Annotated in this window: 110 protein-coding genes, 1 tRNA gene, 1 other RNA gene and 2 riboswitches (2 of these 114 cut by a window edge); of the genes, 52 read left to right on the top strand and 60 right to left on the bottom strand. The window is 62.5% G+C overall.

Features of this window, described 5'->3' with window-relative positions; translation table 11 throughout:
* From ACIQUB_RS19535 to ACIQUB_RS19555, 5 genes are all read left to right on the top strand, one after another.
* Positions 1-472 carry the 3' end of a methyl-accepting chemotaxis protein gene (locus ACIQUB_RS19535; protein WP_113235207.1) on the top strand. 1,466 nt of this gene lie to the left of the window's left edge, so 472 of the gene's 1,938 nt are visible here — the last part of the coding sequence; its start codon lies off the left edge, out of view; the stop codon is at positions 470-472.
* A gap of 208 nt (positions 473-680) precedes the next feature.
* Positions 681-2,495: a methyl-accepting chemotaxis protein gene (locus ACIQUB_RS19540; RefSeq protein ID WP_113235209.1), complete on the top strand. Its 1,815-nt coding sequence runs from the start codon at positions 681-683 to the stop codon at positions 2,493-2,495.
* A 1-nt stretch (position 2,496) separates the two neighbouring features.
* Positions 2,497-2,973 carry a chemotaxis protein CheW gene (locus tag ACIQUB_RS19545; RefSeq protein ID WP_018899693.1) on the top strand — a complete coding sequence of 159 codons (477 nt, stop codon included), beginning with the start codon at positions 2,497-2,499 and terminating at the stop codon, positions 2,971-2,973.
* Positions 2,974-2,999: 26 nt separating this feature from the next.
* Positions 3,000-3,854: a CheR family methyltransferase gene (locus ACIQUB_RS19550; RefSeq protein ID WP_113235211.1), complete on the top strand. Its 855-nt coding sequence runs from the start codon at positions 3,000-3,002 to the stop codon at positions 3,852-3,854.
* A 12-nt stretch (positions 3,855-3,866) separates the two neighbouring features.
* On the top strand, positions 3,867-4,961 hold the full coding sequence (locus ACIQUB_RS19555) for a chemotaxis response regulator protein-glutamate methylesterase (RefSeq protein ID WP_113235213.1): 1,095 nt from the start codon (positions 3,867-3,869) through the stop codon (positions 4,959-4,961).
* A 72-nt stretch (positions 4,962-5,033) separates the two neighbouring features.
* Here ACIQUB_RS19555 and ACIQUB_RS19560 read toward each other — a convergent pair whose 3' ends face one another.
* Positions 5,034-5,774: a 3-oxoacyl-ACP reductase family protein gene (locus ACIQUB_RS19560; protein WP_402931427.1), complete on the bottom strand. Its 741-nt coding sequence runs from the start codon at positions 5,772-5,774 to the stop codon at positions 5,034-5,036.
* A 77-nt stretch (positions 5,775-5,851) separates the two neighbouring features.
* A complete protein-coding gene (locus ACIQUB_RS19565; RefSeq protein ID WP_113235217.1) occupies positions 5,852-6,430 on the bottom strand; it encodes a TetR/AcrR family transcriptional regulator in 579 nt (192 codons plus the stop codon).
* A 211-nt stretch (positions 6,431-6,641) separates the two neighbouring features.
* On the opposite strand from ACIQUB_RS19565, the gene ACIQUB_RS19570 reads away from it, so the two are divergent.
* The 3 genes from ACIQUB_RS19570 (at position 6,642) to ACIQUB_RS19580 (ending at position 9,675) form a co-directional block, all read left to right on the top strand.
* Entirely contained in the window at positions 6,642-7,442 is an 801-nt protein-coding gene (locus ACIQUB_RS19570; protein ID WP_113235219.1) for an inositol monophosphatase family protein, read from the top strand.
* A 100-nt stretch (positions 7,443-7,542) separates the two neighbouring features.
* Positions 7,543-8,640, top strand: coding sequence for a flagellar motor protein MotA (locus tag ACIQUB_RS19575; protein ID WP_113235221.1), 1,098 nt, complete (start codon positions 7,543-7,545; stop codon positions 8,638-8,640).
* Positions 8,641-8,643: 3 nt separating this feature from the next.
* Complete coding sequence (locus tag ACIQUB_RS19580) at positions 8,644-9,675, top strand: peptidoglycan -binding protein (protein ID WP_018899686.1); 1,032 nt, start codon at positions 8,644-8,646, stop codon at positions 9,673-9,675.
* Between the two features lie 106 nt (positions 9,676-9,781).
* Here the strand turns inward: ACIQUB_RS19580 and ACIQUB_RS19585 are convergent, their stop codons facing one another.
* The 3 genes from ACIQUB_RS19585 to ACIQUB_RS19595 form a co-directional block, all read right to left on the bottom strand.
* Positions 9,782-9,973 carry a YegP family protein gene (locus ACIQUB_RS19585; RefSeq protein WP_112944894.1) on the bottom strand — a complete coding sequence of 64 codons (192 nt, stop codon included), beginning with the start codon at positions 9,971-9,973 and terminating at the stop codon, positions 9,782-9,784.
* Positions 9,974-10,086: 113 nt separating this feature from the next.
* Entirely contained in the window at positions 10,087-10,530 is a 444-nt protein-coding gene (locus tag ACIQUB_RS19590; protein ID WP_113235223.1) for a hypothetical protein, read from the bottom strand.
* A gap of 149 nt (positions 10,531-10,679) precedes the next feature.
* Positions 10,680-12,470 (bottom strand): ABC transporter transmembrane domain-containing protein, encoded by a 1,791-nt coding sequence (locus ACIQUB_RS19595; protein WP_113235225.1) that lies wholly within the window; start codon positions 12,468-12,470, stop codon positions 10,680-10,682.
* Between the two features lie 203 nt (positions 12,471-12,673).
* Here ACIQUB_RS19595 and rpmE point away from each other — a divergent pair, with 203 nt between their 5' ends.
* On the top strand, positions 12,674-12,895 hold the full coding sequence (rpmE, locus tag ACIQUB_RS19600) for a 50S ribosomal protein L31 (protein WP_037182697.1): 222 nt from the start codon (positions 12,674-12,676) through the stop codon (positions 12,893-12,895).
* 67 nt (positions 12,896-12,962) lie between these two features.
* Here rpmE and ACIQUB_RS19605 read toward each other — a convergent pair whose 3' ends face one another.
* The 4 genes from ACIQUB_RS19605 to ACIQUB_RS19620 all read right to left on the bottom strand — a co-directional run bounded on the left by ACIQUB_RS19605 (position 12,963) and on the right by ACIQUB_RS19620 (position 16,100).
* A complete protein-coding gene (locus ACIQUB_RS19605) occupies positions 12,963-13,595 on the bottom strand; it encodes a hypothetical protein (RefSeq protein ID WP_402931431.1) in 633 nt (210 codons plus the stop codon).
* An 80-nt stretch (positions 13,596-13,675) separates the two neighbouring features.
* Positions 13,676-14,191: a DUF1465 family protein gene (locus ACIQUB_RS19610; RefSeq protein WP_026283232.1), complete on the bottom strand. Its 516-nt coding sequence runs from the start codon at positions 14,189-14,191 to the stop codon at positions 13,676-13,678.
* A gap of 380 nt (positions 14,192-14,571) precedes the next feature.
* Positions 14,572-14,763, bottom strand: coding sequence for a DUF1192 domain-containing protein (locus ACIQUB_RS19615; RefSeq protein ID WP_113235229.1), 192 nt, complete (start codon positions 14,761-14,763; stop codon positions 14,572-14,574).
* Between the two features lie 59 nt (positions 14,764-14,822).
* Positions 14,823-16,100, bottom strand: coding sequence for an MFS transporter (locus tag ACIQUB_RS19620; protein ID WP_113235231.1), 1,278 nt, complete (start codon positions 16,098-16,100; stop codon positions 14,823-14,825).
* A 175-nt stretch (positions 16,101-16,275) separates the two neighbouring features.
* Here ACIQUB_RS19620 and ACIQUB_RS19625 point away from each other — a divergent pair, with 175 nt between their 5' ends.
* Positions 16,276-16,440 (top strand): hypothetical protein, encoded by a 165-nt coding sequence (locus ACIQUB_RS19625; RefSeq protein WP_018899677.1) that lies wholly within the window; start codon positions 16,276-16,278, stop codon positions 16,438-16,440.
* 114 nt (positions 16,441-16,554) lie between these two features.
* On the top strand, positions 16,555-16,953 hold the full coding sequence (locus tag ACIQUB_RS19630; RefSeq protein ID WP_113235233.1) for a VOC family protein: 399 nt from the start codon (positions 16,555-16,557) through the stop codon (positions 16,951-16,953).
* Between the two features lie 23 nt (positions 16,954-16,976).
* Here ACIQUB_RS19630 and ACIQUB_RS19635 read toward each other — a convergent pair whose 3' ends face one another.
* On the bottom strand, positions 16,977-17,420 hold the full coding sequence (locus ACIQUB_RS19635; protein ID WP_402931435.1) for a MarR family winged helix-turn-helix transcriptional regulator: 444 nt from the start codon (positions 17,418-17,420) through the stop codon (positions 16,977-16,979).
* A gap of 156 nt (positions 17,421-17,576) precedes the next feature.
* Between ACIQUB_RS19635 and ACIQUB_RS19640 the strand changes: the two genes are divergently transcribed.
* On the top strand, positions 17,577-19,379 hold the full coding sequence (locus tag ACIQUB_RS19640; RefSeq protein WP_402931437.1) for a chloride channel protein: 1,803 nt from the start codon (positions 17,577-17,579) through the stop codon (positions 19,377-19,379).
* A 52-nt stretch (positions 19,380-19,431) separates the two neighbouring features.
* On the opposite strand, the gene ACIQUB_RS19645 is transcribed toward ACIQUB_RS19640, so the two are convergent.
* From ACIQUB_RS19645 to tkt, 9 genes are all read right to left on the bottom strand, one after another.
* Entirely contained in the window at positions 19,432-20,790 is a 1,359-nt protein-coding gene (locus ACIQUB_RS19645) for a voltage-gated chloride channel family protein (protein WP_113239194.1), read from the bottom strand.
* A gap of 90 nt (positions 20,791-20,880) precedes the next feature.
* A riboswitch (Fluoride riboswitch) is annotated at positions 20,881-20,961 on the bottom strand.
* Positions 20,962-21,031: 70 nt separating this feature from the next.
* A complete protein-coding gene (locus tag ACIQUB_RS19650; protein WP_113239193.1) occupies positions 21,032-21,949 on the bottom strand; it encodes a PhzF family phenazine biosynthesis protein in 918 nt (305 codons plus the stop codon).
* Between the two features lie 156 nt (positions 21,950-22,105).
* The gene (locus tag ACIQUB_RS19655) at positions 22,106-23,002 is read right to left on the bottom strand and encodes a fructose bisphosphate aldolase (RefSeq protein WP_113239192.1); all 897 of its coding nucleotides are present in this window, start codon (positions 23,000-23,002) and stop codon (positions 22,106-22,108) included.
* 252 nt (positions 23,003-23,254) lie between these two features.
* Positions 23,255-24,457, bottom strand: coding sequence for a phosphoglycerate kinase (locus ACIQUB_RS19660; RefSeq protein ID WP_111563326.1), 1,203 nt, complete (start codon positions 24,455-24,457; stop codon positions 23,255-23,257).
* Between the two features lie 72 nt (positions 24,458-24,529).
* Positions 24,530-26,380 (bottom strand): potassium/proton antiporter, encoded by a 1,851-nt coding sequence (locus ACIQUB_RS19665; protein WP_113239191.1) that lies wholly within the window; start codon positions 26,378-26,380, stop codon positions 24,530-24,532.
* A gap of 320 nt (positions 26,381-26,700) precedes the next feature.
* Positions 26,701-27,015 carry a hypothetical protein gene (locus ACIQUB_RS19670; RefSeq protein WP_113239190.1) on the bottom strand — a complete coding sequence of 105 codons (315 nt, stop codon included), beginning with the start codon at positions 27,013-27,015 and terminating at the stop codon, positions 26,701-26,703.
* A gap of 82 nt (positions 27,016-27,097) precedes the next feature.
* Positions 27,098-27,226, bottom strand: a complete 129-nt coding sequence (locus ACIQUB_RS19675) for a hypothetical protein (RefSeq protein ID WP_280637050.1) — start codon at positions 27,224-27,226, stop codon at positions 27,098-27,100.
* A gap of 189 nt (positions 27,227-27,415) precedes the next feature.
* Complete coding sequence (gene gap, locus ACIQUB_RS19680) at positions 27,416-28,426, bottom strand: type I glyceraldehyde-3-phosphate dehydrogenase (protein ID WP_111563323.1); 1,011 nt, start codon at positions 28,424-28,426, stop codon at positions 27,416-27,418.
* Between the two features lie 72 nt (positions 28,427-28,498).
* The gene (gene tkt / locus ACIQUB_RS19685) at positions 28,499-30,472 is read right to left on the bottom strand and encodes a transketolase (RefSeq protein ID WP_047509385.1); all 1,974 of its coding nucleotides are present in this window, start codon (positions 30,470-30,472) and stop codon (positions 28,499-28,501) included.
* Positions 30,473-30,844: 372 nt separating this feature from the next.
* Here tkt and ACIQUB_RS19690 point away from each other — a divergent pair, with 372 nt between their 5' ends.
* The 3 genes from ACIQUB_RS19690 (at position 30,845) to ssrS (ending at position 31,759) form a co-directional block, all read left to right on the top strand.
* Positions 30,845-31,120 carry a DUF4164 domain-containing protein gene (locus ACIQUB_RS19690; RefSeq protein WP_018899664.1) on the top strand — a complete coding sequence of 92 codons (276 nt, stop codon included), beginning with the start codon at positions 30,845-30,847 and terminating at the stop codon, positions 31,118-31,120.
* 15 nt (positions 31,121-31,135) lie between these two features.
* Positions 31,136-31,513: a cell division protein ZapA gene (locus tag ACIQUB_RS19695; protein ID WP_018899663.1), complete on the top strand. Its 378-nt coding sequence runs from the start codon at positions 31,136-31,138 to the stop codon at positions 31,511-31,513.
* A gap of 87 nt (positions 31,514-31,600) precedes the next feature.
* A non-coding RNA gene (gene ssrS, locus ACIQUB_RS19700) (6S RNA) lies at positions 31,601-31,759 on the top strand.
* A gap of 56 nt (positions 31,760-31,815) precedes the next feature.
* On the opposite strand, the gene ACIQUB_RS19705 is transcribed toward ssrS, so the two are convergent.
* Complete coding sequence (locus tag ACIQUB_RS19705) at positions 31,816-32,274, bottom strand: hypothetical protein (RefSeq protein WP_113239189.1); 459 nt, start codon at positions 32,272-32,274, stop codon at positions 31,816-31,818.
* A 555-nt stretch (positions 32,275-32,829) separates the two neighbouring features.
* Between ACIQUB_RS19705 and ACIQUB_RS19710 the strand changes: the two genes are divergently transcribed.
* The 6 genes from ACIQUB_RS19710 to ACIQUB_RS19735 all read left to right on the top strand — a co-directional run bounded on the left by ACIQUB_RS19710 (position 32,830) and on the right by ACIQUB_RS19735 (position 41,516).
* Positions 32,830-32,973, top strand: a complete 144-nt coding sequence (locus ACIQUB_RS19710; protein WP_018899661.1) for a DUF1127 domain-containing protein — start codon at positions 32,830-32,832, stop codon at positions 32,971-32,973.
* A 177-nt stretch (positions 32,974-33,150) separates the two neighbouring features.
* Positions 33,151-33,738 (top strand): IMPACT family protein, encoded by a 588-nt coding sequence (locus ACIQUB_RS19715; protein WP_402931444.1) that lies wholly within the window; start codon positions 33,151-33,153, stop codon positions 33,736-33,738.
* A gap of 221 nt (positions 33,739-33,959) precedes the next feature.
* Positions 33,960-34,979, top strand: a complete 1,020-nt coding sequence (gnd, locus tag ACIQUB_RS19720) for a phosphogluconate dehydrogenase (NAD(+)-dependent, decarboxylating) (RefSeq protein ID WP_018899659.1) — start codon at positions 33,960-33,962, stop codon at positions 34,977-34,979.
* 107 nt (positions 34,980-35,086) lie between these two features.
* Positions 35,087-37,282 carry a mechanosensitive ion channel family protein gene (locus ACIQUB_RS19725; protein ID WP_113239187.1) on the top strand — a complete coding sequence of 732 codons (2,196 nt, stop codon included), beginning with the start codon at positions 35,087-35,089 and terminating at the stop codon, positions 37,280-37,282.
* A gap of 251 nt (positions 37,283-37,533) precedes the next feature.
* The gene (gene mprF / locus ACIQUB_RS19730; protein ID WP_402931447.1) at positions 37,534-40,137 is read left to right on the top strand and encodes a bifunctional lysylphosphatidylglycerol flippase/synthetase MprF; all 2,604 of its coding nucleotides are present in this window, start codon (positions 37,534-37,536) and stop codon (positions 40,135-40,137) included.
* Positions 40,134-41,516, top strand: coding sequence for a virulence factor family protein (locus tag ACIQUB_RS19735; RefSeq protein ID WP_113239185.1), 1,383 nt, complete (start codon positions 40,134-40,136; stop codon positions 41,514-41,516). Before mprF ends, ACIQUB_RS19735 begins: the two co-directional genes overlap by 4 nt.
* Here ACIQUB_RS19735 and ACIQUB_RS19740 read toward each other — a convergent pair.
* From ACIQUB_RS19740 to ruvC, 10 genes are all read right to left on the bottom strand, one after another.
* Positions 41,513-42,076, bottom strand: a complete 564-nt coding sequence (locus ACIQUB_RS19740) for a DinB family protein (protein ID WP_402931449.1) — start codon at positions 42,074-42,076, stop codon at positions 41,513-41,515. The two genes, ACIQUB_RS19735 and ACIQUB_RS19740, sit on opposite strands and share 4 nt — an antisense overlap.
* Positions 42,077-42,110: 34 nt before the next feature.
* A complete protein-coding gene (ruvB, locus tag ACIQUB_RS19745) occupies positions 42,111-43,151 on the bottom strand; it encodes a Holliday junction branch migration DNA helicase RuvB (protein WP_018899653.1) in 1,041 nt (346 codons plus the stop codon).
* Positions 43,148-43,555: a PIN domain-containing protein gene (locus tag ACIQUB_RS19750; protein ID WP_113239184.1), complete on the bottom strand. Its 408-nt coding sequence runs from the start codon at positions 43,553-43,555 to the stop codon at positions 43,148-43,150. Before ACIQUB_RS19750 ends, ruvB begins: the two co-directional genes overlap by 4 nt.
* On the bottom strand, positions 43,552-43,830 hold the full coding sequence (locus tag ACIQUB_RS19755) for an AbrB/MazE/SpoVT family DNA-binding domain-containing protein (RefSeq protein ID WP_113239183.1): 279 nt from the start codon (positions 43,828-43,830) through the stop codon (positions 43,552-43,554). Before ACIQUB_RS19755 ends, ACIQUB_RS19750 begins: the two co-directional genes overlap by 4 nt.
* 132 nt (positions 43,831-43,962) lie before the next feature.
* A complete protein-coding gene (locus ACIQUB_RS19760; protein ID WP_402931452.1) occupies positions 43,963-44,361 on the bottom strand; it encodes a PIN domain-containing protein in 399 nt (132 codons plus the stop codon).
* On the bottom strand, positions 44,358-44,660 hold the full coding sequence (locus ACIQUB_RS19765) for an AbrB/MazE/SpoVT family DNA-binding domain-containing protein (protein ID WP_113239181.1): 303 nt from the start codon (positions 44,658-44,660) through the stop codon (positions 44,358-44,360). The genes ACIQUB_RS19760 and ACIQUB_RS19765 overlap by 4 nt, the downstream gene beginning before the upstream one ends.
* 59 nt (positions 44,661-44,719) lie before the next feature.
* A complete protein-coding gene (gene ruvA, locus ACIQUB_RS19770; RefSeq protein ID WP_113239180.1) occupies positions 44,720-45,337 on the bottom strand; it encodes a Holliday junction branch migration protein RuvA in 618 nt (205 codons plus the stop codon).
* Between the two features lie 25 nt (positions 45,338-45,362).
* Positions 45,363-45,782, bottom strand: coding sequence for a type II toxin-antitoxin system VapC family toxin (locus ACIQUB_RS19775; protein ID WP_113239179.1), 420 nt, complete (start codon positions 45,780-45,782; stop codon positions 45,363-45,365).
* Complete coding sequence (locus tag ACIQUB_RS19780) at positions 45,763-46,026, bottom strand: AbrB/MazE/SpoVT family DNA-binding domain-containing protein (protein ID WP_111563307.1); 264 nt, start codon at positions 46,024-46,026, stop codon at positions 45,763-45,765. Before ACIQUB_RS19780 ends, ACIQUB_RS19775 begins: the two co-directional genes overlap by 20 nt.
* A gap of 54 nt (positions 46,027-46,080) precedes the next feature.
* Complete coding sequence (gene ruvC / locus ACIQUB_RS19785) at positions 46,081-46,593, bottom strand: crossover junction endodeoxyribonuclease RuvC (RefSeq protein WP_111563306.1); 513 nt, start codon at positions 46,591-46,593, stop codon at positions 46,081-46,083.
* 243 nt (positions 46,594-46,836) lie between these two features.
* Here ruvC and ACIQUB_RS19790 point away from each other — a divergent pair, with 243 nt between their 5' ends.
* The 4 genes from ACIQUB_RS19790 (at position 46,837) to ACIQUB_RS19805 (ending at position 52,891) form a co-directional block, all read left to right on the top strand.
* A complete protein-coding gene (locus ACIQUB_RS19790) occupies positions 46,837-49,149 on the top strand; it encodes a methyl-accepting chemotaxis protein (RefSeq protein WP_113239178.1) in 2,313 nt (770 codons plus the stop codon).
* A 412-nt stretch (positions 49,150-49,561) separates the two neighbouring features.
* Positions 49,562-50,764, top strand: a complete 1,203-nt coding sequence (locus tag ACIQUB_RS19795) for a TCR/Tet family MFS transporter (RefSeq protein ID WP_113239197.1) — start codon at positions 49,562-49,564, stop codon at positions 50,762-50,764.
* A gap of 111 nt (positions 50,765-50,875) precedes the next feature.
* Positions 50,876-51,769, top strand: coding sequence for an aldo/keto reductase family oxidoreductase (locus ACIQUB_RS19800; protein WP_113239177.1), 894 nt, complete (start codon positions 50,876-50,878; stop codon positions 51,767-51,769).
* 126 nt (positions 51,770-51,895) lie between these two features.
* Entirely contained in the window at positions 51,896-52,891 is a 996-nt protein-coding gene (locus tag ACIQUB_RS19805; RefSeq protein ID WP_402931456.1) for an LLM class flavin-dependent oxidoreductase, read from the top strand.
* A gap of 49 nt (positions 52,892-52,940) precedes the next feature.
* On the opposite strand, the gene ACIQUB_RS19810 is transcribed toward ACIQUB_RS19805, so the two are convergent.
* The 4 genes from ACIQUB_RS19810 to ACIQUB_RS19825 form a co-directional block, all read right to left on the bottom strand.
* Entirely contained in the window at positions 52,941-53,558 is a 618-nt protein-coding gene (locus ACIQUB_RS19810) for an SH3 domain-containing protein (protein WP_113239175.1), read from the bottom strand.
* Positions 53,559-53,603: 45 nt separating this feature from the next.
* Positions 53,604-54,110 carry an invasion associated locus B family protein gene (locus ACIQUB_RS19815; protein ID WP_018899638.1) on the bottom strand — a complete coding sequence of 169 codons (507 nt, stop codon included), beginning with the start codon at positions 54,108-54,110 and terminating at the stop codon, positions 53,604-53,606.
* A gap of 236 nt (positions 54,111-54,346) precedes the next feature.
* Positions 54,347-55,093: a YebC/PmpR family DNA-binding transcriptional regulator gene (locus tag ACIQUB_RS19820; RefSeq protein ID WP_047509355.1), complete on the bottom strand. Its 747-nt coding sequence runs from the start codon at positions 55,091-55,093 to the stop codon at positions 54,347-54,349.
* Between the two features lie 112 nt (positions 55,094-55,205).
* Complete coding sequence (locus ACIQUB_RS19825) at positions 55,206-55,649, bottom strand: DUF6636 domain-containing protein (protein WP_113239174.1); 444 nt, start codon at positions 55,647-55,649, stop codon at positions 55,206-55,208.
* Between the two features lie 115 nt (positions 55,650-55,764).
* Here ACIQUB_RS19825 and ACIQUB_RS19830 point away from each other — a divergent pair, with 115 nt between their 5' ends.
* A complete protein-coding gene (locus ACIQUB_RS19830) occupies positions 55,765-56,268 on the top strand; it encodes a pyridoxamine 5'-phosphate oxidase family protein (protein WP_018899635.1) in 504 nt (167 codons plus the stop codon).
* An 88-nt stretch (positions 56,269-56,356) separates the two neighbouring features.
* Here ACIQUB_RS19830 and ACIQUB_RS19835 read toward each other — a convergent pair whose 3' ends face one another.
* The 7 genes from ACIQUB_RS19835 to ACIQUB_RS19865 form a co-directional block, all read right to left on the bottom strand.
* Positions 56,357-58,828 (bottom strand): hypothetical protein, encoded by a 2,472-nt coding sequence (locus ACIQUB_RS19835; RefSeq protein ID WP_113239173.1) that lies wholly within the window; start codon positions 58,826-58,828, stop codon positions 56,357-56,359.
* Positions 58,829-59,063: 235 nt separating this feature from the next.
* A complete protein-coding gene (locus ACIQUB_RS19840; protein ID WP_113239172.1) occupies positions 59,064-59,909 on the bottom strand; it encodes an MBL fold metallo-hydrolase in 846 nt (281 codons plus the stop codon).
* Between the two features lie 113 nt (positions 59,910-60,022).
* Positions 60,023-60,847 (bottom strand): TIGR00282 family metallophosphoesterase, encoded by an 825-nt coding sequence (locus ACIQUB_RS19845; RefSeq protein ID WP_026283224.1) that lies wholly within the window; start codon positions 60,845-60,847, stop codon positions 60,023-60,025.
* Between the two features lie 2 nt (positions 60,848-60,849).
* On the bottom strand, positions 60,850-61,437 hold the full coding sequence (locus ACIQUB_RS19850) for a 5-formyltetrahydrofolate cyclo-ligase (RefSeq protein ID WP_113239171.1): 588 nt from the start codon (positions 61,435-61,437) through the stop codon (positions 60,850-60,852).
* A 96-nt stretch (positions 61,438-61,533) separates the two neighbouring features.
* Entirely contained in the window at positions 61,534-62,424 is an 891-nt protein-coding gene (locus ACIQUB_RS19855) for an NAD(P)-dependent oxidoreductase (RefSeq protein ID WP_113239170.1), read from the bottom strand.
* Positions 62,421-63,239: a glycosyltransferase gene (locus tag ACIQUB_RS19860; RefSeq protein ID WP_402931462.1), complete on the bottom strand. Its 819-nt coding sequence runs from the start codon at positions 63,237-63,239 to the stop codon at positions 62,421-62,423. The genes ACIQUB_RS19855 and ACIQUB_RS19860 overlap by 4 nt, the downstream gene beginning before the upstream one ends.
* Before the next feature lie 10 nt (positions 63,240-63,249).
* Positions 63,250-64,470: an NAD-dependent epimerase/dehydratase family protein gene (locus ACIQUB_RS19865; RefSeq protein WP_113239168.1), complete on the bottom strand. Its 1,221-nt coding sequence runs from the start codon at positions 64,468-64,470 to the stop codon at positions 63,250-63,252.
* Between the two features lie 119 nt (positions 64,471-64,589).
* Between ACIQUB_RS19865 and ybgC the strand changes: the two genes are divergently transcribed.
* The 12 genes from ybgC (at position 64,590) to glmM (ending at position 76,767) form a co-directional block, all read left to right on the top strand.
* Entirely contained in the window at positions 64,590-65,036 is a 447-nt protein-coding gene (ybgC, locus tag ACIQUB_RS19870; protein WP_113008766.1) for a tol-pal system-associated acyl-CoA thioesterase, read from the top strand.
* A gap of 59 nt (positions 65,037-65,095) precedes the next feature.
* Positions 65,096-65,404: a type II toxin-antitoxin system MqsR family toxin gene (locus ACIQUB_RS19875; protein ID WP_402931465.1), complete on the top strand. Its 309-nt coding sequence runs from the start codon at positions 65,096-65,098 to the stop codon at positions 65,402-65,404.
* Positions 65,401-65,808 carry a type II toxin-antitoxin system MqsA family antitoxin gene (locus ACIQUB_RS19880; RefSeq protein WP_113239166.1) on the top strand — a complete coding sequence of 136 codons (408 nt, stop codon included), beginning with the start codon at positions 65,401-65,403 and terminating at the stop codon, positions 65,806-65,808. Before ACIQUB_RS19875 ends, ACIQUB_RS19880 begins: the two co-directional genes overlap by 4 nt.
* 428 nt (positions 65,809-66,236) lie before the next feature.
* Entirely contained in the window at positions 66,237-66,956 is a 720-nt protein-coding gene (tolQ, locus tag ACIQUB_RS19885; protein WP_026283222.1) for a protein TolQ, read from the top strand.
* Between the two features lie 24 nt (positions 66,957-66,980).
* Complete coding sequence (gene tolR / locus ACIQUB_RS19890; RefSeq protein ID WP_026283221.1) at positions 66,981-67,439, top strand: protein TolR; 459 nt, start codon at positions 66,981-66,983, stop codon at positions 67,437-67,439.
* 7 nt (positions 67,440-67,446) lie between these two features.
* Entirely contained in the window at positions 67,447-68,574 is a 1,128-nt protein-coding gene (locus ACIQUB_RS19895) for a cell envelope integrity protein TolA (RefSeq protein ID WP_047509331.1), read from the top strand.
* A 22-nt stretch (positions 68,575-68,596) separates the two neighbouring features.
* Entirely contained in the window at positions 68,597-69,907 is a 1,311-nt protein-coding gene (gene tolB, locus ACIQUB_RS19900) for a Tol-Pal system beta propeller repeat protein TolB (protein WP_112944936.1), read from the top strand.
* 156 nt (positions 69,908-70,063) lie between these two features.
* Positions 70,064-70,594 (top strand): peptidoglycan-associated lipoprotein Pal, encoded by a 531-nt coding sequence (pal, locus tag ACIQUB_RS19905; protein WP_026283220.1) that lies wholly within the window; start codon positions 70,064-70,066, stop codon positions 70,592-70,594.
* A 181-nt stretch (positions 70,595-70,775) separates the two neighbouring features.
* Positions 70,776-71,810 (top strand): tol-pal system protein YbgF, encoded by a 1,035-nt coding sequence (gene ybgF / locus ACIQUB_RS19910; RefSeq protein ID WP_113239165.1) that lies wholly within the window; start codon positions 70,776-70,778, stop codon positions 71,808-71,810.
* 12 nt (positions 71,811-71,822) lie between these two features.
* Positions 71,823-73,148 carry a tRNA lysidine(34) synthetase TilS gene (gene tilS, locus ACIQUB_RS19915; RefSeq protein WP_113239164.1) on the top strand — a complete coding sequence of 442 codons (1,326 nt, stop codon included), beginning with the start codon at positions 71,823-71,825 and terminating at the stop codon, positions 73,146-73,148.
* A gap of 98 nt (positions 73,149-73,246) precedes the next feature.
* Positions 73,247-75,175, top strand: coding sequence for an ATP-dependent zinc metalloprotease FtsH (ftsH, locus tag ACIQUB_RS19920; protein ID WP_026283219.1), 1,929 nt, complete (start codon positions 73,247-73,249; stop codon positions 75,173-75,175).
* Positions 75,176-75,414: 239 nt separating this feature from the next.
* Positions 75,415-76,767, top strand: a complete 1,353-nt coding sequence (glmM, locus tag ACIQUB_RS19925) for a phosphoglucosamine mutase (protein WP_111563291.1) — start codon at positions 75,415-75,417, stop codon at positions 76,765-76,767.
* Between the two features lie 77 nt (positions 76,768-76,844).
* Here the strand turns inward: glmM and ACIQUB_RS19930 are convergent, their stop codons facing one another.
* The gene (locus ACIQUB_RS19930) at positions 76,845-77,048 is read right to left on the bottom strand and encodes a hypothetical protein (protein WP_113239163.1); all 204 of its coding nucleotides are present in this window, start codon (positions 77,046-77,048) and stop codon (positions 76,845-76,847) included.
* Between the two features lie 376 nt (positions 77,049-77,424).
* On the opposite strand from ACIQUB_RS19930, the gene ACIQUB_RS19935 reads away from it, so the two are divergent.
* The 4 genes from ACIQUB_RS19935 (at position 77,425) to ACIQUB_RS19950 (ending at position 81,652) form a co-directional block, all read left to right on the top strand.
* Positions 77,425-78,270 (top strand): outer membrane protein, encoded by an 846-nt coding sequence (locus ACIQUB_RS19935; protein WP_047509320.1) that lies wholly within the window; start codon positions 77,425-77,427, stop codon positions 78,268-78,270.
* A 207-nt stretch (positions 78,271-78,477) separates the two neighbouring features.
* A complete protein-coding gene (locus ACIQUB_RS19940) occupies positions 78,478-79,659 on the top strand; it encodes a phosphoserine transaminase (RefSeq protein ID WP_113239162.1) in 1,182 nt (393 codons plus the stop codon).
* A gap of 86 nt (positions 79,660-79,745) precedes the next feature.
* Positions 79,746-81,341, top strand: coding sequence for a phosphoglycerate dehydrogenase (gene serA, locus ACIQUB_RS19945; RefSeq protein WP_113239161.1), 1,596 nt, complete (start codon positions 79,746-79,748; stop codon positions 81,339-81,341).
* Between the two features lie 152 nt (positions 81,342-81,493).
* On the top strand, positions 81,494-81,652 hold the full coding sequence (locus ACIQUB_RS19950; protein ID WP_113239160.1) for an entericidin: 159 nt from the start codon (positions 81,494-81,496) through the stop codon (positions 81,650-81,652).
* A gap of 70 nt (positions 81,653-81,722) precedes the next feature.
* On the opposite strand, the gene ACIQUB_RS19955 is transcribed toward ACIQUB_RS19950, so the two are convergent.
* The 3 genes from ACIQUB_RS19955 to ACIQUB_RS19965 form a co-directional block, all read right to left on the bottom strand.
* Positions 81,723-82,043, bottom strand: coding sequence for a dynamin (locus ACIQUB_RS19955; RefSeq protein WP_162737591.1), 321 nt, complete (start codon positions 82,041-82,043; stop codon positions 81,723-81,725).
* Positions 82,044-82,199: 156 nt separating this feature from the next.
* Positions 82,200-82,943, bottom strand: a complete 744-nt coding sequence (locus ACIQUB_RS19960; protein WP_162737590.1) for a hypothetical protein — start codon at positions 82,941-82,943, stop codon at positions 82,200-82,202.
* 213 nt (positions 82,944-83,156) lie between these two features.
* Positions 83,157-85,481 (bottom strand): heavy metal translocating P-type ATPase, encoded by a 2,325-nt coding sequence (locus tag ACIQUB_RS19965; protein WP_402931474.1) that lies wholly within the window; start codon positions 85,479-85,481, stop codon positions 83,157-83,159.
* Positions 85,482-85,564: 83 nt separating this feature from the next.
* Between ACIQUB_RS19965 and ACIQUB_RS19970 the strand changes: the two genes are divergently transcribed.
* The 5 genes from ACIQUB_RS19970 (at position 85,565) to ACIQUB_RS19990 (ending at position 90,631) form a co-directional block, all read left to right on the top strand.
* Positions 85,565-85,987, top strand: coding sequence for a helix-turn-helix domain-containing protein (locus ACIQUB_RS19970; RefSeq protein ID WP_112944944.1), 423 nt, complete (start codon positions 85,565-85,567; stop codon positions 85,985-85,987).
* 222 nt (positions 85,988-86,209) lie between these two features.
* The gene (locus ACIQUB_RS19975) at positions 86,210-88,294 is read left to right on the top strand and encodes a bifunctional diguanylate cyclase/phosphodiesterase (protein WP_113239157.1); all 2,085 of its coding nucleotides are present in this window, start codon (positions 86,210-86,212) and stop codon (positions 88,292-88,294) included.
* A gap of 407 nt (positions 88,295-88,701) precedes the next feature.
* Positions 88,702-89,901, top strand: coding sequence for a tRNA 2-thiouridine(34) synthase MnmA (mnmA, locus tag ACIQUB_RS19980; protein ID WP_047509300.1), 1,200 nt, complete (start codon positions 88,702-88,704; stop codon positions 89,899-89,901).
* A gap of 112 nt (positions 89,902-90,013) precedes the next feature.
* A tRNA-Met gene (locus ACIQUB_RS19985) sits at positions 90,014-90,090 on the top strand.
* Between the two features lie 319 nt (positions 90,091-90,409).
* Positions 90,410-90,631: a hypothetical protein gene (locus tag ACIQUB_RS19990; protein ID WP_162737601.1), complete on the top strand. Its 222-nt coding sequence runs from the start codon at positions 90,410-90,412 to the stop codon at positions 90,629-90,631.
* Between the two features lie 74 nt (positions 90,632-90,705).
* Here ACIQUB_RS19990 and ACIQUB_RS19995 read toward each other — a convergent pair whose 3' ends face one another.
* Both ACIQUB_RS19995 and ACIQUB_RS20000 read right to left on the bottom strand, forming a co-directional pair.
* Entirely contained in the window at positions 90,706-91,728 is a 1,023-nt protein-coding gene (locus ACIQUB_RS19995) for a porin (RefSeq protein WP_402931477.1), read from the bottom strand.
* Positions 91,729-91,948: 220 nt separating this feature from the next.
* Positions 91,949-92,539 (bottom strand): transglutaminase-like cysteine peptidase, encoded by a 591-nt coding sequence (locus tag ACIQUB_RS20000; RefSeq protein ID WP_113239265.1) that lies wholly within the window; start codon positions 92,537-92,539, stop codon positions 91,949-91,951.
* Between the two features lie 184 nt (positions 92,540-92,723).
* Between ACIQUB_RS20000 and ACIQUB_RS20005 the strand changes: the two genes are divergently transcribed.
* Positions 92,724-94,304, top strand: a complete 1,581-nt coding sequence (locus tag ACIQUB_RS20005) for a hypothetical protein (protein WP_402931479.1) — start codon at positions 92,724-92,726, stop codon at positions 94,302-94,304.
* A gap of 165 nt (positions 94,305-94,469) precedes the next feature.
* Here the strand turns inward: ACIQUB_RS20005 and ACIQUB_RS20010 are convergent, their stop codons facing one another.
* The 5 genes from ACIQUB_RS20010 to ACIQUB_RS20030 form a co-directional block, all read right to left on the bottom strand.
* Positions 94,470-95,057 carry a transglutaminase-like cysteine peptidase gene (locus ACIQUB_RS20010; protein WP_113239691.1) on the bottom strand — a complete coding sequence of 196 codons (588 nt, stop codon included), beginning with the start codon at positions 95,055-95,057 and terminating at the stop codon, positions 94,470-94,472.
* A gap of 221 nt (positions 95,058-95,278) precedes the next feature.
* Positions 95,279-95,800, bottom strand: a complete 522-nt coding sequence (locus tag ACIQUB_RS20015) for a cytochrome b/b6 domain-containing protein (RefSeq protein ID WP_113239690.1) — start codon at positions 95,798-95,800, stop codon at positions 95,279-95,281.
* 160 nt (positions 95,801-95,960) lie between these two features.
* A complete protein-coding gene (locus tag ACIQUB_RS20020) occupies positions 95,961-96,584 on the bottom strand; it encodes an outer membrane protein (protein ID WP_112944403.1) in 624 nt (207 codons plus the stop codon).
* A gap of 202 nt (positions 96,585-96,786) precedes the next feature.
* Positions 96,787-98,352, bottom strand: coding sequence for an EAL domain-containing protein (locus ACIQUB_RS20025; RefSeq protein ID WP_113239689.1), 1,566 nt, complete (start codon positions 98,350-98,352; stop codon positions 96,787-96,789).
* A gap of 400 nt (positions 98,353-98,752) precedes the next feature.
* Positions 98,753-99,313: a histidine phosphatase family protein gene (locus ACIQUB_RS20030; RefSeq protein WP_113239688.1), complete on the bottom strand. Its 561-nt coding sequence runs from the start codon at positions 99,311-99,313 to the stop codon at positions 98,753-98,755.
* A gap of 109 nt (positions 99,314-99,422) precedes the next feature.
* Positions 99,423-99,495, top strand: a riboswitch (cobalamin riboswitch).
* A 48-nt stretch (positions 99,496-99,543) separates the two neighbouring features.
* Between ACIQUB_RS20030 and ACIQUB_RS20035 the strand changes: the two genes are divergently transcribed.
* From ACIQUB_RS20035 to ACIQUB_RS20045, 3 genes are read left to right on the top strand one after another with little or no spacing between them, the layout of a single operon-like run.
* Positions 99,544-99,753 carry a CbtB-domain containing protein gene (locus ACIQUB_RS20035; RefSeq protein WP_018902549.1) on the top strand — a complete coding sequence of 70 codons (210 nt, stop codon included), beginning with the start codon at positions 99,544-99,546 and terminating at the stop codon, positions 99,751-99,753.
* Between the two features lie 13 nt (positions 99,754-99,766).
* A complete protein-coding gene (locus tag ACIQUB_RS20040; RefSeq protein ID WP_113239687.1) occupies positions 99,767-100,513 on the top strand; it encodes a CbtA family protein in 747 nt (248 codons plus the stop codon).
* Positions 100,514-100,554: 41 nt separating this feature from the next.
* The gene (locus tag ACIQUB_RS20045) at positions 100,555-101,172 is read left to right on the top strand and encodes a hypothetical protein (protein ID WP_113239693.1); all 618 of its coding nucleotides are present in this window, start codon (positions 100,555-100,557) and stop codon (positions 101,170-101,172) included.
* On the opposite strand, the gene ACIQUB_RS20050 is transcribed toward ACIQUB_RS20045, so the two are convergent.
* Both ACIQUB_RS20050 and ACIQUB_RS20055 read right to left on the bottom strand, forming a co-directional pair.
* Positions 101,169-101,858: a helix-turn-helix transcriptional regulator gene (locus ACIQUB_RS20050; RefSeq protein ID WP_112433298.1), complete on the bottom strand. Its 690-nt coding sequence runs from the start codon at positions 101,856-101,858 to the stop codon at positions 101,169-101,171. The genes ACIQUB_RS20045 and ACIQUB_RS20050 overlap by 4 nt on opposite strands.
* 211 nt (positions 101,859-102,069) lie before the next feature.
* A complete protein-coding gene (locus ACIQUB_RS20055) occupies positions 102,070-102,732 on the bottom strand; it encodes a sulfite oxidase-like oxidoreductase (protein ID WP_113239686.1) in 663 nt (220 codons plus the stop codon).
* Positions 102,733-102,969: 237 nt separating this feature from the next.
* On the opposite strand from ACIQUB_RS20055, the gene ACIQUB_RS20060 reads away from it, so the two are divergent.
* Positions 102,970-104,142 carry a M20 aminoacylase family protein gene (locus tag ACIQUB_RS20060; protein WP_113239685.1) on the top strand — a complete coding sequence of 391 codons (1,173 nt, stop codon included), beginning with the start codon at positions 102,970-102,972 and terminating at the stop codon, positions 104,140-104,142.
* A gap of 86 nt (positions 104,143-104,228) precedes the next feature.
* Here ACIQUB_RS20060 and ACIQUB_RS20065 read toward each other — a convergent pair whose 3' ends face one another.
* From ACIQUB_RS20065 to ACIQUB_RS20090, 6 genes are all read right to left on the bottom strand, one after another.
* Positions 104,229-104,759: a histidine phosphatase family protein gene (locus ACIQUB_RS20065; RefSeq protein WP_113239684.1), complete on the bottom strand. Its 531-nt coding sequence runs from the start codon at positions 104,757-104,759 to the stop codon at positions 104,229-104,231.
* Positions 104,760-104,895: 136 nt separating this feature from the next.
* Positions 104,896-106,305 (bottom strand): 3-isopropylmalate dehydratase large subunit, encoded by a 1,410-nt coding sequence (leuC, locus tag ACIQUB_RS20070; protein WP_112823316.1) that lies wholly within the window; start codon positions 106,303-106,305, stop codon positions 104,896-104,898.
* A gap of 281 nt (positions 106,306-106,586) precedes the next feature.
* Positions 106,587-107,411: an amino acid ABC transporter permease gene (locus ACIQUB_RS20075; protein WP_113239683.1), complete on the bottom strand. Its 825-nt coding sequence runs from the start codon at positions 107,409-107,411 to the stop codon at positions 106,587-106,589.
* Between the two features lie 43 nt (positions 107,412-107,454).
* The gene (locus ACIQUB_RS20080; protein WP_113239682.1) at positions 107,455-108,252 is read right to left on the bottom strand and encodes a transporter substrate-binding domain-containing protein; all 798 of its coding nucleotides are present in this window, start codon (positions 108,250-108,252) and stop codon (positions 107,455-107,457) included.
* A 192-nt stretch (positions 108,253-108,444) separates the two neighbouring features.
* Positions 108,445-110,223: an adenine deaminase gene (locus ACIQUB_RS20085; protein ID WP_402931485.1), complete on the bottom strand. Its 1,779-nt coding sequence runs from the start codon at positions 110,221-110,223 to the stop codon at positions 108,445-108,447.
* Positions 110,220-110,874 carry the 3' portion of a nucleoside hydrolase gene (locus tag ACIQUB_RS20090; protein ID WP_113239680.1) on the bottom strand. 266 nt of this gene lie beyond the right edge of the window, so only the last 655 of its 921 coding nucleotides appear in the window; its start codon lies beyond the right edge, outside the window; its stop codon occupies positions 110,220-110,222. The genes ACIQUB_RS20085 and ACIQUB_RS20090 overlap by 4 nt, the downstream gene beginning before the upstream one ends.

Consider the following 110,874-nt stretch of genomic DNA (forward strand, 5'->3'; position numbering starts at 1 on the left):
GGTGGCCAGCGAAGCGGGCGACATGCTCGGCCGCCTGGTGCCCGATATCCGCAAGACGGCCGAACTCGTTTCCGAGATCAGCGCTGCCTGCCGTGAACAGGATATCGGCGCATCGCAGATCAACGAAGCGATCCAGCAGCTCGACAAGGTGACCCAGCAGAACGCTGGAGCCTCCGAGCAGATGTCGGCGACCTCGGAAGAGCTTGCGGCACAGGCCGAAGAGCTTCAGGCCTCGATCGCCTTCTTCAAGGTCGAGGTGTCAGGCATGCGGGCAGGTGTCCGGACCGTTGCAGCCAAGCCTGCCGCGACACGGCCCGCTCAAGCCGGCGCCACCCGCCCGGCGGCGGCCGGCAACAAGAATTTCAGTGCCCGCTCGGTCTCGGCCCAGCAGGCGCGCGCCAAGGGGTTTGCTCTCGACATGTCGATGGGTGGCCCTGACGCCGGCGACGACGATTTTCTCGAAAGCGCTTGATCAGCGCTCTCGCTTAATGCCTGGAGCCGGTGGCTCCAGGCGACGGCCAACGAATGACGCGTTGGATGCGGCCACGGCGGCAGAATCCGTGGTGCAAGGGTAAATGCTCGCTCTTCCCCTCATGATGCAAAATCCTTCCCTCAGCGGCGCGAATTAAGGCTCGCGGTTCCGAGGGAATTACTCAAATCCAATGCCCTGGAGCATACCCATGCGCTTTACGATCAAGTTGAAACTTGGCCTTGCCTTTGGCCTCATCATTCTCATGACATGCGGAATGGCAGGACTTGCCATTTCCAGCCTTTCCGGCCTGAACGTCGCCATTACCGACATCGTTCAGGGACCTGCCGCCAACCTCAAGAACTCCAGCGACCTCTCGGATTCGGTCTACAAGTCTGTGCGTGCCGAGAAGAACGTGATCCTCAACGAGGATGCGTCGCAGATTCAGAGCTACGTCCAGGAAGTACAGTCCGCCCGCACGGACATTCAGGCACTGCTGACGCAGCTGGACCACGAAACGAACTCCGCCGTGGTCGCCAAGATTGCCGAATTCCGCCAGGCCTATCCTCAGTGGCTGCAGATGCAGGACAAGATCCTCGATTTCGGTCGCCAGAACACCGCCGAATCCAACAAGCAGGCGGCCTCGCTTTCGATGGGTGAGGGTGCGAAGGTCACAGGCGTCCTGCTGACGGCGCTTGGCGGTCTGAATGACGCGATTGCCGCCGATCTCTCCAACACCGACCAGCTAACCAACACCCAGTACACCGACTCCAAGATGCTGCTCATCGCGATCGTCGTCGGCGTTCTGGTTTTCTCGGCTGCCGTTGCCCTGTGGATCTCGCTCAGCATTTCGCGTGGCCTGAAGCGCGCCGTCAACCTTGCCGACGCTGTCAGCATTGGTGACCTCAATCAGGAGATCGACCACAAGAGCAACGACGAAATTCGCGATCTCGTGAATTCGATGTCGGTCATGACCGCAAACCTGCGCAACACCGCGAACATCGCCACGCAGATTTCGAATGGCGACCTGACCGTCGCGCCGAAGCCACTGTCGGACAAGGATACGCTCGGTCTCGCGCTGGAGCAGATGGTCGAGCGCCTGCGCGGCGTCGTTGCTGATGCGATCGCAGCCGCCGAAAACGTCTCGGCTGGCAGCCAGGAACTGTCGGCTAGCTCCGAGCAGGTGTCGCAGGGCGCCACCGAGCAGGCAGCATCCGCTGAAGAAGCCTCGGCTTCGATGGAAGAGATGGCCGCCAACATCAAGCAGAATGCCGATAACGCAGCCCAGACCGAGAAGATCGCTCGCCAGTCCGCCAAGGATGCCGAAGCTTCCGGAGACGCTGTAACCCGCGCCGTCGAAGCCATGCGCACGATCGCCGAGAAGATCGGCATCGTCCAGGAAATCGCTCGCCAGACCGACCTGCTTGCGCTGAACGCCGCCGTCGAGGCAGCGCGTGCCGGCGAGCATGGCAAGGGTTTCGCAGTTGTTGCTTCCGAAGTGCGCAAGCTTGCAGAACGCAGCCAGTCGGCCGCTGCAGAAATCAGCGCCATGTCTGGCGATACCGTCAAGGCCGCCAGCGAGGCGGGCGACATGCTTGGTCGCCTGGTTCCCGACATCCGCAAGACCGCGGAACTGGTCTCCGAGATCAGCGCCGCTTGCCGCGAGCAGGATATCGGTGCCTCGCAGATCAACGAAGCGATCCAGCAGCTCGACAAGGTGACCCAGCAGAACGCCGGCGCATCGGAAGAGATGTCGGCGACCTCGGAAGAACTGGCGAGCCAGGCGGAAGAACTGCAGACCTCGATCGCCTTCTTCAAGGTGGACATGGCCGGCAGCCGCGAGAGCCGCAAGCCTGCTGCCCGCATCAGCGTTCGCAGCCCGGCACCCGCAGCTACCCGCAAGCCTGCATCCAAGCCGGTTGCCAACTCGGTCTCGGCGCAGCAGGCGCGCGCCAAGGGCTTCGCACTCGACATGGCCATGGGCGGACCCGATGACGGTGACGCCGATTTCAAGGAAAGCGCATAATATGCCAACCACCTCCCAGGAAGCGCAGTTCGTCACCTTCAGCCTCGGCGAGGAAATCTTCGCCGTGCCTGTGGAGGTGGTCCGCGAAATCCTCGACTATGCCGAGGCCTTCAAGATCCCGAATGGTCCCGACTATCTCCTTGGCCTGCGCGACGTGCGCGGCCAGGGCGTCCCGACCATCGATCTCAGGCTGAAGCTTGGCATGTCGAAGACGGTGCCCACGTCGCATACGCGGGTGCTTGTCCTCGATATCCCGATGGAGAGCCGGCTTCTTACGCTCGGCCTCGTCGCCGACCGGGTCTTCGAGGTCACGCCATTCAGGCGCGACCAGATCGAGGCGGCGCCTGACATCGGCGTGCGCTGGCGCTCGGATTACATTTCCGGCGTCGTGCGCCGGGAAACCGGCTTCGTCGTGATCGTCGATCTCGCGCGGCTTTTGTCGCGCGAGGATGCCTCCGCCCTGCAATCGGCCGCCTGAGCGGACACGCTGGAGTATTTTGATTTATGAGCATGGCTGCCGTTGAGACCCAGATGGTGGGCGACAGGATCAGCAAGCGGAATTTCGAGAAGCTTGCACAGTTCATCTATGACTATAGCGGCATCAAGATGCCGCCGACCAAGCTGACGATGCTCGAAGGCCGGCTTCGCCGCCGGCTGCGGGCAACGCAGCACGCGACCTTCGACGACTATTGCGACTTCCTGTTTCATGATAACGGGCTGGAGCAGGAGACGGTCTATCTGATCGACGCGGTGACGACGAACAAGACCGACTTCTTCCGCGAGGCGCGCCACTTCGAATACATGCAGCAGGTGGCGCTTCCCGCACTCGTCTCGAGCGGCGTCCGCACCATCCGCACCTGGAGTTCGGCCTGCTCCACGGGGGCCGAACCCTATACGATGGCCATGGTGCTCGAAGAGTTCGTCGCCGACCGGCGCGACCTCAACTACAGCATCCTCGCGACCGACCTCAGCACCGACGTGCTGGCGACGGCGCGGCGGGGCATCTATTCCGAGGATCTGGTGCATCCGGTGCCGCGCGAGCTGCAGCGGAAATACGTGATGGTCGCCAAGCAGAAGGATCGCCGCGAGGTCCGGATATCGGCCGATCTGCGCAGCCGCGTCGGCTTCGCGCGCATGAACCTGATGGACGAGAACTATCCCGTCGGCGAGGGGATGCACATGATCTTCTGCCGCAATGTGCTGATCTACTTCGACAAGCCGACGCAATCGGGCGTGTTGAAGCGTCTGTGCGCGCGGCTCCTGCCGGGTGGCTACATGTTCATCGGCCACTCCGAATCCATTACCGGTATCGACCTGCCCTTGAAGCAGGTCTCCAACACCGTGTTTCAGCGCATCTAGGTCAAAGAGCATATGGGCAAGAAGATCCGTGTTCTCGTCATCGACGATTCCGCAAGCGTTCGCCAGACGCTCGTTCGAGTGCTGCAGGAGGATCCCGATATCGAGATCATGGGGGTCGCGACCGATCCCTTCATGGCGGCGAAGAAGATCCAGGAAGAAATCCCTGACGTCATCACGCTCGATGTCGAGATGCCGCGCATGGATGGCATCACCTTCCTGCGCAAGCTGATGTCGCAGCGGCCGATCCCCGTCGTCATGTGCTCGTCGCTGACGGAGGCGGGGTCGGAAACGCTGATGCAGGCGCTGGAGGCCGGCGCCGTCGACGTGATCCTGAAGTCGAAGATCGGGGCAGCAGACGGTCTGGCCGACGATGCGGTCCGCATCCGCGAGGCGGTAAAAAGCGCTTCGCATGCGCGTCTCGGCAATGTCAGACGCAACGTAAACAGCCTGCGGCCCGGCGCGCCGATGCCGGCGCAGAAGCTGACGGCGGATGCGATGCTGCCGCCGCCATCAGGGAAAGCCATGGCGAAGACGACCGAGATGGTGGTCTGCGTCGGCGCATCGACCGGTGGAACGGAGGCGCTGCGCGAGTTTCTGGAGGCGCTGCCGGCTAACGCGCCCGGGATCGTCATCGTCCAGCACATGCCGGAGAAGTTCACTGCGGCCTTCGCCAAGCGGCTGAACAGCCTGTGCGAGGTCGAGGTCAAGGAAGCCGTCGATGGCGATCCCGTGCTGCGCGGCCATGTGCTGATCGCGCCCGGCGACAGCCACATGCTGCTCGAACGGCGCGGCGCGCGCTATCACGTTGCGGTCAAGAGCGGGCCGCTGGTCTCGCGCCACAGGCCGTCGGTCGATGTGTTGTTCCGTTCGGCGGCGCGTTCGGCGGGCTCCAACGCCATGGGCATCATCATGACCGGGATGGGCGATGATGGCGCCAAGGGCATGCTCGAGATGCACCAGGCCGGCGCCTATACGGTGGCGCAGGACGAGGCGACCTCCGTCGTCTTCGGCATGCCGAAGGAGGCGATCGCCAAGGGCGGGGTGGATCGCATCCTGCCGCTGGAGCAGATCGCCCGCGAGGTTCTGATCACGCAGCAGAAGTTCTGAGGTGCTGCAATAAACAGATAAGAGCCGGCGGTGTACGAGCACCGCCGGCTTTTTGCGTTCCAGTGTCTTCCATCAGGCGAGGTAGCCGCCGTCGATGGTGAGCGCGGAGCCGGTGACGAAGGATGCCTCGGGGCTGGCGAGATAGGATGCGAGGCTGGCGATTTCGCTGTCTTCGCCCATGCGGCCCAGCGCCATCAGCGGCGCTAGGTGCTCCTCCGTGCCCGGCGCGCCGGTCATGTCGGTGGCCGTCGGGCCCGGCTGGATGGTGTTGACGGTAATCCCGCGCGGGCCGAGATCGCGCGCCAGGCCGCGGGTCATCGAGGCGATGGCGCCCTTGGTCATGCTGTAGACCGAGGATGTTGGAAAGCCGCTGCGGTCGGCAACGACGCTGCCGATATTGATGATGCGGCCACCTGCCTGCATGTGCCTTGCCGCTGCCTGGGTGCCGACGAAGACGGCGCGGACGTTGACCGCGAACATGCGGTCGAAATCTTCCAGCGCGAATTCATCGAGTGGGGCGAGCATCAGGATGCCGGCATTGTTGACCAGAATGTCGAGAGCGCCGAAGCGGCTGATGGTCGTGGCGACGGCATTGCGCACGGCTTCGGGATCCGCGCTATCGGCCTTGATCGCCAGCGCCTTGCCGCCCTTGGCTTCGATCTCGGCGGTCAGCGCCTTCGCCCGGTCATCGCTGCTGGCATAGGTGAAGGCCACGGCTGCGCCGTCTTGCGCCAGCCTGCGGACGATCGCCGCGCCGATGCCGCGCGAGCCGCCGGTTACGAGGGCCACCTTGTCGGTGAGAGAGTGAGACATTTCGTATTTCCTTTCTGGTTTCTGGATCATTCAGTCTATAATTGGGCGCGAAAACGCGGCGCGACCTTATGGTGCGCTTAGCGGAGGCCGCGGATGGCCATGCGGGCGATGCCGCGAAGGGTTTCGGGGGAGGCGCCGTTGCGGGCGCTGACTTTCATGCCTGACAGGGTCGCGCCGAGGAAGTGGACGGCCTCGTCGGGATTGATGTCGGATGCGATGCTGCCACTCTTGCGGCCGTCTTCGATGATCGTCTTCAGCGCCGTGGACAGGGCGCGAGACGCTGTGTCAGTCAGCGTGGCGATCTCAAGGTCGGTGCGGCCGAACTCGCAGACGGCGCTGACGCCGAGGCAGCCGCGGCTGGCTTCCGACGCCGGCCGCGAGGCGAAGGCGACGAGCGCACCCTCCAGCGCTTCGACGGGCGATGCCTGGCGCTTCAGGTCGTCGATCAACCTCGCTGTGCTGTCGGCGTTGTAGCGCTGCAAGGCTTCCAGATAGAGGCCTCGCTTGTCGCCGAAGGTATCGTACATGCTCTGGCGGCTGATCTTCATCGCCGTCAGCAACTGATCCGTCGAGGTGCCTTCATAGCCGTGCTCGGAGAACACGTTGATGGCGGCGCCAAGCGCCAGGTCGCGATCGAATTCCTTGTGTCTTGCCATGGGGGAGATATAGGAATTTCAGACTGATCTGTCCAGAATTAATTTACGGGCTTTCTGCGATTCAATGCAGCCATGCGGCGCCGCTCTTGAAATTTCCCTGATTTTGTGGTCTTGAAGCCGCCAATCTTATAAAGCGCAGCTTCTACCGGCGATCAGGGACCATCCCCGCCCTGACAACGCGCACCTATTTAGCCCAAGGAAAACCGCCCACATGGCCCGTTCAGCTCTTCTCAATGTCATGGTTCAGGCTGCCCTCAAGGCAGGAAAATCGCTGGGGCGTGATTTCGGCGAAGTGCAGAACCTGCAGGTCTCGGTCAAGGGGCCGGGCGATTTCGTCTCGTCCGCCGACCGCAAGGCCGAGAAGATCGTGCGCGAAGAGCTTCTGAAGGCACGTCCGACCTATGGTTTCCTCGGCGAGGAAGGCGAAGAGATCAAGGGCACCGACGGCGCGCATCGCTGGATCGTCGATCCGCTCGACGGCACCACGAACTTCCTGCACGGCATTCCGATGTTCGCGGTCTCGATCGCGCTCGAGCGCAACAACGAGATCGTCGCCGGCGTCATCTTCAACCCGGCGACCGACGAGCTCTACACCACCGAGCGTGGCGGCGGCGCCTTCCTCAACGATCGCCGGCTGCGCGTCGGCGCGCGCCGCGTGCTTTCGGATTCGGTCGTCGCCTGTGGCGTTCCGCATCTCGGCCGTGGCAACCACGGCAAATTCCTCGTCGAACTCCGACACGTCATGGGCGAAGTCGCCGGTGTGCGCCGCATGGGTTCGGCCTCGCTCGATCTCGCTTACGTCGCGGCCGGCCGTTTCGACGGCTTCTGGGAAACCGGCCTTTCGGCCTGGGATATCGCGGCCGGCATCCTGCTCATCCGCGAAGCCGGCGGCTATGTCAGCGATTGGGATGGCGGCAACTCTATTCTGGAGACCGGCAGCGTCGTGGCCGGCAACGAATACATTCAGAAGGCGCTGATGGAAGTTGCCAAGCGCCCGGTGCCCAGCCGGTAAGTCTTTGTTATAAAGACAGGCTTTTTCGTTCCGCATACTTCAATTCGGCACAATGATGATCTAGTCTCCGGCTGTGATGAGGCCGGAGGCTGCGGAATCTATGGAAAATGTGAATGTGGCGGAGTTCGGCTCGACCGAAAAAACCACGGGAAATTACAGCTATAAGCTATCCAGCCCGATGCCCTTTCTGTGGACGATGGTGCTGTTCCTCGTCATCGTCGGGTTCATAGCATCCATCCTGTTCCGCCAGGCGCAGACGGCCTTCATGCACAATCCGGGGCTGAACGGCCTCATTCTCGGCGTTCTCGGCATCGGTATCATCCTTGTCTTCAGCCATGTGCTGTCGCTTCGGCCCGAGGTGCGCTGGTTCAATTCGTTCCGCGCCGCCGGGAGCGCCGACAAGGTGAACCGTAACCCGAAGCTCTTGGCGCCGATGCGCACGCTGATCGGCAGCCGTACCTCTTCGGCTGCGGGCATCTCGACCACGGCCTTCCGCTCCATTCTCGATTCGATCGCCAACCGGCTGGACGAATCCCGCGACGTCTCGCGCTATCTCATCGGTCTCCTCGTCTTCCTCGGTCTGCTAGGCACCTTCTGGGGCCTGATCGGCACGATCGGCTCGATCAGCAACGTGATCCAGTCGCTCGACGCCGGAACCAACGGCTCATCTGATGTGCTGTCGGCGCTGAAAGAAGGGCTGTCGCAGCCGCTGTCTGGCATGGGGCAGGCGTTCTCCTCGTCGCTGCTCGGTCTCTCGGGCTCGCTCATCCTCGGCTTCCTCGACCTGCAGGCAGGCCGCGCGCAGAACCGCTTCTATACCGAACTGGAAAACTGGCTGTCGTCGGTGACCGATGTTGGTTCCGACCTTGCGGCTCCCGTGATCGACACCAAGGGCGGCGTTTCGCCGGACGAGATCCGCGCGCTGTCGGAATACATGCAGAAGGTCTCGGAAGAGGGCGGAGGCAGTCAGCGTTCGGTCGCGGCCATGGCCAATCTCGCCGAGGGTATCCAGGGGCTGGTCAAGAACATGCGCAATGAGCAGCAGATGCTGCGCGACTGGATCGAGGCGCAGCAGGACGAGGCGAAGGCCATGCGCCGCACGCTCGACCGGCTGGCTGAGCGGATCGGCGCGCAGGAAAAGCATGCATCCTCCGAGCGCCCCCGCATGCCGCAGACCGAAAAGAGCGAGGGCAAGTAAGCCATGGCTCTTGCCCGCAACCGTCGCCGCGAACGCACGGTCGACTACTGGCCTGGCTTCGTCGATGCGCTGTCGACGCTTCTGATCGCGGTGATGTTCTTGCTCACGGTGTTCGTCGTCGGGCAGTTCATCCTCAGCCGCGAAATATCCGGCCGCGACGAGGTGATGAACCGGCTGAACAGCCAGATCAACGAGCTGACGCAGCTCTTGGCGCTCGAAAAAGGCAGCAAGCAGGATCTCGAGGATAGCGTCGCCAACCTGCAGGCTTCGCTTGCGACCGCCGAAGGCGAGCGCTCGCGGCTGCAGTCGCTGCTCTCGGCCGGCTCCGGCGGCCAGGACGCGGCGCAGCAGCGGATCGGCTCGCTCACCAAGGAGCTCGACGAGCAGAAGCAGATGAGCGACCGGGCGATGAGCCAGGTCGAGCTGCTCAACCAGCAGATTGCGGCGCTGCGCAACCAGATCGCCGCCGTCGAAGTGGCGCTGCAGGCCTCCGAGCAGAAGGACCAGCAGTCGCAGACGAAGATCGCCGATCTCGGCCGCCGCCTCAACGTGGCGCTGGCCGCGCGTGTGCAGGAGCTCAACCGTTACCGCTCGGACTTCTTCGGGCGTCTGCGCGAGATCCTGTCGGATCGCGAGAACATCCGCATCGTCGGCGACCGTTTCGTGTTCCAGTCGGAAGTGCTCTTCCCCTCCGGCGGCGCCGATCTCAATCCCGACGGGCAGACGGAGATGGCCAAGCTCGCGGCAGCGCTGCTCGACGTCGCCAAGGAGATTCCGCCGGAGATCAACTGGGTGCTGCGCGTCGATGGCCACACCGACAACGTGCCGCTCGCCGGCACCGGACGCTTCGCTGACAACTGGCAGCTGTCTTCGGCGCGCGCGATCTCGGTCGTCAAGTTCCTGATCGCGCAGGGCGTGCCGGCTGACCGGCTGGTTGCGGCCGGTTTCGGCGAGTATCAGCCGATCGCGCCTGGCGATACGCCCGAGGCGCGGGCGACCAACCGACGGATCGAGTTGAAGCTGACGGAGAAGTGACGGGTGAGTTGCGCTTGCGCAAGTAACGGCGCGACATTGCACAACCGTTCACGGCCCAGCAGCACAAAAGAAAAAGGCGGCGCCCTGAGGTGCCGCCTTTGATGTGTCAGGCGTCAGCCGCCTTGGTGGTGTCGTCGATGACGGCGCCGGGAGAGTTTTTCTTGATGGATTCGATGGCGTTCAGCGCCGACGCCTTGGCCTTGTAGCCTTCGGAGCCGAACATGGTCTCGCCGTTCGATGCCTTGAAACGGAAACGGAATTCGCCTGCCTTGTCCTTATAAACTTCGAACTTATACATCGATTGTCTCCCGGAATCAGGATGTTGTTTAAATCTGCAAGCGCAGCCTAAAACAAAAAATCCAATTATTCCATCGGGATGTTTGGGTGGGTGTTGGCCGCTTGGCTTTGGCGTCACGGCTTGAAGAATGAAAATGCCGACGAGAATTTGTTGACGATGTATGGCGCGAAGAGGACGACGCCGGAATAGAAGAAGTTCGCCCCCTTGGACATGTCGGGAATCTCCTGGCCATTGGCGAAGCGGTGGAGACAGGCAAGGCCGAAGCCGACGTAAAGCACAAGGATCGCCACCGTTCCAATCATCGCGATGAAGCGGCTGGAACTCGCCTTCATCAGCGTCACGGTGATGGGCGTCTGGCCTGACGGCAACGGATTGCCGGCGGCGTCGACGGGGTTACCTGCCGCGTCGGTCTTCGTCAGGGCAACGTCTTCGGAAAGCGCGTCGGTCAGCGACCAGTTGCTCGCTTCATGCAGCGAGCGATAGAACAGCATCATCGATATGACGACGCCGAGAGCGACGACGGCCACCAGTATTTCGGAAAAACTGATCGAACTCATCTGACGACATCCCACCATGAGAATGGACGGTTTCAACGAGATCCGAATGTAATCTATTGGTGTGTATTGTCAATATAATCGCGATGGTCGCAATTGCGGTTGTATTGGTTGTGGGGCGGGGCGGCGCATCGCCACCCGCAGCCCCGCCATCACTTCACCGCCGCAAGCAGCTCCTCGGCACCCGCATCGAACTGCAGCCGGGCCAGCTTGGCGTAGATGCCGCCGTGGCGCACCAGACTCTGGTGGGTGCCTTCCTCGACGACGCGGCCCTGGTCGAGGACCAGGATGCGGTCGGCCTTCAAAACGGTTGCGAGACGGTGGGCGATGATCAGCGTGGTGCGGCCTTCCATGAGGCCGTCAAGGGCGCGCTGGACGAGGGTTTCGCTTTCGGCATCGAGCGCCGAGGTGGCTTCGTCGAGGAGCAGGATCGGGGCGTTCTTCAAGATGGCGCGGGCGATGGCGATGCGCTGGCGCTGGCCGCCCGACAGCATGATGCCGCGTTCGCCGACCGTGGTGTCGTAGCCCTGCTCCAATCTCGCGATGAACTCGTCGGCCTGGGCGGCGATGGCGGCGGCGCGGACTTCCTCGCGCGTGGCGCTCGGGCGGCCGAAGGCGATGTTTTCATGGATGGAGGCGGCGAAGATGGTGACGTCCTGGGGGACGATGGCGATGCGCTTGCGCAGGCCGTCGGTATCGGTCTGGCGCGCATCGATGCCATCAATCATGACGGCGCCCTGCTGCGGGTCGTAGAAGCGCAGCAGCAGCGAGAAGATGGTGGTCTTGCCGGCGCCGGACGGGCCGACAATGGCGACGGTCTCGCCCGGCTTCACCGCGAAGCTCAGGCCATGCAGCGCCGATGTATCGGGGCGCGAGGGGTAGGCGAAGTGCACGTCTGCAAACTCCACGCGGCCGAGGCTCGGGTCGGGCAGGGAGGTCGGGTTGGCCGGCGTTACGATCGGGGAGACTTCGTCAAGCAGTTCGGTCAGGCGGTCGGCCGCACCGGCTGCCTGCGAGAGCTCGCCCCAGACTTCCGAGAGCGCGCCGAGCGAGCCGGCGGCGATGACGGAATAGAGCAGGAACTGGCCAAGCGTGCCGGCCGACAGCGTGCCCTCAAGCACATTGTGCGCGCCGACCCAGAGGACGGCGACGACGCTGCCGAAGATCAGCGTGATGGCGATACCCGTGAGAAGCGAGCGCGAGCGGATGGCAGCGCGGGCGGCGGTGAAGGCGGCTTCGACGGCTGCTCCATAGCGGTTTGCCGCTGCCATCTCGCCGCCGAAGGCCTGGACGGTGCGGGTGGCGGCGATGGTTTCGTTGGCGAAGGCGGAGGCCTCGGCCAGCGTATCCTGTGCCGCGCGCGAACGCTTGCGCACCGAGCGGCCGAAAGCGACCAGCGGGAAGACGATGAGGGGTATGGCCAAGAGCACGAGGCTGGCGAGCTTGGGCGAGGTGACGACCATCATGACGATGGCGCCGAGACACAGGATCATGTTGCGCAGCGCGACCGAGGCGGTGGCGCCGACGGCGGACTTGATCTGCGTGGTATCGGCTGTCAGCCGCGAGACGATCTCGCCGGACTGGTTGACGTCGAAGAAGGAGGCGGAGAGCCGCGTCACATGCGCGAAGACATCGCGGCGGAGATCCGAGACGATGCGTTCGCCGAGCGTGATGACAAAGAAGTAGCGCAGCGCGCTCGATATGGCGAGAACGACCGCCATGACCATGAGCATGATGAAGTAGCTGTTGATGAAGCGGCCGTCGGAGTGGCTGAAGCCATGGTCGATCATGCGGCGCACGGCAAGGGGAAGCGCCAGCGAGGTCACGGCGGCGAGCGCCAGCGAGAAGAGGGCGCCGGTGACGAGGCCGCGATAACGCATGACGTAAGGCGTCAGCCTGCCGAGAGGTTTCAGCGAGCGGGACTTTTTCTTCTCGGTCTGCATTGCGTCTGTCAATTCAATCTCCAGCAGCCTTCAACACCGTGCAACACGGTCGATGGCTCTTGTTATCCTAATGGCCTTCATGTATAGGCACCGCATCCTAATGGGAAGCCGTAGCCAGTAGCGACTGCGGCTTCATTTATTCAATCGGTCCTCTTGTCGCAACGTGGTGCGTCAAATGGACGTGACATCGCAGGAAGATTGTTATGAAGGCTGAAATCCATCCCGACTACCACACCATCAAGGTAGTCATGACCGACGGCACCGAATACGAAACCCGCTCGACCTGGGGTTCTGAAGGCGCCGTGATGAACCTCGAAATCGATTCCAAGTCGCACCCGGCCTGGACGGGCGGCAACCAGCAGCTCATGGACCGCGGTGGCCGCGTTTCCAAGTTCAACAAGCGTTTCGGCGGCCTCGGCCTCTAATCGCTGCTGTTGCACTGATTTCGAAGGAGCCCTGCGAAAGCGGGGCTTTTTTGCGTTTGGGAGGCGGCTATCGGATTTCCGGAAAATGGTCCTCAGGTCTGGTGCCGATTAGGTCTCCCGCCAATACGACGAACCGGACGTTGGGAGGTGCAAACGACCTGTAGTTACCGGTCTCTGTTCTCTCCATGATCCTTATCCGATGGCTGAGAGTTGCTACGGAGACTAAAGGCAGGTGATAAGCAAAGGCCCAATCATAGAAGCCATAGACGGACTCGCCAACCTTTAGATCGGGTAGGTTTGCTTGGATCTTTCGATTTAGAGCATTTACTCGTCCCAACAGGCATTCAATCGCGTCGGTTGTCGCGCCATCTTCCCATCTAGCCTCGATGCCATGTGAGATGAACCTGAATAAGCCGTGCTTAAACTCCCAGGCGCCGAAGCTCTCGAGTGTCACCTGTCGGCCCCGCGATCTTATATGCTTTATAGAGTTTGCTATATCTTCGAGTTTTTGGTTGTTTTTAACTGGAACCTTGTTTCGTTCTTCAAAGTGATGTGCGTGGAGACAAAGTCCCTCAAATCTGTGAAGCAAACTGTTGGAATCGGGGTCCATAACCAATGGATGGGCTATAAGCTCATTGAGCAGCCCAAGCGTTGGCGCGTAAATTTGGTTTTGAAACTTGATCGCAATTTCCACCGTCACGCACCATCTCCGTTGCTCTAACAACAAAAAACCGGCCGCGCAGGGAACGCAGCCGGTCTATGCAGTCTACTTTGAATGGATCAGTTGTTGCCGAAGGCCGTCTGCAGCAGGCTGAGTTGGGCCTGGACGCTGTTCTGGTTGTCAGGCACGATCGCTGCCTCGTTCGGGCGATAGATCTCGCGGTCGAGCAGGGCGACGCGGTTCTGCAGGCGCAGCGAGCGTTCGATCAGGTCGCGGAAGGCTTCCGGCAGGTCGCCCCAGCCCGGTGCGTTGCGGTCGACGTTGAAGCCGTCGAGGCGAACCTTGTTCTTTTCAGCCAGAACCTGATCGCGCGACATTTCGCCATTGTTGACGGCGCGCTGCAGGAGGAGCCAGGAGGCCATCTGCATCAGGCGGGTGGTGAGGCGCATGGATTCCGCTGCGTAGAGAACCGATGCCATGCGCGGCAGAACCTTGGATGCGGTGCGGCCATTGCCATCCAGATAGGCGGCGGTCTCTTCGACCAGCGACATGCCCTCGGAGTACAATGTCTTAAACTGCGACGATGCGGCAGCGCGTCCTGCAAAACTGATCGTGTTCAATCCAAGCTCTGACATTTAAAGGGTCCCTGTTGCACGCATCTACTTATTGATCAGGTAACGCAGGCCGGTCCCAAAAGGTTTCACCGGTCGGCCTTAATGACTTTAAAGATGGTAGTTTTAGCCTAATAGCGCAAGGCGTTTCTTAATAAAGGGTTAACTTCCACAGTTTCGTGGTTTTCGTCCCCAGCCAATGCGAAAAAGGAGAGCCGCAAAAGCGGCTCTCAAGGTAAAACAGGGAGAAAAATCAGACCAATTCACCGCATGGGAAACTGTCTGAGATCCAGAGCAAGTCCGGATGAGCACATCAATACATTAGAAAGCTTAACGCCTCATTAAGTGTGTGCCGAATTAACACTTGCGCGGCGGCTATAAATCAAATCCGGGGTTTTGCCGGCTCACGATTTGAAGAGGTTTTCTGCGGCCAATCTTCCCGATGCCTTGCGCGCCGCTTCCTGCTCGATGCGCGAAATCTCGGCCTTGAGCATGTCGATACGCGCGTTCAGCTCGTCCACCGACATCATCGAGAGGTCCATGCCGATCTCGTGATTCGGCTTCTTCTGCGGCCGGTCGTCATCCATGAAGGTCATGTTCGGTCCTCCGTCCTCGTGTCGGCGGGCAAGCGCCCGGCCGTCTCCGCATTCCAAGTCTATCGGGTCGCCGGCTCCATCGGCGGTTCGGGCGTCTTGTTCTGCCCGCGATCGGCAAGCGTCATGCCCTCCGGCGTCATCATCTGCGAGGTGGCCGTCGGGATGGTGGTGAAGGCGTCGCGGTCGCTTGCCGGGATGGCGGCGCGCGCGCGGCTGCGGATGATCGCGTAGGCTGTGATCAGCACGTGGGCCAGCGCGGTCACCAGGAACAGCGCGTGCGGGCTTGCCATCGACATGACGGGGCCGCCGATCGTCGGGCCGATGATGGTGCCGATGCCATAGAGCAGCAGCAGGCCACCGGAGACCTTCACGAAGTCTTCCGAGGAGGCATAGTCGTTCGCGTGGGCAACGGCGATCGGATAGAGCGTGTTGGCAACCGCGCCATAGAGCACCACGAGCGTGATGATGAAGGCGGGCGAGGAGGGGTGGAGGACGACGAGCATCAGACCGGCGAGGGCTGCGATTGCCGACATGGCGGCGAGCACATAGCGGCGGTCGATGCGGTCGGAGAGGCGGCCGGCCGGAAGCTGCATGACCGCGCCGGCAAAGATGGTCGAGCTCATCATGATGGCGATCGAGGTATCCGAGAGACCGGCGCCGGCGCCGAAGACGGCGCCCAGCGTGCCATAGGCGCCATTGGCGATGCCGACCAAGAGAATGCCGAGGCAGGAGACCGGCGAGTTGCGATAGAGCGCCTTGAGATCGAGCTTCACAGCCTTCAGCGGCTGCGGCGAGGCGGCGGTCGACAGCAGCGTCGGCAGCATGGCGATGCAATAGAAGATGCCGCAGATCATGAAGAGGATTGGTGTGCGGACATCCTCGAGCGGGATCATCATCTGGCCGGCAACAACGCCGAAGAGGGTGATGGCGATATAGAGCGAGAAGATCGCGCCGCGGCTTTCATTGGTGGCGCGCTCGTTCAGCCAGCTCTCGATGATCATCGAGGTGCCGGCCGTGGCAAAGCCGGTGACGGCGCGCAAGAGCACCCACCAGACCGGATGAACGGCGATGCCGCTCACCAGCGCGATGATGGCGATGATCGAGATGAAGCCGGAGAAGGCGCGCACATGGCCGACGCGGCTGACCATCTTCGGCGCAACCAGGCAACCGATGACGAAGCCTGCTGCCCAAGAGGTGCCGAGCAGGCCGAGCGTGGTGGTCGCATAACCTTCGAGATTGCCGCGGACGGGGAGGAGGATGCCCTGCAGGCCATTGCCCATGAACAGAAAGAGCGTGCCGAACAGAAGTGCGGCGACGGATAGAAGATTTCGTTTCATTGGCCCCCCATGCAACTCAGCTTACATGCACAAAGACATATGGCAGCACACGATGCTGCCCAGTCTTTGCAATGTTGATTGTGTCCCCGAATGCCTTTACGGCATGTTTAGAAGCAGTGGTTGCGCGAAATAATGTCCGTCCTGTGACATCAAGAACATATGGAAAAATAAAGACATGACGAAGCTGATCGCGCTTCTCCTGATGCTTGCGATGGTGGTGCACCTGATCAAGCCGCTCGGTCTGCCGGGCCTCAGGAAGCGCGCGGATTTCTGGAAGATCGCGCTGTTTGCCTTCGCCATCTGGGCGGTTGCGCTGCTTGGGCGGGATCTGTTTGTTTAAGCGCAACTGGTTGTAGAGACGCCGGTAGCGGGAAGGGGTGACCCCTCAGATGGTGTCAGGCTGCTGTTTCGGCTATTGTGATGGTTGCTTGGACGCTTCTTGGGGGGAGAGGACATGCTTGCCCTGCATCACGTGTCGATCATCACTAATGACCTGGAGACATCTCTTCCGTTTTACCGCGATGTCTTTGGTCTTTCCGAAATTCCTCGGCCTGACTTTCCGGTCGGCGGGGCATGGCTCGCCTGCGGCAGCCTGCAGGTCCACCTCGTCGTGCATCCCGAGGGCACCTTTCGGCAACGGCAGGTCATCGATCGCAACGACTGGCACTTCGCGTTTCGGACCGATGACTTCGAGGCCGTTCTCGAACGCCTCGCCGCCCTCGGCTTCAGCGGGGATCTGCCTGAAGGCGATCCCAAACACATGCTAATCTTCCGCACCGGGCTGGCCGGCTTCCCGCAGCTTTATCTTCGCGACCCTGATCTCAATATCGTCGAGATCAATGGGGCGCCCTGAGGGGCTGTCTGCAGCTCGACGTCTTATGCCGACCACGGATCATCCGGCAAAGGCGTTTCCTCCTGGATACTCTGCAGGATGCCGATCAGGCGGGGTGCCATTTCGCGGATTTCCTTGAGGTGGATGGTCGTCAGCTGTTTGAGGACGGCTTCGGCCTGGTCCGTCAGGAGGAGCGTCTGGCGGCGGCGGTCGTTGGGGTCGGGGCGGCGGCTGACGTAGCCGGCAGATTCGAGACGGCCCACCAGTTCAGTCGCGGTATGCGGCGCGATGATCAACCGCTCTGCGAGCAGGCCGATTGTCATCGGATCGGGGGCGCGGTGTCCCTTGATGGCGAGCAGCGCCTGATGCTGCTGCGCGGGCAGGCCGGCTTCGAGCGCGGCCGAGGCGCTAAAATCCATGAAACGGCGCAGCGTGTGGCGAAGGTTCGCGAGCGCTTCGTAATCCTCCTCCGACAGATCGTCCCGCATCGCCACATCCTTCCGTCAACGCCCATGAAAGCCAGGGCGATCTCTAGCCGTTATCGCCGCCATCCGCAAAGCCCGCGGCGCGAGAAGCGGGTCTGTTGATTTATATCGTAATACGATATATTTGAGCGCACAGATAAACACTAGACAGGATCGACCATGCCCCCAAAATCTCTTCCTCCCGATACATCCCCCAATACCGCCTCCCTGCTGCCGCGCCGCGCGGCGGGCGATTTCACCACCGACAAGCGCGTTCTGGCGCTGATCGCGATGGCCGTCGTCGTCGGCACCGGCGGCGCGTTTGCGGCTTGGCTGCTGGTCAGCCTGATCTCGCTCGTCTCGAATGTCGTCTGGTTCGGAAAGTTCAGCCTCGTTGCCGAGAGCCTGGCGCATGCGCATCCGTCGCTGTGGATGCTTGTCGTGCCTGTCATCGGGGGACTGATCATCGGTCTGATGGCGCGCTTCGGTTCGGAGAAGATCAGGGGGCACGGCATCCCTGAGGCCATCGAGGCCATCCTTATCGGCGGAAGCCGGATGTCGCCGAAGGTGGCCGTGCTCAAGCCGTTGTCATCGGCGATCTCGATCGGCACCGGTGGGCCGTTCGGGGCCGAAGGGCCGATCATCATGACCGGTGGCGCGATCGGTTCGCTCTTCGCGCAATGCTTCGAGATGAGCTCGGCGGAGCGCAAGTCTCTGCTGGTGGCGGGGGCAGCCGCCGGGATGACGGCGATCTTCGGCACACCGATTGCGGCCCTTCTCCTGGCGGTCGAGCTGCTTCTGTTCGAATGGAAGCCGAGGAGCTTCATTCCTGTTGCCGTGGCTGCCTGCGTGTCGGCTTGCTGGCGGCCGTTTCTGTTCGGCGCCGGTCCGCTGTTTCCCGCGCACTTCGACATGAGTCTCCCCTGGTGGGGGATTGCGCTCTGCGCCGGGCTCGGCATTCTCACCGGCTTCGCTTCGGGTCTTCTGACCGTGCTACTCTACAAGGTCGAGGACCTGTTCGAGGCCCTGCCTGTCCATTGGATGTGGTGCCCGGCGATCGGCGGGTTGTTCATCGGGCTCGGCGGGCTGATCGAGCCGCGCGCGCTTGGCGTCGGCTACGATATCATCGAGGATCTGCTGCACAGCAACGTGCTTCCGGCCGCCGTCCTCACCATCCTCGCCGTGAAGGTGCCGATCTGGCTGATCGCGCTGTCATCCGGTACGTCGGGTGGCGTGCTGGCGCCGCTGCTCATCTTCGGCGGGGCGATCGGCTGGCTGGCAGGGCTGTTTCTGCCAGGCGATCAGGGCTTCTGGGCGCTGCTCGGCATGGCCGCGATGATGGGCGGGACGATGCGCGCGCCGCTGACCGGGACGTTCTTCGCGGTGGAGCTGACGGGAGACCTGTCGGCGCTTCTGCCGCTGCTTGCCGCCACGGTGTCGGCCTATGCGGTGACGGTGCTTGTGCTGCGGCGCTCGATCCTCACCGAAAAGATCGCCCGGCGCGGCCAGCACATCACGCGCGAATACGGTATCGATCCGTTCGAGCTGACGCGCGCCCGCGACATCATGATCGTGGATGTCGATGTTCTTTCGTCGCGGCAGACGGTGGGGGAGGTGAAGGCCTTCTTCGAGACCACCGAGAAGACGCATCGCGTCTATCCTTTCGTCGACGACCAGCGCGTGTTGCTTGGCCTGGTCTCCCGCGCCGATGTGCTGCGGTGGCATCAGGAGGGCGTGGCAGATGATGTCAGCATTGTCGACGCGACGTCGAATGCTGAGATCGCCTATGCGCTTGCGGATGATACGGTCGGGCATGTCACGGATATCATGTTGAATTCCGGCGAAGGGCGCATCCCCGTGATCGATCCGCAGACGAAGCGGCTGGTCGGGCTGATCGCGCGCAAGGATCTGCTGCATCTGCGGCATTCCTTCAAGACGAGCGAGACCGAGCGCCGGCCTTATCTGTTTTCAAGCGCCGCGTAGGCTGATGCCGAACAAGTCACCTGCCGCGTTCTCGTGGCGGGCGTTTTCGTGCTTACTTCTCGACACCTTCGCCAGCCGGCACCTTCCGCTCCCTGATATGGCGGAGTGAGACGCCTGAGGGGATCGTACCCATGACGCGGCGCTTCGGTACGCCGAGGCGTTGGGCGAGATAGATGCTTGAATGGCCGCTGCAGAGATAGGCGAGGAAGCAGGCGACGGCGAGGTAGACGGCGTGGGTGGAGCCGAAGAGCTCGATGCCCATGATCATGCAGGCGAGCGGCGTGTTGGTGGCGCCGGCGAAGATCGCCACGAAGCCGAGACCGGCGAAGAGATCGGACGGCGCGCCGAAGAGGGCCGCCAGCGCATTGCCGAGTGCGGCGCCGATGAAGAAGAGCGGCGTGACCTCGCCACCCTTGAAGCCGGCGCTGAGCGTGACGATGGTAAAGAGCGCCTTCCAGAACCAGCTCCAGTAATCGACGGCGCCGGGTGCGAAGAAGCCCGCGATCGTCGGGTCGGCGGCGTCGGGCGACCAGACACCGAGGCCGAGATAGGCGCGGGTGCCGAGCAGGTGAACGAGGCCGATCAGGATCAGTCCGGCCAGAACCGGGCGCAGCGGCGCGTAGGGCAGGAGCTTCTTGAACAGGGCTGAAGCCGTGTGGGAGAGTTCGGCAAAGGATTTCGCCGCGAGCCCGAAGATGACGCCGGCGATGGCGACCTTTGCGAGCAGGATCGCATCGAGATGGAAGACATTGGCGGGCGCGTCGGCGAGATAGGCGATGTGGTAGTGCGTATGCTCGATGCCCCAGGCATGGCAGGCCCAGTCGCCGGTGACTGCTGCCATCAGGCAGGGGATAAGGGCTTCATACTGCATGCGGCCGATGGTCAGCACTTCGAGCGCGAATATGGCGCCGGCGATCGGCGTGCCGAACACCGCGCCGAAACCGGCTGCGACGCCGCCCATGAGGAGGATTCTCACATCGGCGGGCGACAGGCGGAAGAGCTTCGCCACGGTGCTGGCGATGCTGCCGCCGAGCTGCACCGCCGTGCCCTCGCGGCCGGCGGAGCCGCCGAAGAGATGGGTGGCGATGGTGGAGACGAGGATGAGCGGTGCCATGCGCAGGGGAACGCCGGCGCCCGGTTCGTGGATCTGGTCAACGATCAGGTTGTTGCCGCCCTCGGCGGACTTTCCGAATGTCTGGTAGATCAGCACCATCAGGAAGCCGGCGGCGGGCAGGCCGTAGAGCAGCCAGGGATGATCGAAGCGGCTCCTTGTCGCGAGGTCGAGCGCCCAGAGGAATAATGCGCAGAGCGAGCCGACGACAACCCCCATCGGAACGATGACGGCGACCCACTTGCCGATGTCGCGAAGCTGGCGCAGGCGGATGCCGAAAATATCGGAGAAGGCGATCATAGTGCTGCCCCTTGATGATGGGCGGTATCGCCGGCGATGCGTGGTGACAACAAGACTTCGAACATGACTCTACCCTTTCGCGCGATGGCAAATGAAGTAGGAGTCATCGGCTTCGTCGGGGAAGCGGTTCAGCCTTTTCTGGCCTCGGCAGAATCCATTGCCGATAGCCAGTTGATATCGCTTGCGCCGGATTGCTGTCAAGCGCGCCGGGGCGCGGATCCGTCCTGTTCGAGCGTGGCGATCAGCAGTCGATCACGCCGCGCATGACCTCGACGCAGGCGCCCGAGATCGCAACGTCGGTGACCACGCCGCCGGTCTTCGTCACCTCGATACCGATGAGGCTGCGGCGGCCCATCTCGACGCCCTGCTCGATGGTCAGCGATACCGTCATGTCGGGTTCCGGCTCGAGCGAGACGAGGTAGGCGCCAAGGGCGGCCGAGGCGCTGCCGGTCGCGGGGTCTTCCGGGACGTTGTCGAGCGGGGCGAACATGCGGGCGCGGATGTGCCAGGGCTTGTCGGCCGAGCGGACGTAGATGAAGAGCGAGAAGTCGTGGTTTCCCTCAAGCGTCGGGCCGGCGGTATCCTGGAAGTGCGCGAGGTTGGGGCGGGCGCGGGCGAGTGCGTCGAGATCGGCGAGTTCGGCGACGACGAAGCTCAGGCCGACGGATGCCGTCAGTGGCTGGTGGATGCGGGTGCTGACCTCTGTGCTGTCGATGGCGATGCAGCGGGCGATGGTGTCTACAGCGACGGTGTTGCCAGTCGATAGCGGCTTCGGCGCGCGGATCGCGGTCGAGGCGACGCGGCCCTGTTCGCGGCGCACGTCGACAGTGACCACGCCGGTTTTTTCCTCGAAGCGCATGACGTCGCCGACCGGTTGGCCGAAAATGTCGTCGAGATCGCCGAGCACATAGGCGGTGCCGACATTGGGGTGACCGGCGAAGGGTACTTCCGTCGTCGGCGTGAAGATGCGCACGCGCGCGGTGTTCTCGGGGTTTTCGGGCGGCAGCACGAAGGTCACTTCCGAATAGCCGAACTCGGCGGCGATCTTCTGCATCTGATCATCGGAGAGGCCGCGGGCATCCGTCATAACTGCCAGCGGATTGCCTTCGAAGCGGGTGGAAGTGAAGACATCGACGGTGGTGAAGGAAACGGCGGTCATTGCGTGCTCCGATGGTTCAGGAGCGCAATCAGTAGCTATCACCGCCGGCTGGCAGAAGGGGAATTCTTGTCGCCATGACAATCCACCGATGACAATCAACCGGCAACAAAAAACCGGCCGCCAGAGGCAGCCGGTTCTTAAAAATAGGCGAGCGGATCAGGCCTTGTTGACGCTGGCCGCGTAAATCTCGTTGATCGTTTCGGCCAGGCTCGCGTCGAATTCCGCGTCGCTCATCGAAACGCGCAGGTTTTCCGTCAGCGCGCGCGAGAAGCTGGCAATCATGCCGTGGTTGTGGCTGAGTTTCTCGCAGGCGTCGGTGCGGCTGTAGCCGCCGGAGAGTGCGACGACGCGCACGACCTGCTTGTGGGCAACCAGAGGCGCGTAGAAATCGGCGACCGTCGGGATCGTCAGCTTCAGCACCACCTTTTCGCTCGCCGGCAGCAGGTCGAGCTGATTTGCGATCTCGTCGCGAAGGATGGCTTCCGCCTCCTGCTTCGTCGGGCTCTTGATCGAGACTTCAGGCTCGACGATCGGAACGAGGCCGCTGCCGATGATCTGGCGCGCCACTTCGAACTGCTGCTTGACGACAGCCGCAATGCCTGACCGGTCGGCGCTTGCGATCACGGAGCGCATCTTGGTGCCGAAAATTCCCTTGTCGCGGCCGCGCGCGAGGAGCGTCTCCAGCTCAGGCATCGGCTTCATGATCTGGACGCCGTTTTCTTCGGCGGCCAAGCCCTTGTCGATCTTGAGCAGCGGAACGACGCCGCGCTTTTCCCAGAGATAGGAAGGAACCGGCTGGCCATCGACGTCGCCGTCCATGGTCCGCTCGAAGAGGATTGCGGCAATGATCTTTTCGCCGGTGAAGGCGGGGGCGCTCATGATGCGGACGCGCATGGCGTGCATCAGGCGGAACATCTCCTCATCACCCTGGTAATCGCTGTCTGCGATGCCGTAGAGGCGCAACGCTGCGGGTGTCGAACCACCGCTCTGGTCCAGCGCTGCAATGAATCCTGGCGCCGAGCTGATCTTGTCCAACATCTTCGCGTCCACCATACTTCATTCCTTCTCTCGAGCCGGCGCATCGCGTCCGGATTTTGCTCTCTGTCAAAGCCGATCGGCACTCAAATCTGCGATACCAGAAGAATTTTAAAAGGAAAATCCTGGGGTAAGCTATTGAAACGATTGAAATCGTTTCAAACGTTTGAAAGTTTAAAGTTGTTTTAGTTCCAACAAAAAGACCGCGAAAGCGCTGGCTCTCGCGGTCCTCAATGAAGCGGTTCAAACAGGCCAAAAGCCCGGTTTGACTTACTTGGCCTTGGTCAGGACCTCTACGCCCGGAAGGACCTTGCCTTCCATCCATTCCAGGAATGCGCCGCCAGCGGTCGAGACGTAGGTGAAATCATCGGCAACGCCGGCGTGGTTCAGCGCCGAGACGGTGTCGCCGCCGCCGGCGACCGAGGTGAGCTTGCCGGCCTTGGTGCGCTCTGCCGCATACTGCGCGGCGGCGACGGTTGCCTTGTCGAAGGGTTCGATCTCGAAGGCGCCGAGCGGGCCGTTCCAGACCAGCGTGTTGGCGCGCTCGATCCAGGCCTTCACGGCTTCGACCGACTTCGGGCCGACGTCGAGCATCATGGCGTCATCGGGGATGGCGTCGATGGCGACGATCTCGTTGGCGGCACCCGCCTTGAACTCGCGGGCGACGACGCCGTCCTCGGGCAGAACGATCGCGCAGCCAGCCGTTGCGGCTTCGATCATGATCTGGCGGGCGGTGTCGGCGAGGTCATGCTCGCAGAGAGACTTGCCGACGCTGGTGCCGCGCGCGGCGATAAAGGTGTTGGCCATGCCGCCACCGATGACGAGGGCGTCGACCTTCTTCACGAGGTTCATGAGGAGGTCGATCTTGGTCGAGACCTTGGCGCCACCGACGATAGCAACGACGGGACGGACCGGCTGGCCGAGGCCCTTTTCCAGTGCTTCCAATTCAGCCTGCATGGTGCGGCCGGCGTAAGCGGGAAGGTGACGGGCGAGGCCTTCGGTCGAGGCATGGGCGCGGTGCGCAGCCGAGAAGGCATCGTTGACATAGATGTCGCCATTGGCGACCAGCGCCTTGACGAAATCGGGGTCGTTCTTTTCCTCGCCCTTGTGGAAGCGGGTGTTTTCGAGAAGCAGGATGTCGCCATCCTTCATGGCAGCCACGGCGCCGGCGGCGGCTTCGCCGATGACGTCGGTTGCCGTCTGCACGGGATGATCGAGCACGGCCTCAACCGAGGGGGCGATCAGGGTGAGCGACAGGTCCGGCGAGGGGCCATCCTTGGGGCGGCCGAAGTGCGCGAGAAGGATAACCTTGGCGCCCTTCTCTGACAGTTCCTTGATGGTCGGGGCGACGCGCTCGATGCGGGTCACGTCCGTGACCTTGCCGTCCTTTACCGGGACGTTGAGGTCGACGCGGACGAGAACGCGCTTTCCGGCAATGTCGTTAAGATCGTCGAGTGTCTTGAAGGAAGGCATTGGGAAATCCGTTCGTTTATTGCCTGAAAAGATGCGGGGACCATAGCAAGGATCATCGCGGACGCAAGGCGTTCAGCGCGGGTTTTCGTCGGCTTTTCCAGCCGCCGCGGCGGCGGCCGCCTCCTTGTTCTTGCGGCTCTTGAAACGGTCATGCACGCGGTCGATGATATCGCGCATATTGATGAAGATCGGCAGCGTCACGGCCGGCTCGACAGCCTCCAGAGACATGCCGATCGCGCTGATATGATCGTGGTCGTCGAGGTCGCGGACGATGAGGATGATGGAGCCCAGGCGCACACGGTCGGCATATTCAGCCTTGCCGCCGAGACGCTGCTTCATCAGCTCGGCGATGGTCAGGCCCTTCTCGTTTTCGTTCAGCAGGCCGGGGCCGTAGGCGGTGTCGAGATCGGTCGCCGGGCGGCTCGGGGAGAGCGCGAAGGCGCCGAAGAAATCGGTGTCGTCTTCCTCCACCGGCACGCGGCTTGCGAAGAGCTTGTCGAGCAGGCGCGAGTAGGAGGGAACGATGAAGAGATAGACGAGATCGTTCTCGCGCAGGCGGCCGGCATATTGATAGCGCATCGACTTGCCGTCGCGGATGACGAGCGAGGGTGTCGCCCAGCGCGGAATGCGCTCGCCGCGCAGCACCGGGCTGTCCTTGACGACGCGGTAGGAGAGGAGCTCGTGGTTGGCCGCTCCCGGCAGATCGACCTCCACCTTGTCGACGGCGCCGATGCGCGGCGGGATGATCAGGCCGAGCTTCTTGGCGACCGGCTTGATGGTCCAGCCCTGTACCAGCAGCGAGACGAGCACGATGATGAAGGCGGTGTTGAAGTAGACCTGACCGTTTTCCAGCCCGCCGAGGATCGGCATGATGGCAAGCAGGATGGAGACGGCGCCGCGCAGGCCGACCCAGGCGACGAAGCCGATCTCCTGCTGCGTGTAGTCGAAGGGCAGCAGCGACAGCCAGATCGCCAGCGGGCGGGCGATGAAGATCAGGAAGAGCGCGAGCAGGACCGCCGGGATGGCGATCGCGCCGAATTGCGACGGCGTCGCGAGCAGGCCAAGCACCAGGAACATGATGATCTGTGCCAGCCAGGTCATGCCGTCCTGGAAGCGCTTGATCGAGGCATAGCCGGGCAGCTTGCGATTTCCCGCATAGATGCCGGCGACGTAGACGGCCAAAAAGCCGCTGCCGCCGACGGCGCCGGTGAACGAGAAGACCAGAAGCGCCAGCGCCAGAACGAAGATCGGCGTCAGGCCGCGATCGGTCTCCAGCCTGCCCACGATCAGCACGATCATCATGCCGCCGAGCAGGCCGAGGATGACGCCGAGGCCCATCTGCTGAACGAACATTGCGAGCATGCCGATGTTGATGCCGTGATAGCGCTCGCCCGATGCCAGGACCTCGACCAGCGCGATGGTGAGGAAGATCGCCATCGGGTCGTTGGTGCCGGATTCGACTTCGAGCGTCGAGCGCACCTTGTCGCGAATGTTGATGCCGCCGATGCGCAGCAGGAAGAAGACGGCGGCGGCATCGGTCGAGGCAACGATGGAGCCGAGCAGCATGCCCTCGAGCCAGGTGAAGTTCAAAAGCCACATGGCGGCGACGGCAAACAGGGACGCCGTCATCAGCACGCCGACCGATGCCAGCGTTATCGAGGGGACGGCGGCGAGCTTGAAGGCCTGGACCGGCGTGCCGAAGCCGGAATCGAAGAGGATGATGGCAAGCGCGATCGAGCCGAGGATGTAGGCGAGATAATTGTTGGTGAATTCGATGCCGAGGCCGTCGCTGCCGGCAAGCAGGCCGATGCCGAGAAACAAGAGCAGAAGAGGGGCGCCGAAGCGGAAGGCGAGCAGGCTGGAGAAGGCCGCAAGAAGCACGAGCGCCGTCGATACCAGTACGACGATGTAGAATGCTTCCATGCCCGAACCCCTTTATGCAAATATCAATCGCCGCAGTGTCGCCCCCCGTCGAATGCGGCTGTCTAAAACTATGGTATCGCGTCTCCAGTTCCGGTCCGATGCCTGCCAGTAAACGGCAAAATCCAAACGAAGGGTAGACCTAAAGGGCTATCCTTGCGCTTTGCTGCATCATGCTGCTGAGCGATCCGCCTAACGGCAAATCAAATGAACGGTTGGAGAGTGATCCTGAGTAAAGTGTAGGATCAAATCAGGCGAGAGCAGGGCAGAAATCGCTGCCCTGTCCTTTTCTTGGACAATCGTCCTGTATATTTGCTGCGGCCTTATGCCTCGTCGTCGTTGTCGTCTTCGTCCGCGTCCGAAATCGGGATGAGGAAGACGACGAATTCGTCGTCGATGGTGCGCGAAGGATCGTCGTCGAACTCGTAGGCATGCTCGACTTCGCTTGCCTCATCCGGGGTCGCCTTGCGCAGGGTGAGCGGCGCTTTGCCATCCCATACCGGCTTGCCTTCCGTCTCGAGCACCGTCAGATCCTCGCGAAAATCCTCGGCCTCGATGAAGTGCTTGGCGTCCTCGGCGTTTTCCGAACGGAAACTCGCGATGGCTTTGCCCGATATCTCGATGGTGAAATAATCCATTGAATTCTCTTTCGTTTCGCTGACGTCTAACATTATGGTGTTCGTTCGCGCCACGCCAGCCCCGCAGCCGTCGTGCGTGCAATTATCGCGGTCCCATCAGTCGCGAGGAGGAGGCGAGCAGCGGCTGGCCCTTGGCAAGCTGCTTGGAGCCGCCGCCGACGACGGTCAGGCTGAGCACGCCGGCGATCATGACAAGTAGGATTGCCAACATCACGATTTTCATGGGTGGTTCGCTCGTTGTCGGTTCGGCGTCTGGTTGCGCGACCGCGTTGCAGCTTCGATCGAATTTACCGCATCCGGCCGGATGACGGCAAGCGTGTTTGGTCGTCGCGGCACATCTTGGCAAACGAAAAGCGGCCCGGTTTCCCGAGCCGCTTTCCTAAGTCTTGTCGCGAAGACCTTAGATGGTCTTGGCGAAGGCGACGGCCGTGTCCGACATGCGGCTGGAGAAGCCCCACTCGTTGTCGTACCAGGACAGAACGCGCACGAAGTTGCCTTCCATGACCTTGGTCTGGTCGGAGGCGAAGATCGAGGAGTGGCTGTCGTGGTTGAAGTCGCGCGAAACGAGCGGCTCGTCGGTGTAGCCGAGGATGCCCTTCAGCTTGCCGTTCGAAGCAGCCTTGATGGCTTCGTTGATTTCGGCAACCGAGGTGGCCTTCTTGGCAACGAACTTGAAGTCGACAACCGAAACGTTCGGGGTCGGAACGCGGATCGAGGTGCCGTCGAGCTTGCCCTTCAGGTGCGGCATGACGAGGCCAACGGCCTTTGCTGCACCCGTCGAGGTCGGGATCATGGACAGAGCTGCGGCGCGGGCGCGGTACAGATCCTTGTGCATGGTGTCGAGCGTCGGCTGGTCACCCGTGTAGGAGTGGATCGTGGTCATGAAGCCATGATCGATGCCGACGAGATCGTCGAGAACCTTGACGACAGGAACCAGGCAGTTCGTCGTGCAGGAAGCGTTGGAGATGACCAGGTGTTCCTTGGTCAGCTGATCGTGGTTGACGCCGAAGACGACGGTCAGGTCGGCACCGTCGGCAGGAGCCGAAACGATGACGCGCTTGGCGCCAGCCGTCAGGTGGGCGGCAGCCTTGTCGCGCGAGGTGAAGATGCCGGTGCATTCCATGGCGATGTCGATGCCGAGTTCGGCGTGCGGCAGCTGTGCCGGGTCGCGAACAGCGGTTACCTTGATCGGCTTGCCGCCGCCGACGGTGATCGTGTCACCTTCGACCTTCACTTCGGCAGGGAACTTGCCGTGGATCGAGTCGTAACGCAGCAGGTGCGCGTTGGTCTCGACCGGGCCGAGGTCGTTGATGGCAACGACTTCGATGTCCGTGCGGCCGGATTCAACGATGGCGCGGAGAACATTGCGGCCGATACGACCGAAGCCGTTAATGGCAACCTTTACAGTCATGTGTGTCTCTCCCGAGAGTAGGGCTTGGTTTATAAGCAAAGAGGAGCGCCCTGAGGCGCTCCTTGTATCAGATCAAAGCTTGGCTTCAACTGCGGCGACGACGGCTTCCGTCGTGATGCCGAACTTCTTGAAGACATCCTTGGCAGGACCCGAAGCGCCGAAGCCCTTCATGCCGATGAAGGTGCCTTCCGGTCCGATGAACGCATCCCAGCCTTCGCGAACGGCGGCTTCGACGGCGATCTTGATCGGCGACTTGCCGAGGATCTCGGCGCGGTAGGCATCCGGCTGCTCGAAGAACAGTTCGGTCGAGGGGACCGAGACGACGCGGACGGTAACGCCCTTTTCTTCAAGCGTCTTGCGGGCGGCAACCGCCAGCTCGACTTCGGAGCCCGAAGCGAAGATCGTCACCTTGGCATCGGCATTGCCTGCCAGCGTGTAGGCGCCGAGTTCGCAGAGGTTCTTCTCGCTGTACTCGGTACGAACCGTGGTGAGGTTCTGGCGGGTGAGCGCCAGGCCCGACGGACGGTCCTTGGTGTTCAGCGCGATCTGCCAGCACTCGGCGGTTTCGACAGCGTCGGCCGGGCGGAACATCATCAGGTTCGGGATGGCGCGCAGCGAGGCCATCTGTTCGACCGGCTGGTGGGTCGGGCCGTCTTCGCCAACGCCGATCGAGTCGTGCGTCAGAACGTGGACGACGCGGATGCCCATCAGCGAAGCGAGGCGGATCGGAGGACGGCAATAATCCGAGAAGATCATGAAGCCGCCGCCGTAGGGGATCAGACCGCCGTGGAGTGCGATACCGTTCATGGCAGACGCCATGCCGTGCTCGCGGATGCCCCAGTGCATGTAACGACCGGCGAAGTCCGTCGGCGTGATCGAATGCATCTGGCTGGTCTTGGTGTTGTTCGACGGCGTCAGGTCGGCGGAGCCGCCGATCGTCTCGGGCAGGAAGCCGTTGATGACTTCAAGCGCGTCTTCCGAAGCCTTGCGGGTCGCAACGGTCGGCTTGGTTTCGGCGAGCTTCTTCTTGTAGTCGCTGATGGCGGCGTCGAAGCCCTGGGGCAGGTCGCCTGCGAAGCGGCGGGTGAACTCGGCCTTGGTCGCTGCCTTTTCGAGGCGGCCTTCCCATGCCTTGACGGCGTCAGCCGAACGCGTGCCGGCGGCGCGCCAATCGGAGAGAACGTCGTTCGGGATGACGAAGGGTGCGTATTCCCAGTTCAGCGCCTTGCGGGTCGCTGCGATTTCCTCGGCGCCGAGCGGCGAACCGTGAACCTTGTGGCTACCCTGCTTGTTCGGAGCGCCGAAGCCGATGACGGTCTTGCAGGCGATGAAGGTCGGCTTGTCGGACTTGTGGGCTTCTTCGATGGCAGCGGCAATCGCAGCCTGGTCGTGGCCGTCGACTTCGATCGTGTGCCAGTGAACAGCCTTGAAGCGCATGATCTGGTCGGTCGAATCCGACAGGGAGACAGCGCCGTCGATGGTGATCGAGTTGTTGTCCCAGAAGAGGATGAGCTTGTTGAGCTTCAGGTGGCCGGCGAGCGCGATGGCTTCATGGCTGATGCCTTCCATCAGGCAGCCGTCGCCGTTGATCACGTAGGTGTAGTGATCCTGCAGGTCGGCGCCGAATTCCTCGCGCAGCTTGCGTTCGGCGATCGCCATGCCGACGGCATTGGCAATGCCCTGGCCGAGCGGGCCGGTAGTGGTTTCGATGCCGGTGGCGTGGCCGTATTCCGGGTGGCCGGCGGTCTTGGAGCCGAGCTGGCGGAACTGCTGGAGGTCATCGACCGACATGTCAGGGTAGCCGGTTAGATAGAGCAGCGAGTAGAGCAGCATCGAGCCGTGGCCGGCCGACAGCACGAAGCGGTCGCGATCTGGCCAATGCGGCTTCAACGGGTCGAACTTCAGATACTTCGAGAACAGGACGGTGGCGACATCGGCCATACCCATCGGCATGCCCGGATGGCCGGAATTCGCCTTCTCGACTGCATCCATTGAGAGGAAACGGATCGCGTTTGCCATCCGGTCGTGTTGTTCAGGAGAAATCATCGCTATTCCGCTTGTTCCGGGGTGTCGGGGGATGGCCTCAAGCCTGCGGAGACCATCAATGAGAGCGGGTGCACAAATAGCAGTTGGAGCAGGCAAGTCAATAAATCGAAGCCCTAATAGAGGGCTCGGAATGACGATTTTTGACATTTGACCAACGATTTTAACAAAAGTTGACAGGCGTGTGACAGACGTGTCGGCAGAGGCGCCAACGGGGCTGCCGACCGAGTTGCCGATTTCAGTCATCCACAACTAGCTCGCCTGCCGCCGTTAGGCCTTTATTGACGGGCAGTTGGCGAGCTGCATATCCTTTTGAAAACATCGCGTCGGGCCTCATTACCGATTCGCGGGTCTTGCGCGGGGAACCGGAAAGACATGACATCCACAGGCAACAGCATCGATGCAGCGCTCTTGGAGCTCCGGCAGGCGATTTCGGCGCTCGACAGCGCAGTCGACGCCCGGATCGAGCGGCAGCGCGAGACCGGCGAGATCGAGGGCGAGGTTCGCCGCGTGCATGCCGATCGCTCCAAGCTGGCGCAAGAACTCGATCAGGCGGAATTCCGCGCGAACCGGCTGGAAGAGGTCAATCGCGAGGTTTCGCGTCGGCTGGTAACGGCGATGGAGACGATCCGCGCGGTTCTCGACCGCTAATAAAGGGCTTAGGACATGGCGCAGGTAACGGTAACGATCGACGGCAAGGCCTATCGCATGGCCTGTGAAGAGGGGCAGGAAGATCACCTGACCGATCTCGCCACCCGTTTCGACCGCTATGTCGGCCATCTCAAGGATCAGTTCGGCGAAATCGGCGATCTCCGCATCACCGTCATGGCCGGCATCATGATCATGGACGAGATCTCGGAGCTGACCCGGCGCGTCGCCAGCCTGGAAGATGAGCTGAACAGCCTGCGCAGCAACCGCGACACGGTGCTGGCCGCAACCAGCCGCACCGAAGAGAGCATCGCTGCCGCCATCGTCGAGGTCAGCAGCCAGCTGCGCGGGATAACCGACAAGCTGAATGGCCGGGCGCCGGCGGCTCTGAACTGAAGCGGGCGAAACTGAAGTGCTCGAATTAAATCCGGGACGCCCGCGTCAGCCTCTGGCGCGCGTCATGGATCGGTCTTATATAGCAGTTGCGATCTGCGCCTCTCGACAGGAACCACAATCCCTGGGGCCATACTCGATCCAAAGGGAGCTGTCCCTGGCCAGGCCCGTGGGCTTGGACATATGGCGCCCACCTACGTTTGTAGGCACCCAGGATCGTAAACCTCCATCGGCTGCCGCGGATCGCACTCTTCCTTCCCATCTCCCGCAATCGTATCGCGCTTCGAGCGCCCTGGTATCAGGCGCTATTCGGCGCCGTTTTCCTTCATGCAGGTCGTCAGCGCGGCAAATGCCTCCTCCGTGCCCGTCAGCGGCAGGATGACGTCGATACCGTTGGCGGTGACGGTCAGCTCCTTGCCCGAGGTCAAGGTTGTGACAGCCGCGGCATCGTTCGGGACGTCGATCGTCACGGTCTTGTCGCTGTCTGCCGTCGAGGAAAATTCCGCGGCGGCGGCACCATCCACCGACCATGTCCCGTTGACGCGCTCACCCTTGGTGATCGCGAAGGCGTCGGCATTGGCAAACAGCGCCAGCTTGTCGCCGACGGCGAGGTAGCCGATGCCGGTGTGGTTGTTCTGGGCAAGGCAACCGATGAACGTGTCGCCATCCGTCATTGGGGTGACGCCGAAATCGGCGGCGCGGGTCGGAGCGACCGAGAGCAGGGTGGTGGTTACGAGCGTGGCCGCGGTGAGGATATGCTTCATGTGACGTCCTTGTTGTATGGGTACTGGCACGGCCACCTGATGTCGCGCATTCGATCACGCCGGCGCACTTCTACTGCCGTATGCCGGGTTTGCTGGCAATGGGGTGGCGGGCTGTCGGCGGCGAAAAACGAGCGTGTAACTAGGGTTTCGCTGGGTAGCCGCCACGGTGTCGCAGGCTTGCCAACAATGCATGCGCTCAGCGCACGGGATGCGTTTCGGGTTTTTATCACGCAGGAATTGCTCATTTTTCGACGCGTGGAGCCGATAACCGACAATTAAAACGGTTAAAACACTTTAACGATTGTGATCAAGCCGAATGCCATTCCGCAAATTCGGGCGAAATCGCCGCAAAAAGGCGTTTTCCTAAAACGTTTACGGCTTTTCTGAGGGCAAAAATATTAAGCAGCACGGTTTTAGTTATGCGCATGGCGCATGGGTGTTCTGATGCTTTAGCGCTGTTCGTTGTCGGCCTTCATGCATATATTCGCATCAACAGAGAGACACGGGCAGCAAACACGCTGCCAAGCGCTGAAAGCCCTAGGAAAGGGGATCATCATGAACGTAGCACGCTCCTTCAATAACTGGCGCAAGTATCGTCAGACCGTTAGCGAACTCGGCCGCATGTCCAACCGTGCGCTGAACGACCTCGGTATCGACCGCTCCGAGATCCAGCGCGTTGCTCGCGACGCCACTCGCTAACAAGCGATCGCTGCTCTTTATGAGCAGATAGATTTCAAACGCCCGTTGCTTCCAGCTGCGGGCGTTTTGCTTTTGTGGCCTTTGATTTGCGAGTGGGGCTGGGATTTGCGAGCGGGGCTGGGGCTTCAAGCCGGTTTTGCTTGCGAAGCGCGCGGTGCTGGCGATATGGCAATGGCCATGTTTTCACTCACCCGCACCGAGACCCTGGAGCAGATCGTCAAGAAGAGCCGGTTTCTGGCTGTCGCGGCGCCGATCGGCTCCGAGGAGGATGCCCGGGCGTTTCTGGCCGCGCACGGCGATCCCGCCGCCAACCATAATTGTTGGGCGTGTCGGATCGGCCAGAATTATCGCTTCAACGATGATGGCGAGCCGAGCGGCACCGCGGGCAAGCCGATCCTGCAGGCGATCGACGGGCAATCGTTCGACCGAGTGGCTGTCGTCGTTACTCGCTGGTTCGGCGGCGTGCTGCTTGGAACCGGCGGTCTGATCCGCGCCTATGGCGGCACGGCCGCCGCGTGTCTGAGGGCCGCGGCGACGGTCGAACTGGTGGCGACCACCGAGGCGGAGATCGCGGTGAATTTTTCCGATCTGGCTTTGGTGAAGGCGCGGCTTGCGGGCTCCGCCGGCGTGCGCGTTGTGGCCGAGGTGTTCGTGGATGCGGGTGCGTTGCTGACGCTTTCCGTGCCGGAAGCGGTGTTCTCCGAGACCGCGCGGATGCTAAGCGATGCCACCAGCGGCCGCGTTATTCTTGCGGTGCAGCAATGAGCCGCAGCCTTAATGGCGGTTTGCGGTTGACATTCGAAATATTTTTTTAGTTTCCAGATTCGGCGGAAGGCCTTGCGGGCTCGCGGTTCTCGCGTTTATCGGCGCGCGAAGCGTCGGCGTTCCCGCTATTGTGACGGAGACTTCGCTTGCGTGCTGCAGTGCGAGTGATAGGTATTCGCGCATAATATCGATTAGATTCTCAATTCTCAGGAGATTATGAGATGCAGCTTGGCATGGTTGGCTTGGGCCGTATGGGCAGCTTCATGGTCCAGCGCTTGATGCGTGATGGCCATGAATGCGTGGTCTATGATGCGAAGACGGAAAGCGTGAACGATCTGGTTGGCAAGGGCGCCATCGGCAGCGCCTCGCTGGAAGAGTTCGTTTCGAAGCTCTCGCGTCCGCGCGCCGTGTGGCTGATGCTGCCGGCGGCCATCACCGACAAGGTGATCGCGCAGATCACGCCGCTGCTCGACAGCGACGATATCATCATCGACGGCGGCAACTCCTACTACCACGACGACATTCGCCGTGGTGGCGAGCTGATCACCAAGGGCCTGCACTATGTCGACGTCGGCACCAGCGGTGGCGTCTTCGGTCTCGAGCGCGGCTATTGCCTGATGATCGGCGGCGAAAAGGCCGTGGTTGAATCGCTCTCGCCGATCTTCAAGTCGCTGGCACCTGGCGTCGGCAATGTGGTTCCTTCGGCGCACCGCCCCGACCAGGCCGGCAGCACGGCCGAGCAGGGCTATCTGCATTGCGGCCCGCACGGCGCCGGCCACTTCGTCAAGATGGTGCATAACGGCATCGAATACGGCCTGATGGCGGCTTATGCAGAAGGCTTCAACATCCTGAAGCGCGCCAATATCGGTGCCGACAATCATGAAGTCGACGCCGAGACGGCGCCGATCGCGCATCCTGAGCACTACCAGTACGACTTCAATCTGCAGGACGTCGCCGAAGTGTGGCGTCGCGGCAGCGTCATCACCTCCTGGCTGCTCGACCTGACCTCGGATGCGCTGCATGCCGATCCCGCGCTCGGCGCCTATGCCGGCCGCGTTTCGGATTCGGGCGAAGGCCGCTGGACGATCATGGCCGCCATCGACGAAAGCGTTCCTACGCCGGTTCTGAGTGCCGCGCTCTACAGCCGCTTCTCCTCGCGCGACAATGACGAGTTCGCCAACAAGGTGCTCTCGGCGATGCGCGCCGGCTTCGGCGGCCACGTCGAAAAGCCGAAGGCGTAAACCATTCAGCAATAATGGTTATCCAAGCCCACGCAGCCACAAGCTGCGTGGGCTTTTCTTTCCCGCGCTTCAATATAAGCTACGCTATATATATTGGAGGGGCTGGTATGGGTCTGGGGTTTGGTGCGCGCATCATGAGACGGCTTCTGCCGCTCCTTGCATTTGGCATGATCATTTCGAGTGCCGCGGCGCAAACGCCGGCGGCGACACCCAGCCCGACACCGGCAGCACCGCCGCCCGCCGAGGTGCGGCAGATGCTGCAGCTTATGGAGACGCCCGCCGTCAAGCAATGGATGGCGACGCAGGCGCAGACGCAAAGCCCAACTGCACAGGCTCCGGCAGGGCAGGCCCCGGCGGCAGCGCAGCCGGCGAGCACCCCGGCACAACCGGCAGCACCCGGCGGCGAAATGTCCGGCGAGCAGATGTCGGTGCTTTCCGATTTTCTCGGCCATGCGCGCCGTCATTTCGATCTCGTCTCTGGCGCTGCGATGACGCTGCCCGATGAAGTCGAGAACGCATCTGAGATCGTTGAGCGCGAGGTGCAGCCGAGTGGCTGGGCATTCGTGACCATCGAACTGCTGGCACTGTTCCTGGCCGGGGTGGTGGCCGAACTCCTGTTCCGGATGATCGTGCCGCGGCCGCGCGTCAAACTCGAAGACGGCGCGGTCGTCACAGTCGCGCACCATGCGGCGAACAATCTGAGCTACCGCATCGTGCCGGCGCTGGTGTTCTGTGTCGCGACGCTCGTGCCGCTCGTGCTCTTCAACTGGCCGCCGATCACGCAATCGCTGGCGATCGCTGTCGCCATCGCGCTGATCGTCTCGCGCGTCACCATCTCGGTCGGTCGGCTTATCGTGGCGCTGGTGACGCTGCCGCATGTCGGTGGTGAAAGGGACGTCTCGCGCGCAACCGCGATGTTCTGGTTCAAGCGCAGCTGCCTCTTCATCATCTATTTCGTGTTCGGCTGGGTGCTGATCCAGCTGATGGCGCCGCTCGGCTTCTCGCCGGGGTCGCGCTATCTCGTCGGCTATACGCTCGGGCTTGGGCTGCTCGCCATTGCGACCGAAGCGGTCTGGTCGCGCCCGGCAGAGGAGGGGCAGAAGAGCACGACGGCATCCTGGATGCTGACCATCTATTTCGCAGCACTCTGGCTGCTATGGGTGGCGGGCTTCAATCTCATCCTGTGGCTCGGCATCTATCTTGTGGCGTTGCCGCGTGTTCTGCGCGTCTCCACACTTGCCGTGCGGGCGCTGCACAAGGCGGAAGCCGGGTTCCTTGCCAAGAAGCGGATTGCAGCGGTGCTGCTCGATCGCGGCGTCCGCGCCGTCATCATCACCATCGCGGCCCTCTGGCTCGGCCGTATTCTCGGCTTCGCGGCCGACCGGATGGCGGCCGGCGAGACGATGATCGACCGGATCGTGCGCGGCTCGGTCGGCGGCATCGTCATCCTGCTTGCCGCCGATCTGCTCTGGCATCTGGCGCGCGCCTATATCAACGGCAGGCTGGAGGACTCGCCTTTGGAAGGCTCGATCAACGATGAGGAGAAGGCAAGGCGGGCGCGGCTTCAGACGCTGCTGCCGATCTTCCGCAATATCCTCGCCGTCGTGATCGCCGTCATCGCCGTGCTGATGGTGCTCTCGGGGCTGGGCGTCGAGATCGGGCCGCTGATTGCCGGCGCCGGCGTCGTCGGTGTAGCGGTCGGTTTCGGGGCGCAGACGATCGTCAAGGATGTGATCAGCGGCATGTTCTACCTCTGGGACGATGCCTTCCGCGTCGGCGAATATATCGAGAGCGGAAGCCACAAGGGCGTGGTCGAGGCCTTCAGCCTGCGCTCCGTCAGGCTGCGCCATCATCGCGGGCCTTTGACGACCGTGCCGTTCGGCGAGCTCGGTGCCGTCCGGAACCTCAACCGCGACTGGACCATCGACAAGATCACCCTCAACGTCACCTACGACACCGATCTCGTGCTGGCGAAGAAGGTCATCAAGCAGATCGGCCAGAAGCTGCTCGACAATCCCGACTACGCGCCTCACATCATCGAGACGATGAAGATGAAGGGCGTCGAGCAGTTCGGCGAGTTCGCGATCGTCATCCGCCTGGCGATGATGACGAAGCCCGGCGAGCAGTTCGTCATCCGCCGCAACGCACTGGCGATGATCCGCACGGCCTTCAAGGAAAACGGCATCGAATTCGCCGTGCCGACGCTGCAGGTATCGAGCGAGACGCATGATGCCGACGCCAATGCCGCGGCTGCGCGCTACGCCGCGCAGAAGGGCAGCCAAGCCGACGAGCCGGCGGCTTAACCACTGCGCCGGCATCCAAGGATGCCGGTGTCAGTTCTCGAAGGTGATCGCTAACCTTACGAAAATACAATATTGAAACCCCTGTCCTCGCGCCAAAAATGCCCCAATTGGGGATGAAGCAGGCGTCGTTAAGCGGCATTGGGGTAGTGTTGGCATGTATTCGCGGGCGAGCGTCCAAGAACTTACATGCAGGTTATGTTAGATGTCCAAGACATGATTCCCGCTAATATGTAGGTTTACGACGGTTCGTAATGTCGAAGCACGCCAATTTGGAAGAGATTGAAGTCATAGAAGAATCGGGCATGTCGCGATTTTTCAGCCGGTACCGGACGCATCTGACGGCGCTTGCGACGCTGGCCGTGTTCTGCATGGTCGGTTTCGCGATCGAGCAGCTGACGACCGAGGTGCGCTACGACGACGTGGTGCAGGCGCTGGCCGACACCAAGATCAGCTCGATCGTGCTGGCGCTGTTCTTCACGGCGCTGAGCTTCCTCGCGCTGGTGTTCTACGACGTCAACGCCATCGATTACGTCGGCAAGAAGCTGCCGTTTCCGCAGGTCGCGCTGACCGCGTTTGCTGCCTACGCCGTCGGCAATACGGCGGGCTTCGGCGCGCTGAGCGGCGGGGCCATTCGCTACCGCGCCTATTCGAGGCTTGGACTGACGCCGGAGGATATCGGCCGCGTCATCGCTTTCGTCACCATCGCCTTCGGCCTCGGCTTGGCCGGCGTCGGCTCCATAGCGCTTCTCGCCATCGCCGACGAGATCGCGCCGCTCATCGATGTCAGCAGCTGGGTTTTGCGCCTTCTCGGCGGGTCGATCGTGCTGGTGCTGGCGGCGGGTGTCGTGCTTGGCCGTGGCGGCCGCGCGGTCAGCATCGGGCGCTTCTCGCTGCGGCTGCCTGATTCCGCCACATGGTCGCGTCAGTTCCTGGTCGCCGCCTTCGATATCGCGGCGTCCGCCACCGTTCTCTACGTTCTCCTGCCGCAGACGGCGATCAGCTGGCCGGTGTTTCTCGCCGTCTACGCGATTGCCGTCGGCCTCGGCGTGCTGAGCCATGTGCCGGCCGGTCTCGGCGTGTTCGAGACCGTCATCATCGCCGCGCTCGGCAGTGCTGTTAATATCGATGCCGTGCTCGGCTCACTGGTGCTCTACCGCCTGATCTACCACGTCGTGCCGCTGCTGCTGGCGGTCCTGGCTGTCTCGGCGACCGAGCTTCGCCGCTTCGCCGACCATCCCGTCGCCTCCGGATTCCGCCGCATCGGCATCCGGCTGATGCCGCAGCTTCTGTCGACGCTATCGCTGCTGCTCGGCGTCATGCTGATCTTTTCGAGCGTCACGCCGACGCCGGATTCCAACCTCGAGTTCCTTTCCAACTATCTGCCGCTGCCGATCGTGGAAGGCGCGCACTTCCTGGCGAGCCTTGCCGGGCTGGCGCTCGTGGTCGCCGCGCGCGGTCTTGGCCAGAAGCTCGACGGCGCATGGTGGATCACCATTTTCTCGGCCGCTGCGGCACTCATGCTGTCGCTACTGAAGGCCGTGGCGCTGGTCGAGGCCTCGTTCCTCGCCTTCCTGATCTTCGGTCTCTTCGTCAGCCGCCGCCTGTTCCGCCGCCGCGCCTCGCTGCTCAACCAGACGCTGACGGCGTCGTGGCTGACCGCGATTGCCGTCGTCTGCGTCGGCGCCGTTGTCATCCTGCTCTTCGTCTATCGCGACGTCGATTACAGCAACGAGCTCTGGTGGCAGTTCGAATTCGCCGACGAGGCGCCGCGCGGTCTGCGCGCCGTGCTTGGCATCACCATCATCTCGACCGCCATCGCCGTCTTCAGCCTTCTGCGGCCGGCGACGACCCGGCTCGAGCCGGCAACGGACGAGGCGCTGGAGCGCGCCGTCGATATCGTCGAGAAGCAGCGCTACGCCGACGCCAATCTGGTGCGCATGGGCGACAAGAGCGTGATGTTCTCCGACAAGGGCGATGCCTTCATCATGTATGGCCGCCAGGGGCGCTCGTGGATCGCGCTGTTCGATCCCATCGGCGACCGCAGCGCGATGCCGGAGCTTGTGTGGCGTTTCGTCGAGACCGCACGCGCCGCCGGTTGCCGCGCCGTGTTCTACCAGATCTCCCCGGCGCTGCTTTCGCATTGCGCCGATGCGGGGCTTAGGGCCTTCAAGCTTGGCGAACTTGCCGTCTCCGACCTTTCGACCTTCGAGATGAAGGGCGGCAAGTGGGCGAACCTGCGCCAGACCGCAAGCCGCGCCCAGCGCGACGGGCTGAGCTTCGAGGTGATCGCGGCGGAAGACGTGCCTGGCGTGATGGACGAGCTGGCGGCGGTTTCCGATGCCTGGCTCGCCGACCATAACGCCAAGGAGAAGGGCTTTTCGCTCGGTGCGTTCACGCCCGACTATATCCTTGCGCAGCCGGTCGGTATCCTGAAGCTCGAAGGCAAGATCGTCGCCTTCGCAAACATCCTGATCACCGGCGCCAAGGACGAGGGCACCATCGACCTGATGCGCTTCTCGCCGGATGCGCCGAAGGGCTCAATGGACTTCCTGTTCGTGCAGATCATGGAATATCTGCGCGCCGAAGGCTTCTCGCACTTCAACCTCGGCATGGCACCGCTTTCAGGCATGTCGAAACGCGAGACGGCGCCGGTGTGGGACCGCATCGGCAGCACCGTGTTCGAGCACGGCGAGCGCTTCTACAACTTCAAGGGCCTCAGGGCCTTCAAATCCAAGTTTCACCCTCAATGGCATCCGCGCTATCTTGCGGTGTCCGGAGGAGGCAATCCGATGATCGCTTTGATGGACGCGACGCTCCTGATCGGCGGCGGATTGAAAGGGGTCGTGAGGAAATGATGAAAAGACACATTCTGGCCGCCGCCTGTGCGCTGGCGCTCTCCATTCCCGCCGCACATGCGGCCGACGAGACGACGCAGGAGTTCGAGACCGGGCTAATCCCGTCGCCGCACATCTTCCTGCCTGACGGCGACGTCAAGGGCGCCGTGATGCTGATCTCGGACGCTGGCGGCTGGGGCGACAAGGAGAAGACGGAGGCCGACCGGCTGGTGGGCGAGGGCGCCGTTGTCATCGGCGTCGATTTCCCATCCTATATCGATGCTCTCCGCAAATACGACGTCAGCGACAATGACGGCTGCATCTATCTGGTCTCCGATATCGAGTCGCTCAGCCAGCAGGTGCAGCGCGCCGCCGGCAATAGCCCGTATCACCTGCCGATCGTCGCCGGTATCGGCGAGGGCGGAGCGCTGGCGCTGGCGATCGCCGCGCAGACGCCGGATGCGACCATCGGCCAGACGCTGGCGATCGATCCGCTGGCCGGCATTCCGCTGACGCAGCAGCTCTGCACGCCGGCCAAGAAGAAGACGGTCGGAGACCGGATGATCTATGGTCTCAGCGACATCGCGCTGCCCGATCCCATCATTGCCGCCTTCACGCCCAATGCCAACAAGGACGGCCGCGCGCATGCGGATGAGCTGAAGAAGGCGCATTCGGACATCGACATTCGCGACTCCCAGGATGACGCGCAGACGACGCTGAGCAGCACGCTCGACGACCTGATCGCCGCATCCGGCAATGCCGACAATCCGCTTGGGCTGCCGCTGACGATCCTCGACGCCAAGCCTGCCTTCGACACGATGGCGATCATCTATTCCGGTGACGGCGGCTGGCGCGATATCGACAAGGAAGTGGGTGCGGCGCTGCAGAAGCAGGGCATTCCCGTGGTCGGCGTGGATTCGCTGCATTACTTCTGGTCCGAGCGGCAGCCGCAGGAAACGGCGGACGACCTCGGTAAAATCATCGAGCTCTACCGCAAGCAGTGGAAGGTCAAGCATGTTCTGCTGGTCGGCTATTCCTTCGGCGCCGACGTCGTGCCGGCCGCTTTCTCGCGGCTGAAGCCGGCGGCCAAGAGCGCCGTTGCACAGATCTCGCTGCTGTCGCTCTCGCACGAAGTCGATTACCAGATCTCCGTCATGGGCTGGCTCGGCGCCAAGACCGAAGGCGCCGGCGGCGACCCGGTGGCCGATCTGAAGGCCGTCGATCCGAAGATCGTCCAGTGCGTCTACGGCAAGGAAGACGACGACGAGGTTGCCTGCCCGGATCTGAAGGATAGCGGCGTCGATGTCATCGCGCTTGCCGGCGACCACCACTTCGACGAAAACTACGCGCTGCTCAGCAAGACGATCATCGACGGGCTGAAGGCGCGGCTGCAGGATTAGCCCATAATCCGTGCTTCGCTCCATCCGAGGGCGGCGATCTCGTCGCCCCGGAACCTGGCGTCGTCGGCGACGATGAATTCGTCGAGCTGCGGCGGCTTCACGCTGGTGCCCGCCAGCATGGCATGTACCTGGCCGCGATGATGCGTCTGGTGCTGGAAGAGGTGACCAAGCACATCCTCCATCCGTTCCCGCTGGATACGCTCGCCGCGATGGATCTCGACGGTCGAGACAAGTTTCTGCGGGGAGAGCGCTTCGGCGAGCGTCACCAACCTTGCATCCACGGCCTTCTGCTCGGCGGCAAGGCTTGCGATATCGTCGCAGGGCTCCTCGACCGCCCAAGCCTGTGGTCCGAGCGTGCCACCCTCCAGCGCATCGACATAGAACCAATCCACCGTCAGGATATGGTTCAGCGTTGCCTTGATCGACGGGAAGAAGCTCACGCGCGGCGCTTCGAACTCGCCGGGCTGCAACAGCGCGCAGGCCATGTGCAGGCGGTGGTTGGCGAGCGCGTTGTTATAGGCGAGCTTGCGAAAGGGGCGGATGGGGTCGAAATCAGGCATGTCGCGTCTCCTTCTCGCCTAAGCTCACAACCGGTCAATCATCCTGCTGGAACAATCGGAACTGGGCGGCCTCCAGATCCTTTGGCGGCTGCATGCCGAGATGCTTCCAGGCGGTGGCGGTCAGCACACGTCCGCGCGGGGTGCGCTGGATGAAGCCCTGCTGGATCATGTAGGGCTCGATGATGTCCTCGATCGCGTCGCGCGGCTCAGACAGGCCGGCTGCGATCGTCTCGATGCCGACGGGGCCGCCGCCGAAATTCACCGCGATCATGTTGAGATAGCGCTTGTCGAGCTGATCAAGGCCGAGATTGTCGACCAGCAGCCGGGTCAGCGCCTCGTCGGCGATCTCTCGCGTGACGGCTTCGGCTCTCGCGACCTCGGCGAAATCGCGGACGCGACGCAGCAGGCGGCCGGCGATGCGGGGGGTGCCGCGGGCGCGGCGCGCGATCTCGCGGGCGCCTTCGTCGGTCATCGGCAGGTTCATCAGCCGGGCGCCGCGACGCACGATCAGCTCCAGTTCGTCGACGGTGTAGAAGGACAGGCGCACCGGGATGCCGAAGCGGTCGCGCAGCGGCGTCGTCAAAAGGCCGAGGCGGGTGGTGGCGGCGACCAGCGTGAATTTCGATAGGTCGATCTTCACTGAGCGCGCGGCCGGACCTTCGCCGATGATGAGGTCGAGCTGGAAGTCTTCCATCGCAGGATAGAGAATTTCCTCGACGGCAGGGCTCAGGCGATGAATTTCGTCGATGAAGAGCACGTCGCGCTCCTCGAGATTGGTCAGCAGTGCCGCCAGATCACCGGCCTTGGCGATGACGGGGCCAGACGTCGAGCGGAAGTTGACGCCGAGTTCCTTGGCCATGATCTGCGCCAGCGTCGTCTTGCCGAGGCCGGGCGGGCCGACGAAGAGGACGTGATCGAGCGCCTCGCCACGGTTCTTCGCCGCCTCGATGAAGATCTTAAGATTGGCGCGGGCCTCGGCCTGTCCGGTGAACTCGTCGAGCGACTGCGGCCGCAGCGTCGCGTCGAAATCCTCGCCGCGTTTTTCCGGGGTGATGAGGCGGGCGGTGTCGGTCATGCGAGAAGTTCCATTCCGGGAATTTTGCGGGCGGCCTTGCGGTCGAAGGTAAAGGTTTTGGCGCAGCCGTCGAGCCGGTTCATTTCACTGAGTAGCACATCGGCGAAATCGACATTGGCTGTCCGGCACTGATAGACGGCATTGCCCACGGCTTCATAGGCGGCGACCTCGAATTCCCGTCGTTCGAGAACCGCCTGGATGAAATCGAGAATACGCTCTTTCGGATAGCGATACATGCGGTTCAACAACCAATAGGCTTCGAGAACGACGGAGACATTGACGAAGAGGACATCGTCCTGCTCCAGTCGGCCCAGGAGAGCCGCCACGGCATCGGCTTGCCTGGCGTCATCAGCCATGGCGACGCGCAAGAGCACGTTCGTGTCGATGCCGAAGCGTGCGGTCATTCGCGCTCACTCTTTCCGATCGCATTTTCGTAGCGTTCGACGGCAGCGTCCATGACCGCCTCATCTATCCCCTCCTGGGACAGCGGCGCATCAACCGGCGGCTTGCCGAGGATGCCTGCAAGCTCGCTGAGCGGCTTGTTGCGGGGGACCATGATCAGTTCGCCGTTTCGCACCCAGGCATAGCACTTGTCGCCTGCCTTGACGTTCAGCTGATCGCGCAGGTCCTTGGGGATCGTCATTTGTCCCTTGGATGTGATCGTGATGTTGAAGCCCATGATCTCGCTCCGTTGCTCCGCCTTACGTTTGTATAATAGTAAGGCGGGATCGCTCTGGCAATTGCGCTTACCGCGGCAGCTTATTTCGGTTTCTGCCGCGTGTTTCCGGGGTGATGAGGCGGGCGGTGTCGGTCATGCGAGAAGTTCCATTCCGGGAATTTTGCGGGCGGCCTTGCGGTCGAAGGTAAAGGTTTTGGCGCAGCCCGCATTAGCGGCGGCCCAGACGACAAGATAATCCGCGATATCGGCGATCGGTCGGGATGTGTCGGCGGTCAAAAGCTTCAACTCCTTCGAATGCTCGATAAGGATTTCATCCGCTTGCGCAAGCTGCGCCAATACTGTGGCGATCTCGGGCTTGGAGTAACCAAGACGTCGGTTGAGCAACCAGATGGTTTCCGCGAGCACGACTGCGCTGACATACGCAGGATCGTCAGCGGTTCGTTCGGACATGAACTGTCGCGCCATCGCGCCTTGGGTCGGTTCATCATCCAGAAGAAACCGCAGCAGGATGTTCGTGTCGATCCCGATCATTTACGGCCTTCGCGCCATTCCCGCTGAATACGCTCCTCGTCCTCGGCCACCGCGTCCATGATGGCGTCATCAATGTCCTCTAAGCTCAAGCTCCGGCCATTGGGAGGCTTGCCGAGAATTCCCGCGAAATCCATCAGTCGCTTCGTTGCTGATATCGACGTGCGCTTCGGGGTTGCCAATAGCTTTCCGTCTTCAACCGTCAGGTAAAATTCGGTGCCCGGCGCGATGTCCAGTTTCTCCTGAATTCCCTTCGGGATCGTCAGCTGCCCTTTCGAACTCAGTTTTGTCAAAGCGCTCATCGTTGAAGCCTCTTTCGGTCGAGTGCATCAATAGTAGTTCCAATCCTGCTTCCAGCCAATCACCGCGACAGCTCCTTCAACCCCAGTCGGATCAGCTTGGCGCTGTCGGCGCCTTCTCCTGCCGTCTTCATCGCGGCGGCAACGGCGTTGGCGGCCTGGTCTCTGCTGTAGCCGAGGTTGGTGAGGGCCGAGACGGCGTCGGCGACAGGTGCAGAGGCGACGCCTTCGCCGAGTTCCTGTTTCAGGCCGATATTGGCGGATGCCTCGCCGGCGAAGGCGGGGGCCTTGTTCTTCAGTTCGGTGACGATGCGGACCGCGACCTTCGGGCCGACGCCGTTGGCGCGGGAGATGGATGTCTTGTCCTGCAGTGCGATGGCGTTGGCGAGTTCGCCTGGGGTCAGCGTCGAGAGCACCGCCAGGGCCACCTTGGAGCCGACGCCCTGGACGCTTTGCAAAAGGTTGAACCATTCGCGCTCGAGCGCGGTCATGAAGCCGAACAGCTTCAGCTGGTCTTCGCGCACATAGGTCTCGATGAACAGAATGCAGGCTTCGCCCACAGAGCCGATACGCGACAGGGTGCGCGCCGAGCAATGGGCGACGTAGCAGACGCCGTGCACGTCGACGAGCACATAGTCGTCGCCGATTTCGTCGATGGTGCCTTTGAGCTTGCCGATCATGTTTGGTGGTCCGCCGGTTAAGAGTTCAGATGGGGTGGGTTTCGGGCGTGATGAGGTCGAGCGCCGGGAAGTAGGCCCGGTAGCGCCAGGGATCGCGGGTGAGCAGGCGATGGGAGCGAACGGATGCATGCGCGCCGATCAGGAAATCGGGCAGCGTACGTTCGCGCGCGCCGCCGGCGCGGCGGTAGGCGATATGGGCCAGTCCGGCCTGATAGGCCGCAGGAAAGGGCACCGCTTCGCGCACCAGATTAAGCCGTGCCAGCATGAACATGAGCTGATCCTCGCTCGGCGCCATGCTTGACAATTCAGCCCAGACGATCGGCGTGAGAATGAACTGCGATTGCGGGCGCAGCCTCAAGATCATCTCCGACGACCATTCCTTGAATTGTGTCTCCGGCCCGAAAACGTCGATGAAAACATTGGTATCAACGAGGACCGAGGTCATCACGCGGCCCCCTCAGCCATTCCATATATTCGTCGGTGGTCATGCCGAGCGTATCGAACGTCCCCGAAACGCTTTTCAGCCACGTCGCGAATTCCTCATCCGATGCGGATTTGCCTTCGGCGACGACCACAAGCCGAGCGCCTTTCTCGTCAGCGACAAAATCCACCTCCGATCCCGGGCCGATGTTCAATCGATCGCGGATCTCCTTGGGGATCGTCACCTGGCCTTTTTCGGTTACACGCATGGTAATACCTCTCAGGTATTACTTACCATGAAACGAGAACAAGTCAAGAACAAGCTAGCCGGCGAGCGCTGCCATGCGCATGCGGGCACCGCCGCGGTTGTGGGCGTGGCAGATGGCGATGGCGAGTGCGTCGGCGGCGTCGTCACCCTTGAACTCGGCCTTCGGCATCAGGATCTTCAGCATCATGTGGATCTGCTTCTTCTCGGCGTGGCCGACGCCGATGACGGCTTTCTTCACCGCGTTCGGTGCATACTCCGAGACCTGCAGGCCGGCGCGAGCGGGGACCAGCATGGCGATGCCGCGGGCCTGGCCGAGCTTCAAGGTCGCCACGGCGTCCTTGTTGACGAAGGTCTGCTCGACGGCGGCTTCGTCCGGTTGGTGGCTATGGACGACGTCGGCGAGGCCGTCATGCAGCTGGCAAAGGCGCGAGGCGAGGTCCATATCGCCATCGGACGTCACCGTTCCCGAGGCGACGAAGCGCAACGAATTGCCGAGCGTCTCGATGACGCCCCAGCCGGTGCGGCGCAGGCCGGGGTCGATGCCGATGATACGAATCGCGCTTTGCATGCGATAATCCTATTGCAGATCAGCGATAACTGCCACCTATATGTGAACAAAACAAAAACATCCCAGCGTTTTTGTCAGGCCTCATTTACGGGAATTTAAATTCCCTCGGTAACTTATGATCCACAAGAGATGAGAGGAGCCAGCTTTTTCGGGCGAAGGCTCCCCGTGTTCTGTTTTCAGGCCTGCCTGCGGGACGCCAGCCCCGCCGGTATCAGCCGTTCCGGAAGGGGTTCGAGTTTTTCCATGGTTCAGAGATTCCAGTCGCTGTCCTTCAAGGTCATTGCTACTTTCATTCTGCTGACGGCGCTGTCGATCGCCGCCATCAACTGTCTCGCCTATTTCGCCAGCAGCCGCATTTCCGGCGAGCAGGCGCTGAAGGCCAAGGAGAGCGTGCTGATCTTTCGCGGCGACATGCTGCATGATCAGCTGGCGCAGCTGGAAAATCAGGCCAATTCGATCGCCCGCATCGAGGCGCTGCAGATGTCGATCACCAGCCTGAAGAGCGGCTGGAAAACCATCGAGAAGACCTCGGGCGATGTGCGCGCCGAGCTCAAGAAGGTGTTCATCACCGACAATCCGAACCCGGCCGGCGAGCGCGAGAAGCTGGTGAAGCCGGATGCGCCGAGCGGGTTCTATTATTCCAACCATGAGAAGACCCAGGGCGAAGTCGCACGCGATCTGCAAAACACGCCGTTCAGCGATCTCCTGATCGCCGATCTCGATGGTTTCGTGCTCTATTCCTACAAGAAGAACGACGATTTCGCCGAAAACCTGAAGTCGGATGCGTGGAAATCGACCGGCGCCGGCCTTGCTTTTGCCAAGGCGATCGAAAACACCGCCAAGGCCACCGACGATGGCGCGCCTGCCGGCTTCTCCGGCCTGCGGGTGGATGCGAACGGCGCGTCGGCGATCTTCTATGCCGTGCCTGTGGTCAAGCTCGGCCAGCCGAAGGGCGTGATGCTGTTTAAGGTGCGCGACGATGTCGTCGCCAGCATCCTCTCCAAGGGTATCGTTGCCGGAAGCACCGCGCAGGCGGCGATCGTCTCGGAAGACGGGTCGGCGGTGACGGTCAACGAGGCCGGCCGGTTGGCGACACTCGATACCGCGCCCTTCACCTTCCTGAAGGATGCGTTTGCCAATCCCGCGATGTCGGTCAACGATTTTAACCGTGCCGATGGTGCTGCGCGCGCCTATGTGAAGCCCGTCGATTATCAGGGTGCGCGCTATCTGGTGGTCGAGAGCATGCGTCTCAGCGAGATCAACGCCGGTTCGCTTGAAATCGCGATGCTGTTGACGATGATCGGCTGCGGCGTGCTCGTGGTGATGGCCGTTGCCACCGGGATCATCACCAAGATGCTGTTTTCGCCGCTGGCGAGGCTTGCCGGCGTCACGCGTGCGGTGGCCGATGGCGATCTCGAGGTCGAGATCGGCAGCCAGAACCGCCACGACGAGATCGGCACGATGGCCAAGGCGCTCGCTCGCTTCAAGCAGTCGCTCATCGACAGCCGCACGCTGGAGGCAGCCAGCGCGGAGACGCGCGAACGCGCCGACCGCGACCGCCAGCAGCACATGGCCGAGCGCGAGGCGGAGGCGAAGACGCTGCAGGAGGTGGTCGAGGCGATCGACGAAGGTCTGCTGCATCTGGCGAACGGCGATCTCGCCTACCAGATCGACCGTCGTTTCCCCAACGAGCTCGAGGGGCTGCGCCACAATTTCAACCAGGCGCTGGCTACGCTCAGCGACACGATGACGGCGATCGGCGGAAATTCGGCGGCGGTGCGTTCGGGCTCGGAAGAGATGCGCGCCGGTTCGGACGATCTTGCCGGCCGCACCGAGCGGCAGGCGGCGTCGATCACCGAGACGGCAAGCGCCATCGACGCGATCACCCAGTCGGTCCGCTCGCAGCTCGCGCGCGCCGAAGAGGCCGAGCGGATCGCCCGCGACGCCAAGCGCGAGACATCGGGTTCCGGCCAGATCATGCGCGACACGATCGCGGCCATGGAGGCGATCCAGGCCTCGTCGCGGCAGATCAATTCGATCATCTCGGTCATCGATTCCATCGCCTTCCAGACCAATCTGCTGGCGCTGAATGCCGGCGTCGAGGCGGCACGCGCCGGTGAAGCCGGCAAGGGTTTTGCGGTCGTGGCGCAGGAAGTGCGCGAGCTTGCGCAGCGTTCGTCGGGTGCTGCCAAGGAGATCTCGCATCTCCTGCAGAAATCCACGCATGAGGTGGAGGCCGGCGTATCGCTGGTCGAGCGGGCCGGTGTGGCGCTGACGGGCATCGGCGGTCATGTCGAGGCGATCAACGGCCAGATCAGCGAGATCATGGACGCAACCCGCGAGGAAGCCGAAACACTGCGCCAGATCAACACGGCGGTCGCCGAGCTCGATCAGATGACGCAGCAGAATGCGGCGATGGTTGAAGAGAGCACGGCTGCCATCCATCTGCTCGCCACCGAAGCGGTTGAGATGGACCGCCAGCTTGCCAATTTCACGCTGGCGCAGGGTGAGCATCAGCACAGCGCCGAAGTGCATGTGCTGCGGCGGCGTGGATAAGATATGCATTGAGGCCGCCGCTGCTCAACGTTGAAGCGGCGGTGCCGGATCTGCGTATGCTCAAGGTCCGGCTGTGGGCGATATCAGCGCCATCGCGAATGTTCTTCTCCGGTTTAGCCAGCCGTCGGACGACGCCACCAGCACGCCACTTGCCGCAAGCGCGCGATTGGCGTACATAAGCGCATCGCGAAAAGCGACCGCTTTCCTTGATCCGCTCAGTGGCGGAGTAAAACAGGTGGACGAATTGTCGTCCATGCGGTCAAGCACACACCATCCATGCCGCCTCAGGCATTGATCGGCCAGCGTTCCCAAACATCAATCGCCTGCATCGTCAGGCCCTATCGTGAGCCATCGGCGCCGGGTGCGTTCGTGCGCTTGCGTTCGATCGGAACACGCCATGACCACATCATCTGTGACCAGACCACTTCTCGTCATCTTCACTGCCATCGTTCTCGATGCCGTCGGCATCGGGCTTATCTTTCCCATTCTTCCCGCACTGCTCAAGGACGTCACCCACACCGACAACGTCGCCTCCACCATCGGCATCATGACCGCGCTCTATGCGACCATGCAGTTTATTTTTGCACCTGTGCTCGGCTCGCTCAGCGACCGGCTCGGCCGGCGGCCGGTGCTCTTGATCTCGCTTGGCGGTGCGGCCATCAACTATCTGTTCCTCGCCTTCGCACCCAGCCTCTGGATGCTGCTTCTCGGCCGCGCCATTGCCGGGCTCACCAGCGCCAATGTCTCCGTCGCATCGGCCTATATCACCGACATATCGCCCGAGGACAAACGCGCCCGCCGCTTCGGTCTCATCAATGCAATGTTCGGGGCCGGCTTCATTGTCGGCCCGGTGCTCGGCGGCGCGCTGGGCGATTATTGGCTGCGGCTGCCCTTCATCGCGGCGGCGGTGCTGAATGGCTGCAACCTGCTTCTCGCCTTCCTCATGCTGCCGGAATCGCGCAAACCCAGCCGGGAGAAGATCGATCTTGCGGCATTGAACCCGCTGCGGCCGCTTCATTGGCTCTTTTCCATGAAGAGCCTGCTGCCCATCGTTCTCATCTTCTTCATCTTCAGCGCCACGGGCGAGGTCTACGGCACCTGCTGGGCGCTATGGGGTGCGGACAGTTTCCAGTGGAACGGCCTTTGGGTCGGCCTTTCGCTCGGCGCCTTCGGCGTCTGCCAGACGCTCGCCCAGGCCTTCCTTCCGGGGCCTGCCGTCAAGCTGCTCGGCGAACGCGGCGCCATCCTGACCGGTGTCGCCAGCGCCTGCCTTTCGCTCGTCGTCATGGCGTTTGCCACGCGGGGATGGATGATCTTCGCGATCATGCCGCTCTTTGCGCTGGGCGGCATCGGTGTTCCGGCGCTGCAATCGCTGGCGACGCGGCAGGTCGACGAGAGCCAGCAGGGGCGGTTTCAGGGCGTGCTGTCGTCGGCGGTCAGCCTTGCCTCGATCGTCACGCCGCTTGGCTTCTCCAGCATCTACTTTCTCGTCAGGGCGCAATGGCCCGGCGCGATCTGGCTGTCCGTCATCGTCGTCTATGCGGTCAGCGTGCCGCTTGTCTGCGGATTGCGGTTCGGCAAGCCCGAGGCGGTTCCCGTTCCGTCTTCACCGTGAGCGGATACCAATTCACTGTCCGAGATTCCGAACAGCCCGTGCGGATTGTCCTGGCTTATCGATGGAACCAGACTGACCTATTTCTCGTCTTGATCGAAACGGAGAAAGACCATGCCCAATCTTGAGAAGCCAAACCTTGAGAAATCTGGAACATTCAAACTCGGCAACCGCACCGTCAAACGGCTCGGCTACGGTGCCATGCAGCTCGCCGGCAAGGGCGTCTTCGGGCCGCCGAGAGATCGCGCGGAAGCGGTGGCGGTGCTGCGCGAGGCGGTCGAGAGCGGTGTCGATCATATCGACACCAGCGATTTCTACGGCCCGCACGTCACCAACCAGATCATCAAGGAAGCGTTGCATCCCTACAAGGACGACCTCGTGATCGTCACCAAGATCGGGGCGATGCGCGGGGCGGATGCGTCGTGGAACCCGGCCTTTTCGAAGGAGGCGCTGACGCAGGCGGTGCACGACAACCTCAAGAACCTCGGCCTCGATGCGATCGAGGTGGTCAATTTGCGCGCCATGTTCGACGTGCACGGTCCGGCCGAGGGCTCGCTGGAAGAGCCGCTCACCGTGCTTGCGGACCTGCAGCGCCAGGGCCTCGTCAAGCATATCGGCCTCTCCAACGTCACCGCCAAGCAGATCGCAGACGGGCGCAAGATCACCGAGATCGTCTGCGTGCAGAACCAGTACAATCTCGCCCATCGCGGCGACGACGCGCTGATCGCGGAGCTTGCAGGCGAGGGGACGGCCTATGTGCCCTTTTTCCCGCTCGGCGGCTTCTCGCCGCTGCAGTCCTCGACGCTGTCGGATGTCGCGGCCGATCTCAAAGCTTCGCCGTTGCAGGTGGCGCTGGCCTGGCTGTTGCAGCGCGCGCCGAACATCCTGCTCATCCCCGGCACCTCCTCGCGCGGGCATCTGCGGGAGAACCTCGCTGTTGCCGATCTCGTGCTGCCCGCCGATGCCATCGCCAAGCTTGACGGTATCGGATCGGCGAAGGCCGGTTGATCTCTCCAACTCGATGACAGGTCCGCGCCGGTTGCCGTGCGCGGGCCTTTTTCGCGGTGAAAGCTTTGGTCCAGCGGTGTGGCTCCCTACATAGGGTGTCCAATCCAACCACCGACAGGCCGCGCCATGGTACCCTTCTCGATCCTCGATCTCTCACCCGTTGCCGAAGGCAGCACCATCAGGCAGTCGCTGGAGAGTTCGGCGCGGATGGCGCAGCGGGCCGAGGCGTTCCGCTATAACCGGTTCTGGCTGGCCGAACACCACGGCATGCCGGGGATCGCCAGTGCCGCCACCGCCGTGGTCATCGGCCATGTGGGAGCAGCCACGAAGAGGATCAGGATCGGATCGGGCGGCATCATGCTGCCGAACCATTCGCCGCTGGTGATTGCCGAGCAGTTCGGCACGCTGGAGGCGCTGTTTCCAGGCCGTGTCGATCTCGGGCTCGGGCGGGCGCCGGGCACCGATATGCGGACGGCGCAGGCGCTCAGGCGCAATCTCGATGCCAGCAGCTTCCCCAACGATGTCGTCGAATTGCAGCAGCTGCTCGGCGCGCCGGTCGAGAACCAGGCGATCCTCTCCGTGCCGGGAATGAACAGCAACGTGCCGATCTGGCTGCTCGGCTCCAGCCTATACAGCGCGCAGCTCGCCGGCATGCTCGGTCTTCCCTATGCGTTCGCCTCGCACTTCGCGCCGGATTCGCTGATGGAGGCGCTCGATATCTATCGCGACCGGTTCCAGCCATCGGCCGTGCTCGACAAGCCCTATGCGATGGTCGGCGTCATGGGATCGGTGGCGGAAACCGACGAGGAGGCCGCGTATCACTTCACCTCGGCGCAGCAGCAATTCGTCAACCTGCGCCGCAACGTGCGCGGCCAGTTCCCGAGGCCGCTCCAGGATATGGACAGCTTCTGGTCGCCGATGGAGAAGATGACGGTCGAGCATACGCTGCGCTACGCCGTGGTCGGGTCACCGAAGACGGCGGAGGCGAAGCTTGGCGAATTCCTGCGCGATACGCAGGCCGACGAGCTGATCATCTCGATGCCGATCCACGATATCGAGGCGCGGCTGAAGTCGGTCGAGTTGTTCGCCGGGCTCAACACGTTGATGCAGGCTGCTGCCTGACGGCAGCAACCGGGATGCAGGCCGCTGCCTGATGGCGGTGGCGGAGCCTCTAGTTGATCGTCTCGTTGGGATAGACGCCCCAGAGCGCCGATTGCCTGACGAAGCCGTCCAGATCGTGGCCGGTCACATCCACCTTGCACCAGCTGCCGTCGCAATGGCTGATCGCGACCCGAACGCGAGGGGTCAGCGAGGCCAGCTTGCGCGCCGAACTGCTCGGCCCGTCGCGCAAGGGTACGTGCGCCGATAGCCATGGCCCGACGATGGCGGTGCGGTTGCTCGACAGCAGCGCGCGGTGCATCCAGCCGGAAACGCCGTCGCTGTCGCGCACCTGGCGCCAGTTGCCGTATTCGGCGGTGATCTCCAGCGGCAGGCCGGGAACGCGGTAGATCCAGGCGATGCCGTAATCGAGCGAGGGGCCGACGCGCATGCGGGCCTCGCGCGACCGCAGCGACACGAAGCGAGGGACCTTCAGCCCGGTCTCGCGGCCCTTTGGGCCATTGTCTGCCTTCGCCGCGACGGGGGCTGGCTGCGACAGCAGCGGATTGGCGGCGATCGAGGTGCAGGCCAGCGCCATGCCGGCGAGGCAGATGGCCGCCGTGCGCTTCCAGCCGCGAGCAAGGCGGGCAGGGGACGGCACCCGGATGCCGTCCTTTCGAGCGCGCCTCATGCCGAGATGCGCTTCGTCAGTTTTGTCTTACGCATTGCGATCGGCTCAGTTGCACTGGGCCATGCGCTTCAGCGCGGCGGTGACGCCGTTCAGCGAGTAGGTGTAGCTGGTGGCGGTGCCGCGGCGCGAGACGGCGTCGACGGTCATGTCGCTGCCGCCACGCATGGAGTCGATCAGGTCCGGCTCCTTGGTCTCTTCCAGCACCCAGGCGGAGGAGCCCTTGGTGAACATGGTGAATTCCTTGCCGCCGATCTCCACCTTGGCGCGCGAGCCGGGCTTCAGATCATAGCCCATGATCGCCTGCGGCTCGTAATTGGTGCCACGGCCCGGCGCGCGGCCGACCACGAAATAGTTGCGGCCGTGATCGACGGCGGCGGGCTGCATGGTCTTGGGCACTGTCAGAATATAGCACACCGTCTTGCCCGAACGGTCGTAGGAATAGACACCCCAATCGTCGAACTGCTTGACCATGGATGGCTGCGCATGAGCCGTGACCGCGCCTGCGAGCGTGCCTGCAAGTGCGATGGAGAGCGAAAGGGATAGTCTTTTCATGGGTCGTTTTCCCGCCGAGAGAAGTAAATGAGGCTGGCCTTGAGGCAGACCGGCTGGAGCGAATGGGCGGCATTCAAAGCGGCCAGGGTTACCGAGGCCTTAACAAACACCCCGTGTTCACGGACGTGTTACCGCAAGACCCAAGTATGTGAGGATTTGCGCGGATAGACCTGTGGACAACAAAAAAACCGGCCGCGTTTCCGGGGCCGGTTTCTTGGGATTGCGATCGGAAGCGATCAGGCCGAGAGCTTGGCCAGAACTTCTTCCGAGACTTCGAAGTTCGAATAGACGTTCTGCACGTCGTCGTCGTCCTCGAGGCTGTCGATCAGCTTCAGCAGCGACTGGGCGCGCTCTTCGTCGACAGGCACGTTGTTCTGTGCACGCCAGACGGCCTTGACGGTTTCAGCTTCGCCGAGCGAGGCTTCCAGCGCCTTGGCGACTTCGCCGAGGGCTTCGAAACCGCAGGTGATGTAGTGGCCTTCTTCGTCGGTCTCGACGTCGTCGGCGCCGGCTTCGATCGCCGCTTCCATCATCTTGTCGGCATCGCCGGCTGCGAGCTTGTAGGTGATCTCGCCGACATGGTCGAAGGAGAAGGATACCGAGCCGGTTTCGCCCAGTGCGCCGCCGGCCTTGGTGAAGATCGAGCGGACGTTGGAGGCGGTGCGGTTGCGGTTGTCGGTCAGCGCTTCGACGATGATCGCGGTGCCGCCCGGGCCGTAGCCTTCGTAGCGCACTTCATCGTAGTTCTCGCCGTCGGCGCCGGCAGCTTTCTTGATGGCGCGGTCGATGTTGTCCTTCGGCATCGACTGGGCCTTGGCGTTCTGGATCGCCAGGCGCAGGCGGGCGTTCATCGTCGGGTCGGGCAGACCGGCCTTGGCGGCAACGGTGATTTCGCGCGCGAGCTTGGAGAACATTTTCGACCGCACGGCATCCTGACGGCCCTTGCGATGCATGATGTTTTTAAACTGTGAATGGCCAGCCATGGCACCCCTGTTCACGTCTTATTGTTGGGAATGGGCCGCCTTATAAGAGTGAAACGGGGCGCGTTCAAGGGAAAACAGGCGTGCCGGATGGCCGCGGCGTCGGGGCGTGGCGTCAATCGACGGTGTATTTGTTGCGGCTCGCGAAGAAGCCATGGCCGTCCTTGCGGCGGCAGTTGAGGCCGCTCTCATCGGACATGCAGGTGAATGGTCCGGCCTTCCAGCGATCGCCGTAGTTGAGGACGTTGACATCGTCGCAGCAGGCGGTGTCGCCTTCCATCTCGAAGATGAAGGCCTTGCCCGAGGCGGACAGGATCAGCCGGATGTATTTCGGCTCGATGCGGTCGCAGCCGAGCTCGGGGCCGCCGTCATCGGGCTTGTACATCTCCGTGCCGCCTTTCGGGATATAGGTGCAGCCGATGTTTCTGGACGGGGTGACGAAGACGATCTGGCCGTTTTCGTCGGGCATGAAGCTGCGATCGGCGGCGTCGGCGGGCGAGACCGACACAAACGACAATGCCGAGGCGAAGCCCAGCGTGACCAATGCCGCTATGCGCATGACGATCCCCCATATCCCCACGATACCAGGAGCGTAGCATCTGTTTTCACTTTGGGGAACAAAGCCCGCGAGATGACGTTTCAAACACGGACCATTCGAAACGGAAGGAAGCGCTATGGCTAGTTTCAACGAGGCACGGGAACACCCGGCACGCCAGCTCTGGGATCAGGTCAACGACATTCATGCCGGCATGCTCGGCGTCGATGGCGCCGACATGCACATGCAGCCCATGGCGCCGAACGCCGATCCCAAGACCAATACCATCTGGTTCTACACCAAGTCGGACGCGGAGATCGTGCGGGCGATCAAGCCCGGAACGCGCGCGCATTTCTGTGTGGTCGGCAAGGATCACGACTACCACGCCTGCCTCGCCGGCAAGATCGAGGTTCGCCAGGATGCCTCCAAGATCGAGGAATACTGGAACTCGGTGGTGGCCGCGTGGTACGAGGATGGCAAGAAGGACCCGAAACTGACGATGCTCGCGATGCATGTCGACGATGCCGAAATCTGGGTGTCGACCGGCAGCAAGCTGAAATTCGGCTGGGAAATCGCCAAGGCCAATCTCGACGAGGACAAGATGCCCGATGTCGGCGTGCGACAGCATCTGCAGTTTGCTTGAGTTGGGCCTGGTAGCGAGGTCGATCGAGGCCCGGGAGCTTTGGCTCCTGGGCTTTTTTGCTGCAGGGGAAGCGTTGGCGGCGCTCCGGTCAGTAGTTCATGATGCCGCAGAGCGTTGCAAATTGCAGCGCTATGCCGGGTGCCCTGCTGATCGTCTGGGAAATGACGGACCGGGAATAGCGCGTCTCGGCGATATCCGGGAAGACCTGCCGTGCCACGCCTTCAATGCAGGCGCATTGCCCCGGCGGGCGGTCCAGCGTGCAGGAGCGAACCAGGAGCGAGGGACGCTCGGTATCGGTCGACCCGCTCGCCAGAAGCTCGAACATGGCGGCAAGGTAGTCAGAACCGCAGCCGATCGATTTTGCCATAAGGCTGCCTTCCGCGAAACCTGCCTGTCTCTGCAGCGAGCGCGTCAGGATGTCGCCGACACCACCTTGCTGATCGAAATCGAGGCCAGTCAGCAGTTGTGTGCCCTGAAGCAGCAGCCCAAGCAGGCGCAGGCGGACGTCGGGTGCCGGTTGTCCGCATGTCTCGCCAGTATAGGCGAGGATGCCGGACAGAAACAGCTTGTCGTCTCCCGTCAGGTTGCGGGCTTCTCCCGAGGTGATCGCATTCAGCAGCGGCAAGCGGTGCGGCCCTATGGATTCGTAGGGAACGCGGATTCCGGCCATTTTCTGGCGCGCCGCCTCGCGTTTGCCGGCGGCCTGTCCCTCCTGTTCTCCGACGCCGATTTCCGCAAGCCTTGCGAGGATGGGCGCGAGCTTCTCCGACATGATCGAGGGGCGGGCGTCGCTGATGCCTGAGGCCTGGGCGCCGATATAGGCCAAGATGTCGGCCGTTACCGTCATCGGCTGCGTCGCGCGAACGATCTCCTCCAGCTTCGCTTCGGCGCCGGCATTGATCGCCTCGACATTGGCCGGAATGGCGAGCGGATCGGGGTAGTCGACGGCCTGCGCGCCATCGGAGTACCAGGTGACCACCTTGTAGAGCGCCTTCGATATCCCCTCCGGCGAGAAGAGGTCCTGCGACAGCGTGCCGTCCGACGCCTGGAACATGCTGCTTCCCGTCAGGCTGCATTCGAATGCCAGCCTGGCGATGTCGATGTTGCCGGCACCCTGCCGCTGCCGTGCGGACAATGCGGTTTCGATCATGGCGGCCCTGCCGGCATCAAAGGCGTTGAGGGCGGGGTAAAGGTTGATCTTGAGTTCACGCGCCGTGTTTCGGGCGGCGCCCATGGTTGCGACCAGCGGCCGAAGGTCCTCGGCGCAGACCGAGGCCAGGCTTTTCTTTTGGTCGACCGGGCGGCGCTTCAGGGAGATCACGCCGCCGGTCGCCGCCTCGCTGTAGAAGAGCCGGCCCTTCGCCACCCAGTCCGTCGGGCCGCCATCGGCAAACACCTGCAGGCTGCCTTTCGAGAGGGCATCGACGCGTCGCCCCGGCATGCTCGTATAGGGGACCGGCCCCTTCTTCGGGTAGGGTTCCTCCGCTTCGGCTGGGACGAGCGCCAGGCCTTCGCGGGCAATGGTTTTGTCCTCGACCAGGGCGTAGGCGTAGCGCTTGTCACCAAGCGACAGTGCCACGTCGAACATGCGGCCGGCGCCGCCCGTCGCACTTGGCGAGACCTCAAGCGAAAGCGGTGTGACTTGGGTGACGCGCTGGTCGATGTTCTGCGGGATCGCGCCCATGAACTCGCCCTGGTAGACCGCGCCGTCGAAGATCCCGGCGAAAGACTGGTACTGCGGCGGCACTGCCTGGCGCTGCTGTTTTCCTGGAGCCGGCTCTGCGGTCGGCCTCAGGTAGATGCCATAGCATTGCAATTCGTCCGCCACCGCCTTGAATGGCCCATCCTGGCGCGTGCCGCCGTTGAGCACGAGGTCGAAGCCGATGCCCTGGTAGGGGCCATCGGTCTTGGTCTCGGCCTGAATGACGATCCTGCGCCCGTCCTGCTCGGCGCGGCCGCGGAATTCGGTGAAGGATGCGAAGCGCTTGCGGCGCAGGTGTATTGTGGTGTCGAAACCATCCTTGTCGGCCGCATGGAATTCGACCCGGACCACCATGGGACCGGTCTGGCACTTGGCATCGGCATCCTGAAACGCGCCCTGCGGCAGCCTGCCGGCTGCGCCCTTGGTGGAACCGTTCCTCCGTACAGGCAAATTGTCGCTCTTCGACGAGGTCTCGGTGTCGCCATTCGTCAGGCTTCCGGGAGCGGTCGTTCCTCTGGCGACCCGAAACTTGCCGCATCTCTGCATGCTGCCGCTGATGGTCTTTCCGTCCTTCGACAGCAGGCCTGAAAAGCCAACCATGGAATAGCCTGACGGCATCTCGATCTCTCGCACCGGGCGCGCCCGCACGACGCCTCTGTTCGACTTGAAGGATGTCGCGATCGTGTAGCGACCCGAATTGCCGTCGGGGTAATTGAATATGAAAGTGCCGGCCTCGCCGTCGAGTTCAAGCACCAGCCTCGCCTCCACGCCGTTGCAGAGATAGGATCCGGTCCATGTTCCCGTCAGCGCGTCGCTCTCGGCGGCCGATGCTGGCTGCAGCCATGCGGATGAAATCAATATCAACGCGCCGATGGCTGAAAAAATCCGAAATGTGAATGTATTTATTCTCGCCTTGTGGAATAAAATAAATTCTCGATTAAGCGTAGCCAAGGGAAATGATCCTTCCGTGAACGGTCATTTCCAGAGGTCTATTACATTTAAGCAGCTTTTAATCTAAGTCTTTCGATGGATGCATTTTAATAGTCGACGTTTTTCGGAATTTGTACTTACTACTTTGTCTGCGGGCGAATTTTCACTGCATCCCCTTCGCCACATAGATCTGCGGCTTCTTCGGCAGCGTGCGCATCGAGACGTCGATGCTGTTGCCCGTGGCGTAGACGACGTCGAAGTCGGGGCCGAACATGGAGAGGAAGTTGGCGAGTGGGCGTTGCTGGTGCATCGGTAACACCAGCGAGGAGCGCAGGCGCTTGATGATGCGGCTCATGCTGTCGGCGCCCATGGTGAGCCCGCCGTCGACGGGAACCATGACGATATCGAGCCGGCCGATCTCGGTGTAATGCGCGTCGGTCAGTTCGTAGTGCAGGTGGCCGAGATGGCCGATGCAGAGGCCTGCGACCTCGAAGATGAAGATGGAATTGCCATCCGCCTGCGGCGCGCCGTAGCCGCCCCTGATGTCGGTGGTGACGTTGCGGATGTAGGTGTCGCCGACCGTGAGGTCGATCTTCGCCTTTTCGCCCGGCACGTCGCTCCAGCCATGCAGCACGTATTTGATCGCCGGATCGGGCGTCAGTGTGTAGTGCGAGGAGTGGGCGCGGTTCATCGTTGCCACCATCGGCATGCGCGGCGGCGTGTACCAGCCGCTGTAGTCCGTGGCGATGCTGACGCCGCCAGGCGTTTCGATCAGGAAGGTGGAGTGGCCGATATAGGTGAGCGTCACCGTCTCGTTGTCCGCTGCGCCCGCGATCGGGACGGCGCCGGAGAAACTCGCGAATGTCGCTTTGGGGATGGATTGCGCGATCGCCTGACATTGGCTGACGTTGCGGCGCGCTTCCTGCGCCTGCGCGGCGTCAGGGCCCAACCAACCCGGCAGCAGTCCGGAGAGGGTGGTCATTGCGAAGACAAGAAAATGCAGCTTCATGCCACGTCCCCAGCGCTTTCACTGGCAAAAGGATGCGGCAAGGGTTGGCAGCGGTCCAGATCAAATCCGGACCGCGACGCTCACTTTTCCGTCACTGGAACATGGTGCCCGGATTAGCGCCAGAATTCCGGGATGGTTTCCGACAGTCTCGGGCCGAGGCGTAGCGGCGCGATCTTTTCCGCAAGACCCGTCGCATCCGAGATTTCGACGCCGACGCCGCAGATGGTGGCAGGGCCGGTGGCTGCCTCCATGCGGCCCTTCGGCATCTTCGAGATGAAGCGGTTCAGCGGCTCTTCCTTGTCCATGCCGAGCGAACTGTCATAGTCGCCGCACATGCCGGCGTCGGAGAGGTAGGCGGTGCCGCCGTTCAGGATCTGGTGGTCGGCCGTGGGCACATGCGTGTGGGTGCCGACGACGAAGGAGGCGCGGCCATCGACGAAGTGGCCGAAGCACTGCTTCTCGCTGGTGGCTTCCGCGTGGAAATCGAAGATGATCGCATCGGCCTGTTCCTTCAGCGGGCAGGCGTCGAGAATGGTCTCTGCCGCCTTGAAGGGGTCGTCGAGCTCGGGATGCATGAAGACGCGGCCCATGACGTTGGCAACCAGCACGCGGGCGCCGTTGCGGGCGTAGAACAGGCCGGAGCCGCGGCCGGGCGTGCCCTGCGGATAGTTGGCGGGGCGCAGGAACTGGTCGTTGCGACCGGCGAAAGCGACCGCTTCCTTCTGGTCCCAGACGTGATTGCCCGTCGTCACCACGTCGGCGCCGGCATTGATGGTCTCGAGAAAGATGTCCTCGGTGATGCCGAAACCGCCGGCGGCGTTTTCACCGTTGACGACGACGAAGTCGAGCTTCAGGTCCGATATCAGGCCGGGGAGGCGATCCCACACCGCCGTGCGTCCCGTCTTGCCGACCATGTCACCCAAAAAAAGCAGTCGCATTGCTATCCAATCCAAGAGGCAAAAAAGCGCAGGCCGCTTTCTGTCAGGATGGCATCCAGGCTTACATCGTGCGGCTCGTCGGGCACATGTGCCACTTCCTGGCAGTCGAATGCAATGCCGATGAGTTTCGGATGCATGCCTTTTTGCCTCAAACGGTCGATCGCGCGGTCATAATGGCCGGCGCCGTAGCCGATCCGGTGGCCGCGTCTGTCGAAGGCGGAAAGCGGTACCAGCAGAATCTCGGGGTCGAGAACCGGTGCGTCGGGGCCGGGGCCTGATGTGCCGAAGCCTGTCGATACCAGCGGCGCGCCATCGACGAGTTCGCGGAAAGCGATGGTCTGGCGGTCGAGAATGGCGGGGACACAGAGCCTGGCACCGCGTGCGCGAAACCGCGCCATCAGCGGGCGAAGATCGGCTTCCGAGCGGATCGGCAGGAAGCCGGAGATGATGGTGCCGGGATCAAAGGCGATGGCCTCGCCGGCGTGTTCGGCCATGGCGAGGCTCATCGCGGCCCTGGTTTCCACGGGAATGGCGTCTCTCAGCGCCAGCCTTTCGGCACGCATCGTGGCCTTGATGTCTTTTGCGTTCATGGTGTCCGCCTTGCTCTCTTGGCGGGACAATAGAACGCCGGGCGCGCAATGCAACGCGCGTAAGCAAAAGCAACGCGCGAATGCGACGTTCATACGTCAGGCCGCCGGCTGTGTCGCGAGCGCGTGGATGGTTTCCTCGAAGAGCGGCAGTCCACCGGGCTGCCAGCCCAGCGCCTGCAGCTTGGTCGTGTCCATCGGCGTCAGCAGCGTTTTGTCGGCGGCTACAGGCAGGCGGTTGGCGCAATCGTGTTCCCAGCGGATCGGCTCGAGAATATCCCAGGTGTCGAGCGCGAGGTCGGAGACGTTGAAGGTCTCGCCGGAAATGCGACCGGCATCTGCCTCGAGCATGACGCGGACGGCCTTGCCGACATCCTGGCCGTGCACTTCGGTTCCGGCCCGCGCCGGGATCGGTCGGCCGCTCAGATAGTCGCCGAACAGCTTGTCCCATTTGTTGGGGCGCAGATTGCCGTAGACGCCGGTGAGGCGCAGGCTGGCGGTCGCGAAGCCGGGGGCGGCCAGATGCGCCAGGCTGCGTTCGGCGTCGAGCTTGGTCTGGCCGTAGAGCGTTTCCGGCTTTTCCTGTGTGGCTTCCGTCAGCGTCGTTCCCGGCGGGTGTTCGCCATAGGCGGCACGGCTGGAGATGAAGATGCAGCGGCGCGTGCCGGCGCGCTTGGCGGCCTCGAACAGGCGCACGGTGCCATCGAGATTGAGGCGCTTGAAGGTTTCGGGATCGTCGCCTTCGCCGCCGCGATATTTGCCCGGCGCGTGGTGGAAGGCGGCGTGCACGAAGAAATAGGCGTCGTCGAAGGCCTCGATATGGTCCTTCTCGGGATCGAGCGACAGCGGCGCGAAATCGACGGGGCGGGAGAAGGCGCGCGGCAGCGGGGCATGGCGGCCACCGATGATGACCGAATATCCGGCTGCAAGCAGTTCCTCGACGATATAGCGACCGACAAGTCCTGTTCCACCCGATACCAGTACCTTCATGCTGCCCCTTTCGGATTGGCCATGGCCGATATGTCCGGCACGTCCTTGCCCATGTAGAATGCCTGCCACAGGTCGATCAGCGGCCGCAGGCTTTCCGCCTTCGGATGATCTGTCTCCCATGGCTTTTCATACTGGTAATGCAGGACGGAAATACTGTTCCAGTCCCAAAGCGCAGGCATGGTAAACCAGACATATTGTAGCATGTTGAAATAAACAGGTAGACCATGCCATTCCGGGAAAAACGCCTGCAGGAAGGTTTGGTCGGTGCGTTTCCACAGGATTTCCGGCTGGTCGAGGCGCTCCAGCATGGCGCTGAATGTGTCCCTCGAGGGCTTGGCGACGAAGACGCCGGAGTTCATGCGGTGAAAATCGGCGAGCGATTCGTAGACATTCGGGGCGGCGGAGAATTCGGGGTAGGCGAATAGCCGGTCGATATTGCGCAGCACGATGGCGTCGGCGTCGATGAAGACGCAGGTCGTGTATTCGGTCAGTTCCCAGAGGCGCAGCTTGCAGAAATTGTCGAGCGGCGAGTGGAAGAGTGGCTTGCGGCCCTTTGTGAAGGGGGCGGCGGCGTGGATTTTGCCGCGCGCGTGGCGCTCGTTGAAGGCGCCCGACAGCGGCAGGTGTTCGACGGGGAGGAGGCGGCAGCCGAGGGTGCGCAAGGGGTCGAGGTCAGCTTCGATGACGCCGCCGGTGTGGAGGACGACGATGTCGGCAGTGGTGTGGGTCATGCGCAGCGAGCGGGCCAGCGCCGTGGCGCCCATGGCGTAGTCGGCGTTGGTGACGAGGGTGACGTAGGCGTGGGGGGAGGTCATTGTCAGTGGGTCACGACACCGACTTCAATCGCTTGCCCTCGGGATCATGGTTGATCGTCGGCGCGATATCCCGCGTCCAGGCCGACACCGCCGGCACGCGGCTGCGATCGACGCGATAGGCGAACTTCTTCGCGACGTCGACGATCTCGCCCATCAGTCCCGTCTTCAGCGTGATCGGATCAAGGCCGAGGTTGCGGAACTTGTCGTTCTTCACGATCAGCTCGTTTTCCGGCGCTTCCTTGCGCGGATTGGGCAGCCAGGCGATCTCGGCGCCGGTCAGCTTCGCAATCATCTCGGCGAGGTCCCGGACGCGGTGGGTTTCGGTCATTTGGTTGAAGATCTCGACACGAGCACCGCGCGTCGGCGGGTTCTTCAGTGCCAGCTCGATGCAGCGCACGGAATCCTGGATGTGGATGAAGGCGCGGGTCTGGCCGCCGGTGCCGTGGACGGTCAGCGGATAGCCGATCGCCGCCTGGATCAGGAAGCGGTTCAGAACGGTGCCGTAGTCGCCGTCATAGTCGAAGCGGTTGACCAGCTGCTCGTGGCGGCGTGTCTGTTCGGTGTGGGTGCCCCAGACGATGCCCTGATGCAGATCGGTGATACGGAGGCCGTCGTTCTTGGCGTAGAAATGGAAGAGCGTCTGATCCAGGCACTTGGTCATGTGGTAGATCGAGCCGGGATTGGCGGGGTAGAGGATTTCCTGGCTCACGGTTTCGCCGCTCGTCGTCTCGATGCCGACGGGCAGGTACCCCTCGGGTATGGCGGCGCCAACCGTCGAATAGCCGTAGACGCCCATGGTGCCCAGGTGGATCAGATGCGCGTCGAGCTGCAGTTCGACCAGCGCGTTCAGGAGATTGTGCGTGGCGTTGATGTTGTTATTGACGGTGTAGTTCTTGTGCCGGTCGCTCTTCATCGAATAGGGCGCGGCGCGCTGCTCGGCGAAGTGGATGATGGCGTCGGGCCGGTTTTCGGCGAGCCACTTCTTCAGGAGCTCGTAATCCCTCGCGAGGTCGATCAGGTTGAAGTGGATGCGGCGGCCAGTCTCGGCGTGCCAGATGCGGGTGCGCTCCTGGATCGAGTCCATCGGGGTCAGCGACTGGACGCCGAGTTCGGTGTCGATCCAGCGTCGCGAGAGGTTGTCGAGGATGTGAACATCGTGGCCGGCGTCCGACAGATGCAATGATGTTGGCCAGCCGATAAATCCATCTCCGCCCATCACCGCAATCTTCATGGTGTCGTCTCCTTGTTGGCCTTCGCTATCGAGGATTACTTAGAAAGCGTGACAATTGTTCAATGCTTGCAAGGCTGAATGTCTTCAGCCAAAGAGGGCGCGCGACTTTGGAGAAAATTATGGCGGACGGTGTGCATTTGATCTCTGGTGAACTGACGGAAGCGGGCCATCGCCTGCTGCAGCGGGTCTACTACGAGGACACCGATTTCTCCGGTCTGGTCTATCACGCCCGCTACCTGCACTTCCTCGAGCGCGGCCGCACCGACTACCTGCGCTGCCTCGGTGTCGAGCAGCGCGAGCTGATCACCGCGGACGAGGAGGGGCTGGTCTTCGTCGTCCACCGCATGGAGATCGACTTCAAGTCGCCGGCGCGCATGGACGATATCCTGACGGTGACGACGCGCACCGAAAAGGCCGGCGGCGCCAAGATGGTGCTCGCGCAGGAGATCCGCCGCGACGACACGCTCCTGATCGCCGCCAAGGTGATCATCGCCGTCATCAACGCCAGCGGCCGTCCTCGGCGGCTGCCGGAGGGGTTGGCGAAGCAGATGATGATCGAGGTCTAATTTAAATCAAACGTCCGGCGCCATCCTTGAATTTTTACCCTCAAAGGGTAATATTGGTTATGGAGAAACGGACGGCGCATTACGATCTTGCGGCGATTGTCGTGGTGGTGAAAACCCGCCGCGCCGCAGCTTTCACCAAAACCGCGATCGACGGCGGCAGAGCGATGGGACTGACGATCTCGGAGATGATCGATGTGATCTGCGGTCTGAAAAGAAGAGATCTCTACAAGTCGATGACCACATATGCCGACAGTTCCGTGTGGCAGGACGTCTACCATGCAGATACGCCAGCCGGCATGGCTTATGTGAAGGTAACGCTTCGGGCCGATGGCGCGCCGGTGATACAGTTCAAGGAGTTGGGTTCATGACCAAGCTGTGTGTTTGCTGCGAGGCGAAGCGCGAGATGGTGCCCTTTGCCAATGAAACGCATCTGGTCGTTTTTCGCGATATGACGGCGGATGTGAAGGGCCTGTCCGGTTTTCGGTGCGGCGCCTGTGGTGAGATCGAATATGATCAGGAAAGCGCCGAGCGTTATGCGGCAGCCGGCGACGCCTTGGTGCTCGAAGCCCGCAAAGCGCTCGGCAGCGAGTTGCGTCGCATCCGCAAGAAACTCAGGATCAATCAGGTTGAAGCATCCGAGCTGACGGGTGGGGGGCACAACGCGTTTTCGCGCTACGAGACCGGGAAGGTCATGCCGACGCCCGCCGTCGTCAATCTCTTCCGTCTGCTTGATCGCGATCCCGGCGCTATCAAGGAGCTGAAGCGGGCGTGATGCGTGCTGCTAACCGGTGTTCGGGAGGAGCCCTTCCGTTACCGCATTGCCGCCATGCATGGATATGGCCAACCAGCCCTTGCAAAAACATGACTTTCATGTGAAGGAATTGCCGCGCGCAAGGTTTGTGCGGTTTTGGTCATCGATCGGAGATCTGGCCAAGTATTCCAAGGGATCATCCTCTCGCCAATAGTCAGCCTTTTATGATCCGGCGCTAACGAACTATTAACGATAATAGTGTCTTACTCGGATTGTCAGAGTTTGTGCGGTGCACGCCTTCCTTTGACCAAATTTGACGGCAAGGAAGGCGGATAAGAGCTTGGAAGCTTGACCAGGGCTTTGGGCGGCGGCAGCCAGACATATCTTGCGAGATCACTTTGTGCCGCCCGGTCAAGTGCCGGGCGTTTGGATTCGGGGATTTTGGATCAATGGAACAAGTAGGATTGGCAGCGGCTCACACGGACGTCAGTCTCTGGTCGCTTTTCATGCAGGCTGGCCTCGTCGTCAAGCTCGTCATGCTCGGTCTTATCGCAGCGTCCGTCTGGACCTGGGCGATCGTCATCGACAAGTATCTGGCCTTCGGCCGCGCCCGCCGGCAGTTCGACAAGTTCGAGCAGGTATTCTGGTCGGGCCAGTCGCTGGAAGAACTCTACCGCTCGCTGTCGGAGCGTAACAACACGGGCCTCGCCTCGATCTTCGTCGCCGCCATGCGCGAGTGGAAGAAGTCGTTCGAGCGCGGCGCACGTTCGCCGATCGGCCTGCAGATGCGTATCGACCGCGCCATGGACGTGACGCTTGCTCGCGAATCCGAAGGGCTCTCGGCCCGTCTCGGCTCGCTGGCGACGATTGGTTCTGCCGGCCCGTTCATCGGTCTGTTCGGTACCGTCGTCGGTATCATGACCTCGTTCCAGGCGATCGCCGGTTCGAAGTCGACCAACCTCGCCGTCGTTGCGCCGGGTATCGCCGAAGCGCTGCTCGCAACCGCGATCGGCCTCGTCGCCGCTATCCCGGCGGTTATCGCCTATAATAAGTTCTCCGCCGATGCGGGCAAGCTCTCGGCACGCATGGAAGGCTTCGCGGATGAATTCTCCGCCATTCTTTCGCGCCAAATCGACGAGAAGCTGCAGCCGCGTCAGGCCGCGCAGTAATCCGACGGAAACGGAGAGAACGACATGGGTATGGGTGCTCCAAGCGGTGGCGGAGGCGGTGGAAACCGTCGGCGTCGTCGCGGTGGCCACAGAGGTGGCGCCATTTCCGAAATCAACGTGACGCCGCTGGTCGACGTCATGCTCGTGCTTTTGATCATCTTCATGGTCGCCGCTCCGATGATGACGGTCGGCGTGCCGATCGACCTGCCGGAAACGCAGGCCAAGGCGCTGAATTCCGAAACGCAGCCGATCACGATCTCCGTCAAGAACGACGGTACCGCGTTCCTGCAGGAAACGCCGATCCCGGTCGAGGAAATCGCCGCCAAGCTCGAGGCGATCGCCACCACCGGCTACAATGAACGCATCTTCGTTCGTGGCGACTCGGCCGCGCCTTACGGCGTGATCGCCGATGTCATGGCACGCATCCAGGGTGCGGGCTTCAAGAACATCGGTCTTGTCACCCAAGAGAAGAAGGGCCCGTAGTAGAGCTATGAAGGCCAGTATTGTCTCATCTGCTGTACTGCACTGTGCTCTGCTCGCCTGGGCGCTGATTTCGATCGGCTCCCCGTCGGAGTTCAAGGTCGAGGATTTCGAGGCCATGCCCGTCAACCTCGTGCCTGTCGAAGACCTGACGCAGTTGCAGCAGGGAGACAAGACGGCCAAGCCGAGCGACAAGCCGGCGCCGAAGCCGACCTCGAAGCCGACCAATGTGGCCAACGCCGAGAACATGGGCGAGAACAAGGTCGACCTGAAGACGCCGCCGATCCCGAACGCCAAGCCAAACAACAACGAGTCGGCCGCAGCCCCCAAGGCCTCCGAAAAGCCGCTTCCGGAAAATGATCCCGTGCCCAACGAGGTGAAGGACATCATGAAGGAAGATACGGCGGTGGAGCCGAGCCAGGTCGCGTCGATCACGCCGCCGAAGCCGGAAATCGCGCCGACGCCTCCGAAGGCTGAAGAAAAGCCGCAGGACATGCCCGAGCCGCCGAAGCCGGATGCGGAAGCATTGCCGGACAAGGTGCCGACACCCGTAATCAAGCCGCAGCCGAAGCCGCCGGAACAGAAGCCGGCCGAAAAGCCCGCGGAGAAGAAGACGGAAGACAAGGCGCAGACCGACGAGAAGCCGTCGGACAAGAAGAAGTCCGACAAGAAGCAGGAAAAGGCCAAGGCCTCTTCCGCGCAGAAGAGCGACTTCAACGCCGATGACATCGCCGCCCTCTTGAACAAGCAGGATCCGTCTAACGGCGGCGCCAAGAGCTCGACCGAGGTTGCCTCGCTCGGCGCCAAGAAGGCGACCGGCGGCTCCAAGCTGTCGATGAGCGAAATGGATGCACTGCGCAGCGCGATCGCCGGCAACTGGTCGGTCATTCCCGGCATGGAAGGCGCCAGCGAAGTTCGCATCAGGGTCCACATGAAGCTCGACCCCGACGGCAACATCATTGGCGCTCCCGAAGTGGAAGCCATCGGCGGCACCAACGAATCGACCCGCATGGCGCTCGCCAGCGGCGCCAAGCGCGCCGTCATGAAGTCGTCGCCGTTTACCAATCTGCCGAAAGACAAATACGACGCCTGGGGCGAAGTCATCGTCAATTTCGACCCCAGCGATCTAGCCCTTTAAAATGCTGAAAGGCTTGTCCTCTATGACCAAGTGTTCCCTTTTCCGCGCCCTGATGGTCGCCGTTGGCATGATGACCACCGCGGTCATCGCCACGCCGGCGCATGCGCTTGTCGAAATCAACATCAACAAGGGCAATGTCGAGCCCCTGCCGATCGCGATCACCGACTTCCTGCAGGGCGACATGGGCGCCCAGGTCTCGCAGGTTATCGCCGCGGATCTGCAGCGCTCGGGCCTGTTCAAGCCGATCGCCAAGAATGCCTTCATCGAGAAGATCTCCAACCCGGATGCCGCTCCGCGCTTCGAGGACTGGAAGGTCATCAACGCGCAGGCGCTGGTCACCGGCCGCGTCACGCAGGAGGCCGACGGCCGTCTTCGCGCCGAGTTCCGCCTGTGGGACACGTTTGCCGGCAGCCAGATGACCGGCCAGCAGTTCTACACGCAGCCTGAAAACTGGCGCCGCGTGGCCCACATCATCGCCGACGCGATCTACAAGCAGATCACCGGTGAAGAAGGATACTTCGACACCCGCGTCGTCTTCGTTTCCGAATCCGGCAGCAAGCAGGAGCGCAAGCGCCAGCTCGCCATCATGGACCAGGACGGCTTCAACGTGCGCATGCTGACCAATGGCAGCGACCTCGTTCTGACCCCGCGCTTCTCGCCGAACCGTCAGGAAGTCACCTACATGTCCTTCGCCAACCAGCAGCCACGCGTCTATCTGCTGCAGCTGGAAACTGGACAGCGCGAAGTGGTCGGCAACTTCCCCGGCATGACCTTCTCGCCGCGCTTCTCGCCTGACGGTCAGAAGGTGGTGATGAGCCTGCAGCAGGAAGGCAACGCCAACATCTACACGATGGACCTGCGCTCGCGCACCACGACGCGCCTGACGTCCACGGCCGCGATCGATACTTCGCCGTCCTATTCGCCTGACGGCAGCCAGATCGTGTTCGAAAGCGACCGCGGCGGCCGCCAGCAGCTCTACAAGATGAGCGCCGATGGTTCCGGCCAGACGCGTATCTCCTTCGGCGACGGTTCCTACTCCACGCCGGTCTGGTCTCCGCGCGGCGATCTGATCGCCTTTACCAAGCAGTCGGGCGGCAAGTTCTCGATCGGCGTGATGAAGCCGGATGGCTCGGGCGAGCGCATCCTGACCACGGGCTTCCACAATGAAGGCCCGACCTGGGCGCCGAACGGCCGCGTCATCATGTTCTTCCGCCAGGCGGCGGGTGCAGGTGGCCCGCAGCTCTATTCGATCGATCTGAGCGGTTACAACGAGCAGATGATCAAGACCCCCGCATACGCTTCCGACCCGGCCTGGTCGCCGCTTCTGGAGTAGGGAAGTCCGCATGCCTGCCTTCTTGTCGCCTCAAAAATCTACGAATGGGGCGACAGAGGGCCAAATCAACCATTCGTTAACCATAGTTCTTGAAAGCCGATTAACCGAGAACGGTTACAGTCCGGCAACCTTAATCAAGTCGCAAGGAGACCGGCCATGAGCCGAATTCATACCCCGGCAATGAGCCGCATGCAGAACTTCGCCCGCAACCCGGTCATGATCGCGCTCGTCGCCGGTCTGGCACTTGCCGGCTGCGCCAACAAGAAGAACATGGCCAACAGCGCCGGTGATCTCGGCCTCGGTGCCGGCGCCGCAACGCCGGGTTCGGCCCAGGACTTCACCGTCAACGTTGGCGACCGCATCTTCTTCGACACGGACTCGACCTCGGTTCGCGCCGACGCTGCCCAGACGCTCGATCGTCAGGCTCAGTGGCTCGGCCGTTATCCGAAGTACGCAATCACGATCGAAGGCCATGCCGACGAACGCGGCACGCGCGAATACAACCTCGCTCTCGGCGCTCGCCGTGCGGCTGCTACCAAGGACTACCTCGCTTCGCGCGGCGTTCCGGCTCAGCGCATGAAGACGATCTCCTACGGCAAGGAACGTCCGGTCGCCGTCTGCGACGACATCTCCTGCTGGTCGCAGAACCGCCGCGCCGTTACCGTTCTCGGTGGCGCTGGCATGTAATTGCCGATCCGGCGATAAAAATGCCGGGTTTTATTACAAATTGGAAAGGCGGCTCCATCGCGGACCGCCTTTTCTTTTTGAACACACTTTGGCCGAACTCCGTTGCTTTTTGAAAGCAATTGGAAAAATCTCCTGTTCGTGCCATCGAGGCGCGAAGAATCACTGGGACAGGACGAACCAAATGAAGAAATTTGTCGTGGCGGGCATGCTCTGCCTCGCAACGGTGGCCGGGGTTGGCCAGTCGGCGAACGCGTCGTCGCTATTCGGATTGCATTTCGGAAACAAGACGGCCAGCCAGGCACCGGCGCAGGCGCCCGTCGTCAACGTGCAGGCCGGCGGCGCGGAAGTGCGCATCCAGCAGCTCGAAGATCAGCTTCGCCAGCTGAACGGCCGCATCGAAGAAATGAGCTTCCAGCTGCTGCAGATGCAGGAAACCATCCGCAAGGCACAGGAAGACAATGAATTCCGCTTCCAGGAACTGGAAAAGAGCGGCGGCGGTGGCGGCAGCGCCGGTGGTGCATCCAAGCCTATGAAGAAAAGCGAAGCCGATATCCCGGCTTCCAACCAGACGGCGCAAGGGCAAGGCATGAGCCAAGGTCAGGGCGGTGGCGACGATGTCGCCCGCGCCATCCAGACCTCGAGGGCACCTGAAACGTCGCCCTCGACCGACGTCCCTGAGAACACCGGTCTCGGCCAGCCGCCACAGCAGCTCGGCTCCATGCAGTTCGACCAGAACGGCAATCCGATCGGTGGCTCGGTCAATCCGGGCGCCGAAGTCGGCTCCAGCCCGCTGCCCCCGGTCGGCGCCGCAGGCTCGCAGACGGCATCGCTCGGCAGCGAGGCCGATCAGTACAAGGCCGCTTACGGCCATGTGCTGTCAGGCGACTATTCGACGGCCGAAAAGGAATTCAACGCCTATATCGGCCAGTATCCGAACAGCGCGCGTGCGGCCGATGCCAATTTCTGGCTTGGCGAAGCGCTCTATTCGCAGGGCAAGTTCAACGAATCGGCCAAGACCTTCCTGAACGCTCACCAGAAGTACGGCACGTCGGAAAAGGCGCCGGAAATGCTTCTGAAGCTTGGCATGTCGCTGGCCGCACTCGACAATACGGAAACCGCCTGCGCAACGCTGCGCGAAGTGCCGAAGCGTTATCCCAAGGCTTCCCGCGCCGTCATATCCAAGGTCGCGAGTGAGCAGAAGCGTCTGTCCTGCTAAGGCTTTCCGGTCTTGCGCCCGGACGGCATCCTATCTCCAGAGACGGCGACACGCCGCTTTCTCTCCTCGCTTGACCAGCCTTCGCGCATTCTCGTCGCGATTTCGGGCGGCAGCGATTCCACCGGCCTGCTGATCGCGCTCCATGATGCGCTGAAGGCCGAACGCAATCCCAGAATTTCCCTCTGCGCCGCGACCGTCGACCACGCGCTGCGCCCGCAATCGGCCGATGAAGCGCGCGATGTCGCTGCTCTTTGCCGATCGCTCGATATTCCCCATGTCACCAAGGTGTGGCAGGGCGCCAAGCCGAAGGCCGGCATCATGGCGGCGGCGCGCGACGCCCGCTATGGGCTGCTCGCCGAGGCGGCGCTCGAACTCGGCGCTGACATTATTGTGACCGGCCACACGCTCGACGATCAGCGCGAGACGTTTGCCATGCGAGGTCAACGTTCGGTCGCCACCACGACCGGGATCGCCGATCTGGTTCTGTTCGACCGCCGCATCTGGATCTCGCGGCCGCTGCTGTCTTCGCTGCGGGCGGATATTCGCTCGATGCTTGAGCTGCGCGGTATCGGCTGGAGTGATGACCCGAGCAACGAGGATGTGAAATACGAGCGGGTGCGGACGCGTCAGGCGCTGGCGGGCGAGGGGATCTCTGTCGCCGAGATCGAGGCGATGACGGCTGCGCGGATGGCGCTCGACGAGGCTGCGGCCGGGTGGGTCGATGCGCATGTCGATGTGCATGAGGGAATGCTGGTGCGAGTTGGGGTTGCTGGGCTTGGTGTTGATCGAGCGGTGCTCGGGCATGGGCTTGCGCGGCTGGCGGCGGTGATCGGCGGGCAGGCGTTTGTACTTGGGGCGGAACAGATTGGCGCGGTGGTCGAGTTTGTTGCGGCGGGCCGGCCGGGCCGGATGACGGCGGGGCGGGTGGTGTTCGATGTCAGGCGCGATGGGCTGTATCTGGCGCGGGAGACGCGAGGGCTGGTGCCGCTTGCAATTGGCGCCGGAGAGCGTGGCGTTTGGGACGGGCGGTATTTGGTGGCGAACAAGGCTGGCGTTGAGGTGACCGTTGGGGCTGCGGGGACCAGTGCCGTCATGCCAACACCCGAAAACCTCCCCAAAAGCACGCTCGCCAGAGCCCGTGCGGCGCAACCGCGCATCACGGCCGGCGACCCGTCGCCCGATCTCGCCGAGGACATCGACGTCGTACCATATTTCGCGCCCTTCGACCGTTTTTTGACACGATTGGACGTCAAGTTCGCGACCAGCCTCGCGGCAGCCTTTGGAACACGCCCCTATCCAAAACCGCCTTTAGGTCTTATTGACGGAAAAACCATCTAACTGATGGGTTTGCCTTGGCAACCGCCTGACGCAATCCTATGTTAGAAGCCAAATAAAGCGGTCGCCATGAGGCGGTCGTTCCAGTGCTGGGGAGTTCGATGAACCCTAACTTACGTAATTTCGCCTTGTGGGCAATCATAGCGCTTTTGCTGATTGCCCTCTTCAGTATGTTCCAGACGTCGCCGGCGCAGACCAGCTCCCGCGATATCCCTTATTCGCAGTTCCTGCGTGAAGTGGATGCGGGCCGCGTCAAGGAAGTCGTCGTCACGGGTAACCGCGTCTCCGGCAGCTATGTTGAAAATGGCACCACCTTCCAAACCTATACGCCTGTGGTCGACGACAATCTGCTCGATCGCCTGCAGACGAAGAATGTTCTCGTTTCGGCACGTCCCGAAACCGACGGTTCCTCCGGTTTCCTGAGCTATCTCGGCACCTTGCTGCCGATGCTTCTCATCCTCGGCGTCTGGCTGTTCTTCATGCGGCAGATGCAGGGTGGTTCGCGCGGCGCGATGGGTTTCGGCAAGTCGAAGGCCAAGCTGCTCACCGAAGCGCATGGCCGCGTCACGTTTGATGACGTCGCCGGCGTCGACGAAGCCAAGCAGGACCTTGAGGAAATCGTAGAATTCCTGCGCGATCCGCAGAAGTTCCAGCGTCTCGGCGGCAAGATTCCGCGTGGCGTGCTGCTGGTCGGCCCTCCCGGTACCGGTAAGACGCTGCTCGCACGCTCCGTCGCAGGCGAAGCCAATGTTCCGTTCTTCACGATCTCGGGTTCCGACTTCGTCGAAATGTTCGTCGGTGTCGGCGCAAGCCGCGTCCGCGACATGTTCGAGCAGGCCAAGAAGAACGCGCCGTGCATCATCTTCATCGACGAAATCGACGCCGTCGGCCGCCATCGTGGCGCTGGTCTCGGCGGCGGTAACGACGAACGCGAGCAGACGCTGAACCAGCTGCTGGTCGAGATGGACGGCTTCGAAGCAAACGAAGGCATCATCCTGATCGCGGCGACCAACCGTCCCGACGTTCTCGATCCGGCGCTGCTGCGTCCGGGCCGTTTCGACCGTCAGGTCGTCGTTCCGAACCCCGACATCGTCGGTCGCGAGCGCATCCTCAAGGTTCACGCCCGCAACGTGCCGCTGGCACCGAATGTCGACCTCAAGGTTCTGGCTCGCGGTACGCCCGGCTTCTCCGGTGCCGACCTGATGAACCTCGTCAACGAAGCTGCCCTGATGGCCGCGCGTCGCAACAAGCGCGTCGTCACCATGCAGGAATTCGAAGACGCCAAGGACAAGATCATGATGGGCGCCGAACGCCGCTCGTCCGCCATGACCGAAGCCGAAAAGAAGCTGACCGCCTACCACGAAGCCGGCCACGCCATCACGGCGCTCAAGGTTCCGGTGGCCGATCCGCTGCACAAGGCGACGATCATTCCGCGCGGCCGTGCGCTCGGCATGGTCATGCAGCTTCCCGAGGGCGACCGCTACTCGATGAGCTACAAGTGGATGGTCTCGCGCCTCGTCATCATGATGGGCGGCCGCGTTGCGGAAGAACTGACCTTCGGCAAGGAGAACATCACATCGGGCGCATCGTCCGACATCGAGCAGGCCACCAAGCTTGCCCGTGCGATGGTCACCCAGTGGGGCTTCTCCGACAAGCTCGGCCAGGTTTCCTATGGTGAGAACCAGCAGGAAGTCTTCCTGGGCCACTCGGTTTCGCAGTCGAAGAACGTGTCCGAAGCGACGGCCATGACCATCGATTCGGAAGTTCGCAAGCTGATCGACGAGGCCTATGCCGAAGCGCGCCGCATCCTGACCGACGATCACGACGCGTTCGTGGCCATCGCCGAAGGCCTGCTCGAATACGAGACGCTGACCGGCGAAGAGATCAAGGCGTTGATTCGCGGTGAAAAGCCGTCGCGCGATCTCGGTGACGATACGCCTCCAAGCCGTGGCTCGGCCGTGCCGAAGACCGGCACGCGTCCTGCCAAGGGCGATGAGGCCGAAGGCGGCATGGAGCCGCAACCACACTGATTTTCTTTGGAAATCATGAGAAGGCCGGACACCCGAGATGGTGCCCGGCCTTTTTCGTTGGTAACGGGATATAATCGATTTTCTCGTTAATTGACGTGATGGTTGCCGCGTTTTGTGGCATTCCGCTGACATAAGGTGGCCTCAATGAAGGCCTCTCTGGCGAGGGAACACGCGCAGGCGTGCAATTTGCAGACACGACGATGCGCAGCGTAACGCGCGCTCAAGGCACAGGGGTGCATATGAAAAGACGCTATTTCGGCACTGATGGTATTCGCGGTCAGTCCAATGTGTTTCCGATGACGCCGGATCTCGCGATGCGGGTCGGTATCGCGGCAGGCACGATCTTCCGTCGCGGCAATCACCGCCACCGGGTCGTTATCGGCAAGGACACGCGGCTTTCCGGCTACATGCTCGAAAACGCCATGGTCGCTGGCTTCACCGCCGCCGGCCTCGACGCCTTCGTTCTCGGCCCGATCCCGACGCCTGCCGTCGCCATGCTGACGCGCTCGCTGCGCGCCGATATCGGCGTGATGATCTCCGCCTCGCACAACCCTTACGAAGACAACGGCATCAAGCTCTTCGGTCCGGATGGCTACAAGCTGTCGGATGATCTGGAAATGCAGATCGAGGATCTGCTCGAGAAGGACATGAGCGCGCAGCTCGCCAAGTCCGACGATATCGGCCGCGCCAAGCGCGTCGATGGCGTTCATGACCGCTATATCGAGCATGCCAAGCGCACGCTGCCGCGCGACGTGACGCTACAGGGTCTGAGGATCGCCATCGATTGCGCCAATGGCGCCGCCTACAAGGTGGCACCGGCCGTGCTCTGGGAACTGGGCGCCGACGTCGTTGTCATCGGTAATGAGCCGAATGGTACCAACATCAATCTCAACTGCGGCTCCACCAGCCCGGTGGCTTTGCAGAAGAAGGTCGATGAAGTGCGCGCCGATATCGGCATCGCGCTTGATGGCGACGCCGACCGTGTGATCATCGTCGATGAGAACGGCGCGATCGTCGACGGCGACCAGCTGATGGCCGTCATCGCCGAAAGCTATGCCGAGAGCCAGCAGCTGCGCGGCGATGGTATCGTCGCCACCGTCATGTCCAATCTCGGGCTTGAGCGCTTCCTGCAGGGCAAGGGGCTCGGTCTGGTGCGCACGGCAGTCGGCGACCGCTATGTCGTCGAGCATATGCGCAACAACAATTACAATGTCGGTGGCGAGCAGTCCGGCCATATCGTGCTGTCGGATTACGGCACGACCGGCGATGGCCTCGTGGCCGCGCTGCAGATCTTGGTCGCGGTCAAGCGTACCGGCAAGACGGTCAGCGAAATCTGCCGCCGTTTCGAGCCTGTGCCGCAGCTGCTGCGCAACGTGCGCTATTCCGGCGGCAAGCCGCTGGAGGATCTGCATGTGCAGCAGGCGATCGCCGATGCCGAAGCCGAGCTTGCCAAGAGCGGCCGTCTGGTCATCCGTCCGTCCGGCACCGAGCCTTTGATCCGCGTCATGGCGGAAGGTGACGATCGCAGCCAGATCGAGCGCATCGTCAACGACCTGATCGGTACGATCTCAAGCGTGCGCACGGCCGCCTGACATTCGTCAGGCACCGTCCACAAGCTTCCAATGCCCAGCCTTTGGCTGGGCATTCTCATTTGTACATCGCGATTTTGTCAGGTCACGTCTCGACGCATGAGCTCGAGAAGCGCTGGTGTCGTGATGGCACCGTCTTCGAAGAAGTCGAGCAGCCTCGATGCGGCTGCGCAGCCTTGCAGACTGTCGGCCCCAAATTTCTGCTCCCTGCACCAAAGCGACAGGGCATCGAAAACGGGCGATAGATCTTCTTCGAACGAAATAGCTCTATTGAGCTTAGACATGGGCGCACCTCCATAAAGGGGCGGAAGCGCTTAGTAACTCCCAAGCGGTCATTGCCTTAAAAGTCCTGACCGACAATTCACCCTACGCGCTTATGGCCAGAACCGCTATTAACTTTGTTAAGTCGGGCGCTTTTTATTAGCGTGGCAGCGACGCGCGGACGGTGCTCTCCGCAGGCTTTGACCGCGTCCGCCTGATGCGTGCTTCAGTATTAAAATCAGAACCAAATCAGCGGTTTGCCAGTGCCTTTGAGTAAAAGGCGATGTTTGACAATTACAGTTAAGCAGCGCTTAACGTTTCCACTTCATTATCCTTACCGAAACGTATTCAACTGGCGGAGCTCGATCCTGCCAGGCGTCGAACCTTGGAGTGGGATCCATGAAGAGAAGCTTGTCTGGCGTCTTCGCCGCATTGCTCATTACCTCGAATGCTTATGCCGCGGACCTCATGCCCGCTGAACCGATCGCCGCTCCCGAGGTCACCGTGACCGAAGCGACCGGCTGGTATCTGCGCGGCGATGTCGGCTACGGCTTCAACGACCTGCGTGGCGCGAAATACTTCCAGGGCAGCAATGCCAGCGAGGTCGATTTCGACCGCTCCGATCTCGACGATGCCTGGACCATCGGCGGCGGTGTCGGTTACCAGATCAACAACTATCTCCGCACCGACGTGACGCTGGATTATCTCGGCAAGTCCGATTTCCACGGTTCCACCAGCGGCGGCGGCTCTGCCTTCGGCGCCTGCCAGGTAACCTGCTCCTCGACCGATCTTTCCTCGCTGACCGCATGGTCCCTGATGGCCAACGCCTATGTCGATCTCGGCACCTACGGCTACGTTACGCCTTACGTCGGCGCCGGCATCGGCGGCACCTACGTCAAGTGGAAGGACCTGAACAACACGTCTTGCGACACGAGCGGCAGCGGCAATGGTTGCGATGACACGGTCATCCACGGCGGCAAGGGCGGCTGGCGCTTCAGCTACGGCCTGATGGCCGGTGCGTCGATCGACGTGACCTGCAACGTCAAGGCCGACGTCGGCTACCGCTTCCTGCACGTCAACGGTGGCGACATGTTCGGCTACAACGAAAACGGCGGCCCGGGCCGCGACAAGGGCTTCAACGTTCACGAAGCACGCGTCGGCGCTCGCTACCTGTTCGGCGGTTGCCAGACGGCTTCCTACGAGCCGGCTCCGGAAATTCCGCTGCAGCAGCCGGTCTACAAGTAAGCGCCTGTATTCAAACGAGACATTGTCTCGACATCTCGGAAAGCCGTCCCTCGGGGCGGCTTTTCCCGTTTCCCGCCGCGTCGCTCCTGCGTCAAGAATTCCTCAAAGCGCGACATTTGTAAGTTGACGATATCTGGCCACATCTGTATCAACGGCGGCGGGACACCTCTCCCCAACGAGAGGCTAATTACCTGGAAGGGTATACATATGGCCACTGCCACCGCGAAGCCGGACGTCCGTCCGAACAACACCCATTTTTCTTCTGGCCCTTGCTCGAAGCGCCCCGGTTGGTCGCTCGAAGCCCTTTCCGACGCGCCGCTCGGCCGTTCGCATCGTGCGAAAGTCGGAAAGACGAAGCTCAAGCAAGCCATTGATCTCACACGCGAAGTTCTCGAAGTGCCGGCGGATTACCGCATCGGCATCGTGCCTGCTTCCGATACCGGCGCCGTCGAAATGGCGCTCTGGTCGCTGCTCGGCGAGCGCGGCGTCGACATGGTCGCCTGGGAAAGCTTTGGCGCCGGTTGGGTCACCGACGTCGTCAAGCAGCTGAAGCTCAAGGACGTCCGCAAGATCGAAGCCGGTTACGGCGAACTGCCCGATCTCTCGACCATCGATTTCGACCGCGACGTTGTCTTCACCTGGAACGGCACCACCTCGGGCGTTCGCGTCCCGAATGGCGATTTCATTCCCGCCGACCGCAAGGGTCTGACGATCTGCGACGCGACCTCTGCCGCCTTCGCGCAGAACCTCGATTTCGCCAAGCTCGATGTCGTCACCTTCTCCTGGCAGAAGGTTCTCGGCGGCGAGGGCGCTCATGGCGTCATCATCCTGTCGCCGCGTGCCGTCGAGCGTCTCACGACCTACGCACCGGCCTGGCCGCTGCCGAAGATCTTCCGCATGACCTCGGGCGGCAAGCTGATCGAGGGCATCTTCACCGGCGAAACCATCAACACGCCGTCGATGCTCTGCGTCGAGGACTATATCGATGCACTGCTGTGGTCGAAGGATGTCGGCGGCCTGAAGGGCCTGATGGCTCGCGCCGACGCCAACGCCAAGGTCATCGCCGACTTCGTTGCCGCCAATGACTGGATCGCAAACCTTTCGGTCAAGGCCGAGACGGCTTCCAACACCTCCGTCTGCCTGAAGATCACCGACAAGGACGTTCTGGCGCTCGACGCCGACGGCCAGGCGAACTTCGCCAAGGGCATCGTCAGCCTGCTCGACAAGGAAGGTGTCGCCTACGACATCGGCCATTACCGCGACGCGCCGTCGGGCCTGCGCATCTGGGCCGGCGCCACGATCGAAACTGCAGACATGCAGAAGCTGATGCCGTGGCTCTCCTGGGCGTTTTCGACCCAGAAGGCAACGCTTTCCCAGGCTGCTGCCTGAGTTGATCGCATCCGGCTCCGCTGAAAAAGCGGAGCCTCGCAATCCCGATTACATTCCATCGTTGAACTTTTTGAAGGAAGCCCCCAATGGCACCTCGCGTTCTCGTATCCGACGAACTGTCGGAAACCGCCGTCCAGATCTTCCGTGATCGCGGCGTCGAAGTCGATTTCCAGCCGCAGCTCGGCAAGGACAAGGACAAGCTCGCCGAAATCATCGGCAATTACGACGGTCTCGCCATCCGCTCCGCCACCAAGGCGACGGAAAAGCTGATCGCCGCCGCGACCAACCTCAAGGTCATCGGCCGCGCCGGCATCGGCGTCGACAACGTCGATATCCCGGCCGCCTCGCGCCGCGGTATCATCGTCATGAACACGCCGTTCGGCAACTCGATCACGACGGCTGAACACGCCATCGCTCTGATGTTCGCCGTTGCCCGCCAGCTGCCGCAGGCCGACGCCTCCACGCAGGCCGGCAAGTGGGAGAAGTCGAAGTTCATGGGTGTCGAAATCACCGGCAAGACGCTCGGCGTCATCGGCGCCGGCAATATCGGCGGCATCGTCTGCAAGAAGGCCATTGGGCTGGGCATGCATGTTCTCGCCTACGACCCCTTCCTCTCGGCTGAGCGTGCGCAGGAAATGGGCGTCACCAAGGTCGAGCTCGACGAGCTGCTCGCCAAGGCGGATTTCATCACCCTGCACGTGCCGATGACCGACAAGACGCGCGGCATTCTCGGCAAGGAAAACCTCGCCAAGACCAAGCCCGGCGTTCGCATCATCAACTGCGCCCGTGGTGGCCTGGTTGACGAAGCAGCGCTTGCCGAAGCCATCAAGTCCGGCCATGTCGCCGGCGCCGGCTTCGACGTCTTCGAAGTCGAGCCCGCCAAGGAAAGCCCGCTGTTCGGCCTGCCCAACGTCGTGTGCACGCCGCACCTGGGCGCATCGACCACGGAAGCGCAGGAAAACGTTGCCCTGCAGGTTGCCGAGCAGATGTCGGACTACCTCGTCAAGGGCGCCGTTTCCAACGCCATCAACATGCCCTCGATCACCGCTGAAGAAGCACCGATCCTGAAGCCGTTCATCAAGCTCGCCGACGTTCTCGGCGCCTTCGTCGGCCAGGTGTCGGAAGACCCGATCAAGGAGATCGAGATCCTGTTCGACGGCGCGACCGCGACGATGAACACCAAGGCTCTGACCTCTGCGCTGCTCGCCGGCCTGATCCGAAACCAGGTCGCCGACGTCAACATGGTTTCGGCGCCGATCATGATCAAGGAAAAGGGCATCGTGCTCTCCGAGGTCAAGCGCGACAAGACCGGCGTTTACGACGGCTACATCAAGCTGACCGTCAAGACCGACAAGCAGACCCGCTCTGTCGCCGGCACTGTCTTCTCCGACGGCAAGCCGCGCTTCATCCAGATCAAGGGCATCAACCTCGACGGCGATGTCGGCGCGAACATGGTCTACATCTCCAACACCGACGTTCCCGGCATGATCGGCTTCATCGGTACGACGCTGGGTGCCGCCGGCGTCAACATCGCCAACTTCCAGCTCGGCCGTGGCGAGCAGGGCGGTGATGCGATCGCGCTGCTTTACGTCGATGGCCCCGTCAGCGACGACGTCCTTGGAAAATTGACCGCCAACCCAGCAATCCGACAGGCCAAGCCGCTCGTATTTGCTGTTGATTGAGGCTTTCCTCCCAGGGAAGATGTGAAGAGACCCGGCGCAGGCGACTGTGCCGGGTTTTCTGTTTCGGGTTCTCGCGGCGGCGTTGATCGCCGACCGGCGGGCGCTATCTACCCGATTGCGTGCCGCTCCGGCCGATCATTAGGGAGATTTTCATGACACGATTTGCCGTTGCCATCGCCATTGCGCTCACCTCGCTGCTGGCGCTGTCCTCCTGCGCCAACACCGCAAACGGCCTCGCCAAGGACGGTCGCCAGATGGGCAATGCCGTCGATGACAGCACGCACCGGGTGCTGAAGGCCGGCCAGAACTAAGCCTCCGACCTCGCATGAAAAAAGCCCGCCTGAACTGGCGGGCTTTGTCTTATCTGCGATAGAACCGGCTTTACTGCGGGTTCGCGGGAGCCGGCGTTGCTGGAGCCGGGGTCGCGGGTGCAGGTGTTGCCGGGGCAGGTGTGGCTGCCGGCGGTGTTGCAGCCGGCGGGGTGGCTTGCGAGGCGGGCGGCGTTGCGGGTGCCGCGGGTTCGGTCACGGGTGCCGTTGCGCTCGGCGCGGTTGCCGTGGGAGCCGAAGCGCCCCTTGGCCAATAGGTTGCCGCCAGGGCGACGATGACGACCAGAAGTGCGATTGCAACCCACATCGTCTTAGATGAACTCTTCGGCGGCGGGGTGTTCGCGGCATTCGGACGATTGAAATCATTGGTCATGGTGCTTTTCCTCCTCAATCACTAACGCGTGAAGAAGAGATAGGTTCCAGAATGTGGCAGGCGCCACTTTCCGGTTGCAGCGCCGAAACGCGAAAGCCCGGCGAGGCTGCGCCGGGCTTTGTGATATTGGTCGCGGTCGTTTCGCGACGCGCGCCGTCAAAACTGCTGGTAGAGAAGCGTGACGGCGTTGACGCGGCTTTCCTCGCTGCCCGCCTCGACGCCAAAGAGCGACAGGAACGGCGACGCAGCACCGGTCGAGCCGTCCGCGAACATCGACTGGAGCCGCTGGGATTCGCTCGCCTGCTGCGCCTGCTTGCGCACCAGATCAGTCAGGTCGATATCATCGCTTTTGCTGACGGCGCTGGCCGATGTCGCCGATGCCTTCGAGGCCGAGGCGCTTGCGGTGTGCGCCGGAGCGGTCGGCAATGGCGTTGCTACGGGAGCCGTGCCGCCGGGCGCGTCGGTGCCGGACGCCGGTGCGGTGCTGCTCTTGTCGTTGGCGGGCGTGGCGGCGGCGTTCTGCTGCGGCTGTGCCGGCGCGGCCTCGTCGGCAGAGGCCGGCTGCGTCTGCGTGGCCGGTTGTTCGGCTGGCTCGCTGGCCTCGCCTGGGGTCACCGGCTCGCCTGCCTGCTGCGAGGGGGCTGCCTGCTGCGGCTCTGGTTCGGCCGGAGTTGCTGCCTCGGGCTCGGAATTGGCCTGAGGTTCGGTTTGGGGCTGGGCGGTGTATGTCTGGTCGTCCGTTTCCTGGGGCGGGTAGCTGATGGGCTCTTCGCTTGCCGGGGAGGGGGAGGTGGATTGCTCGGGTGCGGGCGATGTCTCCGAGGCGCTTTGGGGTGCGCTTGTCGAGGAACTGGATCCCCCGGAGGGTTGGTTGGGATAAAATATGCCGTCGAGTAACATATGCGAAGCCTTGGAAATTGAATAACTCGCGCCGGATAGAGGCAATCCCTTGCGAAAATCTCTCAAACAGCCGTCGCGTTTTAAGACAAGTTTAATGATCTAAATTTGCATCTAGTTGAATTGATTGGCGAATACACGCCCTGCGGAGCGTGACGCTCTTCGCCCCTCAAAATTCAAGGGAAAATGCGCGCCACACGTGCTGTTAATACAGTCTTAAGCCTGTGATGAAACCGGCCGCAGCAATCGCAATGCGTTGATCGTCACCAGCACCGTGGCGCCTGTGTCGGCGAGGATGGCGGGCCAGAGGCCGGTGATGCCGGCGATGGTCGTGACCAGGAAGACGGCCTTCAGGCCGAGCGCGATCGAGATGTTTTCGCCGATGTTGCGCATGGTGCGCTTCGACAGCGCGATCATGGCGGCGACGTCGGAGACGCGGCCGTGAAGGATCGCGGCGTCGGCGGTCTCCAGCGCCACATCCGTGCCGCCGCCCATGGCGATGCCGACATCGGCCGCGGCCAGCGCCGGCGCGTCGTTGATGCCGTCGCCGACCTTGGCGACCTTCAGGCCGCTCTTCTGCAGTTCGCCGACAATGCGCTGCTTATCCTCGGGCATCAGCTCGGCGCGGACCTCGATACCGAGCTCCTTGCCGATGGCGTTGGCGGTGCGGGCATTGTCGCCTGTCAGCATGACGATCCTGACACCTGCGTCGGTCAGCGCCTTCAGGCCCGATTTGGCGTCGTCGCGCGGCTCGTCGCGCATGGCGATGGCGCCGGCCAGTTGGTCGCCGACCACAAGCACGGAGACGGTCTTGCCTTCGTCGTTCAGCCTGGTGATGCCCGCCTGCTGCTCGTCTGACAATGCTGCGCGTTCGGCGGCGGCCTTGGGGAAGCCGAGGAAGATCGGCTGGCCGGCGACAGTGGCGGTCACGCCCTTGCCGCCGAGCGCCTTGGCGTCGGTTGCCTGCGGGATGGCGATGGCGTCGCGCGCGGCCCTGCCGAGGATGGCGAGCGCCAGCGGGTGGCTGGAGCCAGTCTCAAGTGCCGCGGCATAGGTCAGCACCTCGGCCTCGGGCTTGCCGAAGCTCAATATGTCGGTGACAACAGGCTTGCCCTCGGTCAGCGTGCCTGTCTTGTCGAGCGCCACGGCGGTGATCTTGCCGAGCGTCTCGAGAACCGCGCCGCCCTTGAGCAGCAAGCCGCGCCGCGCGCCTGAGGACAGCGAGGCGGCGATGGCGGCGGGCGTGGAGATGACGAGCGCGCAGGGGCAGCCGATCAGCAGGATCGCGAGGCCCTTGTAGATCCATTCGTCCCATGCGCCACCAGCGACCAGCGGCGGCAGGATGGCGACGAGGGCGGCAACGACGACGACACCAGGCGTATAATAGCGCGAGAAGCGGTCGATGAAGCGCTCGGTCGGCGCCTTCTTTTCCTGCGCTTCCTCAACGAGGCGCACGACGCGGGCGATGGTGTTGTCGGCGGCAGTGGCCGTCACCTTGACGCGCAATGCCGCGTCGCCGTTGACGGTTCCCGCGAAGACGACGTCGCCTTCGCCCTTGCGCACCGGCGTGCTTTCGCCTGTCACCGGGGCCTCGTCGATCGCGCTTTCGCCGGACAAGATGATGCCGTCGGCGGAGATGCGGTCGCCGGGGCGCACGAGAATGGTCGAACCCACTGCAAGCGTTTCGGCAGGCACCTCACGGGTTGCGCCGCCTTCTTCGAGAAGGGCGCTCTTGGGCACCAGCGTCGTCAGCGACTGGATGCTGGCGCGCGCCTTGCCGGCCGCGACACCTTCCAGCAGTTCGCCGACCAGGAACAGGAAGACCACGGTCGCTGCCTCTTCGCCGGCATGGATGATGACGGCGCCGACGGCGGCGATTGTCATCAGCATCTCGATCGAGAAGGGCGTGCCCGACAGCGCGGCCATGACCGCGCGGCGGGCGATCGGGATGAGACCGACCAGCATGGCGGCGATGAAGGCATAGGGCGCGATCGAGGGGACGAGATGGCCGACGATGTAGGCGATGACGAGGGCGGCGCCCGAGAAGATCGTCAGCCGCCCCTTGCGGCTCTGCCACCATGGGCCGGACATGGGCGCATGGTCGTGGCCATGCAGGCCTTCTATTTCGGCGGATGCGCTTTGGCTGTCGTGAGCATGATCGTGTGCGTGGTCATGGTGATCGTGATCATGATCATGATCATGATCATGATTGTGGTCGTCGTGCGCATGGTCCCGCGCGTGGCTGTGTCCGTGATCATGGCCGCAGTCCGGTCCATGCACATGCTCGGCGCCGTGGCCGCTCGGGCGGGGCGTCTCGGTGGTCGCCAACGGGCGCAGACCGTATCCGAGGCCGATGACCTTCTTTTCGATCGCGGCAAGATCGCTGCTGCCATCGTGGCGGACGGTCATGGTACCTGCGGTTACCGACACCGAGACGTCCTCAACGCCGGAGACGCGGCGCACGGCGGTATCGATCTTGGCCGCGCAGCTGGCGCAATCCATGCCATCGACCCTGTAGCGCTTCTCGATCCTGTCGCTCATCATCGGCTTCCTTATGGGCTTCCTTGTCATTGACGAGCATCCTTCCTACATCCTCTAGCGACTAGAGGTGCAAGGGGGAAATGATGAAAAAGATCACCATCGGCGAGGCATCGCGCCAAAGCGGCGTGAAGGTGCCGACGATCCGCTATTACGAGGGCATCGGCCTGCTGAGCGCGCCGAGCCGCAGCGAGGGCAACCAGCGCTCCTACGAGCCCGCCGATATCAGCCGCCTCGTGTTCATCCGCCATGCCCGCGAACTTGGCTTCGAAGTCGATGCCATCCGCACGCTTCTCATCCTGCAGGACGATCCGAACCAGTCTTGCGCCTCGGCCGACGCGATCGCCAAGGCGCGGCTCATCGACGTGGAGCAGCGCATCCGCAGCCTGATGGCGTTGAAGGTGGAGCTGGAGGCCATGGTCGCTGGGTGCGGTCACGGGCGGGTCGATCAGTGCCGGGTGATCGAGGTTCTGGCCGACCACGGGCAGTGTGCGCATAACCATCACTGATTTGGCACCACTGATCTGGCATCACCGAGTTGTCCGATCTTTGTGCAGACCTTTCTAGTGTGTGAAGAAAAGCCGCGAAACATCATAACAAGCGGTTAGCGCTGCACATCATGAAGGCGGTTCGCCTAAAGTTTGTGCGAACTATGATTCTGATTTTATTTAGTTTTTTTCACTATAGTCGCCGGAATCAGCCATCAAAATCATGTGATTGTGACATTGCCGATGACAGGTATTCAGAGAGCATTCGTTTCGACCGATACTCCCAATGATGATTTCCAGTCTCTCTTCGCAACCCATCCGTCGCCGATGTGGGTCTACGACCCCGACACGTTGCGCTTCCTGATCGTCAACAATGCCGCCGTCGATCTCTATGGCTATTCGCGCGACGCGTATGCCGGCATGACCGTGCTCGACATTCGCCCCGCGCATGAGCGCCAGCGGATGTTGACAGCCGTGCACGCGCGCTCTGACATGGAGCGGGCCGAGCGCTGGACGCATCTGAAGGCCGACGGCACGATGCTCGAGGTGCTGACCTATGGGCGCGGCGTGCGCTTCAACGGCCGCGATGCGATCCTTGCCATCGTGCAGGACCAGACCGAGGTGAATGCCGCGCATCGCGAGGTCAGCGACACGCGCTCGCTCCTGGACAGCATCGTCGACAACCTGCCGGTCGGCGTGTTCGTCAAGGACATGGACGCGGATGGTCTCTATATCCTCTTCAACGAAGCCTGCGGCGAAATCGTCGGTCGTCGTTCTGTCGACGTGGTCGGTCGCAGCGATCATCTTTTCTTCGACAAGGAGCAGTCGGCGGCATTTCGCGAGCAGGATGCCCGCGCTTTCGCGGCGCCTGCGGCGATCAGCTTCGAAGAGACGATGCAGCGCTCAGATGGTCAGCAGCGTATCCTCAGAACCGTCAAGCGCGCCCTGCCGTCGCCCGATGGCAGCGCCCCGCGCTACCTGCTCGGCATCTCGCAGGATGTGACCGAGGAGCGCTCGGTCGAGGCGCGGCTTGCCTATATGGCGATGCACGACGTTCTGACCGGTCTGCCGAACCGCGCCTTCTTCGCCGAGCACATCAAGCGCGTCTCTTCGCTTGCCACCGCCGACAAGCCGGTGGCGCTGCTTTATCTCGATGTCGATCACTTCAAGCATATCAATGACAGCAAGGGCCATGCGGCCGGCGACGCGCTGCTCTGCCAGGTCGCGGCGCGGCTGACCGGTCTTTCCTGCGAGGGCGATCTCGTGGCGCGGCTCGGCGGCGACGAGTTCGCGCTGGTGGTGGGCTTCCGGGAGGCCGGCTGCATCGAGCGGTTCGCCGAGCAGCTGCTCACGTCGCTCTCCTCGCCCTTCGATCTCGACGGCGTCAACGAGCATGTCACCTGCAGTATCGGCATCGCGCTGGCTCCCGATCATGCGGAAGACGATGACGTGCTGATGCGGCACGCCGACCTTGCGCTCTACGCCGCCAAGGAGAGCGGCCGCTCGACCTATCGCTTCTACGAGCCCTCGATGCGGCTCGAGGCCGAGCGCCGGCACATCCTGACGGTGGAGTTGCGCGAGGCGCTGCAGAAGAACCAGTTCGAGCTCTACTACCAGCCGATCGTCCAGCTGGAAAATGACGGGCTCGGCGGCTTCGAGGCGCTGATCCGCTGGAACCACCCGGAGCGCGGGCTGGTGCCGCCGATGGAGTTCATTCCCGTTGCGGAAGAGACCGGGTTGATCGTTGCGATCGGCGAGTGGGTGCTGCGCGAGGCCTGCCGGACGGCGGCGCGCTGGCCGTCGGAGCTGAAAGTGGCCGTCAACCTCTCGGTCAGCCAGTTTCGCCACACCAGCCTGCTCGCCAGCGTCGTCTCGGCGCTCGACGAGAGCGGGTTGCGGCCGGAGCGGCTGGAGATCGAGATCACGGAATCGGTCTTCCTCGCCGATGTCGGCCAGAGCCTGCCGCTCCTGAAGGCGCTGAAGGAACTCGGGATCCGCATCGCCATCGACGATTTCGGCACCGGCTATTCCTCCTTCAGCTACCTGCGCGCCTTTGCCTTCGACAAGATCAAGCTCGACCGCAGCTTCATCGCCGGCATCGACACCGACCCCGGCAACCTGGCGATCGTGCGCGCCGTGGTCGGTATCGGCTCCGGCTTCAACGCGACGACGCTGGCCGAGGGGATCGAGACCGACGCGCAACTGCTGCGGTTGCGTCAGGAGGGGTTCCACGAGGTTCAAGGGTATCTGCTGGGCAAGCCGATGCCGCTTGCGGAAGCGGAGCGGTTGATCGCGGGCGGGGGCGTGGTGGCTTCGACCGCGGCTTGAGGGGAGTGGGTTCGGTGTGACTTTGGAGAGGGTGTGCCGTGGATTACCCCCCTCTGTCCTGCCGGACATCTCCCCCACAAGGGGGGAGATCGACCCGTGGCGTGCGGTCGCCAAGCAATTGAGGTTAGAGCGAGCGGCTGCCCCCAGCCAATCTCCCCACCTGTGGGGGAGATGCCCGGCAGGGCAGAGGGGGGAAACACACGGCACGACGGCCATGAGAGCACGCACCACACGCCAAAACGCCCACCCCCCCCAAAAAATCACCGCCCCTTGCACGCGCCCCCAATCCTTTCTATATCCACGCCCAGACAAGAGCCGGCGGTCGATCCCGCTGGTCGCGATGCAAATCCGCCAAAATTCTGTAGGATAGGGCGGATCGAGATACCCTTTTGAATTGGCAGCACCCCTTGAACACACTGGATTTTGACAAGAGGCCGGAAGATACGCGCGTTGTCGTGGCCATGTCTGGCGGCGTCGACAGCTCGGTCGTGGCCGGTATTTTGAAGCGGCAGGGCTATGATGTGCTCGGCATCACGCTGCAGCTCTACGATCATGGCGCGGCCGTGCATCGCGCCGGTTCGTGCTGCGCGGGCCAGGATATCGACGATGCGCGCCGAGTGTGCGAAACGCTCGGTATTCCGCACTATGTGCTGGATTACGAAAAGCGCTTCCGCGACACCGTCATCAATCCGTTCATGGAAAGCTATGTCGCCGGCGAGACGCCGATCCCCTGCGTGTCGTGCAATCAGACGGTCAAGTTCGCCGATCTGCTTGAGACCGCGCGCGAGCTCGGCGCCGATGCGCTGGCGACCGGTCACTATATCCGCTCCGGCGCCAATCCGGCGCCCGGCAATCCCGGTCGTCGCGCGCTCTACCGCCCGGCTGACGCCGATCGCGACCAGAGCTATTTCCTGTTTGCCACCACGCAGGAGCAGATCGACTATCTGCGCTTCCCGCTCGGCGGACTGCCGAAGGCGGAAACCCGCAAGCTCGCCGAAGAGATGGGCCTCGTCGTCGCCAAAAAGGCCGACAGCCAGGACATCTGTTTCGTGCCGCAGGGCAAGTACACCGATATCATCAACAAGCTGAAGCCGAATGCGGCGCTGGCGGGCGAGATCGTGCATCTCGACGGCCGGGTGCTCGGCCAGCATGAGGGCATCCTGCATTACACGATCGGCCAGCGGCGCGGTATCGGCGTTGCCACCGGCGAGCCGCTCTATGTCGTCTATCTCGATGCCCGCTCGCGGCGCGTCATCGTCGGCCCCAAGGAAGCGCTGGAGACACACCGTGTCTATCTGCGCGACGTGAACTGGCTTGGAGACGAGGAGCTTGCGCAGGCGGCTGCGGGCGAGGGCTTTGCCTGCTTCGCCAAGGTGCGCTCGACGCGCATGCCGACGCCGGCCGTGCTGCATGCCGATCACACCGGCATCTACGTGGATCTCGCGGTGGGCGAAGCGGGTGTCGCGCCCGGTCAGGCCTGCGCGCTTTATTCGGCGCCGGGCGACAATGCGCGCGTTTATGGCGGCGGTTTCATCGAGCGCTCGGAGCGCGAGCCAGCGGCGGAAGCATCGCTGAAGGCGCTTCTTGAAGGTGCCGTGGCGGCGTGACAAAAGCCCGGTGATTTTCTCGATCATGTGCTTGACATGACCGTGAAGGCCGCCTTATAAGCCGCTCATTCAACGAGCCGGGCGCATCGCAATCGGCATCGTTCGGTGGTTTGGCTGGGTAGCTCAGTTGGTGAGAGCGCAGGATTCATAACCCTGAGGTCGGCGGTTCAATTCCGCCCCCCGCTACCATTCTTCCGGCGATAACAACGTCTTAAGACAATGTGCCGGCCACCAGGAATACACCAGCCCAAAACAAAGCGGACATTTCCGCGGCGACCAGAAAGCCAAAAACGCTATCGTTCATGTTTTCCTCCTTCGGCAACCTCCATTGCCTAGAGGAAACGATAGGTCGGATCGCATTGTTCCGCCACCAAAAAAACACTTCCTCGCCTTTTCTCATTCCTGAGCCGGCTATTGCGTGGCGACGATGCAACTTTTTTGCCGTCCGTGCGTATTCACTCCGGGCGACCGTATCGCCCGCGATTGATCGTTAATTGACGGGGCGGGCGTGACCGTCCTTGCTGTCGCAGGGGTGACGATGCGGGTCGTGCTTTACATGCTTGGAATTGTCGCGATCGCGGGAGGTGCGGTGCTGGCCGCGCATGCGAGCGGCTATATCGGCCATGCCGGCGTGATGCCGTCCACGACGACGAACTGGTGGATGTTCGGTGGGTTGCTGATCAGCTTTGCCGGTGCCGCGATCATATTCTCCGCGCGCGGCGCGGATTAGCGGGCCCACAATTCACACAGAGATAACAAGAAGGCGGGCCGCGCCGAAGCGCGACCCAGGTCGTTTGCGTTTGCTTAGAAGGTACGCTGGAAGCGCAGGAAGCCCTGGACCTGTTCGGGTGCGTTGTCAGGGTCGTAATACTGGACGCTGAGCTTGGTGAGCAGGTTTTTGGCGATCTTGTAGTCGACGGTCACGCCGGCGCGCCAGGCGTCGCCGCCGGTGAACTCGCCGTTGGAATCCAGCGAGATCTTGCTGAAATACTGGTAGCCGGGGATGATCGAGAGCTTGTCGGTGGCCTTGTAGACGTATTGCGCGCCGAGTGCCCACTCGGATTCCTCGTAGTAGTAGTTGGCGCCGCTGGCCCACAGGCCGTAAACACCGAGCTGGCCCGGGCCGATGTCGGCAAACAGGATGCCGCGCAACGCCACTTCCTCGGTGTCGGTGTCGTAACCGGCTAGCAGGTAGCCGCTGACAGCGCCGGCCTTACCGAAGAGCTGGCCGGTGACGCCGATGTTGTTCGGGCCTTCGCCCGGTTTGGTGCGGTAGCGATCTTCCAGTTCGTCGACGGACACGCCGGCGCTGAAGTTCGGCGTCTCGTACATGTAGCGAACCGAGTTATGGATCGTCTGGTTGCTTGAGATCACGTCGGTTTCGCCGGTGCCGATGCTCTTGTCGTTATCCCACCAGGAATACTGCATGCCGACGCGCAGGCCCGCGAGGTCGATATAGCCTTCCTGCAGAAGGGCGGTCTGATTGGTGGCGTTTTCGGCGTTGGTGCGCAGCGTGATGACGCCGGTCAGCGTGCCGTATTCGGTTTCGCTTTTCGAGCTCAGCGTGATCTGGCCGCGGGTCCATGACGACCAATCGGACGTGCCGGAGCGGTCGCGGCCGAAACGCTCCTCGACACGGATGTAGCCGCCGATCGAGAGACAGGTCTCGGTGCCGGGGATGTAGAAGTAGCCGGTGCCGTAGGCGTCGCAGACGCGGACGTATTCGACGGCTTCGGGTTCGGCCGCGACGATGGCGTCGGCGGCCTGTGCTGCCGACATGATGCTCATGGCGGCGGCTGTGCCTAGGAGGATGGTACGGATAGTCATAGGGGGCGTTCCTATCGTGGTTGATAGGAATTTGCCTACTGGATGGCCGGTGACAGTCCGATGACAACATTGTGGCGGCGCGGACGCTCATGCTGCATTGCGAAACCTGTATCTCATCCGCAACATATCTAATTGTACCAGCAAAGCGAGAGATTCCAGCGCCGGTTGTGAAGGTCGCATTGCGCGGCCTTCAATGGTTGATTGCGCCTAGAACGTCCTTTCAGCCCTTGGGGAACTGGCTGGCGCGAGGCCCTGCCAGGGTCACCTGCCAATTGGCCTTGCTGTTGAAGTTCTGGCTGGCGAGGAAAGTGTAGCCCGTGCGCTGCCATGGCTTGACGTTGTAGGCGAGGTTATCAAGCACGTAATCGCCGGACTTCAGACGGGCGATCAGCACGAGGTGGTTCTCGCCGCTGTGATCGAGGACCACCGAGAGCGCGAGCTTGCTGGTCGGAAAGCCGATATCGAGCAGCGTCTTCATCTTCAGGAGCGCATAATCCTCGCAATCCCCCTTGTTGTTGACGGGCAGCGTCCAGTCGTCCGAACGGCGGCCCTTGGTGATGCGGTCCTCGGTCGGCTTCACCTTCGAATTTACATAGCGATTGACCGCCTGAAGCGCCCGCAACGCCTCCTTGTCCCCAACATCGGTGCCACCCTTTCCATGACATACCCATCCGTATTTGGCACAGGCAGCACCAAATCCAACAGGTGGAGCGATAGAACGGCTGGCGGGAATTTCGGACCCTGCAAAACTCTGACTAGAAATTAAAAGAATACTCATAACAAAACTTAGATTGGCCGCAATTCTCCGCATATAAAGCTCCTTGTGTTGCCCAGTGGTTCCGCGATTATCTACTATTAGATGATGCTTTTATACTAAATAATGCAATTGCAGCCGAAATGAGTACGCTCCTCATTTTTATTTGTCCTTTCTAATTTATAGCTCACTCATATAAAAATTCCCTGTTAACGCCACGTTAACGATGGGAGTGAGCGAAATGAACAGAACACTATTGAAGCTCTCTGTCAGTGTAGGATTTCTGCTGGCAGGAACGAGCCTAGGGAGCGCTCAGGCGCTCAATCTCGATTGCAGAAACGTGCAGCCGGGATCGATTGAGGAGCGACTGTGCTTCCCGGTGCAGTCGATTTTTGACGAAAATCCCTTCACGGATTCCAACCATGATCGGTTCGGACGGAACGGCAACGGCGGTTCCGGTAACAACAGTGCCAACAATGGTGGCAGCAATAATGGCGGCAGTAGCAGCGGTGGTACCGATACTGCAAGCGCCGGCCCTATCACCGTAATCAGTGATCCTGGCGGCGAGGATGACGGCAACGGTCGTGGCCGTCATCGTGGCCGCCATCATGGCGGCAACAACAATGGCGGTGGTTGGAACGACCCCGGTGATGGAAATGGCCACGGACATGGCCACGGTCACGGCAGTGGCGGTGGAGGCGGTGGTAGCGGCGGCAATGCCGGCAACGGCGGCAATGGCGGCGACAACTACGGCGGTAATGGCGGCAATGGCGGCAATGGCGGCGGCGGCGGAAACGGCGGCAACTACCATGGCGGCAAGGGTGGCAACGGCGGCAATGCCGGAAACGGCGGCAACGGCGGCAACAACCGCGGCGGCGATGGCGGCAATGCCGGCAACGGCGGCAATGGCGGCAATGGCGGCAGCTGGTGGGGCGGTGACGGCGGTAACGGCGGCAAGGCCGGCAACGGCGGCAACGGGGGCAATAACCGTGGCGGCAATGGCGGCAAGGGCGGCAACGGCGGCGGCGGCGGCACTGGCGGCAGCTGGTGGGGCGGCGACGGCGGTAACGGCGGTGCTGCCGGCAACGGCGGCAGCGGCGGCAACAACCGTGGCGGCAAGGGCGGCAGCGGCGGCAACGGCGGCAAAGGCGGCAATGGCGGCGACAACCACGGTGGCAACGGTGGTAATGGCGGCAAGGCCGGCAATGGCGGCAATGGCGGCAGCAACAACGGCGGCAACGGCGGTAATGCCGGCAACGGTGGTGCCGGTGGCAACGGCGGCAGCAACCACGGCGGCAACGGCGGAAGCGGCGGCAATGCCGGTAACGGCGGCGCCGGCGGCAGCAACAACGGTGGCAACGGCGGAAGCGGTGGCAACGGTGGTGCTGGCGGCAGTGGCGGCAGCAACGGCGGCGGAAGCGGCGGCAACGGCGGTAATGCCGGCAGCGGCGGCGCCGGCGGCAGCAACAACGGCGGTAACGGCGGTAATGCCGGCAACGGCGGCGCCGGCGGCAATGGCGGCAGCGGTAGTGGCGCTGGCGGCGGCGGCGGCGGCGGTACCGGCGGCAACGGTGGCGCCGGCGGCAACAACGGCGGCGGTAACGGCGGCTCCGGCGGCAACGGTGGTGCTGGCGGCAACGGCTCCAGCAACGGCAGCAGCGGCGGCGGCGGCGGTGCCGGCGGCAACGGTGGTGGCGGCGGCAGCGGTGTCGGCGGCGGCAACGGTGGTGCTGGCGGCAACGGCGGCAGCGGCGGCAGTGCCGGTGGCGGTTCCGGTGGCTCTGGTGGCAACGGCGGCGCCGGCGGCAGCAGCGGTCACTAAGCCTCGGTCGCGCATGCCTCGATGGGGAAATGGCGACGGTTTACAAAAGCCGCGCCATTTCACCTTCGCAAACATCAAGCCCGGGCGAGGTGCCCGGGCTTTTGGAGTTTAGACATGATGCCGTCGGCAGGTCGCGAAGCGCCGGCGCAGCGATCTCGGATGGTCTCAGGTGCCGGAGAACTGGGCCGCGCGCGGTCCGGCAAGGGTGACCTGCCATGCGCTCTTGTTGTTGAAATTCTGGCTGGCGAGGAAAGTATATCCGGTGCTGGACCAAGGCTTTACGCTGCCGGCGAGATTGTCGAGCACATAGTCACCCGACTTCAGGCGGGCGAGCAGCACGACGTGGTTGCCGCCGTTGCGGTCGATGACGACTGAGATGGCGAGCTTGTTTGCGGGAAAGCCGGCGTCGAGCAGGGACTTCATCTTCAAAAGCGCGTAGTCTTCGCAATCGCCCTTGTTGTTGATCGGCAGCGACCAGTATTCGGCCTTGCCCGTCGTGGCATAGTCCGTTGCCGGCCGGACGCTTGAATTGGCATCGCGGTTGATCTTCTTCAGAAGCGGCATCGCCTTTTCGTCGCTGATGTCGCCGCTGCTGGTGTTGTGGCAGAGCCAGGCATAGCGGGTGCAGGCCGAGGGGAAGCCGATGGGCGCGCCGATCGACCGGGAGGCGCGTAGCATGGAGCCGGCCGTGCTGGTATTGGGGAAGGCCATCAGCATTGTCGCCAATACTGAAATCATGAATGATATGCGCATGATCACACCTTTCGGCTCGCCGCGTGGGCACGCGGCGGCAGTCTATGTTGCTGAATTTGATTGAAATTTTATGCGTTAGAGGTTGAAGACGTACTAACGGTTCGGCCTTTCAATGCGGCCGTCTATTAGCGCCTTCTTACCTTCTGATGGTGAGTCGGACAAGGAAATCGCGGGTATTGTCAGGCAAAGCCCACAGATCTTTGCGTCCGGGCCACCCTCACTTACCCGACCGTCATCCGCCGCAGCCTGTCGCTTTTCCAGTAGAACTGGTGGGCGAGGGCGCCGAGTACGTGCAGGCCGATCACCGCCCACAGCACGACCTTCAAGATCTCGGCATGAACGGAGCCTGCTGCGCTTATCCCAAAATAATAGGCGGCCATTCCGCTCAGCGGCATGGCGAGCAGCAGAAGATAGAGCAGGCCATGCGCGATGCTCGCTGCCGCGCGTAGCAGCGCTGGTTCCTCCGCCGAAGGTGCCGGCACGCCTTGCGTTGCCCTCAGAAGGAGGCGAAGCGCCACAACGACCAGGATCGCGATGCCGGCCCAGGCATGGATGTTGGCGCTTGCGATTTGGTCTGCTGTCGCCGTGCCGTTGAGGCGCATGCTGCGGTTCCAGGCGTTCATGCCGTCGGGGAACAGGAGATTGAAGAAGACGAGCAGCGCCGTCAGCCAATGCAGGATGCGTTGCGCGAGTGAATAGGATTGCGGGGACGAAGATGTCGCGGTGTGCGTTTCAAGCGGCATGCGGATCGCTTTCGGTTGTCAGCCCAGGCGCCGCATAGCCCTCTCAACTGACGCAAGCCTGAAACGCGCCCGCGTCGCTCCGCCTGCTCTCGACACGAAAAAGCCCGGTGCAGGACCGGGCTCTTTCGACAGGCGGCGTGCCGCCTTGATATATGCGAGGTCAGAACTTGAAGCCGACGCCGACGGTCACGACGTTCTGGTTGAAGTCGGTATCGACGCCCAGAAGGTCCTTGCTGCCGTAATCGTTGTAGCGATATTCGAGGCGGCCGAAGATGTTGTCGGTGAAGGCGTAGTCGACACCGGCACCGACCGTCCAGCCGGAGAAGGTGGCGCTGTCGCTGCCGAGAGGCGTATCGACATGGCCGCGGGCACCGGTCCAGCCGGCGGCACCGTAGAGCAGGGCGTGGTCAAGCGCATAGCCGACACGGGCGCGAACCGATCCCGTCGTGTCGAACTTGTAGCTGTTGACGCCGACGTCTTCGGAGTTCCAGTTGTAGGAAACGTCGCCCTCGACACCCAACACGATGCTGTTGTCCAGCTGCCAGTTATAGCCGGCGAAACCGGTGATCAGGCCGCCATTCATGTTGGACGAGCCGATGCCGGAGAAATCACCATTGCCCCAGGCGCCGCCGCCCTGAAGGCCGGTGTAGAAGCCCGTCCAGGTGAAGACAGGTGCTGCCTGCTCGACGGGTGCGGGTGGTGGTTCGGAGACAAGGTCGGCCGCCGACGCTGACCCGGCAAGCATGAGTATCGCTGCTGACGCAGTAACGATGCGAACATTCATGATAGATCCCTCTCCTATGAATAAGGGTACACTCTTCACTTCAATCGGGAACCGCGGTGCCCAACCGTGGATCGCTGCGTTTCGCACGAAGAAGCCGTGCCGCAGACAATGGCGCCTATGCGACCCGACGTACCAACGTCGCCACATCTCGAATGGTTCCATCACAAATGGCTAATTTTACGGCGAAGGGCCGGGAGAGTGCCTATTCGGCGGCCAAAGTCGCGTTTCTCTGGCTCAGGAATGCGCCTATATCGGCGGCAGGCATCGGTCGGCCGAAGAAGTAGCCTTGGCCGACATCGCAGCCGAGCTCCAGCAGGTGGTTCAGCTGGCGCGGCTCCTCGATGCCTTCGGCGGTGGTCTTGATGTTGAGGCTGACGCCGAGCGCCAGCATCGCGCGCACGATCTTTTCCTGGCGCTCGTCGTCGCGATAGGTGGCGATGAAGCTCTTGTCGATCTTGATCTTGTCGAAGCGGTAGCTGGCGAGCTGCGAGAGGCTGGAATAGCCGGTGCCGAAATCGTCGAGGGCGATCTGCACGCCGGCATCGTGGAGTTCATCGAGGACGGCGGCGGCGCTCGCCGGGTCCTGGATCAGGGCGTTTTCGGTGATCTCGATCTCGAGACGATGGGCGGGAAGATCGTTGACCGTCAGCGCCTTGAAGATGCGTGATGTCAACAGGCGGTCTTCCATCTGCACCGGCGAGACGTTGAAGGAGAGCGTGATGTGATCGTCCCATGCGAGCGCATCATTGCAGGCCTGGCTCAGCAGATCCTCAAAGAGGACGGTGATCAGCCCGGTCTCCTCGGCAATGCCGATGAAGACTGCGGGTGGAATGCTGTTGCCTTCGTCGTCGGTCCAGCGGGCGAGTGCCTCGAAGCCGCAGACCTCGTCGGTCTTCAGATCGATCAGCGGCTGATAGAACGGACGGATAGCCTTGTTCTTGATCGCGACGCGGAGCTTCGCTTCGAGCGAGGCGCGCAGTGCTACCTTGTCGCGCATCGAGGCTTCGAAGGCGAGATAGTTGTTCGGCCCGCGCGACTTGGCTTCGTACATGGCGAGGTCGGCGCGGTGGGCGGTATCCTCCAGGCGTTCGCCCTGCTGCCAGCGGTCATAGCCGACGCTGGCGCCGACTTCGACGGCAAAGCCATTGATGTGGATCGGGCGCGTGACGGCCTGGATCAAAAGCCGCGACAGGCGCTCCTCGTGCTGCGACGAAAGACCGGTCGCGACGATGATGAATTCGTCGCCGCCGAAGCGATAAACGGAATCGGCGCTGCCGATGGCGCAGATGCGCTTGGAGACCTCGACCAGCAGCGCATCGCCGCCATTGTGGCCGATCAGGTCGTTGACCTTCTTGAAGCCATCGAGATCGACGCAGAAAATGCTGACGTTGCGCTCCCATTCGTCGCTGTATGCATCGATCTGCGCGCGGCGATGCAGGAGAACGGCGCGCTCGAAGGCGTAGCGGTTGGGAAGCTTGGTCAGGTGGTCGTGCGTTGCGGTCCAGTCGGCCTTGGCTTCCGCCTTGGCGCGCAAGTCCATTTCCTTGCGAAGATCGGTGATGCGCAGGACGGAATAGACGAAGCTCATCGTGCCGGCGACGGCGAGCGCCAGAACCAGCTTGTCGGCGCCGTAGCTATCGAATTGCTGGACGAACAAGGCGAGCAGATCGCCGAATTGCAACACCGCGCCGACGACCCACAAGGCCGCGCCAAGCACCATGAGGGACAGCCACTGCCGTCCGGCTCTGCTCCGGAAAAATACCGGCATGCTCCCCACTCCATCTCCACCTTGGCGGGATATAGCACGGAAGTCTAAAGTATCCGTTGAAACTAGGGGGTGACTTCTAGTTATTGCCGCCTACTCATAGGCGTATCCGTATCTAATGAAATACGGGAAAGGAAACGGGCGAACATCGTCGTTCGCCCGCTATTCACATGCTCTTAGAGATGCATCAGCATGGAGACGGTGACGGCCAGGCACAGAAAGATCGCGCCGCCCGTAAACCGCATGAGACGCGTGCGTTTCAGCCGCGCCCCGTTCCAGTCGTAAGACATGGTCAGGCCTCCTTTTACGAAGGATTATCACCTGGAGAAGCCAGGCGATTTAGCTTTTGCGCAATTGGCTTGCGCAAGGCTTATCTAAATTTCTGGATGTGAAACTATTGAAATTACACGCGGTCGAAGCGCAGCGACCAGCGTGTGCCGTTGCTGGTCATCCTGATGGCGGAAAGCGGCTCGACATCGATATGCCAGAAGGACGGCAACGGCGCTCCAAGCGCGATCAAGACCGCGACGCGGATGGTGGGGGCATGGCTGATGGCGATGGCGTGGCCGCCAAGCGCGGACTGCGCCTGCATCCAAGGCGCGACGCGATCGCGAAGGGCGCGGATGCTCTCGCCGCCGTGCGGAGCCGCGTCGGTGTCGGTCAGCCAGGCGGAGAGGGCGTCCGGTTCGCTCTCCAGCAGCGTCATGATCGACTGGCCCGCCCATCGGCCGTAATCGCAATCGGCCAAAGCGGGAGCGATGTGGGCGCCAAGCCCGAGGGCATCGGCCGTCTGGCGGGCGCGCAGCGCGGGGCTGGTCATGATGCGGTCGGCGCGCGGCATTCCTGGCGCCAGCGCCCGGGCGTCGATCATCGCCTTGTCCTCCAGCGCCTCGTCGAGCGGGAAGCGGGCCTGCCTGACAGCGTCCGTGGCGCCGTGACAGATGAAGGTGAGACGCGTCATCACGCTGGTTTTTTCCTCATCATGCGAGCGCTGCCCTTCTGCAACTGTGCCCTTGTGTGACAGCGCGTTGACAGGTCGAGGCCGGCAGCTATAACGTTGATCTCGTAGGTTTGGAAGCCGGTGAAATTCCGGTGCGGTCGCGCCACTGTGATCAGGATGAGGATACCTCAAACTGGAAGTCAGACCCTACCCACGAACATTCTCGACTGAACGCGTTATTCCAGGAGGAATTCATGTCTCATACCACGCTCGCGCCCACCTCGGTGGCTGCTCCCATTCCGGTCGGCGATATCCTGCCATGGGCCATTTTCGGCGGCCTGCTAATGCTGATCGCCATCTATTTCGTCGGCACCGAAGAAGGCGCGATGGCGCTGTTCAACGGCATGTATGTGCACGAATTCGTGCATGACGGCCGACACCTGCTCGGCTTTCCCTGCCATTAAGGGAGTTTGAGACATGGTTGGAAAACTTTTGCTTCGCGGCATGCTGGCGGGCCTGATCGCTGGCGTCCTGGTGTTTGCCTTTGCCCATACGTTCGGCGAGCCGCTCGTCGATCAGGCGATCGGTTTCGAAGAGGCGGCAGCACAGGCTGCCGGTGAAGCGGCCGAGCCGGAACTGGTGAGCCGCGCCACGCAGGCCGGCATCGGCCTGTTCACCGGCGTGATGGCCTATGCGATCGCCGTCGGCGGCATTTTCGCGCTGATCTTCGCCTTCGTGCAGGGCCGCGTCAGCAGCCTCAGCGCGCGGGGCACCTCGGCGGTCATCGCGGCGGCGGCCTTCGTTGCCGTCGTCATCGTGCCGAACATCAAGTATCCCGCCAATCCGCCCGCGGTCGGCAATCCGGATACGATCGGGGTCAGAACCGAGCTGTTCTTCCTGATGATCGTGGTGTCGATCGCCGCGCTGATTGCCGCGATCTCGCTTGCCCGGCGGCTGGTGCCGCGCTTCGGTGCGTGGAACGGCGCGATCATCGCCGGATTTGCCTATGTGCTCTTCATCGGCGTCGTGCAGTATCTGCTGCCTGTCATCAACGAAGTGCCGGAGAATTATTCGGCGTTGGTGCTTTGGCGGTTCCGCACCACCTCGATCGGCATGCATGCGATCCTGTGGACCGTGATCGGCCTCGCATTCGGGGCGCTTGCCGAGCGCAAGCTGGCGGTTGCCTCGGCCGTTCGCCGGCCGGCCGCGCCGGTTCTTCACTGACGAAAAGGAAAGCCCCGGTTCGGCCGGGGCTTTTGTTCGACATGATCGCTCGATCCGCCCGTCTGTTATTGTGCCTCATCCTGCCGCTGCTTGCCGCCGGCGGGCAAGCGCTTGCGCATCAGCGCAGCACCGACGGGCCGCACACCGGCCTTGCCATTCCCGAGATATCGCATGGCGAGATGATCGTGATGGCCGAGCATCGGGCCGCCATCATCGACCTTGCGTCGCGCGCCACCGATACCGACGAACCGTTTCGCCGCGTGCTGAACTATGCCGCGATCCAGTATGCCTATTGCTTCTGGGGCAAGATGCCCGGCGGCGTCACGGATGAGGCAAGCCCTTTCAATGAATGCTCGCATGCCTATCTTGCGGCCACCAAGGCGGTGCTGCTCAAGCTGCGCGACATGCCGCGCGAGGCCAAAGCTGCGGGGGCGATCGTCTCCGAGATCGACGTCGCCATGACCATGCGCGGGCTGTCCCTGATCACCTGCGCCTTCAGCGCTGAGGCCTTCAACACGGCCGATGTGATCCGCCCGCATTGGGCCGACATCCCAACCCATCCCGCCAGCATGGCGTCGCTGACCGGCCTTGCTGCTCTCTGTTTCCTGATGGTGATGGGGTGCCGGCGGTTGCTTGGCGTGAAGCCTAGGCAGAACTAGTTCCGGTCGGTCTCGCGGTGCAGGTGCATCGCCACCAGCATGGCGGTGAGGTGCACGGTGTTCTTGGCGCCGTAGCGCTCCTTCATCCGCTCCAGCCGGTGCTCGACCGTTCGATGCGAGATGCCGAGTTCGGTGGCGATCTGCTTGGCGGTCGCGCCCTCGGCCAAAAGCTGCACGACAGCCTCGTCGGTGAGGTCGAGCTTGGCCTGCTGCTCCGGCGCGTTGAACATGAAGCGGCCGTTGGTGACGGTCAGAAGCCATGCCGGCCTGGCCTCGGTCGTCCTTTGCGGCAGGATCAGACGCTCATAGGCGATGTTGACGCCGAGCAGCGTGGTCTTGACCATTTCCATCGACGGCTTCTGCGAGGCGATCACCTCGCGATAGCGGGGAATGACCGCCGTCTCCATGTAGTTGCGATCCTTGAAATCGCCGATGCGCTGGTTGGCGAAGAGCTTGTTGATGTTAAGGATGCGCGAGGCGAAGCCGGAGGAGCGGACCCCCTGCAGCTGCCAGTCGAGCGGATCCTCGCCATCGAGCACGATGACTGTCAGCCGCATCTTGATCGTCAAAAGGTCGACCGCGTCGCGATAGACAGCCTCGGGCGGCCCCGGCTGATCAGGAGACGTGCTCAGCCAGGCGTCGAGAAGTTTCTGCGTGACAGTGTGAAACGTGGTGTCCTTGGTCATCAACTCAGGCGTGAAATGTGCGGCAGGTTAATCGAACAACCCAGGATGGGTTCATGCGGTGCACCATTCTGCGGTCAACTTACACCAAAGGATTCGTTTGAACAGAATATTCAATGTAGAGGCGAGTAAATCTTCGCGTCGAACTGGAAGGAATGCGCGTTAAACGCGTTTGGTCTCTGCAAACGTGCGAGGCTTGGCGGATGCGCAACGATCAATCGGCGGCGTAGCGCTGTTCGCGCCAGGGATCGCCATACATGCTGTAGCCGTTGCGCTCCCAGAAACCGGCTGCATCCGCCGGCATGATGTCGATGCGGCGCAGCCACTTAGCGCTCTTCCACAGATAGAGATGCGGCACGATCAGCCGCATCGGCCCGCCATGTTCGCGGGTCAGCGGCAGGTCTTCCCAGGCGGTGGCGAGAATGGCGTCTTCCGCGGCGAAATCGGCAAGCGGCAGGTTGGTCGTGTAGCCGTCATAGCTGGTCAGCATGACGTAGCTCGCCTGCTGTTTCGGCATGGCGAGGTCGAGCAGATCGCGCGTGGCGACGCCCTTCCACTTGTTGTCGTAGCGCGACCATGTCGTGACACAATGAATGTCGGACACGCGGGTGCTCTGCTCCAGCGCCTGAAACGCGGTCCAGCTGAGATAAAGCGGGGTCTCGACCAGCCCGCCGACTTCCAGCCGCCATGTGTCGGTGGAGACAACAGGCTGTTCGCCGAGATCAAGCACCGGCCAGTTCTTGACGAGATGCTGGCCGGGCGGCAGCCGGTCGGTCTCCGGCCTGCTCGTGCGGCCGGTCAGGAACTTGCCTTCGTCGGCCCAGCGGCGTTTCGAATTGGTGAGCTTGCTATCGGCGGGGATCTGGTCGTCGCTCATTATGCGGCCTTTCGCGTTGGGGGGATTACGTCACCCAAGCCCGGTTGCTGTCAAGTTGCCGCTTCATGCCGCAAATTCGCCGCGCGTTCACAAGTGCGGGAGGTCGGCGAAAACGGCGCCGCACACGGCAATGCTGCAGTCGCGAAAGGTTGAATTCGCCGCCCGTTTGCCTGATAAACAGGGTCTATCACGGGCGTCGCTCCGGCGCCCGATTGCATTTACAGGATTGTCCATCGCATGCCCATTTCCGCCGAGATCGAAGCCGATCTGCCGTTCCTCACCGCGCTGCGCCGCGATCTGCACGCGCATCCGGAGCTCGGTTTCGAGGAAGTGCGGACGAGCGACATCGTTGCGAAGCTCTTGGACGAGGCGGGCATCAAGGTTCATCGCGGGCTCGGCGGCACCGGCGTCGTCGGCACGCTGCAGGTGGGCAACGGCACACGGACGATCGGGCTTCGCGCCGACATGGATGCGCTCGCCATGCCCGAAATCGCCGATCGGCCCTACAAGTCGACGGTGCCAGGCAAGATGCATGCCTGCGGTCATGACGGGCATACCACGATGCTGTTAGGCGCTGCACGGCATCTCGCGGCCACGCGCGGCTTTTCCGGCACTGTCCATTTCATCTTCCAGCCGGCCGAGGAGGGACGCGGCGGGGCGAAGCGGATGGTGGAGGACGGACTGTTTGAGCTCTTCCCCTGCGATGCCGTCTACGGGCTGCACAACATGCCAGGGCTTGCCGTCGATGAGATGGCGGTCGTCGCCGGGCCGCAGCTTGCCTCCTCCGACAGCTGGCGCGTCACCTTCCGGGGGACCGGCACGCACGGCGCCAAGCCGCATCTCGGCCGCGACCCGATCACTGCCGCCGGCACATTCCTCTCGTCGCTGCAGACCATCGTCGGCCGCGTCGTCGATCCGCTGCAGCCGGCCGTCGTCAGCGCCTGCTCGCTTCAGGCGGGCGACCCCAAGGCGCTCAACGTCATCCCCGATATCGTCGAGATCGGCGGCACGGCGCGCGCCTATTCCCCTGAGGTCCGCGACCAGCTGGAACACGAGATCGGCCGGTTGGCGGAGGGCACCGCATCGATGTTCGGGATTGCCGCCGACTACGGCTTCGAACGGCGCATTCCGCCCGTCGTCAACGATGCGGATGCGACGGAGCGGGCATTGGCTGCTGCTTCCGAAGTGTTCGGCGAAAAGGTCGTGACACACTTCCCGCCCTCGACGGCTGGCGACGACTTCGCCTTCTTCGGGCAGCAAGCGCCGGGGTGTTACGTCTGGCTCGGCAACGGCCCGGCGGTGGATGGGGCGCTGCATCACAATACGGCTTACGATTTCAACGATGATGCGATCGGACCGGGCGTGGCGTTCTGGACGCGGCTGGTGGAGCGGGAGTTGGCTGCGGGGTGACATGACGGTGTCGATGCCGATAGCGGACGACGATTTTCGCTCGGTGAGGAGGAGATAGCAAAATGCCAGCCGCCGCCGGCAGCTCATCACCCCTGCAACGAGCGCGGCACCACAAACCGCTGAAGTACACCGCTCCCTGGCGTCATACTCGCCCAGGCCTCCGCGAAATCGATCACCGCTAGAGCGCCGGTTGGAAATTTCTCCCGAATCTCCGTGAGGCTCTCGCCATCACCAACGAGATCGAGTGCCAGATTCTGCAGCCCCGGATTATGGCCGACAACAAGCAGCGTACGGACAACTGGATCGACACCGCGGATAACCGCCGCGATCCGCTCCGCCGCCGCCTCGTAGATCTCCCCCACATCCCGCCGCTCGATATCATCAGGCAGTTCAGCGCCGACCAATGCCCAGGTCTCCTGCGTGCGCCGCGCCGTGGAGACCAGCGCCAGATCGGGAACCAGCCCCTCGCGGGCCATAAAGCTCCCCATCAACGGCGCTGCCTTCAAACCACGACCGCCGAGCGGACGATCATGGTCGTCGACGCCATCGGGCCAGGCGGATTTGGCGTGGCGCAGCAGAAGCAGGCGGTATCGCGGGAGCGGGGTGGCTGGTGTCATGATGCTCTCCGGATGAGGGTGGCGGGAGTGTAACCCCGCTAACGAAAAAGGACAGGCCCAGCCCGATTAGGCCAAGCCTGTCCTTTCGCAATTCATGCAATCGGCCTCTCCCGTCACCGGGAGAGGCCGGAAAATCTCAGTTCCACTCGCGGATGTCGACGAAGTGGCCGGCGATGGCGGCGGCAGCTGCCATGGCGGGCGACACCAGATGGGTGCGGCCCTTGAAGCCCTGGCGGCCTTCGAAGTTGCGGTTGGAGGTCGAGGCGCAACGCTCGCCCGGCTTCAGGCGGTCGTCATTCATGGCCAGACACATGGAACAGCCAGGCTCGCGCCAGTCGAAACCGGCGGCCTTGAAGATCTTGTCGAGGCCTTCGGCTTCCGCCTGTTCCTTGACGAGGCCGGAGCCCGGAACGATCATGGCGCTGACGGTGCCGGCAACGGTCTTGCCTTCGACGACCTTGGCGGCGGCGCGCAGGTCTTCGATGCGGCCGTTGGTGCACGAGCCGATGAAGACGCGGTCGACGGCGATGTCGGTGATCTTCGTGCCCGGCTTCAGGCCCATGTAATCAAGCGCGCGCCACTTCGACGTACGCTTGTTCTCGTCGGCGATTTCATCCGGGTTCGGAACGATGCCCTGCACCGAGATGACGTCCTCGGGCGAGGAGCCCCAGGAGACGATCGGCGGCAGTTCGGCGGCGTTGAGCGTGACGACGCGGTCGTAATGCGCGCCTTCGTCCGACTTCAGCGTGTTCCAGTAGGAAATCGCCTGGTCGAGCGTTTCGCCCTTCGGCGCGCGCGGCTTGCCCTTGATGTACTCGTAGGTGACCTCATCAGGGGCGATCAGGCCGGCGCGGGCGCCGCCTTCGATCGACATGTTGCAGATCGTCATGCGGCCTTCCATCGACAGCGCGCGAATGGCTTCGCCGGCATATTCGATGACGTAGCCGGTGCCGCCCGCGGTGCCGATTTCGCCGATGATGGCGAGCACGATGTCCTTGGCGGTGACGCCGGCGGGCAGCACGCCGTCGACCTGCACCAGCATGTTCTTCGCCTTCTTCTGGATCAGCGTCTGGGTGGCCAGAACGTGTTCCACTTCAGACGTGCCGATGCCATGCGCCAGCGAGCCGAAGGCGCCGTGCGTCGAGGTGTGGCTGTCGCCGCAAACGATCGTCATGCCGGGCAGCGTGAAGCCCTGTTCCGGTCCGATGATGTGGACGATACCCTGGCGCTTGTCGCTCGCCGAATAATATTCGACGCCGAACTCGGCCGCGTTGATCGCCAGCTGCTCGACCTGGATGCGGCTTTCCTCGTTCTTGATGCCGAGATGGCGATCGGGCGAGGTCGGCACGTTGTGGTCGACGACCGCGAGCGTCTTTTCAGGCGCGCGAACCTTGCGGCCCGTCATGCGCAGGCCTTCGAAGGCCTGCGGCGAGGTGACTTCGTGGACCAGGTGGCGGTCGATGTAGAGAAGACAGGTGCCGTCGTCCTGTTGATCGACCAGGTGGTCGTCCCAGATCTTGTCGTAGAGGGTACGAGGTGCGCTCATGGCGATACATCCGTTATTATGCAAAGGGCGTTTGCTTGCAGTGGGGGTATGGAGCTTGGCGGCGCATAGGCCACCGGCCGTCGGTCGATCAGAAAGGGATCAACGAAGTCGGCTGTTGAGCGCACCGGAAACGGTCGCAAAGAAGCGCGCCGGCAGGCGGTAGTGATCCTGCAGCACGAAAATATGCGCCCCAATGCAACTGAACTTGGATTCCATGAGCAGTCACTTACCAATTTTTCCGATGCTCGGCAATTCGATTCATTAGCTCTAACGCCGGAGCATTATCGCCGTCCGTCTCTGCCGCGCATCCGCTTCTCGATTTGCCTGAGGCCAAGCGACAGGCCGATCGTCAGGATCAGGTAGATATAGGTGACGATCGAATAGGTTTCAAAGAAGCGGAAGGAGCCGGACGCATAGATCTTGCCCATCTGCGTGATGTCAGACACCCCGAGCACCGAGACCAGCGAACTATCCTTTACCATCGCCACGAAATCATTCGACAGCGGCGGAAAGATCACCTTGATCGCCTGCGGGAATACCACGAGGCGAAAGCGCTGGTAGCGCGACAGGCCGAGCGCCTTGGCGGCCTCGATCTGCCCCTGATCGACCGACTGGATGCCGGCGCGGAAGACTTCGGCGATGAAGGAGGAATAGCCGATCATCAGCGCGATGATCGCTCGCCACATCAGCGAGAAAGCGCGCACCAGCACCGGCTCCGCCAGCCCGGCATTCACCAGCGGCGCTGTCACAAAATTATAGGCGGCAACGAAGGCCGGCGCGCCGACGAAGGCGACGTAGAACAGAAGCACCAGCATCGGGATACCTCTGATAACCTCGACATAGAAGCGGGCGATCTGGCGCAGCGCGACGCTGTCCGACAGCCCAAGCAGCGCGATCCCGAGCCCGAGCAGCGTCGCCAGCGCGAAACCGACGAGCGTCACGAAAATGGTGATGCCGACGCCGTTGAACACGGTGCGGAACACCTGCGCATAGACGTCGTTCGCGATGATGACGGCGGCGAGCGTAAGGCCGATCACGACAAGGGCGACCAACCACCAGGGATAGTCGCCCTTCTCCTGGCCCCGCGGGTTTGGCTGCGGAGCCATCATGCTTCAGTCCGGGCGCGGTAAGCGATTGAAAAAGACGGGATCATTGACCCATCTTGTAGTCGAGGAACCATGTCTTGTTGAGCTTGTCGAAGGTGCCGTCGGCCTTGAGGCTCGCAATCGCCGCATTGACGGGACCGACCAGATCGGAACCCTTGGGGAAAATGAAGCCGAAATCCTCGGTGCCGAGCGGTCCGCCGATGACCTTCAGCCCGCCATTCGACGCATCGACATAGCCCTGCGCCGCGACGCTGTCGGTCAAGACCACATCCACATCGCCGGCTTTCAGCGCCTGTACCGTGGCGCCGAAGGTCTCGAACAGCTTGATGCGCGGGTTCTGCTCGTTACCGTCGAGGATTTCGTAGACGGCGGCGTAGAAGGGCGAGGTGCCCGGCTGCGCACCGACGAGGCCGTCATTGAAGGCGCCGAAGGTCTTGGCGTCGGTAAAGCGCGTCTCGTCGCCACGCACCAGCATGAATTGCTGCGAGCGCATGTAGGGATCGGAGAAGTCGACCTTGGCCTTGCGGTCGTCCTTGATGGTGATCCCGGTCATGCCGATATTGTACTGATTGTCGGACACCGCCTGGATCATCGCGTCCCAGCTGGTGTTCTGGTACTCGACCTTAAAGTTCAGCCGCTTGGCGATCTCGTTCATCGCATCATATTCCCAGCCGATCTGCTTGCCGGTCTTCGGATCGACGAACTGCAGCGGCGGATAGGCGTTCTCGGTGACGACGACGACGGTCTTGCCCTTGAGATCGGGCAGCTCGGCGGCAGTGACCGCGAGCGACGAAAGAGCGAGTGCGGTCAGTCCGGCAAGGACGGTGCGACGAAACAGCATGAAATATCTCCCCAAAATAACGCTCGCGGAAACTGTCATGTTTGCAAAGCCGCTGGCAAGGGGATTGGCGTACGAGGATGGGGGAAATGCGGAATGTTGGTCTAAAAACAGCTCAGTTTGGGGGGCGGAAGTTCGGGCGCTGCCGAAATTCGCAAACGCCGGCAATGTGCGGTAAAGCGACAACCAATCTCTCTACAACACCTCAATCACCGGCGTCTCCATCACCCGCCCCGTCAGCACATCGGCAATCCCGCGATCCGTCTGGTGCGGGCCGAGGTTGCAGGCGAGGGTGGCGCCGAAGCAGGCCTTGAAGACGAGGTAGGGTGGGCGCCAGTCGACGACGTCTTCCATGGCGCGGCGGATGGCGCGGAAGGTTTCTGCCGTTTGTTCGAGCGGGGCTTCGCTGACGAGGCCGGAGAGGGGGAGCGGCAGGAGCACCTTGATCTCGCCATCCTGCACGACAGCCATGCCGCCGCCGGCCGCGATCACGGCGTTGGCGGCGATGGTCATGTCGGTGACATTGCCGCCGAAGACCGTGAGGTTGTGGCTGTCATGCGAAACCGTGGTGCAGAAGGCGCCGCGCCATGTGCCCCAGCCGGTGAGGAAGCCGATGCGCGGGTGGGCGTCGACCTTGCCGTGGCGGTGGACGACCGAGATCATCGCGCTGCCTTCGGGCGGGACGACGTAGCCGTCCTCGACGGTGGTCTCGGCTTCCGCCCATTGGGTGAAGCGCGGGCGGTCGATGGTGGCGACGCGGACGCGGCTGCCTTCGGAGGGGATGCGGAAGTCGTTTTCGGTCAGCGCCGAGAGCTTGACGGAGTGCTGCAGCGGCGCGCTGTCGACGGCGGGCAGGTCGATCGCCATCTGGCCTTCGCGCGAGACAAGGCGGCCGTTGGCGAAGACGGCTGAGGTCTCGAATTCGGTGAAATCCTTGAACAGCACGATATCGGCGCGGCGGCCGGCGGCGATCAGGCCGAGGTCGGGGCGGCGCAGGCGTTGGGCGGCGTTGAAGGTCGCGGCGCGCAACGCCCATTCGGGCTTCATGCCGTAGCTGACGAGACGGCGCACGACGTCGTCGAGACCACCACAGTAATGGAGCTCGTCGGGGAAGACGTCATCGGTGCAGAGCGTTACGGTGGACGGCAGGTGGCTGATGCCATTCAAGGCCGCCACGAATTCGCGCAGCAGGTGATCGTGGGAACCGCGCAGCTCGATCGTCAGGCCGGCCGCGAGCTTCAGCAAGAGATCGTCCGCCGAGGTGAGTTCGTGATCGGAGGTGACGCCGGCCGCCATGAAGGCGTTGAGGTCGCTGCCGTCAAGCCCGCGCGCGTGGCCGCAGACCAGCTTGCCGGATGCAAGGCCGGCATTGACGATCCCGGTCATGCGGGGATCGCCGTCGATGACGCCGCGCATGTTCATGACCTCGGCGACGCCGCCGATCTCGGGCCGGCGCAGCAGTTCCGATATGACGGACGCGTCGAAATCGGCACCCGCGACCTCCAGGCCCGGAGCTGAGGGGACGCAGGAGGGGGCAAGAAGAATGGTGCGCAGGGACAAGCCGCGCGTTGCCTCGATCGACCAGCGCACGCCATCGATGCCGTGGACATTGCCGAATTCGTGCGGATCCCAGACGACAGTCGTGACGCCGCGCGGCAGGACGGCTGCGGCATAGGCCGATGGGGTCACCATCGAGCTTTCGATGTGCATGTGGGTGTCGATCAGGCCGGGAGCGATGATGCTGCCGCGGGCGTCGATCGTCTCCTCGGCGTCCTTGCGGCTCTGTGGGGCGTGCACGCTTGCGATCAGCGGGCCGACGAGGCCGATATCGGCGTCACGGATCAGGCCGGTGACGACGTCGAGCAGCTGGCCGCCCGTGATCAGCACGTCGAAGGGCGCATCGCCGCGCGCGGCTGCAACGGCGCGGGCGCGCAGTTTTGGATCGCTGAGGTCCATCGGTTCCAACTGGCTCATCGGGCGGCCTCCTGCTGGAGCGCGCCGAGGATGATGGCGCGGGCGGCCTCGCTGTCGATCTCGACGGCATAGTCGGCGTTCGGCTTGGCGTGGGTGGCGCGGGTTTCGACCACGGTGCGGCCGCGCGTGAATTTGCCCTGCATCTCGACGTCGATGCGGGCTGCGCGGAAGGTGACGATCTCGGGGTGGGCGAAGGCCACGGCGGCGCAGGGGTCGTAGATCGCCATGCCCAAGCGGCCACGGCTGGTGCCGATGCCGATATAGCCGTCGAGGAAATCGGCCAGCATCTCGGCGTTGGCGCCGCCGGCCTTGCGGATCGGGGCGACGTCGTCAGGGAAGGCGATGACCTTGCGGCAGAGATCAAGATCGACCATGCGCAGCGGCAGGCCGGCGGCGATGACGATCGCCAGCGCCTCGGGGTCGGCCAGCGCGTTGAACTCGGCGGATGCCGTGTGGTTGCCAGCCGTGACGCCGCCGCCCATCCAGGTGAGCTCGGTGATACGGGCGGCGAGATCGGGGCGGGCGAGCGCAAGGGCTGCGATGTTCGTCAGCGGGCCGAGCGCCAGGATACGGTGCGGGCCGTCCTGTTTGAGCCAGTTGCAGAGCGCGGTGAAGGCGTCGCTTTCGGGCAGGGCGGCGGCGTCGGGCAGC

Source organism: Rhizobium sp. NPDC090275 (assembly GCF_044772225.1).
Taxonomy (GTDB): domain Bacteria; phylum Pseudomonadota; class Alphaproteobacteria; order Rhizobiales; family Rhizobiaceae; genus Rhizobium.

Excerpts from the sequence above, each read along its gene's own strand:
- ACIQUB_RS19580 (WP_018899686.1), top strand. The coding sequence starts at position 8,644 with ATGGCTCTTGCCCGCAACCGTCGCCGCGAACGCACGGTCGACTACTGG.
- ACIQUB_RS19690 (WP_018899664.1), top strand. The coding sequence starts at position 30,845 with ATGACATCCACAGGCAACAGCATCGATGCAGCGCTCTTGGAGCTCCGG.
- tolR (WP_026283221.1), top strand. The coding sequence starts at position 66,981 with ATGGGTATGGGTGCTCCAAGCGGTGGCGGAGGCGGTGGAAACCGTCGG.
- ACIQUB_RS19665 (WP_113239191.1), bottom strand. The coding sequence starts at position 26,380 with ATGGAAGCATTCTACATCGTCGTACTGGTATCGACGGCGCTCGTGCTT.
- ACIQUB_RS20015 (WP_113239690.1), bottom strand. The coding sequence starts at position 95,800 with ATGCCGCTTGAAACGCACACCGCGACATCTTCGTCCCCGCAATCCTAT.
- ACIQUB_RS19845 (WP_026283224.1), bottom strand. The coding sequence starts at position 60,847 with ATGCGACTGCTTTTTTTGGGTGACATGGTCGGCAAGACGGGACGCACG.
- ACIQUB_RS19585 (WP_112944894.1), bottom strand. The coding sequence starts at position 9,973 with ATGTATAAGTTCGAAGTTTATAAGGACAAGGCAGGCGAATTCCGTTTC.
- ACIQUB_RS20065 (WP_113239684.1), bottom strand. The coding sequence starts at position 104,759 with ATGACACCAGCCACCCCGCTCCCGCGATACCGCCTGCTTCTGCTGCGC.
- ACIQUB_RS19715 (WP_402931444.1), top strand. The coding sequence starts at position 33,151 with ATGTTTTCACTCACCCGCACCGAGACCCTGGAGCAGATCGTCAAGAAG.
- ACIQUB_RS20025 (WP_113239689.1), bottom strand. The coding sequence starts at position 98,352 with ATGCCGGTATTTTTCCGGAGCAGAGCCGGACGGCAGTGGCTGTCCCTC.
- ybgF (WP_113239165.1), top strand. The coding sequence starts at position 70,776 with ATGAAGAAATTTGTCGTGGCGGGCATGCTCTGCCTCGCAACGGTGGCC.
- tolQ (WP_026283222.1), top strand. The coding sequence starts at position 66,237 with ATGGAACAAGTAGGATTGGCAGCGGCTCACACGGACGTCAGTCTCTGG.
- ACIQUB_RS20080 (WP_113239682.1), bottom strand. The coding sequence starts at position 108,252 with ATGCTGTTTCGTCGCACCGTCCTTGCCGGACTGACCGCACTCGCTCTT.
- ACIQUB_RS19590 (WP_113235223.1), bottom strand. The coding sequence starts at position 10,530 with ATGAGTTCGATCAGTTTTTCCGAAATACTGGTGGCCGTCGTCGCTCTC.
- ACIQUB_RS19975 (WP_113239157.1), top strand. The coding sequence starts at position 86,210 with ATGACAGGTATTCAGAGAGCATTCGTTTCGACCGATACTCCCAATGAT.
- ACIQUB_RS19645 (WP_113239194.1), bottom strand. The coding sequence starts at position 20,790 with ATGATCGCCTTCTCCGATATTTTCGGCATCCGCCTGCGCCAGCTTCGC.
- ACIQUB_RS19575 (WP_113235221.1), top strand. The coding sequence starts at position 7,543 with ATGGAAAATGTGAATGTGGCGGAGTTCGGCTCGACCGAAAAAACCACG.
- ACIQUB_RS20045 (WP_113239693.1), top strand. The coding sequence starts at position 100,555 with ATGATCGCTCGATCCGCCCGTCTGTTATTGTGCCTCATCCTGCCGCTG.
- ACIQUB_RS19635 (WP_402931435.1), bottom strand. The coding sequence starts at position 17,420 with ATGCGGGACGATCTGTCGGAGGAGGATTACGAAGCGCTCGCGAACCTT.
- ACIQUB_RS19555 (WP_113235213.1), top strand. The coding sequence starts at position 3,867 with ATGGGCAAGAAGATCCGTGTTCTCGTCATCGACGATTCCGCAAGCGTT.
- ACIQUB_RS19620 (WP_113235231.1), bottom strand. The coding sequence starts at position 16,100 with ATGAAACGAAATCTTCTATCCGTCGCCGCACTTCTGTTCGGCACGCTC.
- ACIQUB_RS19540 (WP_113235209.1), top strand. The coding sequence starts at position 681 with ATGCGCTTTACGATCAAGTTGAAACTTGGCCTTGCCTTTGGCCTCATC.
- tkt (WP_047509385.1), bottom strand. The coding sequence starts at position 30,472 with ATGATTTCTCCTGAACAACACGACCGGATGGCAAACGCGATCCGTTTC.
- ACIQUB_RS19660 (WP_111563326.1), bottom strand. The coding sequence starts at position 24,457 with ATGCCTTCCTTCAAGACACTCGACGATCTTAACGACATTGCCGGAAAG.
- ACIQUB_RS19725 (WP_113239187.1), top strand. The coding sequence starts at position 35,087 with ATGGGTCTGGGGTTTGGTGCGCGCATCATGAGACGGCTTCTGCCGCTC.
- ruvC (WP_111563306.1), bottom strand. The coding sequence starts at position 46,593 with ATGCAAAGCGCGATTCGTATCATCGGCATCGACCCCGGCCTGCGCCGC.
- ACIQUB_RS19865 (WP_113239168.1), bottom strand. The coding sequence starts at position 64,470 with ATGAAGATTGCGGTGATGGGCGGAGATGGATTTATCGGCTGGCCAACA.
- ACIQUB_RS19595 (WP_113235225.1), bottom strand. The coding sequence starts at position 12,470 with ATGCAGACCGAGAAGAAAAAGTCCCGCTCGCTGAAACCTCTCGGCAGG.
- ACIQUB_RS19850 (WP_113239171.1), bottom strand. The coding sequence starts at position 61,437 with ATGAACGCAAAAGACATCAAGGCCACGATGCGTGCCGAAAGGCTGGCG.
- ACIQUB_RS19570 (WP_113235219.1), top strand. The coding sequence starts at position 6,642 with ATGGCCCGTTCAGCTCTTCTCAATGTCATGGTTCAGGCTGCCCTCAAG.
- ACIQUB_RS19930 (WP_113239163.1), bottom strand. The coding sequence starts at position 77,048 with ATGTCTAAGCTCAATAGAGCTATTTCGTTCGAAGAAGATCTATCGCCC.
- ACIQUB_RS19740 (WP_402931449.1), bottom strand. The coding sequence starts at position 42,076 with ATGCCTGATTTCGACCCCATCCGCCCCTTTCGCAAGCTCGCCTATAAC.
- ruvA (WP_113239180.1), bottom strand. The coding sequence starts at position 45,337 with ATGATCGGCAAGCTCAAAGGCACCATCGACGAAATCGGCGACGACTAT.
- ACIQUB_RS19820 (WP_047509355.1), bottom strand. The coding sequence starts at position 55,093 with ATGGCTGGCCATTCACAGTTTAAAAACATCATGCATCGCAAGGGCCGT.
- ACIQUB_RS19860 (WP_402931462.1), bottom strand. The coding sequence starts at position 63,239 with ATGACCTCCCCCCACGCCTACGTCACCCTCGTCACCAACGCCGACTAC.
- ACIQUB_RS19815 (WP_018899638.1), bottom strand. The coding sequence starts at position 54,110 with ATGAAAAGACTATCCCTTTCGCTCTCCATCGCACTTGCAGGCACGCTC.
- ACIQUB_RS20000 (WP_113239265.1), bottom strand. The coding sequence starts at position 92,539 with ATGCGGAGAATTGCGGCCAATCTAAGTTTTGTTATGAGTATTCTTTTA.
- ACIQUB_RS19670 (WP_113239190.1), bottom strand. The coding sequence starts at position 27,015 with ATGGATTATTTCACCATCGAGATATCGGGCAAAGCCATCGCGAGTTTC.
- ACIQUB_RS19765 (WP_113239181.1), bottom strand. The coding sequence starts at position 44,660 with ATGAGCGCTTTGACAAAACTGAGTTCGAAAGGGCAGCTGACGATCCCG.
- ACIQUB_RS19610 (WP_026283232.1), bottom strand. The coding sequence starts at position 14,191 with ATGTCAGAGCTTGGATTGAACACGATCAGTTTTGCAGGACGCGCTGCC.
- ACIQUB_RS19880 (WP_113239166.1), top strand. The coding sequence starts at position 65,401 with ATGACCAAGCTGTGTGTTTGCTGCGAGGCGAAGCGCGAGATGGTGCCC.
- ruvB (WP_018899653.1), bottom strand. The coding sequence starts at position 43,151 with ATGACCGACACCGCCCGCCTCATCACCCCGGAAAAACGCGGCGAGGAT.
- ftsH (WP_026283219.1), top strand. The coding sequence starts at position 73,247 with ATGAACCCTAACTTACGTAATTTCGCCTTGTGGGCAATCATAGCGCTT.
- pal (WP_026283220.1), top strand. The coding sequence starts at position 70,064 with ATGAGCCGAATTCATACCCCGGCAATGAGCCGCATGCAGAACTTCGCC.
- serA (WP_113239161.1), top strand. The coding sequence starts at position 79,746 with ATGGCACCTCGCGTTCTCGTATCCGACGAACTGTCGGAAACCGCCGTC.
- ACIQUB_RS20055 (WP_113239686.1), bottom strand. The coding sequence starts at position 102,732 with ATGAGCGACGACCAGATCCCCGCCGATAGCAAGCTCACCAATTCGAAA.
- ACIQUB_RS20005 (WP_402931479.1), top strand. The coding sequence starts at position 92,724 with ATGAACAGAACACTATTGAAGCTCTCTGTCAGTGTAGGATTTCTGCTG.
- ACIQUB_RS19840 (WP_113239172.1), bottom strand. The coding sequence starts at position 59,909 with ATGAAGCTGCATTTTCTTGTCTTCGCAATGACCACCCTCTCCGGACTG.
- gap (WP_111563323.1), bottom strand. The coding sequence starts at position 28,426 with ATGACTGTAAAGGTTGCCATTAACGGCTTCGGTCGTATCGGCCGCAAT.
- ACIQUB_RS19550 (WP_113235211.1), top strand. The coding sequence starts at position 3,000 with ATGAGCATGGCTGCCGTTGAGACCCAGATGGTGGGCGACAGGATCAGC.
- glmM (WP_111563291.1), top strand. The coding sequence starts at position 75,415 with ATGAAAAGACGCTATTTCGGCACTGATGGTATTCGCGGTCAGTCCAAT.
- ACIQUB_RS19935 (WP_047509320.1), top strand. The coding sequence starts at position 77,425 with ATGAAGAGAAGCTTGTCTGGCGTCTTCGCCGCATTGCTCATTACCTCG.
- ACIQUB_RS20075 (WP_113239683.1), bottom strand. The coding sequence starts at position 107,411 with ATGGCTCCGCAGCCAAACCCGCGGGGCCAGGAGAAGGGCGACTATCCC.
- ACIQUB_RS19710 (WP_018899661.1), top strand. The coding sequence starts at position 32,830 with ATGAACGTAGCACGCTCCTTCAATAACTGGCGCAAGTATCGTCAGACC.
- ACIQUB_RS19805 (WP_402931456.1), top strand. The coding sequence starts at position 51,896 with ATGGTACCCTTCTCGATCCTCGATCTCTCACCCGTTGCCGAAGGCAGC.
- ACIQUB_RS19790 (WP_113239178.1), top strand. The coding sequence starts at position 46,837 with ATGGTTCAGAGATTCCAGTCGCTGTCCTTCAAGGTCATTGCTACTTTC.
- gnd (WP_018899659.1), top strand. The coding sequence starts at position 33,960 with ATGCAGCTTGGCATGGTTGGCTTGGGCCGTATGGGCAGCTTCATGGTC.
- ACIQUB_RS19560 (WP_402931427.1), bottom strand. The coding sequence starts at position 5,774 with ATGTCTCACTCTCTCACCGACAAGGTGGCCCTCGTAACCGGCGGCTCG.
- ACIQUB_RS19955 (WP_162737591.1), bottom strand. The coding sequence starts at position 82,043 with ATGACCAATGATTTCAATCGTCCGAATGCCGCGAACACCCCGCCGCCG.
- ACIQUB_RS19760 (WP_402931452.1), bottom strand. The coding sequence starts at position 44,361 with ATGATCGGGATCGACACGAACATCCTGCTGCGGTTTCTTCTGGATGAT.
- ACIQUB_RS19655 (WP_113239192.1), bottom strand. The coding sequence starts at position 23,002 with ATGGTGGACGCGAAGATGTTGGACAAGATCAGCTCGGCGCCAGGATTC.
- ybgC (WP_113008766.1), top strand. The coding sequence starts at position 64,590 with ATGGCGGACGGTGTGCATTTGATCTCTGGTGAACTGACGGAAGCGGGC.
- ACIQUB_RS19800 (WP_113239177.1), top strand. The coding sequence starts at position 50,876 with ATGCCCAATCTTGAGAAGCCAAACCTTGAGAAATCTGGAACATTCAAA.
- ACIQUB_RS19565 (WP_113235217.1), bottom strand. The coding sequence starts at position 6,430 with ATGGCAAGACACAAGGAATTCGATCGCGACCTGGCGCTTGGCGCCGCC.
- leuC (WP_112823316.1), bottom strand. The coding sequence starts at position 106,305 with ATGAGCGCACCTCGTACCCTCTACGACAAGATCTGGGACGACCACCTG.
- ACIQUB_RS19950 (WP_113239160.1), top strand. The coding sequence starts at position 81,494 with ATGACACGATTTGCCGTTGCCATCGCCATTGCGCTCACCTCGCTGCTG.
- ACIQUB_RS20050 (WP_112433298.1), bottom strand. The coding sequence starts at position 101,858 with ATGACCAAGGACACCACGTTTCACACTGTCACGCAGAAACTTCTCGAC.
- ACIQUB_RS19705 (WP_113239189.1), bottom strand. The coding sequence starts at position 32,274 with ATGAAGCATATCCTCACCGCGGCCACGCTCGTAACCACCACCCTGCTC.
- ACIQUB_RS19675 (WP_280637050.1), bottom strand. The coding sequence starts at position 27,226 with ATGTTGGCAATCCTACTTGTCATGATCGCCGGCGTGCTCAGCCTGACC.
- ACIQUB_RS19875 (WP_402931465.1), top strand. The coding sequence starts at position 65,096 with ATGGAGAAACGGACGGCGCATTACGATCTTGCGGCGATTGTCGTGGTG.
- ACIQUB_RS19995 (WP_402931477.1), bottom strand. The coding sequence starts at position 91,728 with ATGACTATCCGTACCATCCTCCTAGGCACAGCCGCCGCCATGAGCATC.
- ACIQUB_RS19965 (WP_402931474.1), bottom strand. The coding sequence starts at position 85,481 with ATGAGCGACAGGATCGAGAAGCGCTACAGGGTCGATGGCATGGATTGC.
- ACIQUB_RS20020 (WP_112944403.1), bottom strand. The coding sequence starts at position 96,584 with ATGAATGTTCGCATCGTTACTGCGTCAGCAGCGATACTCATGCTTGCC.
- tolB (WP_112944936.1), top strand. The coding sequence starts at position 68,597 with ATGACCAAGTGTTCCCTTTTCCGCGCCCTGATGGTCGCCGTTGGCATG.
- ACIQUB_RS20040 (WP_113239687.1), top strand. The coding sequence starts at position 99,767 with ATGGTTGGAAAACTTTTGCTTCGCGGCATGCTGGCGGGCCTGATCGCT.
- ACIQUB_RS19780 (WP_111563307.1), bottom strand. The coding sequence starts at position 46,026 with ATGCGTGTAACCGAAAAAGGCCAGGTGACGATCCCCAAGGAGATCCGC.
- ACIQUB_RS19735 (WP_113239185.1), top strand. The coding sequence starts at position 40,134 with ATGATGAAAAGACACATTCTGGCCGCCGCCTGTGCGCTGGCGCTCTCC.
- ACIQUB_RS19970 (WP_112944944.1), top strand. The coding sequence starts at position 85,565 with ATGAAAAAGATCACCATCGGCGAGGCATCGCGCCAAAGCGGCGTGAAG.
- ACIQUB_RS20085 (WP_402931485.1), bottom strand. The coding sequence starts at position 110,223 with ATGAGCCAGTTGGAACCGATGGACCTCAGCGATCCAAAACTGCGCGCC.
- ACIQUB_RS19650 (WP_113239193.1), bottom strand. The coding sequence starts at position 21,949 with ATGACCGCCGTTTCCTTCACCACCGTCGATGTCTTCACTTCCACCCGC.
- rpmE (WP_037182697.1), top strand. The coding sequence starts at position 12,674 with ATGAAGGCTGAAATCCATCCCGACTACCACACCATCAAGGTAGTCATG.
- ACIQUB_RS19625 (WP_018899677.1), top strand. The coding sequence starts at position 16,276 with ATGACGAAGCTGATCGCGCTTCTCCTGATGCTTGCGATGGTGGTGCAC.
- ACIQUB_RS19615 (WP_113235229.1), bottom strand. The coding sequence starts at position 14,763 with ATGACCTTCATGGATGACGACCGGCCGCAGAAGAAGCCGAATCACGAG.
- ACIQUB_RS19855 (WP_113239170.1), bottom strand. The coding sequence starts at position 62,424 with ATGAAGGTACTGGTATCGGGTGGAACAGGACTTGTCGGTCGCTATATC.
- ACIQUB_RS20035 (WP_018902549.1), top strand. The coding sequence starts at position 99,544 with ATGTCTCATACCACGCTCGCGCCCACCTCGGTGGCTGCTCCCATTCCG.
- ACIQUB_RS19895 (WP_047509331.1), top strand. The coding sequence starts at position 67,447 with ATGAAGGCCAGTATTGTCTCATCTGCTGTACTGCACTGTGCTCTGCTC.
- ACIQUB_RS19775 (WP_113239179.1), bottom strand. The coding sequence starts at position 45,782 with ATGACCTCGGTCCTCGTTGATACCAATGTTTTCATCGACGTTTTCGGG.
- ACIQUB_RS20060 (WP_113239685.1), top strand. The coding sequence starts at position 102,970 with ATGCCCATTTCCGCCGAGATCGAAGCCGATCTGCCGTTCCTCACCGCG.
- ACIQUB_RS19640 (WP_402931437.1), top strand. The coding sequence starts at position 17,577 with ATGCCCCCAAAATCTCTTCCTCCCGATACATCCCCCAATACCGCCTCC.
- ACIQUB_RS19810 (WP_113239175.1), bottom strand. The coding sequence starts at position 53,558 with ATGAGGCGCGCTCGAAAGGACGGCATCCGGGTGCCGTCCCCTGCCCGC.
- ACIQUB_RS20010 (WP_113239691.1), bottom strand. The coding sequence starts at position 95,057 with ATGCGCATATCATTCATGATTTCAGTATTGGCGACAATGCTGATGGCC.
- ACIQUB_RS19750 (WP_113239184.1), bottom strand. The coding sequence starts at position 43,555 with ATGACCGCACGCTTCGGCATCGACACGAACGTGCTCTTGCGCGTCGCC.
- ACIQUB_RS19755 (WP_113239183.1), bottom strand. The coding sequence starts at position 43,830 with ATGGGCTTCAACATCACGATCACATCCAAGGGACAAATGACGATCCCC.
- ACIQUB_RS19960 (WP_162737590.1), bottom strand. The coding sequence starts at position 82,943 with ATGTTACTCGACGGCATATTTTATCCCAACCAACCCTCCGGGGGATCC.
- ACIQUB_RS19545 (WP_018899693.1), top strand. The coding sequence starts at position 2,497 with ATGCCAACCACCTCCCAGGAAGCGCAGTTCGTCACCTTCAGCCTCGGC.
- mprF (WP_402931447.1), top strand. The coding sequence starts at position 37,534 with ATGTCGAAGCACGCCAATTTGGAAGAGATTGAAGTCATAGAAGAATCG.
- ACIQUB_RS19695 (WP_018899663.1), top strand. The coding sequence starts at position 31,136 with ATGGCGCAGGTAACGGTAACGATCGACGGCAAGGCCTATCGCATGGCC.
- ACIQUB_RS19630 (WP_113235233.1), top strand. The coding sequence starts at position 16,555 with ATGCTTGCCCTGCATCACGTGTCGATCATCACTAATGACCTGGAGACA.
- ACIQUB_RS19830 (WP_018899635.1), top strand. The coding sequence starts at position 55,765 with ATGGCTAGTTTCAACGAGGCACGGGAACACCCGGCACGCCAGCTCTGG.
- ACIQUB_RS19940 (WP_113239162.1), top strand. The coding sequence starts at position 78,478 with ATGGCCACTGCCACCGCGAAGCCGGACGTCCGTCCGAACAACACCCAT.
- ACIQUB_RS19825 (WP_113239174.1), bottom strand. The coding sequence starts at position 55,649 with ATGCGCATAGCGGCATTGGTCACGCTGGGCTTCGCCTCGGCATTGTCG.